The 114410-nt window shown below is 72.0% G+C and carries 109 protein-coding genes (1 of these 109 running past the window's edge); 25 read left to right on the forward strand and 84 right to left on the reverse strand.

Annotated elements, in window-relative coordinates; genetic code table 11:
* Positions 1 to 95 precede the first annotated feature (95 nt).
* The 17 genes from ACFQO7_RS16025 to rimP form a co-directional block, all read right to left on the reverse strand.
* The gene (locus tag ACFQO7_RS16025) at positions 96 to 2417 is read right to left on the reverse strand and encodes a polyribonucleotide nucleotidyltransferase (protein WP_360530156.1); all 2322 of its coding nucleotides are present in this window, start codon (positions 2415 to 2417) and stop codon (positions 96 to 98) included.
* Between the two features lie 230 nt (positions 2418 to 2647).
* Entirely contained in the window at positions 2648 to 2917 is a 270-nt protein-coding gene (gene rpsO / locus ACFQO7_RS16030) for a 30S ribosomal protein S15 (RefSeq protein WP_203693934.1), read from the reverse strand.
* 141 nt (positions 2918 to 3058) lie between these two features.
* Entirely contained in the window at positions 3059 to 4444 is a 1386-nt protein-coding gene (locus ACFQO7_RS16035) for a Fic family protein (RefSeq protein WP_376807072.1), read from the reverse strand.
* Between the two features lie 11 nt (positions 4445 to 4455).
* A complete protein-coding gene (locus ACFQO7_RS16040) occupies positions 4456 to 5391 on the reverse strand; it encodes a bifunctional riboflavin kinase/FAD synthetase (protein ID WP_376807073.1) in 936 nt (311 codons plus the stop codon).
* Positions 5391 to 6233, reverse strand: coding sequence for a tRNA pseudouridine(55) synthase TruB (gene truB, locus ACFQO7_RS16045; RefSeq protein WP_376807162.1), 843 nt, complete (start codon positions 6231 to 6233; stop codon positions 5391 to 5393). The genes ACFQO7_RS16040 and truB overlap by 1 nt, the downstream gene beginning before the upstream one ends.
* An 80-nt stretch (positions 6234 to 6313) precedes the next feature.
* Positions 6314 to 7651 (reverse strand): MATE family efflux transporter, encoded by a 1338-nt coding sequence (locus ACFQO7_RS16050; protein WP_376807074.1) that lies wholly within the window; start codon positions 7649 to 7651, stop codon positions 6314 to 6316.
* Positions 7648 to 8424 carry a hypothetical protein gene (locus ACFQO7_RS16055; RefSeq protein WP_376807075.1) on the reverse strand — a complete coding sequence of 259 codons (777 nt, stop codon included), beginning with the start codon at positions 8422 to 8424 and terminating at the stop codon, positions 7648 to 7650. The genes ACFQO7_RS16050 and ACFQO7_RS16055 overlap by 4 nt, the downstream gene beginning before the upstream one ends.
* A gap of 600 nt (positions 8425 to 9024) precedes the next feature.
* The gene (locus tag ACFQO7_RS16060; protein ID WP_376807076.1) at positions 9025 to 9243 is read right to left on the reverse strand and encodes a DUF6186 family protein; all 219 of its coding nucleotides are present in this window, start codon (positions 9241 to 9243) and stop codon (positions 9025 to 9027) included.
* Positions 9240 to 9647, reverse strand: coding sequence for a hypothetical protein (locus ACFQO7_RS16065; RefSeq protein WP_376807077.1), 408 nt, complete (start codon positions 9645 to 9647; stop codon positions 9240 to 9242). Before ACFQO7_RS16065 ends, ACFQO7_RS16060 begins: the two co-directional genes overlap by 4 nt.
* A 66-nt stretch (positions 9648 to 9713) precedes the next feature.
* The gene (locus ACFQO7_RS16070; protein ID WP_376807078.1) at positions 9714 to 10748 is read right to left on the reverse strand and encodes a DHH family phosphoesterase; all 1035 of its coding nucleotides are present in this window, start codon (positions 10746 to 10748) and stop codon (positions 9714 to 9716) included.
* Complete coding sequence (gene rbfA / locus ACFQO7_RS16075; RefSeq protein WP_203693942.1) at positions 10745 to 11233, reverse strand: 30S ribosome-binding factor RbfA; 489 nt, start codon at positions 11231 to 11233, stop codon at positions 10745 to 10747. The genes ACFQO7_RS16070 and rbfA overlap by 4 nt, the downstream gene beginning before the upstream one ends.
* Positions 11234 to 11525: 292 nt before the next feature.
* Positions 11526 to 11819, reverse strand: a complete 294-nt coding sequence (locus ACFQO7_RS16080) for a DUF503 domain-containing protein (protein ID WP_360530182.1) — start codon at positions 11817 to 11819, stop codon at positions 11526 to 11528.
* A gap of 21 nt (positions 11820 to 11840) precedes the next feature.
* Entirely contained in the window at positions 11841 to 12857 is a 1017-nt protein-coding gene (locus tag ACFQO7_RS16085) for a TRM11 family SAM-dependent methyltransferase (protein WP_376807079.1), read from the reverse strand.
* A gap of 129 nt (positions 12858 to 12986) precedes the next feature.
* Positions 12987 to 16070, reverse strand: a complete 3084-nt coding sequence (infB, locus tag ACFQO7_RS16090) for a translation initiation factor IF-2 (protein ID WP_376807080.1) — start codon at positions 16068 to 16070, stop codon at positions 12987 to 12989.
* A gap of 221 nt (positions 16071 to 16291) precedes the next feature.
* Positions 16292 to 16612 (reverse strand): YlxR family protein, encoded by a 321-nt coding sequence (locus ACFQO7_RS16095; protein WP_376807081.1) that lies wholly within the window; start codon positions 16610 to 16612, stop codon positions 16292 to 16294.
* A gap of 15 nt (positions 16613 to 16627) precedes the next feature.
* A complete protein-coding gene (gene nusA / locus ACFQO7_RS16100; RefSeq protein WP_360540997.1) occupies positions 16628 to 17683 on the reverse strand; it encodes a transcription termination factor NusA in 1056 nt (351 codons plus the stop codon).
* Positions 17680 to 18336, reverse strand: coding sequence for a ribosome maturation factor RimP (gene rimP / locus ACFQO7_RS16105; protein WP_376807082.1), 657 nt, complete (start codon positions 18334 to 18336; stop codon positions 17680 to 17682). The genes nusA and rimP overlap by 4 nt, the downstream gene beginning before the upstream one ends.
* Positions 18337 to 18488: 152 nt before the next feature.
* Between rimP and ACFQO7_RS16110 the strand changes: the two genes are divergently transcribed.
* From ACFQO7_RS16110 to ACFQO7_RS16135, 6 genes are all read left to right on the forward strand, one after another.
* A complete protein-coding gene (locus tag ACFQO7_RS16110) occupies positions 18489 to 19007 on the forward strand; it encodes a hypothetical protein (protein ID WP_376807083.1) in 519 nt (172 codons plus the stop codon).
* The gene (locus ACFQO7_RS16115; protein WP_376807084.1) at positions 19004 to 19435 is read left to right on the forward strand and encodes a ferritin-like domain-containing protein; all 432 of its coding nucleotides are present in this window, start codon (positions 19004 to 19006) and stop codon (positions 19433 to 19435) included. The genes ACFQO7_RS16110 and ACFQO7_RS16115 overlap by 4 nt, the downstream gene beginning before the upstream one ends.
* A gap of 67 nt (positions 19436 to 19502) precedes the next feature.
* Entirely contained in the window at positions 19503 to 20066 is a 564-nt protein-coding gene (locus tag ACFQO7_RS16120) for a PadR family transcriptional regulator (protein ID WP_376807085.1), read from the forward strand.
* Positions 20063 to 20782: an ABC transporter ATP-binding protein gene (locus ACFQO7_RS16125; protein ID WP_376807086.1), complete on the forward strand. Its 720-nt coding sequence runs from the start codon at positions 20063 to 20065 to the stop codon at positions 20780 to 20782. Before ACFQO7_RS16120 ends, ACFQO7_RS16125 begins: the two co-directional genes overlap by 4 nt.
* Positions 20779 to 23445 carry an ABC transporter permease family protein gene (locus tag ACFQO7_RS16130; protein ID WP_376807087.1) on the forward strand — a complete coding sequence of 889 codons (2667 nt, stop codon included), beginning with the start codon at positions 20779 to 20781 and terminating at the stop codon, positions 23443 to 23445. The genes ACFQO7_RS16125 and ACFQO7_RS16130 overlap by 4 nt, the downstream gene beginning before the upstream one ends.
* 131 nt (positions 23446 to 23576) lie before the next feature.
* Entirely contained in the window at positions 23577 to 24041 is a 465-nt protein-coding gene (locus tag ACFQO7_RS16135; RefSeq protein WP_376807163.1) for a nitroreductase/quinone reductase family protein, read from the forward strand.
* Positions 24042 to 24101: 60 nt separating this feature from the next.
* Here ACFQO7_RS16135 and ACFQO7_RS16140 read toward each other — a convergent pair whose 3' ends face one another.
* The 7 genes from ACFQO7_RS16140 to ACFQO7_RS16170 form a co-directional block, all read right to left on the reverse strand.
* Positions 24102 to 24788, reverse strand: a complete 687-nt coding sequence (locus tag ACFQO7_RS16140; protein WP_376807164.1) for a VIT1/CCC1 transporter family protein — start codon at positions 24786 to 24788, stop codon at positions 24102 to 24104.
* A 101-nt stretch (positions 24789 to 24889) separates the two neighbouring features.
* Positions 24890 to 25747, reverse strand: a complete 858-nt coding sequence (gene map / locus ACFQO7_RS16145) for a type I methionyl aminopeptidase (protein WP_360540978.1) — start codon at positions 25745 to 25747, stop codon at positions 24890 to 24892.
* 10 nt (positions 25748 to 25757) lie between these two features.
* Positions 25758 to 26315, reverse strand: coding sequence for a pyridoxamine 5'-phosphate oxidase family protein (locus ACFQO7_RS16150; RefSeq protein ID WP_360540976.1), 558 nt, complete (start codon positions 26313 to 26315; stop codon positions 25758 to 25760).
* Between the two features lie 96 nt (positions 26316 to 26411).
* Positions 26412 to 27164 (reverse strand): gamma-glutamyl-gamma-aminobutyrate hydrolase family protein, encoded by a 753-nt coding sequence (locus ACFQO7_RS16155; protein WP_376807088.1) that lies wholly within the window; start codon positions 27162 to 27164, stop codon positions 26412 to 26414.
* Complete coding sequence (locus ACFQO7_RS16160) at positions 27161 to 27925, reverse strand: 3-oxoacyl-ACP reductase (RefSeq protein ID WP_376807089.1); 765 nt, start codon at positions 27923 to 27925, stop codon at positions 27161 to 27163. The genes ACFQO7_RS16155 and ACFQO7_RS16160 overlap by 4 nt, the downstream gene beginning before the upstream one ends.
* Before the next feature lie 96 nt (positions 27926 to 28021).
* Positions 28022 to 29365, reverse strand: coding sequence for an aldehyde dehydrogenase family protein (locus tag ACFQO7_RS16165; RefSeq protein ID WP_376807165.1), 1344 nt, complete (start codon positions 29363 to 29365; stop codon positions 28022 to 28024).
* A 2-nt stretch (positions 29366 to 29367) separates the two neighbouring features.
* A complete protein-coding gene (locus ACFQO7_RS16170; protein WP_376807090.1) occupies positions 29368 to 30711 on the reverse strand; it encodes a glutamine synthetase family protein in 1344 nt (447 codons plus the stop codon).
* 128 nt (positions 30712 to 30839) lie between these two features.
* Here ACFQO7_RS16170 and ACFQO7_RS16175 point away from each other — a divergent pair, with 128 nt between their 5' ends.
* Complete coding sequence (locus ACFQO7_RS16175) at positions 30840 to 32060, forward strand: NAD(P)/FAD-dependent oxidoreductase (RefSeq protein ID WP_376807091.1); 1221 nt, start codon at positions 30840 to 30842, stop codon at positions 32058 to 32060.
* A gap of 74 nt (positions 32061 to 32134) precedes the next feature.
* On the opposite strand, the gene ACFQO7_RS16180 is transcribed toward ACFQO7_RS16175, so the two are convergent.
* Together ACFQO7_RS16180 and ACFQO7_RS16185 are read right to left on the reverse strand one after the other, a co-directional pair.
* The gene (locus ACFQO7_RS16180) at positions 32135 to 32650 is read right to left on the reverse strand and encodes a hypothetical protein (RefSeq protein WP_360540966.1); all 516 of its coding nucleotides are present in this window, start codon (positions 32648 to 32650) and stop codon (positions 32135 to 32137) included.
* Between the two features lie 125 nt (positions 32651 to 32775).
* Positions 32776 to 33612, reverse strand: coding sequence for a GNAT family N-acetyltransferase (locus ACFQO7_RS16185; RefSeq protein ID WP_376807092.1), 837 nt, complete (start codon positions 33610 to 33612; stop codon positions 32776 to 32778).
* A gap of 159 nt (positions 33613 to 33771) precedes the next feature.
* Between ACFQO7_RS16185 and ACFQO7_RS16190 the strand changes: the two genes are divergently transcribed.
* Positions 33772 to 34356: a PadR family transcriptional regulator gene (locus ACFQO7_RS16190; protein WP_376807093.1), complete on the forward strand. Its 585-nt coding sequence runs from the start codon at positions 33772 to 33774 to the stop codon at positions 34354 to 34356.
* A 69-nt stretch (positions 34357 to 34425) separates the two neighbouring features.
* On the opposite strand, the gene ispG is transcribed toward ACFQO7_RS16190, so the two are convergent.
* From ispG to ACFQO7_RS16240, 10 genes are all read right to left on the reverse strand, one after another.
* Positions 34426 to 35592, reverse strand: a complete 1167-nt coding sequence (ispG, locus tag ACFQO7_RS16195) for a flavodoxin-dependent (E)-4-hydroxy-3-methylbut-2-enyl-diphosphate synthase (protein WP_361044900.1) — start codon at positions 35590 to 35592, stop codon at positions 34426 to 34428.
* A 7-nt stretch (positions 35593 to 35599) separates the two neighbouring features.
* Positions 35600 to 36826 carry a M50 family metallopeptidase gene (locus ACFQO7_RS16200; RefSeq protein WP_376807166.1) on the reverse strand — a complete coding sequence of 409 codons (1227 nt, stop codon included), beginning with the start codon at positions 36824 to 36826 and terminating at the stop codon, positions 35600 to 35602.
* A complete protein-coding gene (gene dxr / locus ACFQO7_RS16205; protein ID WP_376807167.1) occupies positions 36823 to 38004 on the reverse strand; it encodes a 1-deoxy-D-xylulose-5-phosphate reductoisomerase in 1182 nt (393 codons plus the stop codon). Before dxr ends, ACFQO7_RS16200 begins: the two co-directional genes overlap by 4 nt.
* A gap of 60 nt (positions 38005 to 38064) precedes the next feature.
* Positions 38065 to 38655: a Uma2 family endonuclease gene (locus ACFQO7_RS16210; RefSeq protein ID WP_376807094.1), complete on the reverse strand. Its 591-nt coding sequence runs from the start codon at positions 38653 to 38655 to the stop codon at positions 38065 to 38067.
* Between the two features lie 117 nt (positions 38656 to 38772).
* The gene (locus tag ACFQO7_RS16215; RefSeq protein ID WP_376807095.1) at positions 38773 to 38937 is read right to left on the reverse strand and encodes a hypothetical protein; all 165 of its coding nucleotides are present in this window, start codon (positions 38935 to 38937) and stop codon (positions 38773 to 38775) included.
* Complete coding sequence (locus ACFQO7_RS16220; protein ID WP_376807096.1) at positions 38934 to 39473, reverse strand: GNAT family N-acetyltransferase; 540 nt, start codon at positions 39471 to 39473, stop codon at positions 38934 to 38936. Before ACFQO7_RS16220 ends, ACFQO7_RS16215 begins: the two co-directional genes overlap by 4 nt.
* A gap of 1 nt (position 39474) precedes the next feature.
* Positions 39475 to 40017, reverse strand: coding sequence for a hypothetical protein (locus tag ACFQO7_RS16225; protein ID WP_376807097.1), 543 nt, complete (start codon positions 40015 to 40017; stop codon positions 39475 to 39477).
* 108 nt (positions 40018 to 40125) lie between these two features.
* A complete protein-coding gene (locus tag ACFQO7_RS16230) occupies positions 40126 to 41295 on the reverse strand; it encodes an alkaline phosphatase PhoX (RefSeq protein ID WP_376807098.1) in 1170 nt (389 codons plus the stop codon).
* A 20-nt stretch (positions 41296 to 41315) separates the two neighbouring features.
* Complete coding sequence (locus ACFQO7_RS16235; RefSeq protein ID WP_376807099.1) at positions 41316 to 42470, reverse strand: alkaline phosphatase PhoX; 1155 nt, start codon at positions 42468 to 42470, stop codon at positions 41316 to 41318.
* A gap of 586 nt (positions 42471 to 43056) precedes the next feature.
* Positions 43057 to 45165: an MMPL family transporter gene (locus ACFQO7_RS16240; RefSeq protein WP_376807100.1), complete on the reverse strand. Its 2109-nt coding sequence runs from the start codon at positions 45163 to 45165 to the stop codon at positions 43057 to 43059.
* A gap of 99 nt (positions 45166 to 45264) precedes the next feature.
* Between ACFQO7_RS16240 and ACFQO7_RS16245 the strand changes: the two genes are divergently transcribed.
* Together ACFQO7_RS16245 and ACFQO7_RS16250 are read left to right on the forward strand one after the other, a co-directional pair.
* A complete protein-coding gene (locus tag ACFQO7_RS16245) occupies positions 45265 to 46017 on the forward strand; it encodes a TetR/AcrR family transcriptional regulator (RefSeq protein ID WP_376807101.1) in 753 nt (250 codons plus the stop codon).
* A gap of 74 nt (positions 46018 to 46091) precedes the next feature.
* Positions 46092 to 48569 carry a GcvT family protein gene (locus ACFQO7_RS16250; protein WP_376807102.1) on the forward strand — a complete coding sequence of 826 codons (2478 nt, stop codon included), beginning with the start codon at positions 46092 to 46094 and terminating at the stop codon, positions 48567 to 48569.
* Between the two features lie 172 nt (positions 48570 to 48741).
* Here the strand turns inward: ACFQO7_RS16250 and ACFQO7_RS16255 are convergent, their stop codons facing one another.
* Complete coding sequence (locus ACFQO7_RS16255; RefSeq protein ID WP_376807103.1) at positions 48742 to 49932, reverse strand: S8 family peptidase; 1191 nt, start codon at positions 49930 to 49932, stop codon at positions 48742 to 48744.
* A gap of 308 nt (positions 49933 to 50240) precedes the next feature.
* Between ACFQO7_RS16255 and ACFQO7_RS16260 the strand changes: the two genes are divergently transcribed.
* Positions 50241 to 50594: a hypothetical protein gene (locus tag ACFQO7_RS16260; protein ID WP_376807104.1), complete on the forward strand. Its 354-nt coding sequence runs from the start codon at positions 50241 to 50243 to the stop codon at positions 50592 to 50594.
* 23 nt (positions 50595 to 50617) lie between these two features.
* Here ACFQO7_RS16260 and ACFQO7_RS16265 read toward each other — a convergent pair whose 3' ends face one another.
* Positions 50618 to 52177 (reverse strand): Rieske 2Fe-2S domain-containing protein, encoded by a 1560-nt coding sequence (locus ACFQO7_RS16265; RefSeq protein ID WP_376807168.1) that lies wholly within the window; start codon positions 52175 to 52177, stop codon positions 50618 to 50620.
* 129 nt (positions 52178 to 52306) lie between these two features.
* Here ACFQO7_RS16265 and ACFQO7_RS16270 point away from each other — a divergent pair, with 129 nt between their 5' ends.
* On the forward strand, positions 52307 to 52603 hold the full coding sequence (locus ACFQO7_RS16270) for a DUF2631 domain-containing protein (protein WP_376807105.1): 297 nt from the start codon (positions 52307 to 52309) through the stop codon (positions 52601 to 52603).
* 100 nt (positions 52604 to 52703) lie between these two features.
* Here the strand turns inward: ACFQO7_RS16270 and ACFQO7_RS16275 are convergent, their stop codons facing one another.
* The 8 genes from ACFQO7_RS16275 to ACFQO7_RS16310 all read right to left on the reverse strand — a co-directional run bounded on the left by ACFQO7_RS16275 (position 52704) and on the right by ACFQO7_RS16310 (position 60713).
* Positions 52704 to 53786 carry a DivIVA domain-containing protein gene (locus ACFQO7_RS16275; protein ID WP_376807106.1) on the reverse strand — a complete coding sequence of 361 codons (1083 nt, stop codon included), beginning with the start codon at positions 53784 to 53786 and terminating at the stop codon, positions 52704 to 52706.
* A gap of 100 nt (positions 53787 to 53886) precedes the next feature.
* A complete protein-coding gene (rlmN, locus tag ACFQO7_RS16280) occupies positions 53887 to 55014 on the reverse strand; it encodes a dual-specificity RNA methyltransferase RlmN (protein ID WP_376807107.1) in 1128 nt (375 codons plus the stop codon).
* A 108-nt stretch (positions 55015 to 55122) separates the two neighbouring features.
* Positions 55123 to 56070: a phosphatidate cytidylyltransferase gene (locus ACFQO7_RS16285; RefSeq protein ID WP_376807108.1), complete on the reverse strand. Its 948-nt coding sequence runs from the start codon at positions 56068 to 56070 to the stop codon at positions 55123 to 55125.
* Positions 56070 to 56627, reverse strand: coding sequence for a ribosome recycling factor (gene frr / locus ACFQO7_RS16290; protein ID WP_360520349.1), 558 nt, complete (start codon positions 56625 to 56627; stop codon positions 56070 to 56072). The genes ACFQO7_RS16285 and frr overlap by 1 nt, the downstream gene beginning before the upstream one ends.
* A 420-nt stretch (positions 56628 to 57047) precedes the next feature.
* Positions 57048 to 57767 carry a UMP kinase gene (gene pyrH / locus ACFQO7_RS16295; RefSeq protein WP_120318522.1) on the reverse strand — a complete coding sequence of 240 codons (720 nt, stop codon included), beginning with the start codon at positions 57765 to 57767 and terminating at the stop codon, positions 57048 to 57050.
* Positions 57768 to 57876: 109 nt separating this feature from the next.
* The gene (gene tsf / locus ACFQO7_RS16300; protein ID WP_376807109.1) at positions 57877 to 58704 is read right to left on the reverse strand and encodes a translation elongation factor Ts; all 828 of its coding nucleotides are present in this window, start codon (positions 58702 to 58704) and stop codon (positions 57877 to 57879) included.
* A gap of 78 nt (positions 58705 to 58782) precedes the next feature.
* Complete coding sequence (gene rpsB / locus ACFQO7_RS16305; RefSeq protein WP_376807110.1) at positions 58783 to 59610, reverse strand: 30S ribosomal protein S2; 828 nt, start codon at positions 59608 to 59610, stop codon at positions 58783 to 58785.
* A 257-nt stretch (positions 59611 to 59867) separates the two neighbouring features.
* Positions 59868 to 60713 carry a hypothetical protein gene (locus ACFQO7_RS16310; protein ID WP_376807111.1) on the reverse strand — a complete coding sequence of 282 codons (846 nt, stop codon included), beginning with the start codon at positions 60711 to 60713 and terminating at the stop codon, positions 59868 to 59870.
* 161 nt (positions 60714 to 60874) lie between these two features.
* Here ACFQO7_RS16310 and ACFQO7_RS16315 point away from each other — a divergent pair, with 161 nt between their 5' ends.
* From ACFQO7_RS16315 to ACFQO7_RS16330, 4 genes are all read left to right on the forward strand, one after another.
* A complete protein-coding gene (locus ACFQO7_RS16315) occupies positions 60875 to 61234 on the forward strand; it encodes a YraN family protein (protein ID WP_376807112.1) in 360 nt (119 codons plus the stop codon).
* 78 nt (positions 61235 to 61312) lie between these two features.
* A complete protein-coding gene (locus ACFQO7_RS16320; RefSeq protein WP_376807113.1) occupies positions 61313 to 62833 on the forward strand; it encodes a YifB family Mg chelatase-like AAA ATPase in 1521 nt (506 codons plus the stop codon).
* Positions 62830 to 64035 (forward strand): DNA-processing protein DprA, encoded by a 1206-nt coding sequence (gene dprA / locus ACFQO7_RS16325; protein WP_376807114.1) that lies wholly within the window; start codon positions 62830 to 62832, stop codon positions 64033 to 64035. Before ACFQO7_RS16320 ends, dprA begins: the two co-directional genes overlap by 4 nt.
* An 11-nt stretch (positions 64036 to 64046) precedes the next feature.
* Positions 64047 to 65216 (forward strand): aminotransferase class V-fold PLP-dependent enzyme, encoded by a 1170-nt coding sequence (locus ACFQO7_RS16330; RefSeq protein WP_376807115.1) that lies wholly within the window; start codon positions 64047 to 64049, stop codon positions 65214 to 65216.
* Here ACFQO7_RS16330 and ACFQO7_RS16335 read toward each other — a convergent pair.
* From ACFQO7_RS16335 to ACFQO7_RS16400, 14 genes are all read right to left on the reverse strand, one after another.
* Entirely contained in the window at positions 65140 to 65820 is a 681-nt protein-coding gene (locus ACFQO7_RS16335; protein WP_376807116.1) for a murein hydrolase activator EnvC family protein, read from the reverse strand. The two genes, ACFQO7_RS16330 and ACFQO7_RS16335, sit on opposite strands and share 77 nt — an antisense overlap.
* A gap of 119 nt (positions 65821 to 65939) precedes the next feature.
* The gene (locus ACFQO7_RS16340) at positions 65940 to 66257 is read right to left on the reverse strand and encodes a DUF2469 domain-containing protein (protein ID WP_020523399.1); all 318 of its coding nucleotides are present in this window, start codon (positions 66255 to 66257) and stop codon (positions 65940 to 65942) included.
* A 66-nt stretch (positions 66258 to 66323) separates the two neighbouring features.
* Positions 66324 to 67028 carry a ribonuclease HII gene (locus tag ACFQO7_RS16345; protein WP_376807117.1) on the reverse strand — a complete coding sequence of 235 codons (705 nt, stop codon included), beginning with the start codon at positions 67026 to 67028 and terminating at the stop codon, positions 66324 to 66326.
* Entirely contained in the window at positions 67022 to 67486 is a 465-nt protein-coding gene (locus ACFQO7_RS16350; RefSeq protein ID WP_376807118.1) for an NUDIX hydrolase, read from the reverse strand. The genes ACFQO7_RS16345 and ACFQO7_RS16350 overlap by 7 nt, the downstream gene beginning before the upstream one ends.
* A gap of 55 nt (positions 67487 to 67541) precedes the next feature.
* Complete coding sequence (lepB, locus tag ACFQO7_RS16355) at positions 67542 to 68186, reverse strand: signal peptidase I (RefSeq protein WP_376807119.1); 645 nt, start codon at positions 68184 to 68186, stop codon at positions 67542 to 67544.
* Positions 68187 to 68240: 54 nt separating this feature from the next.
* Complete coding sequence (gene lepB, locus ACFQO7_RS16360; RefSeq protein ID WP_376807120.1) at positions 68241 to 68876, reverse strand: signal peptidase I; 636 nt, start codon at positions 68874 to 68876, stop codon at positions 68241 to 68243.
* A gap of 35 nt (positions 68877 to 68911) precedes the next feature.
* Positions 68912 to 69787, reverse strand: a complete 876-nt coding sequence (gene lepB, locus ACFQO7_RS16365) for a signal peptidase I (protein WP_376807121.1) — start codon at positions 69785 to 69787, stop codon at positions 68912 to 68914.
* Positions 69788 to 69961: 174 nt separating this feature from the next.
* Entirely contained in the window at positions 69962 to 70318 is a 357-nt protein-coding gene (rplS, locus tag ACFQO7_RS16370) for a 50S ribosomal protein L19 (protein ID WP_360520391.1), read from the reverse strand.
* Positions 70319 to 70478: 160 nt separating this feature from the next.
* Entirely contained in the window at positions 70479 to 71258 is a 780-nt protein-coding gene (trmD, locus tag ACFQO7_RS16375; protein WP_376807122.1) for a tRNA (guanosine(37)-N1)-methyltransferase TrmD, read from the reverse strand.
* Positions 71255 to 71773 (reverse strand): ribosome maturation factor RimM, encoded by a 519-nt coding sequence (gene rimM, locus ACFQO7_RS16380; protein ID WP_376807123.1) that lies wholly within the window; start codon positions 71771 to 71773, stop codon positions 71255 to 71257. Before rimM ends, trmD begins: the two co-directional genes overlap by 4 nt.
* Positions 71774 to 71790: 17 nt before the next feature.
* The gene (locus ACFQO7_RS16385) at positions 71791 to 72054 is read right to left on the reverse strand and encodes an RNA-binding protein (protein WP_120318507.1); all 264 of its coding nucleotides are present in this window, start codon (positions 72052 to 72054) and stop codon (positions 71791 to 71793) included.
* Positions 72026 to 72499 (reverse strand): 30S ribosomal protein S16, encoded by a 474-nt coding sequence (gene rpsP, locus ACFQO7_RS16390; RefSeq protein WP_376807124.1) that lies wholly within the window; start codon positions 72497 to 72499, stop codon positions 72026 to 72028. The genes ACFQO7_RS16385 and rpsP overlap by 29 nt, the downstream gene beginning before the upstream one ends.
* A 121-nt stretch (positions 72500 to 72620) precedes the next feature.
* Positions 72621 to 73289 carry a DUF402 domain-containing protein gene (locus ACFQO7_RS16395; protein WP_376807125.1) on the reverse strand — a complete coding sequence of 223 codons (669 nt, stop codon included), beginning with the start codon at positions 73287 to 73289 and terminating at the stop codon, positions 72621 to 72623.
* 50 nt (positions 73290 to 73339) lie between these two features.
* Complete coding sequence (locus ACFQO7_RS16400) at positions 73340 to 73990, reverse strand: ribonuclease FAU-1 family protein (protein WP_360520407.1); 651 nt, start codon at positions 73988 to 73990, stop codon at positions 73340 to 73342.
* Between the two features lie 196 nt (positions 73991 to 74186).
* On the opposite strand from ACFQO7_RS16400, the gene ACFQO7_RS16405 reads away from it, so the two are divergent.
* A complete protein-coding gene (locus tag ACFQO7_RS16405; RefSeq protein WP_376807126.1) occupies positions 74187 to 74519 on the forward strand; it encodes a hypothetical protein in 333 nt (110 codons plus the stop codon).
* Between the two features lie 55 nt (positions 74520 to 74574).
* Here the strand turns inward: ACFQO7_RS16405 and proS are convergent, their stop codons facing one another.
* Positions 74575 to 75984 (reverse strand): proline--tRNA ligase, encoded by a 1410-nt coding sequence (gene proS, locus ACFQO7_RS16410; RefSeq protein WP_361042918.1) that lies wholly within the window; start codon positions 75982 to 75984, stop codon positions 74575 to 74577.
* A gap of 180 nt (positions 75985 to 76164) precedes the next feature.
* Positions 76165 to 77247 carry an amidohydrolase family protein gene (locus ACFQO7_RS16415; protein WP_376807127.1) on the reverse strand — a complete coding sequence of 361 codons (1083 nt, stop codon included), beginning with the start codon at positions 77245 to 77247 and terminating at the stop codon, positions 76165 to 76167.
* Positions 77248 to 77294: 47 nt separating this feature from the next.
* Here ACFQO7_RS16415 and ACFQO7_RS16420 point away from each other — a divergent pair, with 47 nt between their 5' ends.
* Positions 77295 to 78089 carry a hypothetical protein gene (locus tag ACFQO7_RS16420; RefSeq protein ID WP_376807128.1) on the forward strand — a complete coding sequence of 265 codons (795 nt, stop codon included), beginning with the start codon at positions 77295 to 77297 and terminating at the stop codon, positions 78087 to 78089.
* Between the two features lie 273 nt (positions 78090 to 78362).
* On the opposite strand, the gene ffh is transcribed toward ACFQO7_RS16420, so the two are convergent.
* The 6 genes from ffh to ftsY all read right to left on the reverse strand — a co-directional run bounded on the left by ffh (position 78363) and on the right by ftsY (position 86606).
* Positions 78363 to 79919: a signal recognition particle protein gene (gene ffh, locus ACFQO7_RS16425; RefSeq protein WP_376807129.1), complete on the reverse strand. Its 1557-nt coding sequence runs from the start codon at positions 79917 to 79919 to the stop codon at positions 78363 to 78365.
* Between the two features lie 283 nt (positions 79920 to 80202).
* Entirely contained in the window at positions 80203 to 82470 is a 2268-nt protein-coding gene (locus ACFQO7_RS16430; protein ID WP_376807130.1) for a [protein-PII] uridylyltransferase, read from the reverse strand.
* Between the two features lie 33 nt (positions 82471 to 82503).
* Entirely contained in the window at positions 82504 to 82842 is a 339-nt protein-coding gene (locus ACFQO7_RS16435) for a P-II family nitrogen regulator (protein ID WP_166386781.1), read from the reverse strand.
* Between the two features lie 24 nt (positions 82843 to 82866).
* Positions 82867 to 84192 carry an ammonium transporter gene (locus ACFQO7_RS16440; protein WP_376807169.1) on the reverse strand — a complete coding sequence of 442 codons (1326 nt, stop codon included), beginning with the start codon at positions 84190 to 84192 and terminating at the stop codon, positions 82867 to 82869.
* A gap of 329 nt (positions 84193 to 84521) precedes the next feature.
* The gene (locus ACFQO7_RS16445) at positions 84522 to 85325 is read right to left on the reverse strand and encodes an aminoglycoside phosphotransferase family protein (RefSeq protein ID WP_239165823.1); all 804 of its coding nucleotides are present in this window, start codon (positions 85323 to 85325) and stop codon (positions 84522 to 84524) included.
* A 36-nt stretch (positions 85326 to 85361) separates the two neighbouring features.
* On the reverse strand, positions 85362 to 86606 hold the full coding sequence (gene ftsY / locus ACFQO7_RS16450; protein WP_376807131.1) for a signal recognition particle-docking protein FtsY: 1245 nt from the start codon (positions 86604 to 86606) through the stop codon (positions 85362 to 85364).
* Positions 86607 to 86717: 111 nt separating this feature from the next.
* Between ftsY and ACFQO7_RS16455 the strand changes: the two genes are divergently transcribed.
* Positions 86718 to 88304 (forward strand): alkaline phosphatase D family protein, encoded by a 1587-nt coding sequence (locus ACFQO7_RS16455; protein ID WP_376807132.1) that lies wholly within the window; start codon positions 86718 to 86720, stop codon positions 88302 to 88304.
* Between the two features lie 131 nt (positions 88305 to 88435).
* On the opposite strand, the gene ACFQO7_RS16460 is transcribed toward ACFQO7_RS16455, so the two are convergent.
* From ACFQO7_RS16460 to ACFQO7_RS16490, 7 genes are all read right to left on the reverse strand, one after another.
* Positions 88436 to 89299 (reverse strand): ABC transporter ATP-binding protein, encoded by an 864-nt coding sequence (locus ACFQO7_RS16460; protein ID WP_376807170.1) that lies wholly within the window; start codon positions 89297 to 89299, stop codon positions 88436 to 88438.
* Between the two features lie 11 nt (positions 89300 to 89310).
* Positions 89311 to 92277 carry an FtsX-like permease family protein gene (locus ACFQO7_RS16465; RefSeq protein ID WP_376807133.1) on the reverse strand — a complete coding sequence of 989 codons (2967 nt, stop codon included), beginning with the start codon at positions 92275 to 92277 and terminating at the stop codon, positions 89311 to 89313.
* Positions 92274 to 95279, reverse strand: coding sequence for a hypothetical protein (locus ACFQO7_RS16470; protein WP_376807134.1), 3006 nt, complete (start codon positions 95277 to 95279; stop codon positions 92274 to 92276). The genes ACFQO7_RS16465 and ACFQO7_RS16470 overlap by 4 nt, the downstream gene beginning before the upstream one ends.
* A gap of 134 nt (positions 95280 to 95413) precedes the next feature.
* The gene (locus tag ACFQO7_RS16475; protein ID WP_360520448.1) at positions 95414 to 96070 is read right to left on the reverse strand and encodes an ABC transporter ATP-binding protein; all 657 of its coding nucleotides are present in this window, start codon (positions 96068 to 96070) and stop codon (positions 95414 to 95416) included.
* A 365-nt stretch (positions 96071 to 96435) separates the two neighbouring features.
* Complete coding sequence (locus ACFQO7_RS16480) at positions 96436 to 97035, reverse strand: HAD-IA family hydrolase (RefSeq protein ID WP_376807135.1); 600 nt, start codon at positions 97033 to 97035, stop codon at positions 96436 to 96438.
* A complete protein-coding gene (gene smc, locus ACFQO7_RS16485; protein ID WP_376807136.1) occupies positions 97032 to 100571 on the reverse strand; it encodes a chromosome segregation protein SMC in 3540 nt (1179 codons plus the stop codon). The genes ACFQO7_RS16480 and smc overlap by 4 nt, the downstream gene beginning before the upstream one ends.
* A 290-nt stretch (positions 100572 to 100861) precedes the next feature.
* A complete protein-coding gene (locus ACFQO7_RS16490; RefSeq protein ID WP_203694320.1) occupies positions 100862 to 101056 on the reverse strand; it encodes a hypothetical protein in 195 nt (64 codons plus the stop codon).
* Positions 101057 to 101293: 237 nt separating this feature from the next.
* Between ACFQO7_RS16490 and ACFQO7_RS16495 the strand changes: the two genes are divergently transcribed.
* From ACFQO7_RS16495 to ACFQO7_RS16505, 3 genes are all read left to right on the forward strand, one after another.
* The gene (locus ACFQO7_RS16495) at positions 101294 to 102043 is read left to right on the forward strand and encodes a CAP domain-containing protein (protein WP_376807137.1); all 750 of its coding nucleotides are present in this window, start codon (positions 101294 to 101296) and stop codon (positions 102041 to 102043) included.
* Positions 102044 to 102121: 78 nt separating this feature from the next.
* On the forward strand, positions 102122 to 102748 hold the full coding sequence (locus ACFQO7_RS16500; protein ID WP_203694319.1) for a spherulation-specific family 4 protein: 627 nt from the start codon (positions 102122 to 102124) through the stop codon (positions 102746 to 102748).
* Between the two features lie 2 nt (positions 102749 to 102750).
* Positions 102751 to 103338 carry an endo alpha-1,4 polygalactosaminidase gene (locus tag ACFQO7_RS16505; protein WP_376807138.1) on the forward strand — a complete coding sequence of 196 codons (588 nt, stop codon included), beginning with the start codon at positions 102751 to 102753 and terminating at the stop codon, positions 103336 to 103338.
* Between the two features lie 18 nt (positions 103339 to 103356).
* On the opposite strand, the gene mutM is transcribed toward ACFQO7_RS16505, so the two are convergent.
* The 7 genes from mutM to rsmD form a co-directional block, all read right to left on the reverse strand.
* Positions 103357 to 104199 (reverse strand): bifunctional DNA-formamidopyrimidine glycosylase/DNA-(apurinic or apyrimidinic site) lyase, encoded by an 843-nt coding sequence (gene mutM / locus ACFQO7_RS16510; RefSeq protein WP_376807139.1) that lies wholly within the window; start codon positions 104197 to 104199, stop codon positions 103357 to 103359.
* A 130-nt stretch (positions 104200 to 104329) separates the two neighbouring features.
* On the reverse strand, positions 104330 to 105103 hold the full coding sequence (rnc, locus tag ACFQO7_RS16515; RefSeq protein ID WP_361042957.1) for a ribonuclease III: 774 nt from the start codon (positions 105101 to 105103) through the stop codon (positions 104330 to 104332).
* Between the two features lie 121 nt (positions 105104 to 105224).
* A complete protein-coding gene (gene rpmF / locus ACFQO7_RS16520) occupies positions 105225 to 105398 on the reverse strand; it encodes a 50S ribosomal protein L32 (RefSeq protein ID WP_120318486.1) in 174 nt (57 codons plus the stop codon).
* A 116-nt stretch (positions 105399 to 105514) separates the two neighbouring features.
* Entirely contained in the window at positions 105515 to 106105 is a 591-nt protein-coding gene (locus ACFQO7_RS16525) for a YceD family protein (protein ID WP_361042959.1), read from the reverse strand.
* A gap of 130 nt (positions 106106 to 106235) precedes the next feature.
* Entirely contained in the window at positions 106236 to 106730 is a 495-nt protein-coding gene (locus ACFQO7_RS16530) for an ATP synthase subunit B family protein (protein WP_360520473.1), read from the reverse strand.
* A 110-nt stretch (positions 106731 to 106840) separates the two neighbouring features.
* Positions 106841 to 107329, reverse strand: coding sequence for a pantetheine-phosphate adenylyltransferase (gene coaD / locus ACFQO7_RS16535; protein ID WP_376807140.1), 489 nt, complete (start codon positions 107327 to 107329; stop codon positions 106841 to 106843).
* A gap of 7 nt (positions 107330 to 107336) precedes the next feature.
* Positions 107337 to 107969, reverse strand: coding sequence for a 16S rRNA (guanine(966)-N(2))-methyltransferase RsmD (rsmD, locus tag ACFQO7_RS16540; protein WP_376807171.1), 633 nt, complete (start codon positions 107967 to 107969; stop codon positions 107337 to 107339).
* 216 nt (positions 107970 to 108185) lie between these two features.
* On the opposite strand from rsmD, the gene ACFQO7_RS16545 reads away from it, so the two are divergent.
* A complete protein-coding gene (locus ACFQO7_RS16545; RefSeq protein ID WP_376807141.1) occupies positions 108186 to 109397 on the forward strand; it encodes an LPXTG cell wall anchor domain-containing protein in 1212 nt (403 codons plus the stop codon).
* A 224-nt stretch (positions 109398 to 109621) separates the two neighbouring features.
* Here the strand turns inward: ACFQO7_RS16545 and recG are convergent, their stop codons facing one another.
* Positions 109622 to 111817 carry an ATP-dependent DNA helicase RecG gene (gene recG / locus ACFQO7_RS16550; protein WP_376807142.1) on the reverse strand — a complete coding sequence of 732 codons (2196 nt, stop codon included), beginning with the start codon at positions 111815 to 111817 and terminating at the stop codon, positions 109622 to 109624.
* Positions 111818 to 111853: 36 nt separating this feature from the next.
* Positions 111854 to 113452, reverse strand: a complete 1599-nt coding sequence (locus tag ACFQO7_RS16555) for a DAK2 domain-containing protein (protein WP_376807143.1) — start codon at positions 113450 to 113452, stop codon at positions 111854 to 111856.
* A 205-nt stretch (positions 113453 to 113657) separates the two neighbouring features.
* Between ACFQO7_RS16555 and rpmB the strand changes: the two genes are divergently transcribed.
* Both rpmB and ACFQO7_RS16565 read left to right on the forward strand, forming a co-directional pair.
* Positions 113658 to 113849: a 50S ribosomal protein L28 gene (gene rpmB, locus ACFQO7_RS16560; RefSeq protein WP_203694308.1), complete on the forward strand. Its 192-nt coding sequence runs from the start codon at positions 113658 to 113660 to the stop codon at positions 113847 to 113849.
* A gap of 342 nt (positions 113850 to 114191) precedes the next feature.
* On the forward strand, positions 114192 to 114410 hold the beginning of the coding sequence (locus tag ACFQO7_RS16565) for an LGFP repeat-containing protein (RefSeq protein WP_376807144.1). It continues 1575 nt past the right edge of the window; 219 of the gene's 1794 nt are visible here — the first part of the coding sequence; the start codon lies at positions 114192 to 114194; its stop codon lies beyond the right edge, outside the window.

The following is a 114410-nucleotide window of genomic DNA, read 5'->3' on the forward strand; positions in this document are numbered from 1 at the left end:
GGCACGGGTTCCTCAACGGCGGGTAACGGGCACAGCCCGCGGGGAAGGAGTCCTTCCCCGCGGGCTGTGTTCTAGCTGTTCTTGCTGGTCACCGACTAGTCGCGGCGCTGGGTGCGCCGACGCTCGCCGCCCTCGCGGGCCGGGCGGTCGCCACCCTCGCGGCGCGGGCCGCGGTCGCCACCCCGGTCGCCACCGCGCTCGCCGCCCTCACGGGGCGCCTTGTCGCTGACGATCGGGTTGCCGTCGGGGCCGATCTTGTCCAGGTAGACCTTGCCACGCGCGTCGATGTCGGCGATGACGACCTCGACCTTGTCGCCGACGTTGAGGAAGTCCTCGACGCGGTCGACCCGCTTGCCGTCGCCCACCTTGGAGATGTGCAGCAGACCGTCGCGGCCGGGCAGCAGCGAGACGAAGGCGCCGAACGCCGCCGTCTTCACCACGGTGCCCAGGAAGCGGTCGCCCACCTTCGGCAGGGTCGGGTTCGCGATGGCGTTGATCCGGTCCACGGCGGCCTGGGCCGACGGGCCGTTGGTCGCGCCGACGTAGATCGTGCCGTCGTCCTCGATGGAGATCTCGGCGCCGGTCTCGTCCTGGATCGCGTTGATGGTCTGGCCCTTGGGCCCGATCACCATGCCGATCTTGTCGACGGGGATCTTGACCGAGGTCACCCGCGGGGCGTACTCGCTCATCTCACCCGGGGCGGCGATGGCCGCGGCCATCACACCCAGGATGGTCTGGCGCGCCTCGTGGGCCTGCTGCAGCGCGGCGGCCAGCACGTCCGACGGGATGCCGTCGAGCTTGGTGTCCAGCTGCAGGGCGGTCACGAAGTCCGGCGTGCCGGCGACCTTGAAGTCCATGTCGCCGAACGCGTCCTCGGCACCGAGGATGTCGGTCAGCGTCACGTACTGGGTCTTGCCGTCCACCTCGTCGGAGATGAGGCCCATGGCGATGCCGGCGACCGGGGCCTTCAGCGGCACACCGGCGCTCAGCAGCGACATCGTCGACGCGCAGACCGAGCCCATCGAGGTCGAGCCGTTGGAGCCCAGGGCCTCCGACACCTGCCGGATGGCGTACGGGAACTCCTCGCGCGCCGGCAGCACCGGGATCAGGGCCCGCTCCGCCAGCGCGCCGTGGCCGATCTCGCGGCGCTTCGGCGAGCCGACCCGGCCGGTCTCACCGGTCGAGTACGGCGGGAAGTTGTAGTTGTGCATGTAGCGCTTGGTCTTCGCCGGCGACAGCGTGTCCAGCGCCTGCTCCATGCGCAGCATGTTCAGCGTGGTGACACCCAGGATCTGGGTCTCGCCCCGCTCGAACAGCGCCGAGCCGTGCACTCGCGGCAGCACCTGCACCTCGGCGGTGAGCTGGCGGATGTCGCGCAGCCCACGGCCGTCCATGCGGACGCCGTCCCGCAGCACGCGGTTGCGCACCTCGGACTTGGTCACCGACCGGAACGCGGCCGAGACCTCCTTCTCGCGCCCCTCGAACTGCGGCGCGACCTGGCCGACGACCTTCTCCTTGACCAGGTCGAGGGCCTCTTCGCGATCGGCCTTGCCGGCGATCTTGAGGGCCTCGGCGATCTCGGAGCCCGCCGCCGCCTTCACGGCCGCGTACACGTCGTCCTGGTAGTCCAGGAACACCGGGAACTCGGTCACCGGCTTCGCGGCGACCGCGGCCAGCTCGCTCTGCGCCCGGCACAGCTCACGGATGGCGATCTTGGCGGCCTCCAGGCCACCGGCCACGATCTCCTCGGTCGGCGCCTGCGCGCCGCCCGCGACCAGCTTGACGGTGTTCTCCGTCGCCTCGGCCTCGACCATCATGACGGCGACGTCGCCGTCCTCCAGCGCACGGCCGGCGACCACCATGTCGAAGGTGGCGCGCTCCAGCTCGGCGTGGGTCGGGAAGGCCACCCACTGGCCGTCGATGTGCGCCACGCGGGTGGCGCCGATCGGGCCGCTGAACGGCAGGCCGGACAGCTTGGTGGACATGCTGGCCGCGTTGATCGCGACCACGTCGTACGGGTGCTCCGGGTCGAGCGAGAGCACCGTCTCGACGACCTGGACCTCGTTGCGCAGGCCCTTCACGAACGACGGGCGCAGCGGCCGGTCGATCAGGCGGCAGGTGAGGATGGCGTCCTCGCTGGGACGGCCCTCCCGGCGGAAGAACGAGCCCGGGATGCGACCCGCGGCGTACATCCGCTCCTCGACGTCCACCGTCAGCGGGAAGAAGTCGAAGCTGTCGCGGGGCTGCTTGCTGGCGGTGGTCGCGGAGAGGACCACCGTGTCGCCCAGCTGGGCGATGACGGAGCCGGCGGCCTGTCGGGCCAGCCGTCCGGTGGAGAAAGTGACCTCACGGGTGCCGAACGACCCGTTGTCGATCACTGCTTTGCTGGTCTGTTCGCCGAGGTTGTGCTCGGTCATGAAGCTGTGTGCTCCTTCTGTCGCGGCACGTGCCGCCCGTTGCCGGTAGGACAGTCGGTCTTCGATCGAAGCGCCCGGAGCTCGCTCCGGACACCACTACCGAGGACCGACCCAAACCGGCCGGCCTGGGTGTGTTGCTTGCGCCAGGCCCGGTGTTCCTCCCGACGGCGGGTCCGTGCCAGGTGTATTCAAACGTCGGGGGAGCGACTGGCGCCGCTCCCCCGTCAGAACTATCGGCGCAGGCCGAGGCGCTCGATGAGCGCACGGTAGCGGGCGATGTCCGACTTCTGCAGGTAGGCCAGCAGCCGCTTGCGGCGGCCGACCAGCAGCAGCAGACCACGACGGCTGTGGTGGTCGTGCTTGTGCTGCTTGAGGTGCTCCGTAAGATCCTGGATCCGCTTGGTGAGGACCGCCACCTGGACCTCCGGCGAACCGGTGTCGCCTTCGACGGTGGCGTAGTCCGCCATGATCTGGGTCTTGACTTCAGCGTCGAGCGCCATGGTCTCCCTAACTGTGGGTTCTGTGCCACCCGATATCCCGCGGCGTCGTGCAGGCATACCGGGCCGACACCGGTGACCCGGTGTCCCCTCCAGGCTACCAGTCGGTGAGATACCACCCCGGCGGGATACGCAAACCGCGTGTTACTCCGCGTACAGCCCGCGGGTGAACCGGTCGACCGCCAGAGTGAACGTCCGGTCCAACAACTCCTCGACGTCCGGCCAGATCGCCTGCAACGTGTCGGGCGCCACGGCAACCGCCCGATCGTTCGGCGGTAGGTCACTCAGCAAGACCGCCCCCCGGTAGGTGGAGGGGTGGGCGTCGCCACGGGCTTGCTGTGCAAGAGCCAGCACTCTCACATCGCAGGCACCGGTGTCTGCAACAGTGCGGATGACGACCGTGTACTCCAGGCGGTGACCCCGAACGGTCACCAATGCCCTGACGCGACGAAGATCGACATCGACGGTGGCCTTCGGATCGATAGGGACGTACGCCTGTTGTACTTCAGCAGCAATGCGCTGCAGCCAACGCACGACACGCGACCGCAACTCGCGCCTGAGTGCCAACGCGCCGGCGCCTTCCGCGACGTCCAGGGTTCGCTCACGCTCGAGCACCCGCTGGGCGTGTGCGGCGATGACAGCCGCAGCACTACTCACCGCCGGTGAGGTCAACGCCGGTCGTTCAAGCTCGGCCCGCAACGAAACGATCTCCAGCTCGGCGAACAACCGCACGAGATGGCGAAGATCTCCATCGTTGGCGGCGTCCAACGCCCTGATGTATTCGGCACGATTGCGCCTGTCGACGACCAGGGGTGCGTAATGCCCTTGCAGGAGCACCAGCAAGGTAAGCGCGCGGGCGACCCGGCCGTTCCCGTCGGCGAAGGGGTGGATGCAGATGAACCTGTGATGCAGCCAGGCGGCCCTCGCCACCGGGTGCTTCCCAGCGGTATCCCGGTAGAGCTCCACCAGTCGTTCGATCTGCGAGGCAACCTGCTCAGGAGGCGTGTATTCGAGCACCGTCCCGTCTGGGCGGCGCACATGATTCGGCTGGGACTTCCACTCACCGCGGGGCAGCGGGACTTGGACGGCGCGACCCAGCGCATCCCTGGCATCGTATGTGGGCTGGTGCTGCGTAATCAGTTGATGAAGTTCCCGGATGAAGAACGAGGAGAGTTCACGCTGCTCCTGCACGGCCTCGACGAGGTACTCCAGCGCACCCAGCTGATCGCGCATCAAGTTGAAGGCGTCTTCCGAGACCCCACCTTCACGAGCTGCTACTTCTGCCGTGATGCCTTCGGCGACCAGCGCCTCGGTCACGCCCCAGTCAAGATCGTATAGCCGTTCGATGATGCCGGTTTCGATGGCGTGCCGGCGCAGACTTCGCTGGCGGGCTTCGGCGAACTCCGCCGGCGGCGCTTGCTCGATTGACCTTTTCCATGCCGCGTGCAGCGAGTCGACGGTCAGCAGAATAGGTTCAACCGCGCCGTTCAGCTTCGGCAGCGGCTCGACCTCACGCCACGGGATGTTCACAGCCGCCGATCCTACGGCTTCGGCACGCCCAGGACCGCTCGCGTGCGGGCGACGTCATCGTGGATGGCCTCCACCAAACCCTCGACGCCGTCGAACTTGAGGGTCGGGCGCAGATGGCTGACGAAGTCGAGGGCCAGGCGCTCGCCGTAGAGGTCGCCGGAGAAGTCGAGCACGTACGCCTCGACGCGCCGGTCCTGTCCGGCGAACGTGGGGTTCGTCCCGATCGACACCGCCGCGGGCAGGCGCTCGTTGCCGCGCACCAGCCAGGCCGCGTACACACCGTCCGCGGGCACCGCCGCGTACTTGGCCACCATCAGGTTGGCGGTCGGGAAGCCGATCTCCCGGCCGCGCTGGTCGCCACGGACCACGACGCCCTCCAGCCGGTGCGGGCGGCCCAGCACCGCCGCGGCCGCCTCCACGTCACCGGCGTCCACGCAGGCCCGCACGTACGTCGAGGAGTAGACGGTGCCGTCGCCGGTGACCAGCGGGGCCGACTCGACCGCGAAGCCGAACGTGCGGCCGAGCTTGGCCAGCAGCTCCACGTCTCCGGCGGCCTTGTGGCCGAAGCGGAAGTTCTCCCCCACCACGACCAGCGCCGCGTGCAGGTGCTCGACCAGCACGTCGTGCACGAACCGGTCGGCGTCGAGTTTCGAGAATTCGAGCGTGAACGGCTGCACGCAGAGCACGTCGACGCCCAGGGCGGCCAGCAGCTCGGCCTTGCGCTGCGGGGAGGTCAGCATCGCCGGGTGCGAGCCGGGCCGCACCACCTCGGACGGGTGCGGGTCGAAGGTCAGCACCACGGCGGGCAGGCCCATCTCGCGGGCACGTTTCACGGCGTGGCCGATGGTCTGCTGGTGCCCGGTGTGCACGCCGTCGAAGACGCCGATGGTGACGACCGCGCGGCCCCAGCCGCCCGGCGCCGCGTCGTACCCCCGCCAACGCTGCATCACTGCTCGCCTCCCACCAGGACGATCTCCGCCTTGGCCCGGCCGCCGCGCTCCGACATGACGGCGAGCGCGGCCCCGTCCGGGCCCACCACACCGTACGGCCCGGCCTGGCCGACCGCGGGCAGCGGCCCGCCGTGCGACACGATCTTCGCGGCATCGGCGTCGACCGTGCGCACCGGCATGGCGCGGCCCAGGGCCTGCGCCAACGGCAGCGCCACCGGGTCGGCGAGCTCCGCGAGCTGCTCCAGGGTGTACGCCTCGGCGAGGGTGAACCCGCCCACGGCCGTGCGCCGCAGCGCGATGAGGTGACCACCGACACCCAGCGCGGCGCCCAGGTCACGGGCGATGGCCCGGATGTAGGTGCCCGACGAGCAGGCCACCTCGACGGCGACATCGACGATGTCGCCGGTCCGGGTGATCTCGGACACGTCGATCCGGGAGATGGTCACCCGGCGCGCGGGCAGCTCGACCTGCTCGCCCTGGCGCACCCGGTGGTACGAGCGCACCCCGTTCACCTTGATCGCGCTGACCGCGGACGGCACCTGGTCGACCTCGCCGGTCAGCGCGGCCAGCCCGGCCCGGATCTGCTCGTCGGTGACGTGCCCCGCGGGGGTGGTGCTGGTGACGTCGCCCTCGGCGTCGTCGGTCACCGTGTCCTGCCCCAGCCGGATCACGCCCCGGTAGACCTTGGCCGTGCCCACCACGTACGTGAGCAGCCGGGTGGCCTTGCCGACGCCGAGCACCAGCACCCCGGTGGCCATCGGGTCCAGGGTGCCGCCGTGGCCGACTTTGCGGGTGCCCGCTATGCGCCGCACCCGGGCCACCACGTCGTGCGACGTCATGCCGCCCGCTTTGTCGACCACGATGAGCCCGTCGGTCACCGGGCGCTGCTCCCTCTTCCCATTGCTCACAACGGACCAGCCTAAGGCGAGGTAGGGACCGGGCTGGGCACGGCCCAGCCACCGGTGCGCATCCGCAGCAGCAGCGCGACGAAGCGCACCACCATGAACATCGTCAGCCCGGCCCACACCCCGCTCAGGCCGAGCTGGAGGTAGTAGGCGAGCCAGGTCAGCGGCAGGAAGCCCGCCACCGCGGCGATGACGGTCAGGTTGCGCAGGTAGGCGACGTCGCCCGCGCCGATGAGGACCCCGTCGAGGGCGAACACCAGCCCGCCCAGTGGGAGCAGCACCAGGAACCACGGCCAGATCAGCGCGGTCTGCTCCCATACCGCGGGATCGTCGACGAACAGCGCGGGCAGCACCGCCACACCCGCGCCGAGCACGACGGCGAACGCGACCCCGCACCAAGTGCCGAGCCACGCGATCCGGCGCGCGGTGCGCTTGGCCGCGGGCGCGTCCCCCGCGCCCAGCTCCGCGCCGACCAGCGATTGTGCGGCGATCGCCACCGAGTCCAGCACCAGCGCGCTGAAGAACCACAGCTGGAGGGCGATCTGATGGGCGGCCAGCGCGGCCGCGCCGAACCGGGCCGCCACCGCCGCCGCCGACAGGAAGCAGGCCTGGAACGCCGCGCCCCGCACGATCAGGTTGCCGTTGACCGACAACTGGCGGCGCAGCACGTGCCAGTGCGGCGCGAGCGGCACCCGCTCCACGACCAGCGCCCTCAGGAACAACCCGCCGGAGGCGGCCTGCGCGACCACGTTCGCCCAGGCCGAGCCGACCATGCCCCAGCCCAGCCCGTACACCAGCAGCGGGCACAGCACGGCCGAGGCGAGGTTCGCGCCGAGCACGTAACGCAGCGGGCGGCGGGTGTCCTGCACCCCGCGCATCCAGCCGTTGCCGGCCATCGCCAGCAGGATGAACGGCGCGCCCAGGCAGGCGACCCGCAGCCACAGCTCGGCCTGCGCGGCGACCTCGGCGGACTCGGGGCCGTTGCCGGACAGCGCCCGGGTCAGCGGCCCGGCGAACAACTGCGCCGCGACGACCAGGAACAGTCCGGCGAGCACGGCCAGCCAGGACGCCTGCACGCCCTCCTGCACGGCCCCGGCCCGGTCACCCGCTCCGAAGCGGCGCGCGGCCCGGCCCGTGGTCCCGTACGCCAGCACGTTGCCGAGCCAGACGGCCAGCCCGAGCACGGTGCCCGCCATGCCGAGCGCGGCCAGCGGCACCCGGCCCAGGTGGCCCACCACGGCGGTGTCGACGAGCACGTAGAGGGGTTCGGCGGCCAGCACCACCAGCGCGGGCAGCGCGAGCGCCGCGATCCGGCGGTAGTCGGTCGCGGATTGCTGTCGCACAGCGGTCACGGTACTGCCGCTGCGGGCTCCAGGCCCGGATCGGTGACCGGATCGACAGCCGGCCCGGGGGCGGCCAGGTAGTCCCTGCGTCGGCGGGCGAGTTCGGCGGGCGCGCCGATCGCGGTCCGGTCCTCGGGCACGGCGGCGTAGTGCCGCAGCAGGTGGACGAGGAACGCCGGGTCGACGTCGAGCGGGTGGAGCGGGGCGCGTACGGTCCCCAGCCCTCGCCCGGGCACGTCGACGGCGAGCGACAGCTCGTCAGCCAGCCCTGAACTGGTCACCCGCACCCCGGAGAGCTGGGCCCACGGTACGCGCCGCGTGCGGAAGCGACGGACGAGCACGGCACCGGGGGTGAGCACGACCCGTGCCGGGCGCAGTCCCATCAGCACAGCGAGCAGTAGCGCCCCGAATTCCGCGCCGTGTGCGCCCACGCCCCACGCGTAACCGGCGATCGCCAGCAGGTAGGCCGGGGCCGCGAGGCTCCGTGGCGAAGCGGCGGTCACGAAGCCCGCCGGGGACAGCGGGGCCAGCACCGGTGCGCGGCGCAGCCGCCACAGCGGCCGCACGGCGAGGTGATGGCCGAGAGCGGTGGCCAGGATCACCGCGCCGGACAGCAGTTGTCCGATCCAGACGTTGTCCGGCAGGCCCGCCACGACGGCAGCGGCCGGTAGGCCCACACCTCCGGCGACCCAGGCCGCGATACGCAGCCGGCGGGTCTGCAGTGCCAGGTCGGCGAGAAGTTCGTCGATGGCGGGGGCCGCCGGCACGGCTGTCGAGGACATCACGACAGCGTAGACGCAGCGATCACCCCACCGGGTCCCCGTTTCCTGCGGGGTGGACTACTGCCGGGTGTCCATGGAGGTCTGCAGGGCGCGGCGAGCCTGCTCGCGCTCGCGCTCTTCCTCGGTGGGCTGCGGCTGGGGCTTCTTCGACGTGGGCATGGCACGGTCCTTCCAGAACAACAACGGGTCAACTTCGTCGCGCGGTCGCGTCGGGGACGCGCCGTGCTCGTCTAGTCCGCCGCCGCTCTCGGGATCGCCGAGCTGTATCGCCGGTGTGACTGCCGCGGAGCCGCAGGTCGTTGTGGACCACAGGCGGCGCCGCTAGAGGCAAAACTATCGTTCAGGTCCACATCCTGCACAGCTGTTCCCACATCACGGAACGTCAAGCACCTGACACCCCTGCTGAACGTCGCCTTAACGCACGACCAGTCGGATATGTCCGTTTGCCGATCCATCACACCCCACTCGCCCGCACTCCCCGCGCCGCAACTCTTAAAGAGTCGCGGCTTCCAGGGGACCGAAAGCGGGCAACTCTTTAAGAGTTGCGGCGCGGGGCGGCGGCGGGGCGCGCGGGGAGGCGGGGGCGGGCGGAGGGGCGGGTCAGCGGGCGAGGAAGTGCCAGCCGAGCCAGAACCAGAAGCTGAGCAGGGCGAGGCGGCCGACCGGGATGCCGCCGACGTCGTAGCGCATGACCAGGGCGGATACGTCACCGATGGTCGGGATGCGGGAGTCGGGGCGGCGGGCGGCCCACTCGACGGCAAGCACCGCCAGCGCGGCGAGCACGAACCCGGCGATGGCGAGGAAACGGGTCAGGCTCATCGGCGCACCAGCCCCCAGAAACCGGCGAGCCAGGCGAAGTACGCCATGGACCGCAGCAGGTAGCCGTCGAGCAGCGGGTCGGCCAGCAGGGACAGTGTGGGGTAGTCGTGCGTGGAGCCCATGGCGAAGGTGACGATCTCGACGATCGCGAACACGCCCACCGGCACCAGCCACCAGGCCACCCCGGGCAGCAGCGCCACCGGCGCGGCCCGGCGCGGTAGGCGCGAGGACAGGCCCGCCAGCATCAGCCCGCCACCCAGCGCCAGCACGTACAGGTTCGCGGCCAGCGAGAACGAGGGAAGCAACCCGCCGATCAGCGCGAACGGGACGAACACCGGCAGCATGACCTGTGCCCGCGCCCAGGGCGACACCGGCTCGACGGTGAGCTCAGGACGCTGTTCCATGACCTGATTGTGCTCCGTTGACCGGTCTTCCGGGAGATCTTTCCGCCCGGAAGCCGGTCTCGGTGATCAGCTCTGCGCCGCCAGGCGCTCGCGTACCGCGTCGATGATCTCTTCGGCGGTGCCGTGGCCGGTGAAGCCGGCGGCCAGCCGATGCCCGCCGCCGCCCATGGCGACCGCGATCCGGCTCACGTCCGCGCCGCCCTTGCTGCGCATGGAGACCGCCCACTCGGTGGGCGCGACCTGCTTGAGCAGCAGCGCGACGTCGGCCTCGGCCACACAGCGCACCGAGTCGATGAGCGCCTCCAGCACGTACGGCGGCTGGTCGTGCTTGGCCAGGTCGGCCAGCGTCGCCACGGCGTACACCAGCCCGCGCCCGCCCGCCGACGCCGGCTCCAGCTGCGCCCGGCCCATCACCTCGCCGAACAGGCGCACCGCGCCGAACGGGCGGCTGTCGAAGATGCGACGCGAGATGGCCCCGACGTCGATGCCCGTCGCCACCAGCCGTGCCGCGAGTTCGTGCACCTCCGGGGTGGTCAGGTCGAACTTGAACGAGCCGGTGTCGGTGACCAGGGCGATGTACAGGCACTCGGCCATGTCCCGGTCCAGCGGCACGTCCAGGCGGCGCAGCAGCTCCGCGGCGACCACCGAGGTCGCGGCGGCGAACGGGTCGACCAGCGACACCTTGCCGAAGCCGGTGTTGGAGGCGTGGTGGTCCAGCACCAGGCTGACCGTCGCGGTCTCCAGCCGGTCCACCAGCGCGCCCAGCCGCGACTCGCTGGCCGCGTCGAAGGTCACCAGCAGGTCCGGGGCCGGGTCGGCCGCGGACTCGGGGATCAGCAGGTCCATCGCCGGCATGTGCAGCGGCTCCGGCACCGTGAGCGGGCCGGGGAAGGTGCACTGCAGCGAGGTCACGCCGAGCCGGCGCAGCCCCTGGGCGAAGCCCAGCATGCTGCCCAGCGCGTCACCGTCGGGGTTGACGTGGCACACCAGCAGGACCCGGGCCCCCGGCCGCAGGCCGGAACGCACCGCGTCGACCGCGGCGGCCCAGTCCTGCTCGGTCGGGCGGCCCGTGGTCCCGGCGGCCGGCGTGGTCGCCTTCACCGCTGAGCTGCCGCGCGCAGCGCCGGCTCGTCCTCGTCATCGTCGTCCGACGAGCCCTCGTCGTCGTCTTCCTCGACCTTGTACGGCTGCGCCTCACCGGCGTACGCCGCGCCCGCCGCCAGCTGCTGCACCTGCTCGTCGCGCTGCTTCGCCTCGGCGAGCAGGTCGTCGATGTGCTTCACGTGCTCCTGCACGTCGTCGGAGACGAACGCCAGCGACGGCGAGTGGCGCAGGCCCAGCGCCCGGCCCACCACGCCGCGCAGCATGCCCTTCGCGCTCTCCAGCGCGGCGGCGGTGCCGGCCTGCTCCTCGGCGTCGCCGAGCACGGTGTAGAAGACGGTCGCCTCGCGCAGGTCGGCGGTGATCCGCGCGTCGGTGATCGTGATCATCCCCAGCCTGGGGTCCTTGATCTGGGTACGAACCGCCGATGCGACGAGCTCTCGCACTCGCTCCGCATGCTTGCGAACCTTGGCCGGATCAGCCATCACGTCACCTCCGCGACCGACGACCACGGCGCGCCCGCGCCGACTCACGCCGGCCGCGGTGACGAGCCAGGGTCGAAACCAACACCATGACACTACCCGCCGGGCCCGACCCTCATTCGTGGGAGCGGAGCCCGTACGCCTACCCAGCCCCAGGGGCTGTGATCACGAATACACTCTGTGTTCGGCCGCCGACCGCACCCGCCAGGAGCGGAAGTCCGCGCAGCGGACGAGCGACCGGCGGGTAAGGGAGGCTTCCGAGGCCGAACGCCGCGCCCGCGAAGGCGGGCGCCATTTAATCGTCGTCGCCGTACCAGCGGCGTTTGACCGAGAGGACCTCGACCTCCGGGCGGCCCACCACCAGGCGCTCGCAGTTGTCGAGGACCTCGTTGACGTGGGCCGGGTCGGCGGCGACCACGGCCACGCCGATCTCGGCGCGGCCGTGCAGCTCCATGGCCCCGACCTCGGCGACGGCCACCTCGTACTTCTTCAGCGCCGCGATGATCGGACGGATGTACGACCGCTTCTCCTTCAGCGACCGGGAGTCCCCGGGCAGGAGCAGGTCGAAAACGGATGTTCCGGTATGCACGAGCGATGACAGTACGCCAGGTCACACCTTGCGGGCCACCAGAATGTCCCGGGTGATGGCCTGGTCGACGCGGTGTTCGAAGCCCTCGTAGTCGACGGCCTCCAGGCCGTGCTCCTCCAGCAGGTCCAGCGCGTCCTCGCGCGGGGCCACGTGGGTGTTCCAGGAGATGCCCAGCGCGCCGCCGGGGCGCAGCAGGGACGACCAGCCCGGCAGCGCCTCCTCCAGCAACTCCTGCGGGCCGCGGGACAGGCCCTTGGCGCTGCGGCTGCCGTGGACCACGCCGTACGGCAAGTCGGCCGCGATCACGTCGACCGAGTTGCCCTTCAGCAGCGCCCGCGACTGGATCGTGTCCGCCTCGAACAGCGACAGGTGCTGCGGGTGCTCCCGCACGTCGCCGATGCGGGCGTCGAACCGGCGGCCGAGCCGCTTGCCCTCGCGGCGCAGCGGCGTCATGTCGGTGGTGTGCTTGATCCGCTTGTTCTTGAGCCAGGTCTTCAGGAACGCGCTGTACGCCTCGACGTCCTTGCCGTCGAGCTCGATGCCGACCGCGTCCCAGCCGTACATCAGCGCCTGGTTGAGCGTGGTGCCCCGCCCGGCGACCGGGTCGAGCACGGTGAACCGCTTGGTGAGCAGCTGGTCGGCCCAGGACGTGGCCAGCACGGTGACGTTGAGCAACAGCTTGGTGAAGTGCTCGTTGGTCTTGCCGGCGTACTTCTGGATGGTGATCAGGTCGTCGTCGAAGCGGTCCAGCGACGGCTCGCCCAGCGGCCGCAGCAGCCCGCCCTCGACCATCTCGAACAGGGCGTACGCCGACGACAGGTTCGCCAGCACCCGCAGCTCGTCCGCCCCGAGCGCACCGTCCTCGACCTCGAACGTCAGGTACGGACGCCCCGCGAACTCGACGACCTCGGCCGGCTCGATCCGCCCGCCCAGCGCCCGCTCGGAGAACACCGCCAGCTCGGCCGCCATCAACTCCGGCGCCGACTGCGTGTAGACCCGGTTCGCCGACGGCGCCACCAGAAGCCCGTACCTAGCCACCTGTGCCAACTCCCTCCGCCGCCTTCTCAACGACGATCAAGCCTGAACTGTTGTCCGTTCACCGCCGGACACGGAGCGGGGCGGGACTCCGGTGCTGTTTCGCACCGGGCCCCGCCCCGCGTCACGGGATCACACCCGCGGCTTCTCGCGCATCTCGTAGGTCTCGATGATGTCGCCCACCTGCAGGTTGTTGTAGCCACCCAGGGTCAGACCACACTCGAAGCCCTCGCGGACCTCGGTCGCGTCGTCCTTGAACCGCTTGAGCGAGCTGATCGAGGCGGTCTCCGCCACGACCGCGCCGTCGCGGACGACCCGCGCCTTGGCGTTGCGGCGGATGAGACCCGACCGGACGATGCAACCGGCGATGAGACCCACCTTGGACGAACGGAAGACCTCGCGGACCTCCGCCGAGCCCAAGGCGTGCTCCTCGTACTCCGGCTTGAGCATGCCCTTGAGGGCCGCCTCGATCTCCTCGATGGCCTGGTAGATGACCGTGTAGTAACGGATCTCCACGCCGTTGCGCTCGGCCAGGTCGCGTGCCTGGTCCATCGGCCGCACGTTGAAGCCGATGATGATCGCGGTCGAGTTCGCCGAGGCCGACGCCAGGTTGACATCGTTCTCCGTGATCGCACCGACGCCGCGGTGGATGATCCGAAGCTGGATCTCCTCCGGGATCGGCAGCGCGACCAGCGCGTCCTCCAGTGCCTCCACGGAACCGGAGACGTCGCCCTTGATGATGAGGTCGAGCGAGGTGCGCTCGCCCTCCTTGATCTTCTCGAGCAGGTTCTCCAGGGAGACCCGGCCGCGCAGGCTCGCCTGCTCGGCCGCCCGCTTGCGGGCCTGGCGCTGCTCGGCGATCTGGCGAACGGTCCGGTCGTCGTCGGCGGCCAGGAAGGTGTCACCCGCACCCGGCACCGCGGTCAGACCGAGCACCATGACCGGACGGGCGGGGCCCGCCTCGGCCAGCGGGTGGCCGTTCTCGTCGAGCATCGCCCGGACGCGACCGTAGGCGTTGCCCGCCACGATCGAGTCGCCGACGTTCAGGGTGCCCTTCTGCACCAGGACCGTCGCGACCGGGCCGCGGCCCTTGTCGAGCCGGGCCTCGATGGCCAGACCCTGGGCGTGCCCGTCGATCGGAGCCAGCAGCTCCAGCGACGCGTCCGCGGTCAGCAGCACCGCCTCCAGGAGGCCGTCGATGTTGAGACGGCTCTTGGCGGAGATGTCGACGAACATGGTCTCGCCGCCGTACTCCTCGGCGACCAGGCCGTACTCGGTCAGCTGCTGACGCACCTTGCCCGGGTTGGCCTCCGGCTTGTCGACCTTGTTCACCGCGACCACGATCGGCACGTCAGCCGCCTTGGCGTGGTTGAGCGCCTCGATCGTCTGCGGCATGACGCCGTCGTCGGCCGCCACGACCAGCACGACGATGTCGGTGGCCTGGGCGCCACGGGCACGCATGGCGGTGAACGCCTCGTGACCCGGGGTGTCGATGAACGTGATCGCCCGGTCTTCACCCTCGTGCTGAACGTGCACCTGGTACGCGCCGATGTGCTGGGTGATGCCGCCGGCCTCGCCCTCGACCACGTTCGCCGACCGGATCGCGTCCAGCAGCTTGGTCTTACCGTGGTCGACGTGACCCATGACGGTCACCACCGGCGGCCGGCTGACCAGGCGCTCCTCGTCGATGTCGGCGTCGAGGTCGATGTTGAAGCGCGCGAGCAGCTCGCGGTCCTCGTCCTCGGGGCTGACGATCTGCACCTCGAAGCCGAGGTGCTCGCCGAGCAGCATCAGCGTCTCGTCCGTGCACGACTGCGTCGCCGTGACCATCTCGCCCAGGTTGAACATCTCCTGGACGAGCGAGCCCGGGTTGGCGTTGATGCGCTCGGCGAAGTCCGACAGCGACGCGCCGCGCGGCAGCCGGAGCTGCTGCCCCTGGCCACGCGGTGCGCCCGAGCTCATCGTGGGCGCGGACAGGTTGTCGAACTCTTGACGCCGCTGCTTCTTGGACTTGCGGCCGCGCGACTTGCCGCCGCCACGACCGAACGCACCGGCAGCGCCGCCACCACGGCCGCGACCGCCGGCACCGCCACCCGGACGGCCTGCGCCACCCGCCGGCGGGCCACCGGTGCCACCACCGGGACCGCCGCGGTAACCGCCGCCGCCACCGGGCGCACCGCCACCGGGACGGAAGCCCGTGCCGGCGCCACCGCCGCCACCGGGACCGCCACGGAAGCCGCCACCGCCGCCGCCACCGGGGCCGCCGCGGAAGCCGCCGCCACCGGGACCGCCGGGACGGCCTGCGCCGCCACCGGGACCGCCGGGACGACCCGCGCCGCCGCCCGGACGAGCCGGACGCTGGCTGGGCATCGACGCCGGGTTCGGCCGCGGCGGCATGGAGGCCGGGCTGGGCCGCGGCGGCATCGAGGCCGGGTTGGGACGCGGCATACCGGCCGGGGACGGACGCGACGGAGCGCCGCCACCCTGCGAGATGCCGAACGGGTTGTTGCCACCGCTGCGCGGCGGACGACCGGCGCCGGGAGCGGCCGGACGGCCCTCACGGCTGCCGCCGTCGGGGCGCGGACCGCTCGGACGGCCGTCGCGGCCGCCCTCGGGACGCGGGCCACCGGGACGCCCGTCGCGGCGCTCGCCACCGGGCACGCCGGGACGGCCGGCCGGAGCCGCCGGACGGCCTGCGCCGGCCGCGCTGGAGCCGGGACGGGGCGGCATGAAGCTGGGCTTCGGGCCGTCGCCGCGAGGCTGGTCCTCACGCTGCTTGGCAGCCTGCTGGGCCGCCCGGACGGAGGCCTCCTGCTCGGCCTTGAGCGCCGAAGCGCGGGCCTCGGCTGCGGCGACCTCGATGTCATGGGCGCTGGCCGGCTTCGTCACCGGGGTCGGCGGGACCATGGAGGTCGGTGCCTTCGGCTTCATGGGTGCCGAGGGCTTCTTGGGGGGCGCCGGCCTAGCCGTCACCCGTGGTTCGTTCGCGGTCGCCGCCGTGGTCGCCGCTGCCGCGGGCGCCGACGGCGCGCTCGGGGCGCTGGGCGCTCCCGAGCCGGCCGCGAAGGCGTCCTTCAGCCGACGGGCGACGGGAGCCTCTACGGTGCTCGACGCGGACTTGACGAACTCGCCCATCTCCTTGAGTTTGGCGAGAACGTTCTTGCTCTCGACGCCGAGCTCCTTAGCAAGCTCGTGTACGCGGGCCTTGCCTGCCACTGCACTCCTCACTCCGAGGTCGCACGGGCAGTGACCCGCTACGACCTCACTTGTGCACTTGAAGCCTGATCATTTTTGCGACTTCATCGTGTGCCCATGCCGGTAGTCCTACCTTGCTTGATCCTCAGACGGGGCTGATGAGGCCGCCGCCTACGGTGGTCCGCCACCCCGTGATGGTCTGGCGGTGATCCTTCGGATCGGTTCGTGATCCGGCGGACCGGTCACGGTCCGTGGATCGCCTCGGCCAGCTCCCCGGTGTCGATGACCCCGGTGATCCGCAGCGCGCGCCCGAAGGCACGACGTCGCAGCGCCAGTTCGAGACAGGCCGTTGTCGGGTGCACGTGGGCACCACGGCCAGTCGATCTGCGTCGCGGGTCGGGTCGGAGACTGAACTGGTCAGCTCCCGACGCCACCGCCACGACGCGGAGCAGTTCGGTAGCGGACGCCCGCTGCCTGCATCCGACGCACGTGCGCACCGGAGGCGGCACAAGCGTGACTGATGAGGCCGCCACAAGCGGTGCGGGCCGCGAGCGTCGTACCACCTGATGAGTCTACCCCTACGCGGAGACGGGAGTGCCGCCCGGCTCCGTCTCGTGATCGGCCGCGGGACGCGGTCCGCGCGGCTGCGCCGACCCGGAGTCGGCCGCGTCGGAGCGGATGTCGATGCGCCAACCGGTCAGACGGGCAGCCAACCTGGCATTCTGCCCTTCCCGGCCGATCGCCAGTGAGAGCTGGTAGTCGGGCACCGTGACGCGCGCCGCACGCGTTGCGAGATCCACCACTTCGACCTTGAGGGCCTTGGCCGGGGAGAGCGCGTTGCCCACGAACTCCGCCGGGTCGTCCGACCAGTCGATGATGTCGATCTTCTCGCCGTGCAGTTCACTCATCACCGCGCGCACGCGCTGGCCCATCGGGCCGATGCAGGCGCCCTTCGGGTTGACCCCGGGCACGGTGGACCGTACCGCGATCTTGGTGCGGTGACCGGCCTCGCGGGCGATCGCGGCGATCTCGACGGTGCCGTCGGCGATCTCCGGAACCTCCAGCGCGAACAGCTTCTTCACCAGCGCCGGGTGCGAGCGCGACAGCGTCACCTGCGGGCCGCGGAAGCTCTTGGCCACGTGCACCACCACGCAGCGGATGCGCTGGCCGTGCGGATAGGTCTCCCCCGGCACCTGCTCCGACTGCGGCAGCACGGCCTCGACCTTGCCCAGGTCGACCGAGACGATGCCCTTCTCGGTACGCGTCTCGTGCGCCTGGATCACGCCGGTGACCAGGTCGCCGTCGCGGTTGACGTACTCGCCGAAGTGCACCTCGTCGGTGGCCTCGCGCAGGCGCTGCAGGATGACCTGCTTGGCCGTCATCGCCGCGATCCGGCCGAAGTCGTGCGGGGTGTCGTCCCACTCCCGCAGCAGCTCGCCCTCGCCGCCGTACTCCTGCGCGTACACCACGGCCGCACCGGACTGGCGGTTGATCTCCACGCGCGCATGCGACTGCGCGCCCTCGGTGTGCCGGTACGCGGTGAGCAGCGCAGACTCGATGGCCTGCAGGATGGTCTCCTCGGAGATCTCCTTGTCGCGTGCCAGCGCCCGGAGCGCCGCAAGATCGATGTTCACCGCTCTTCCCCCTCGTCGTCCCGCTCGTCGTCGTCGAGCTCCTCGTCGTCGGACGAGTCGTCGTCGAACTCCGCGAGCTCCTCATCGGAGATCTCGTTCATGCGCTTGAACTCGACCTGGACGCGCCCCGGGCCCAGCGCGTCGAAGTTCAGCGCGTGCTCCTTGCCGTCCACGTCGAGGGTGATCCCGTCGGCGTCGGCGTCGACGACCCGGCCGGTCAGCGACTTCTCCCCCGCCTTCACCTTCACCAGGCGGCCCACGTTGCGGGCCCAGTGCCGGGGCAGGGTCAGTGGCCGGTCGACTCCGGGCGAGGAGACCTCCAACTGGTACTCGCCCATGATCAGATCTGTGCCGGACTCCTCGGCCTCGTCCAGCGCCCGCGACACCGCGCGGGACACGTCGGCGATGGCGTCCAGACCCACCCCGCCGTCGCCGTCGATGACCACCTGGACCAGGTGCCGCCGGCCGATCTGCTTGACCGACAGCTCCTCCAGGTCGTAGCCGGTGCCGGACACCACGGGGTCGATCACGGCCTGCAACCGGGCGCGGCGCGCCGCCAGTTCGGCCGGAGAGGTCCTGGCAGGAGCCGGTGCCGCCGTCCGGGCAGGCGCCTTGCCCGCCGGTCGGCCTGAGGCACGGCCACGCTGAGCCATCTGGGGCACCCCTCTCGGTGATTCATCGACTGCGCAGAGCGTAACCCGCGCACATGCGGCAACGACCAGCGGCGCGCTGCGGTCGCCGCGTGCGGCGTCCGACACGTGATCACGGAGTGGCAGCGGCGGCTGGCTTAAGGAAGACTGGCGCGGTGCGTACGCGGGGAAATGATCATAGCTGGTCGGCGGGTTTCCGACCGAATCGACGGCGGCTGCTGCGGGCGAGCGCCGCGACGGCGGCGGCCGGGCTCGCCGGGGCCGCGCTGGCCGGCTGCGACCCGCTCGACCCGGGCCCGGACACCCCGCCCGCGCCGGACGCCCTGACCGGCCTGCTGGCAGGCACCTATGCCCTGGTGGCGGCCTATGACGCCGCGCTCTCTGCGGACACCACCCTCACCACGCTGCTCACGCCGCTGCGCGAGACGCACCGCGTCCACGCCGCCGCCCTGGACGCGATCATGAGCCCGCGGCCCTCGCCCAGCTCCTTCGCCGCGCCCAGCGCCGCCCCGGTCACGGGCGACCGCAAGGCGATCCTGAAGAGCCTGCGCACGGCCGAGGTCTCCGCCGCCAAGCAGGCCGCCGAGGCATGTGTAACCACCACCACATCGCGCGCCGTCCTGGTCGGCGAGATCGCCGCCGCCCGCGCCACCCACGCCGAGGTGCTGTCATGACACTGGCCGAGCGGTTGCAGGCGGCGCTGAATGCCGAGCACAGTGCGATCTTCGCGTACGCCCGGCTCGGGGTGCAGCTCGACAAGGCGCTGCAGAAGGAGGCCCGGACCGGTGAGGAGATGCACCGGACCCGGCGGGACGCGCTGCTGGTGCAGCTCGCCGAGCTGAAGGCGAGCGCGCCGGTGGCCCAGGCGGGCTACGCGCTGCCGTTCCCGGTCACCGACAACGCCACCGCGCTGAAGCTGGCCGCCTACGTCGAGGACGGGGTGGCGGCCACCTGGCGGGCCGCGCTCGCCGACGCCGAGGGCGAGGTGCGCCGCCGGATCCTGGTCGCCTACACCGACGCCGCGGTACGCGGCACCCGCTGGCGCAAGCTCGCCGAGATCGTCCCGGCCACCGTGTCATACCCGGGCCGCAAGACCCAGTAGCAGGCGTTCCGTCCCGTCGGGGCGGACGCCTTGCCTTCGGCATACCGGGTATGCATACTCAGTAGCCATGTCCATCCGGCATGGTTTGCTCGCCCTGCTCGAACGCGGCCCCCGCTACGGCTACCAGCTGCGCGCCGAATTCGAAGACTCCACCGGCTCCACCTGGCCGCTCAACATCGGCCAGGTCTACACCACCCTCAACCGCCTCGAACGCGACGGCCTCGTGCGCGCGCTGCCGGAGAACGATGGGGGGCAGCGCCCGTACGAGATCACCGGGGAGGGCCGCACCGAGCTCGCGCTCTGGTTCGCCACCCCGATCGCCCGCGCCGACCGTCCCCGCGACGAGCTGGCCATCAAGCTCGCGCTCGCCATCACCACCCCCGGCATCGACGTGCAGGCGGTGGTGCAGACCCAGCGCAGCGCGACGATGCGCGCGCTGCAGGAGTACACCCGGCTCAAGCGCACCGACGCCGAGCTGCCCTGGCGGCTCGTGCTCGAAGCGATGATCTTCCAATCCGAGGCCGAGCTGCGCTGGCTCGACCACTGCGAGACGGCCCTGGTGCGCTACGAGAAGCCCGCCGCCGCACCGCTGCCGTCACACGACGACACCCCACGGGAGGCCCGGCAATGACCGCCGTCCTGCAACTGCGCGACGTGCACCGCACCCACGGCACCGGCGAGGCGGCCGTGCACGCCCTGGCCGGAGTGACCCTCGACGTGCTGGCCGGGGAGCTGGTGGCCGTCATGGGCCCGTCCGGCTCCGGCAAGTCGACCCTGCTCAACCTGGCCGGCGGGCTCGACGCCCCGGACACGGGCGAGGTGCTGGTCGAGGGCGTGGCCCTGTCCACGCTGCGCCGCCGGGAGCTGGCCGGGCTGCGCCGCCGCAGCGTCGGGTACGTCTTCCAGGCGCTGAACCTGCTGCCCAGCCTCACCGCCGCGGAGAACGTGGCGCTGCCGCTGGAGCTGGAGGGCGTCTCGGCCCGCAAGGCCCGCCCGCCGGCCGAGGCGGCACTGTCCGAAGTGGAGCTCGACGGGTACGCCGACCGCTTCCCCGACGAGATGTCCGGTGGCCAGCAGCAGCGCGTCGCCATCGCCCGCGCCCTGGTCGGGCAGCGCCGCCTGGTGCTGGCCGACGAGCCGACCGGCGCCCTGGACTCGGTGACCGGCGAGGCGGTGCTGCGGCTGCTGCGGGCCCGCGTCGACGCGGGGGCGGCGGCGGTCCTGGTCACCCACGAGGCCCGGCACGCCGCCTGGGCCGACCGGGTAATCTTCCTGCGCGACGGCCGGATCGTCGACGCGTCCGGCCCGCTGACCCAGCCCGAGCAGCTGCTGGAGACCGCGTCATGAGGTGGCTGCGGGGCTGGGCCCCGGCGCTGCGCATGGCGCGCCGGGAGGCGCTGCGCTCCCGTGGCCGCTCCGCACTCGTCATCGCCATGATCGGGCTGCCGATCGCGATGATGTCGTTCGTCGCGGCCGCGTACGACATGCACCGGCTGACCCCGGTCGAGGAGCTGACCCGCCAGATCGGGCAGTACGACGCCCAGGTCGAATGGATCAGCGACGGTCCGATCACGCAGGCCCCGCTCGGCGACGGGTACTCCTCCACCGGCGGGCCTCGCGAGTCGGAGCCGAGCGCGGCCGACCTGCTCGCGGTGCTTCCCGCGGGCTCGACGGTCGGCCAGATCACCGAAGGTGGAGTCGACGTGCACACCCCGGGTGGCATCGGCGGCGTCAGCGCCCGGGGCGTGGACCTGGCCTCCTCGCAACTGTCCGGCTTCGTCGAGCTGCTGGACGGCTCCCCGCCGACCCGCGACGACGAGGTCGCGCTCAACGAAGGGCTGGCCGACCGGCTCGGCGTGGGCGTCGGCGGCACCATCCGCACGGCGAGGCCCGAGTACACGTACACCGTCACCGCGATCGTCGAGTTCCCGAGTTCGCTGCATGAGACCGTCGTCTTCCGGCCGGGCGTCCTGCCCGCGTCGGTGCGCTGGGTGGTCGACACCCCCGCGCCCCTGCTCTGGGCCGACGTGCAGCAGCTCAACCAGCGCGGCATCCTCGTCAAGAGCCGCGCCGTCGCCCTAGACCCGCCCACCGTGCCGAACGACTACGTCCAGCAGGGCGGCAGTGGCCCCGAAGAGATCGCCCTCGGCGCGATCGTCGTCGTGCTGATCATGCTGGAGATCGTGCTGCTGGCCGGACCGGCCTTCGCGGTCGGCGCGCGCCGGCGCAGCCGAGACCTCGCGCTGGTCGCGGCCGCCGGCGGAACCCCGGCCCACCTGCGGCGCATCGTGCTGGCCGACGGAGTGGTGCTCGGCCTCGCCGCCGCGGTCGCCGCCGTCGCCATCGGCATCGGCACCGCGGTGCTGACCCTCCCGCTGTTCGAGCAGTACCTGGTCCGGGCCCGCGCCGGGGGCTTGCGCTTCCTCCCCGCCGCGCAGGCCGGCATCGTGCTGCTCGCGGTCGGCGCGGGGCTCGCGGCCGCGATGGTGCCCGCGTTCACCGCCGCACGGCAGAGCGTGGTCACCGTGCTCGCCGGACGCCGGGGCGTGACCCGCTCCCGCAAGCGCTGGATCACCCTCGGCCTGATCCTGGTCGCCGTGGGCGCGGCGATCGCCGTCGCCGGGGCCGGGATGGCAGGCACCACCGCCATCATGGCCGGCCTGGTGCTCGGCGAACTCGGCCTGGTGCTGCTCACCCCGTCGCTGGTCGGGCTCATCGCCCGCACCGGGCGGTGGCTGCCGCTCGCGCCGCGCATCGCGCTGCGCGACACCGCCCGCAACCGCGGCTCCGCCGCACCCGCCATCTCGGCCGTGATGGCCGCGGTCGCCGGGGCGGTCGCGATCGGGGCGTTCCTCGGCAGCGAGCAGCAGCAGGCGTACGAGAGCTACGACCCGCGGCTGCCGGTCGGCAACGTGCTGGTCCAGCAGATGGCCGAGAACAGCGCTCCCGAACCGGACGTCGCCCGGATCTCCGACGCGGTCCGCCAGGCACTGCCCGGTGCGCAACCGCACGTGCTGCAGTCGGTCGTCTGCGCCGACCGGGCCAAGGAGCACTACTGCTCGCCCCAGCTCGAGGTGCCACCGGCGCAACGCTGCCCGGCCTCCGAGGACCCGAACACCACACCGGAGGAACGGGACCGGGCCGCTCGCGAAGACCCCCGTTGCGCGTACCAGATGGGCATCGGTTCGATGCAGTTCGCGGTCGTCGACGACGTGGCCGCCCTGGCCGCGCTCAGCAGCGCGCCCTCGGCAGACCTGGCACCGGCCCGGCAGGTCCTGGCGGCGGGCGGCATCGTGGTCGCCGACCCCAAATACCTGGACGACGGCATGGTGACGGTGTTCGTGACCGATTGGAAGGACCAGCAGGAGGGCGTACGCGGCACGCCGGTGACGGTGCCCGGCGCGGCGCTGCCCAGCGGCACGCAGACGGCCGCGTTCGCGGTAACCACGCCCGCGCTGGCCGAACGGCTGGGCCTCGGCCTGCGCCGCGACACGGTGCTCGCGGCTGTCGGGCACATCCCCTCCCCGGCCGAGTCCGAGCGCCTCAGGGCCGCCGTGCACGCGGTGGCCGACAACCTCAACGTGGACATCGAGCTGGGTGCGCAGTACCGCGAGGAGCCGGTGATCTGGATCCTCGGGGTGGTGGCGGCGCTGGTCGCGCTCGGCGCGGCGGGCATCGCCACCGGCCTGGCCGCCGCGGACGGCCGCGCCGACCTGGCCACCCTGGGCGCGGTCGGGGCCGGCCCGCGGGTGCGGCGGCTGCTGTCGCTGAGCCAGTCCGGGGTCATCTCCGGGCTGGGCGCACTGCTCGGGGTGCTGGCCGGCGCGGGCACCGCAGCCGTGCTGATCTTCGCCATGAACGCGGGCGACCGCATCCGCATCGGCGACGTCCCGATGCGGATGGTCATGCCCTGGGACACCATCGCCATCGTGCTCGCCGTCCCGCTCGTGGCGATGGCTGCCGCTGGCCTGCTCACCCGCTCCCGCCTCCCCATCGAACGCCGCCTGTAAGGGCAAAGGAAGGGCACCTTCACATCGCTCCGCGTTGTGGAAGGTGCCCTTCCTCACGCCTCGTGGCGGCTGAGCCGGTCGGCCGCGCCCAGACGTGAAGACTTTTCAGTGGCGGCCGCTTGCGGCACACTGTGCCGATGCTCCCCCGCCTCGCCCGCTACCTGGGCCACCGCCGCTGGTTCGCCCGCATGGGCAGGTTCCTCGTCCCGGCCGATCGCGCCGTCGCCAAGCTGACCAAGGGCCGGGTCGTGGCACTGGGCCTGCTGCCCACGCTGATCCTGACCACCACGGGCCGCAAGTCGGGCCAGCCCCGCACCCAGCCCCTGGTGTACGTCCGCGACGGCGACAACTACGTGGTCATCGGCTCGAACTGGGGCCAGCAGGGGCACCCGGCCTGGTCGACGAACCTGCTCGCCACCCCGGACGCCGTGGTGACGCTGGGCGGCCGGGAGATCCCGGTCCGCGGGTCACTGGCCGAGGGCGACGAACGCGACCGCCTGTGGCGGATGCTGCTGACCGTCTGGCCCGCCTACCAGACCTACCAGGAACGCGCCTCGAACCGGGTGATCCGGATCTTCAGCCTCGTCCCGCGCTGAGCGTCAAGAAGGGCACCTTCTATAACGCGGAGCGTTAAGAAGGTGCCCTTGCTTTGCCCGTCAGGCGGTGTTGACGCCGATGGCGGCGCCGATGAGGTAGGTGGCGCCGGCGGCGGCCGCGCCGAGCAGGAGCTGGCGCAGGCCGGCGGACCACCAGCGGCGGCGGGTGAAGCGGGCGGTCAGCGCCCCGACGACGAACAGGCCAAGGCCGCCGATGCCCAGCGCCAGCCACAGAGACTCGCTGCCGAACAGGTAGCTGAGCAGCGGGATCAGCGCGCCGACCGAGAAGCAGACGAACGACGAGATCGCCGCCGTCCACGGGCTCGGGTTGCTGTCCGGGTCGATGCCGAGTTCCTCGCGTACGTGCATGCGCAGCGCCTCGTCGGGCTGGGCGCGCAGGTCCTCGGCGAGCTGCCGGGCCAGGTCCGGCGAGATGCCCCGGTCGATCCAGCGCTGGGCCAGCTCGGCTGCCTCGGCGGCCGGGTTGTGCCGCAGCTCGCGGCGCTCCTTGGCGACCTCGGCCTCGATCTGCTCGTTGGCGGTGCGCACGCTGGCGTACTCGCCGAGCCCCATCGAGATGGCCCCGGCGACCAGTCCGGCCACGCCGGTGAGCACGACGGTGTGCGCGCTGACCCCGGCGCCGCCCACGCCCGCGATCAGGCCGATGTTGGTGACCAGCCCGTCCATCGCGCCGAACGTCGCCGCGCGCAGCCAGCCGCCGGAGACGTCGGCGTGCTCGTGGTCGATCGGCTTGACGGCCTCGGGCCGGGGACCGCCGTCGGGCGGCACGGGCCCGGCCGCGCGTGCGCCGCTCTCGGCGGTCACGGCGGGGTCGGGCTTGTCGGGGTTCACGGCAGCGTCAGGATGTCCGCGCCGGACTCGGTGACCACCAGCGTGTGCTCGAACTGGGCGGTCCAGCGGCGGTCCTTGGTGACCACGGTCCAGGTGTCGCGCCAGGTCTCGTACGCGATGGAGCCGAGCGTGATCATGGGCTCGATGGTGAACGTCATGCCCGGCACCATGATGGTGTCGGCGTTCGGGTTGTCGTAGTGCGGCACGAACAGTCCGCTGTGGAAGGACTGGCCGATGCCGTGCCCGCCGAAGTCGCGCACCACGCCGTAGCCGAAGCGCTTGGCGTACGACTCGATGACCCGGCCGATCACGTTGATCGGGCGGCCCGGCGCGACCGCCTTGATGCCCCGCATCATCGCCTCGTGGGTGCGCTCGACCAGCAGCCGGGCCTCCTCGGCCACGTCGCCGACGCAGAAGGTCGCGTCGGTGTCGCCGTGCACCCCGTCCTTGAACGCCGTCACGTCGACGTTGATGATGTCGCCGTCCTCGATCACCGTCGAGTCCGGGATGCCGTGGCAGATGACCTCGTTCAGGCTGGTGCAGCAGGACTTGGGGAAGCCCTTGTAGCCCAGCGTCGACGGATACGCGTCGTGGTCGAGCAGGAACTCGTGCACCAGCCGGTCGATCTCGTCGGTGGTGACCCCGGGCTTGGCGTGCTCCCCCGCGAGCTGCACGGCCTGCGCCGCGATCCGCCCGGCGACCCGCATCTTCTCGATGGACTCGGCGTCCTGGGTGAGCGGACCGTCCCAGCGCTTCGGCTGCTTGCGGCCGACGTACTCGGGACGGGGGATGTGGGCGGGCACCTCCCGCCACGGGGAGAGCTTGCCTGGGGTCAGCGTCGCGCGGCCGTTCATGCCCTGAACTCTAGCGCTCGGCGAAGACGGGGGCTCCGTCGATGCTGTGCGCGTTGCGGGTCGCCCGGTAGTGCTCGCGCTGTTCGGGCGTCTTGTGGTCCCAGAACTGGACGAGCAGGTCGCGGTCGCCCTCGTACGACATCAGCGGCACGCCGTAGCCGCAGGAGTCGGACACCCGGGTGACGTCGATCACGACGATGCTGCGCAGGCCCACGTGCGGCGGGGCGGGGAACCGCGCGATCAGCTCGGCGGCGCGCGGGTCCTCGGCGAGCACCGCCTCGCCCTGCCCGTGCAGGCGGTAGATCTTGGGCGGCCCGTCGAACGCGCACACCATCAGCACGATGCGGCCGTTGTCGCGCAGGTGCGCCATGGTCTCGATGCCCGAGCCGCCGTACTCGTAGTAGGCCACCTGGTGCGGGCCGAGCACCGCGAACGAGTCGGTCAGGCCCTTGGGGGAGACGTTGACGTGGCCATCCGGGTCGGACGGCGCGGTCGCCACGAAGAAGACCCGCTGCGCCAGCAGGAAGTCACGGATCCGGTCGTCGATCAGCTCGTACACCTTGCCCATGCCGCGACGCTACCCCGCTCTCTTGCACACCGCCGCCCCGTCGCCACCTGGCGGGACGGCGTCACGCCCCGAGCGGAGCGTGACGCCGGATGAGGGTCAGACGGTCGCGAAGAACTCCGCGCGGTTGGCGCGGGCGTGCCGCACCTGGACGGCCGCGTTGACCAGTGCCAGGAACAGCGCGTTGGTCGCCATGTCCTCCGGGTGCCACTGCACGCCGACCGCGAACGGGTGATCCGGGTGCTCGACCGCCTCGATCATGTCGTCGGTCGTGCACCAGCCCGTCGGCACCAGCCGCCCCGGGTCCTTGACGGCCTGGTGGTGGTACGAGTTCACGACCGCCTCCGGCCCGTACAGCTCCCGCAGCCGCGAGCCGGTGGCGAAGTTCACGGGGTGCTCGGCGTACACCTTCGTCGGCCCGGTCGTGGAGTGCTGACCCGTGCCCGGCACGTCGGGCAGGTGCTGGTGCAGCCGCCCGCCGCCGGCCACGGTCATCACCTGCATGCCCCGGCACACGCCGAGCAGCGGCAGGCCGGTCTTCAGGGCGACGCGCACCAGCGGCAACTCGCCCGCGTCGCGCAGCGGGCTGGTGTACACCTTCGGGTGCGGCGTCTCGCCGTAGCGGGCCGGCTCCACGTCGGCCCCGCCCGCCACGATCAGGCCGTCGAGCCCGTCGAGGACCTCCACGCCGCCGTCGGGCTGCGGGGGCACCAGCACGGGCCGCCCGCCGGCCTGGGTCACCTGCTCCACATAGGCCCAGGGCACCAGCGCGGTGCGGGTGTCGTGCACGAGGAATCGGGCGGTTTCCACATAGGTGGTGATACCGATCAACGGTCTGGTCACATCGCTCACAACGGCGTCACATAGGCCCCGGTAATGCCCCCGTCCACGACGAACTGGGAGGCGGTGATGAATGAGGAGTCGTCGCTGGCGAGAAACGCTACCGCCGCGGCGATTTCGGCGGGCTCGGCGAACCGGCCCATCGGCACATGGACGAGTCGGCGAGCGGCCCGTTCCGGATCCTTCGCGAACAGCTCCATCAGCAGCGGAGTGGCGACCGGGCCGGGGCACAGCGCGTTGACGCGCACCCCCTGCCGGGCGAACTGCACGCCCAGCTCACGGCTCATCGCGAGCACCCCGCCCTTGCTGGCGGTGTAAGCGATCTGACTGGTGGCCGCGCCCATCAGGGCGACGAAGCTGGCCGTGTTGATGATCGAGCCCTTGCCCTGGGCGAGCATGTGCGGCAGGGCGTACTTGCAGCACAGGTAGACGCTGGTGGTATTGACCCGCAGCACCCGCTCCCAGGCGTCGAGCCCGGTGTCGAGGATCGAGTCGTCGTCGGGCGGGGAGATGCCCGCGTTGTTGAACGCGATGTCGACCCGGCCGCGGCGGGCCGCCACACCGTCGAACAGCTCGCGCACCTGCTCGGAGTCGGCGACGTCGCACTGTACGAACTCGCCGCCGACCTCCTCGGCGATCTTCTTGCCCGCCTCCTCGGCGAGGTCGACGGCGACGACGTACGCGCCCTCGGACGCGAACCGCCGCGCCGTGGCCGCGCCGATGCCGCTGGCCGCCCCGCTGATGACCGCCACCCGGTCCTGCAACCGCCCCATGCCCTGCCTCTGCCTGCCTTTCGCTGTCCGATGACCGGTGGCGCCCGCGACCCGTGCTTACAGCGTGCGGGATGCGGGCGGGGCACCGCTGGTTTTTCACTCGGTGGAGATGAAGACGTTCTTCGTTTCGGTGAACGCCAGTGGGGCGTCCGGCCCCAGCTCGCGGCCCAGCCCGGACTGCTTGGCCCCGCCGAACGGGGTCCAGTAGCGCACCGAGGAGTGCGAGTTGACGCTGAGCACGCCCGCCTCGACGCCCCGGGCCAGCCGCAGCGCGCGGCCCACGTCCCGGGTCCAGATGGACCCGGACAGGCCGTACTCGGTGTCGTTGGCCAGCCGCAGCGCCTCGTCCTCGCCGTCGAAGGGCAGCACGGACAGCACCGGCCCGAACACCTCCTCGCGCCAATGCCGCTCAGCGGGGTCGCGCGCCGCCAGCACCGTCGCGGGGTGCCAGAAACCGGCCCCGGCGGGCGCGTCGCCGCGCATCAGCACGTCCGCGCCGGCCACGTAACCGGCGACCCGGGCGCGCTGCTCGGCGGTGATCAGCGGGCCCATGCCGGTGGCCGGGTCCATCGGGTCGCCGCAGCGCCAGGCCGCGACGTGCGGCTCCAGCCGGGCCAGGAAATCGTCGTACACCTCGCGCTGTATGAGCAGGCGGGAGCGGGCGCAGCAGTCCTGTCCGGCGTTGTCGAACACGGCCCCGGGCAGCGCCGCGGCGGCCCTGTCCAGATCGGCGTCGGCGAACAGCAGGGTGGAGCTCTTGCCGCCGAGTTCCAGGGTCACCCGGGTCAGGTCGGCGGCGCAGGCGGCCATGATCTGGCGGCCCACCTCGACGGACCCGGTGAAGCAGATCTTGCGTACGCCCGGATGGGTCACCAGCGCGTGCCCGGTCACCTCGCCGTGGCCCGGCAGGACGGTCAGCACGCCCTCCGGCAGCCCCGCCTCCAGGGCCAGCTCAGCCAGGCGCAACGCGGTCAGCGGAGTGGCCTCGGCCGGTTTCACGATCACCGTGTTGCCCGCCGCCAGCGCTGGCGCGAAGCCCCACGCCGCGATGGGCATCGGGAAGTTCCACGGCACGATCACCCCGACCACGCCCAGCGGCTCGTGGAACGTCACGTCCACCCCGCCCGCGACCGGGATCTGCCGCCCGCACAGCCGCTCCGGCGCGCCCGCGTAGTAGTCGAGCAGGTCGCGGACGTTGCCGGCCTCCCAGCGGGCGTTGCCGACGGTGTGCCCGGCGTTGCGCACCTCCAGCAGCGCCAGCTCCTCGACGTGCGCGTCGACCACGGCCGCGAAGCGGCGCAGCAGCCGGGCCCGGTCGCCCGGGGAGACCTGCCGCCAGCTCTCGAACGCCGTCGCGGCGGCCCGCACCGCCGTGTCCACTCCGGTCGCGTCGACCGGCTCCACCGAGGTGATCAGCTCCTCGGTGACCGGGTTGATGATCTTCACAGCCGCTCGAACCCCCGCACCAGTTCCCAGTCCGTCACCGCGGCGTCGTACGCGGCCAGTTCCACGTGCGCGGCGTGCCCGTAGTGCTCCACCACCTCGTCGCCGAACGCCTCCCGGGCCACCGCGCTCGACTCCCAGCGCAGCAGCGCGTCGCGCAGCGTCGCGGGCATCCGGGCGGCCGACGGGTCGGCGTACGCGTTGCCGGTGAACATCGGCTCCAGCGGCAGCTCGTGGTCCATGCCGTGCAGCGCCCCGGCCACCAGCGCGGCGATCGCCAGGTAGGGGTTCACGTCCCCGCCCGGCGAGCGGTGCTCGACCCGCAGCGAGTGGTCGTGCCCGACCAGGCGCAGCGCGCAGGTGCGGTTGTCGCGGCCCCAGCGCAGCGCCGTCGGCGCGAACGAGCCCGCCTGGTAGCGCTTGTACGAGTTGATGTTCGGGGCGTACAGCACGCTCATCTCGGCCGTCGTCGCCAGCAGCCCGGCCAGCACCTGCTCGCCGAGCGGGCTCAACCGGTCGTGGTCGGCCATCACCGGCCGGCCGTCGGCGTCGCGCAGCGAGAAGTGGATGTGGCACGAGTTGCCCTCGCGCTGGTTCGGTTTGGCCATGAACGTCAGCGACATGCCCTGCGCGGCGGCGATCTCCTTGGCCCCGTGCTTGTAGATGCTGTGCTGGTCGGCCGTCTTCAGCGCCTCGGCGTACCGGAACGCGATCTCGTGCTGGCCCAGGTTGCACTCACCCTTGGCGCTCTCCGGGGCCAGCCCCGCCCCGGCCATGCCCAGCCGGATCGCCCGCAGCAGGGGTTCCACCCGGGACGTTCCCAGCAGCGAGTAGTCCACGTTGTAGCCGTTGGCCGGGGTCAGCCCCTGGTAACGCTTGGCCGCCGCCTGCTCGTAGGTGTCGGCGTAGACCACGAACTCCAGCTCGGTCCCGATGTACGCGGTCAGCCCGCGCTCGGCCAGCCGGTCCAGCTGCCGCCGCAGGATCTGCCGAGGCGACTGCACCACCGGACTCTCGTCGTGCCACAGCACGTCGCACAGCACCAGCACCGTGCCGGGCAGCCACGGGATCGGGCGCAGCGTGTCCAGGTCGGGCCGCAGCACGAAGTCGCCGTAGCCCTGCGACCAGCCGGAGACGGCGTACCCGTCCACCGGGGTCATCTCCACATCCACCGCGAGCAGGTAGTTGCACGCCTCGCTGCCGTGCCCGACGACCTCGTCCAGGAAGTACGCCGCGTGCAGGCGCTTGCCCTGCAGGCGGCCCTGCATGTCCGTCATGGCCAGCAACACCGTGTCGATGTCGCCCGCCTCCACCATCGCGCGCAGGCGCTCCACCGACCACATGCACACAAGGTCTACCGCCCACACCCACCTACGTCAACAAACCCGAATGCATCGCTGCTCGTGGCGGGGCACGCAAAGTTGTGACGGACCCCTTCCGTTCGGGGTTCGCAGCGGGTACCACTGACCAGATGGGAGCGAGTGCACGGGCGGTGATCATCGGGGGCGGCGTGGTCGGCTGCTCCCTGGCCTACCACCTCGGCCGGGCCGGGTGGCGCGACACCGTGCTGCTGGAGCAGCACGAGCTCACCGAGGGCAGCACCTGGCACACCGCCGGGTTCGTGACCTCCATGCGCGGACCGGACGGCCCCGGCTGGCATGCGCGGCTGGCCGGATACCTGCCCGCGCTGGCGGCCATGCTGCGCGCCGAGACCGGCCACGATCCCGGCTGGCGTCCGGTCGGCGGGCTGCGGCTCGCGCTCAGCCACACCCACGTCGACGAGCTGCGCCGGCTGGCCCGCCGCGCCGACGAGCTGGGCGTGCCCCTGGAGCTGCACGGCGCGTCGGCCATCATGAACCGGGTCCCGCGGCTCGAGCTGTCCGACGTGCAGGCCGCCGCCTGGCTGCCCGGCGAGGGCTTCGTGCGCCCGAAGGACTTCGTGAACGCGCTGGTCGCGGGGGCCGTCGCGCACGGGGTGAGCATCCGCACCGGGGTGCGGGTCACCGGCGTCGACACCACCGGCGGGCAGGTGCGCGCGGTGCACACCAGCGACGGCGTCATCGAAACCCCGCTCGTGATCAACGCGGCGGGCGCAGCCGCGGGAGCCGTCGGGGCGATGGCCGGCGTCGTGGTGCCGGTCGTGCCGATCCTGCACCAGTACGGCGTCAGCGAGGTCCTGCACCCCGCGCTCGACCCGGACGCCACCCCCACCTGCCGGATCCCGGAGCAGTCGCTCTACCTGCGGGCCGCCAACGGTTGCGTCATCGTCGGCGGCAGCCGGCCCGACCCCGTGCCCGCCTGGCCGGCCGGCGACGCCGAACCCCTGGCCAAGGCCCGCGAGCTGGCGGCGCCCGACGAGGCGGCGTTCGCCCCGCTGTGGCAGCTGGCCGGCGACCGCATGCCGGAACTGCGCCGCACCAAACTCGCGAAGATCATGCACGGGGTGGAGGCGTTCACCCCTGACGGCGTCCCGCTGGCGGGGCGCTCCGCGCTGCCCGGCCTGTGGATCGCGGCCGGGTTCGGCCTGCACGGCATGGCCCTGTCCGGCGGCATCGGCCGCCACCTCGCCGAGTGGATCACCTCCGGCACCCCGAGCTGGGAACTCGACGCCCTGCTCCCCGAACGCTTCGGCGCCCCCGCCGCCAACCGCGACTGGACCACCTCCCGCGCCCTCGACACCCTCCGCCGCTGACCCGCCGCCTTGCCCGAAGGAAGGGCACCTTCCCATCGCCATACGTAGAGGAAGGTGCCCTTCTTAACGGGAGGTCACTCGGTGGAGGGTTTCGCGGCTGGCGCGGCGGCGGGGCCGGGGCTCGCGACGGTGCTGGCCAGCTGTTCCCAGATCATGCCGGTCTGGTGGGCCAGCGCGCCGACCACGGCGGGCACGACGGGCAGCAGCCAGTCGGCGACCCAGCCGTGGTGGGCCAGGTTGAGCACGACGATCGCGGCCACCGCGCCGCCCACCCCGTGCGCGCTCGCCCGCCAGGCCGCCCGCCCGGAGTGGGAGATCGCGGCACGGCGGGCCGCCTTGTCGCTGAGGTTCGGAAAGCCCGACAGCGCCTTGGCGTCGCGTCGGCCGAAGTTGAACCCCGACACGGCGAGCGTGACCGCGCAGCCGGTGACCACCGCGGCGAGGGTGTTGCGGGTCAGCAGCATCAGCAGGGCGGCGGACGCGCCACCGGTGCCGACGGCGACCACGGCGCGGATCCACTCCTGCTTCTCTCCGGGATACCAGTAGTACTTCGTGGTGGTGTCAGAGAGCTGTTTTACGATCCGCCCCATAGGGGTAGTCACCTCGCCGGCCGTCACAATCGGTCAGCCACTATCGTTACTTAACGTAGTTAGCTAGGTGCGCAAAGTCACGAAAATGGTCGTGGCTTCGGCGTGGCGCGCCGCCGGACGGACCGTCAGAACAGGACGGTCGCGAACGCACCCACCTGCCGGAAACCCAGCCGCTGGTACACCCGGCGGGCCGGGGTGTTGAAGTCGTTGACGTACAGGCTCACCGTCGGCGCGACCCGGCGCAGCGCATCGCGCACCACGGCCGCCATGCCGGCGATCGCGAAGCCGCGCCCGCGCCAGGACGGGTCCACCCAGACCCCCTGCACCTGCGCGGTATGCCGGGTCACCACCGCCAGCTCGGCCTTGAACACCACCGTGCCGTCGACGATCCGGGCGTACGACCGCCCCGCCTTCACCAGCTCCGCCACGCGCCCGCGATAACCCCGTCCGCCGTCGTCGCCCAGCGGCGACACCCCGACCTCCTCGGTGTACATCGCCACCGACGCCGGGAAGACGAGATCGACCTCGTCGGGCCGCACCTGGCGCACCAGCGGATCGGCGGCCACCGCGGGCGGAGTCTCCACGACGAGCAGCGGCTGATCGGCGCGCACCGTGCGCTCCGGACCCCACGCGGGCCGCAGCAGGTCCCACAGGCCGAGCACCGCCCCGGACTCCCCCACCAGCGACGCGCACACCCGCGGCTGGCCGGAGACCATCTCGGCGAACGCGGCCACGGCCGCGGCGTCGGCGCCCACCGGGGAGACCTGCCCACCCGACCAGAGCACCGCCTCCGGCTGCCGGCGGCTGCCGTAGCCGTAGAGCCGCCCGTCGGCACGCCAGCCCAGCCCGCGGATCGCCACCCGCTCAGCCACCTGCGCCGCCGCGATCGGATACGCCGCCAGCAGGCGTTCCACTGCGGCGCGGTCAGCTTCGGCCAGCTGCCGCACCGGAAGGGTGAGCATGACCACAGCCTAATGAGATCCGCGCGGCCCGCCAGTGGTATCCCCGGTAAAGCAGGTTGTCGCCGACACGTTGCCGATATATCGTAAACACATCGGTGATACGTCAGCGATAGTCACAGAGATCTGCACCAGCGGACGACACGATGAGGAGAACCGGACATGTTCCGACGACACCACGGACACGACATGCACGAACACGGCCACGGGCACGGCCCCGACCCGCGCCTGTTCGCCTTCGGCCCGATGCGGCCGCCGTTCGGCCCCGGCGGCTTCGGCCACGGGCGCGGACACGGCCGGGGACGCGGCCGGCGCGGCAACACCCGCGCGGCGGTGCTGGGCCTGCTCCTGGAGCGCCCGATGCACGGCTACGAAATGATCTCCGAACTGGAGACCCGCACCGGCGGCGTCTGGCGCCCGAGCCCCGGCTCGATCTACCCCACCCTCCAGCTGCTGGAGGACGAGGGCCTGATCGTCAGCGAGGAGACCGGCGGCCGCAAACGCTTCACCCTCACCGAAACCGGCCGCACCGAAGCGGAGCGCGCCGGCGAGTCCGGCCACGGCCGCCCCTGGCAGGACTTCGACGCCGAGCACATCGCCCAGTCCCAGGAGTTCCGCGAAGCCGGCTTCGCCATCATGTCCGCCCTGCGCCAGGTGGCCATGACCGGCACCCCCGCCCAACGCCAGCAAGCCCTGGAAACCCTCCAGGACACCAAGCGCAAGCTCTACTCGATCCTCGCCTCATGACCTCCGCCGCCCCCGGCACGCGAGAAGGCCCCGTTCCTGCGGAACGGGGCCTTCTGGGGGTTCAGCGGGTCAGTGGACCGTGACCACGGCGGGGGTGGGCTCGTCGTCGCCGAGCGGGTCGATGCCCATGTCGGCGGCGATCTTCATGGCCTCCTCGACCAGGGTCTCCACGATCAGCGACTCGGGGACGGTCTTGATGACCTGGCCCTTGACGAAGATCTGGCCCTTGCCGTTGCCGGAGGCGACGCCGAGGTCGGCCTCGCGGGCCTCGCCGGGGCCGTTGACGACGCAGCCCATGACGGCGACCCGCAGCGGTGCCGGGAAGCCCTCCAGGGCCGCGGTGACCTGCTCGGCGAGGGTGTACACGTCGACCTGGGCACGGCCGCAGGACGGGCAGGACACGATCTCCAGGCCGCGCTCCTTGAGGTTCAGGGCCTCCAGGATCGCGGTGCCGACCTTGATCTCCTCGACCGGCGGGGCGGACAGCGACACTCGGATCGTGTCACCGATGCCCTCGGCCAGCAGCGCGCCGAACGCGACCGCCGACTTCACGGTGCCCTGGAACGCCGGGCCCGCCTCGGTCACCCCGAGGTGCAGCGGGTAGTCGCACTGCTGTGCGAGCAGCCGGTACGCCTTGATCATCACGACCGGGTCGTTGTGCTTGACGCTGATCTTGATGTCCCGGAAGCCGTGCTCCTCGAACAGCGAGCACTCCCACAGCGCCGACTCGACCAGCGCCTCCGCGGTGGGCTTGCCGTACTTCTCCAGCAGGCGCTTGTCCAGCGAGCCCGCGTTCACGCCGATGCGGATCGGCACACCGGCCGCCGAGGCCGCCGCGGCGATCTCCTTGACCTTGTCGTCGAACTGCCGGATGTTGCCCGGGTTCACCCGGACCGCCGCGCAGCCCGCGTCGATCGCCGCGAAGACGTACTTCGGCTGGAAGTGGATGTCGGCGATCACCGGGATCGGCGACTTGCGGGCGATCGCGGGCAGCGCCTCGACGTCGTCCTGGGAGGGCACCGCCACCCGCACGATCTGGCAGCCGGACGCGGTGAGCTCCGCGATCTGCTGCAGGGTCGCGTTGACGTCGGAGGTCAGGGTGGTCGTCATCGACTGCACGCTGACCGGGGCTCCGCCGCCGACCGGCACGCTGCCGACCATGATCTGTCGGCTCTTGCGCCGCGGCGCGAGCGGCGCGGGGGGAGCAGCCGGCATACCCAGGTTGATCGCAGTCACAGCACACTCACTTGTAGATCGAGATGGGGTTGACGAGGTCCGCGGTGACGGTCAGCAGGGTGAACGCACCGAAGATCAGGATGACCGTATAGGTCAGGGGCATCAGCTTGAAGTAGTCGACCCGGCCCGGGTCGGGCTTGTGCAACCGCGCGTACACCCATGAACGAATTCTCTCGAACCACGCGATGAACAGGTGTCCCCCGTCCAGGGGAAGCAGCGGCAGCAGGTTGAAGATGCCGATGAACAGGTTGAACGCGATGAACAGGCCGACGAACATGCTCCACGCGCCCTCGTTCACCGCCTCGCCGCCCAGCAGGCTGATACCCACCACGCTGATCGGGGTGTTCGGGTCGCGCTTCTCCCCGCCGATGGCCGAGAACAGCGCCGGGATGCGCTTCGGGAACTCCTTGAGCGCCTCGAACGTCGCGCCGACCATGGTCCCGGCGTACTGGGCGCTGGCCCCGACGGCCTCGCCGGGGCCGTACTTGACCAGGTAGGGAACGGTCGCGTCGAGCCCGACGCCGATTGCCGCGACCTTCCGCACGCTGCCGTCGGTCATCTCGCGCTCGACCGTCGCGGGCGTCAGCTGCACGGTCTGCGAAGCGCCGTCGCGCACGACCGTCATCGTGGCGGTCTGGCCCGCGGCCAGCGGCCGGATCTGCTTGAGCGCCTCGCCCCAGTTGGCCACCGCGGCGCCGTTCACCGCGACCAGCTTGTCGCCGTCGCGCAGGCCGGCCTGGCTGGCCGGGCTGACCGGGTCGTTCGCCGCGCAATCGCGCAGCGGCAGGGTGGTCACCACGCACGGCTGCACCTTCAGCACGGCCGGCTGGCCGGCGCTGGGCTCCTTGCTGGGCAGGTCCGGGTTGGGCAGGCCGGAGAAGACCGCCAGACCCCAGATCGCGACGGCGGCCAGGATGAAGTGCACGATCGAACCCGCCGACATCACGATCGAGCGCTTCCACACCGGGAAGCGCCACATCGCCTTGGGGTCGTCGGCGTCCTCGTCCTGCGGCGTCATGCCGACGATCTTGACGAATCCGCCGAGCGGGATGCCCTTGAGGCCGTACTCGGTCTCGCCGCGGCGGAACGACCACAGGGTGGGACCGAAGCCCACGAAATACCGGGTCACCTTCATGCCGAAGGCCTTCGCCGTGCCCATGTGGCCGGCTTCGTGCAGGCTTACGGAGATCAGGATGACAAGCGCGAAGAGGGCGATCCCCAGGGCGTTCATCAGGCGCTCTTCTCCTTGATCAGGTCATGTGCGCGCGTGCGCGCCCAGTGCTCCGCGGCGAGCACGTCCTCGACGGTACCCGGTTCGGCATAGTCGGGCGCACCGTCGAGGATCTCCGCCACGGTGTCGACGATGGCCAGGAACGGCAGACGGCCCGCTGTGAAAGCCGCCACACACTCCTCGTTGGCGGCGTTGTAGATCGCCGGGCGGCAGCGCCCGGCCCGGCCCGCGGCCTTGGCCAGCTCGACCGCCGGGAACGCCTCGTTGTCCAGCGGGCGCAGCTCCCAGTTGTGCGCGAGCGTCCAGTCGACCGGCGCGGCCGCCGCGGGCACCCGGTCCGGCCAGCCGAGCGCCAGCGCGATCGGCAGCCGCATGTCCGGCGGGCTGGCCTGGGCCAGCGTCGAGCCGTCGGTGAACTCGACCAGGGAGTGCAGCACCGACTGCGGGTGCACCATCACCTCGATGTCGTCGTACGCGACGTCGAACAGCTCGTGCGCCTCGATCACCTCGAGGCCCTTGTTCACCAGCGTCGCCGAGTTGATCGTCACCACCGGGCCCATGTCCCAGGTCGGGTGCTTGAGCGCCTCCTCGACGGTGACCGCGCCCAGCTCCTCGCGACGGCGGCCGCGGAATGCGCCCCCGCTCGCGGTCAGGATCAGCTTGCGCACCTCGGCCCGGGCGCCGCCGCGCAGGCACTGCGCCAGCGCCGAGTGCTCGCTGTCCACCGGCACGATCTGCCCCGGCTTGGCCACGGCCCGCACCAGGGGGCCGCCGGCCACCAGCGACTCCTTGTTGGCCAGCGCGAGGATGCGCCCCGCCCGCAGGGCGGCCAGCGTCGGCGCGAGCCCCAGCGAGCCGACCACGCCGTTGAGCACGATGTCCGCGGGCCACTGGGCCAGCTCCGTCATCGCCTGCGGCCCGGCCAGGATCTTCGGCAGCTTGAAGTCGCCCGACGACCACCCGCGGCGCTGCGCCTCGGCGTAGAACGCCAGCTGCAGGTCCTGCGCGGCGGTGGACTTGGCCACCCCGACCGCCTCGACGCCCAGCTCCAGCGCCTGCTGCGCCAGCAGGGCCACGTTGCCGCCGCCCGCGCCCAGCGCCACGACCCGGAACCGGTCCGGATTGCGGCGCACGATGTCCATGGCCTGGGTGCCGATCGACCCGGTGGAGCCGAGCAGCACGATCTCGCGGGGGATCATGCTTTCATTGTCTCCGAGCCCGCTCGGTGCCCGCTGCGCGGGCTACTCGTCGAGCAGGTCGACCGGGTCGATCTCGAACGCGAACGGCTCCCGCATCACGAACCGGGTGCCCGCCGCCGCGGCCGCCACCGGCCGGTACTCCCCCTCCACGAGGGAGTGCAGCGCCACCACCGGCACCCGGTTGCGGCACTCGATCCGCATGAACCAGGGCACGCCCGCGGCCGCGTACTGCTTCGGCCGGTCGATGATGTCCTTGCGGCGGTTGCCCGGCGAGACGATCTCTCCGAGCAGCAGCGCGTCGGTGATGTTCATCGCGACCTTGCCTCCGCCGGACACCCGGAACACTCCGAAGTCAGGGATGAACAGGTCATCACCGGAGATCAGGTTGACCTCGGGATAGGCGAACAGTCCGACCACCTTCGCCGCCCGCCGGAGCGCGTGGACAAGCTCGGCGCTGATGGTTTGATGATCCACATTCGCGTGGGGGGACACGATCACACTCCCGCGGAAGACCTCGATCTTGCGGCCGTTCGTTTCCGGGAGTAGTTGCAGCGCCAGGTCGGCAGTCCACTCCTCGATCTCGCTCCATTCCTCGATCGTGTGCAACTGCCGGGCTCTCGCCGGTGCCGCCATCGCGCTCACCCCCTTCCGCGGGGAGATTCTGCCGCCATCAGCCTAACGGCGCACCCCGTGCGACGGCAGATGTCGAACATCGGATAAGGGCGTGTTACCTCACCAAAGTCGGCGGGTTCAGGCCCCGCGGGCGGCTGCGCCGGCCAGCAGCAGGAGCCCGACCGCGAACAAGAACAGCGCCAAGGTGCGGATCAGCAGCCAGCGGCGGGCACCCCAGGTCTGATACACCCAGTGCCAGTGCTCCGCCGTCGGCGTGAAGCTCAACCGGACCTCGCCCGTCATGCGGACCCTTCCTTCCTGGTTACGTACAGCTCGGCTTCCATGTCGTACCAGCGGTGGGTGCGGCCGACGCGGGTCATGCCGATGCGGCGCATCACCGCGAGCGAGGGCGTGTTGTCCGGGCGGGCGATGGCGTGGATCTCGGCAAGCCCGAGCGTCCAGCCGTACGCCAGCACGGCCTGCGCCGCCTCGGTGGCGTACCCGTGCCCCCAGCAGTCGGGGTGGAAGTGCCAGCCGATCTCGACCTCGCCCCGGCCGGGGCCGTCGGCGGGTTCGGGAAGCGGCTTGAGCAGCACCGACCCGGCAACCACCCCGGTGCCGCGCGACTCCACCGCCCACACGCCGTAGCCGGGTTCGGCGGCGTAATACTCGCGCCGCCGGTCGATGACGAGCTGCGACTGCGCCGGTCCGGACAGCGGCGCGGGCATGCCCAGCCAGCGGGTGACCTCTTCACGCCGGTAGATGTCGTAGTTGCGGGCCAGGTCGGCGGGGCTGTCGGTCCACTCCCGGATGATCAGCCGCTCGGTTTCGAGGCGCACGTCAGACCGCCGCGGGCGGGGGCATGTCGGCGGGACGGCCGACCAGGTGGGCGTACCGGTCGACGACCACCGCGATGGCCGCGTCGTCGGCGGACGAGATCAACCCGCGCGGCACGGTGACGCCGCCGACCGAGCGGACGTGGAAATGCCAGTCGTGCGCGGTCCGGACGACCGGGGACATCAGCGCCCAGCGGTAGAAGAACTCGCCGCTGGCCAGGATAAGCCGGACGCCGTCGGCGTCGATGCGCACCGTCATCGGCGCGTACCAGAAGTCCGGGGTCCTGCGCAGCCACAGCCAGGCGGTCAGGCACACCTGCCCGACCAGGGCGACGCCGAGCAGCGACAACCAGACCGCGGCGTACGGGAACGGCCCGCCGAGCTTGCCCCACAGGTCGAACGCCCACGCCGCGACGGTCAGGCTGATCAGTGCCACCAGCACCATCGTCCGGTTCTGGGAGCCCCGCTCCGTCCAGGCGACCCGGCGGAACCCGGGGCGGTCCCACATCCAGGTCACCTGGACGAGGTCCTCGCTGTGGATCTGCATCGGGGCAGTATGGCCACCGGGCCTGCCCGGGTCAACGCCGTCGATCCCGCTCCGCGCCAACGGATCGGGCGGGCCGGGCCACCGCGCGCGAGGGCGCGGTGAACCGCCTCACGGGCCCCGGAACGGGCCGGTGACCTCGTACGTGATGCCGCCGGAACCCGACTTCGCGCCGGAGACGCCGCGCTGGGACGAGAAGTAGAGCCGGTCTCCGGGCGGGTTGAAGGCCGGTCCGGTGATCTCCGAGGCGTCCTGCCCGGTCAGCCGCAGGAACGGCGCGACGACGCCGTCGGCGGTGATCATGTTGATCTCCATGTTGCCGCCGTCCTCGGCCACGTACAGGTCGGCGTTGCGGGGCGAGCCGGTGATGTTGTCCACGCCGGTCAGCGGTGGCGTGCCGGTCACCAGCGAGTCGTCGTACGCCAGGGCGAGCGTCGAGGCGGCGGCGTCGTACGCCCACACGCGGTTGTCGCCCTTGGTGGTGAAGTAGCAGGTCCCGTGGTCGTACCAGCAGCCCTCGCCGCCGTCGAGACGCAGCGCCGCGCCGACCTGCCGGCGGGTGGGGACCGGCCGGCCGTCCCGGTCCGGCACATCGCGCCAGGTGACCGGGCCGGAGGTGGCGCCCGCCGGGGCGCACAGCACCTGCAGCCGCCCGGCGCCCAGGTCGCCCCACGTGTCCGGGACGAAGCGGTAGAAGCAGCCGTCCTCCTCGTCCTCGGTGAGGTAGACGACCCGGCGGACGGGGTCGCAGGCGGCGGCCTCGTGCTTGAACCGGCCCATCCCGGCGCGTTCCCGGGCGGGCCGCACGCCCCACGGGTCGGTCTCCATGACCCGGCCCAGGGGGATCTCCTCGCACGACAGCCAGGTCTGCCACGGCGTCGCCCCGCCCGCGCAGTTCACGCTGGTGCCGGACAGGATCGGGTACGCGGCGCGGATCCCGCCGTCCGGGCCGAACCTGATCGCCGACGCTCCGCCGACGACCGGGACCTCCGCGTTCGAGACGTAGATCCAGCCCGCGCCGTCGGCGAAGCACGCCCCGCCGTCCGGGGCGGCGTGCCAGGTGTACGGCGTGCCGGGCACGGTCTGGCCGGACCGTGCGACGACCCGGCTGGTGAAACCGGCGGGCAGCGCGACGCCGTGGGCGTCGGCCGCCGACAGCTCACCGTAGGGACCGACGCCCGGCCGGGCGAGCGCGGCGAACGCCTGCTGCCACAGCGCGCCCGAGAACGCCGCCGCACCCGCGCCGACGACGCCGGCCCGCAGCACCTGACGTCGGTCCATCACGTTCCTCCCGTCCGCGGTCAGGACCGGAACGGCCCGGTGACCTCGTACGTGATCCCGCCGGACGAGGAACCCGAGGTGCCCCGCTGGGACGAGAAGTAGAAGCGGTTCCCGGCCGGGTTGAAGGCCGGTCCGGTGACCTCCGAGGAGCTCTGCCCGGTGATGCGCAGGAACGGCGCGATGACGTCGTCCGGAGTGATGACGCAGATCTCCAGGTTGCCGCCGTCTTCGGCGACGAACAGGTCCCCGCTGGTCGCGCTGCCGGTGATGTTGTCGACCCCGGTCAGCGGCGGCGTGCCGCTCACCAGCGAGTCGTCGTACGCCAGCTCGATCAGCGCGGTGGCCGTGTTGTACGCCCAGACTCGATTGTCGCCCTTGGTGGTGAAGTAGACGATGCCGTTGTCGTACCAGCAGCCCTCGCCGCCGTTGAACCGCTTCACGCCGCTGACCTGGTTGCGGGTCGCCGTGGGCGAGCCATCCGGGTCGGGCACCGTGGCCCAGGTGAGCGTGACGGACGTGCCGGAACCGCCCCTGGCCACCTGAAGCGTGCCGGAGGCGAGGTTTCCCCAGGCGTTCGGGATGAACCGGTAGAAACACCCGTCGCTCTGGTCCTCGGTCAGGTAGATGACCTGGTTCACCGGGTCGCACGCGGCGGCCTCGTGCTTGAACCGGCCCATCGCCGGGCGGGCCGCGGCCGCGTTCACGCCCCACGGGTCGGTCTCCCAGACCCGTCCGGTCGTCGTCTCCTCGCAGGACAGCCAGGTGTTCCAGGGGGTGTGCCCGCCCGCGCAGTTGGTCGAGGTCCCGGACAGGATGCGGTACGCGCCGGTGACGGTGCCGCCGGAATTGAACTTCACGGCCGACGCCCCGCCCGCGGACACCTCGGAGTTGGACACGTAGATCCAGCCGGAGCCGTCGGCGAAGCACGCCCCGCCGTCCGGGGCGGCGTGCCAGGTGTACGACGTGCCGGGCACGGTCTGGCCGGTCCGCGCGATGACCCGGCTGGTGAAGCCGGACGGCAGCATGATGCCGTTCGCATCGGCGGCCTGCAGCGCCCCGTACGGGCCCGGACCCGGCTGGGCGGGTGCGGCGAACGCCTCTTTCCACAGCGCGCCCGAGAAGGCGGCGGCCGCGCCGCCCACGACCCCGGCGCGCAGCACGTTACGACGGTCCACGGTAGACCTCCACGATCGTCGATGTCTGTCAACGGGCACGCTAGGGGCCCCAGACGTCGCCCATCCCGTGGTCAGGTGAACGCTCTATGTCACAACGGTTTCCAGCCGCCGCGGCATCCCCCTCAAGATCCGTTTTTGTGGACGCCGGCTGCCCCCATAGGGGCACCTGGCGTCCAAAAAACGGATCACAGCTTGAGCAGCGACCGCAGATAGGCAGTCTTCGCGTCGAACTAGCGGAATGGGTGGGCAAGGGCATAGCAGCCGCCGGAGACCTGGACCGGGTGGCCGCACCGCACAGCGTTCCCGCGAACTGGGGACCCTGCGGGCGAGGGGCCGGGCCACGGACGCGCAGCGCCACGAGTACGCCGCCATCTGGCCGTCTCGTGCCCGCGCGCACCTGGCCTGCGGGCTCGCCTATCACGTGGTCCGGCGGCGGCTCGCCGATCGGGGACTTCGCTGACCGTCGGGCCGCGCTTCCCGGATACGCGAAAGATCGCTGTTTCGGGTCAGAAAGTGGTGCCTGACTGCACTTTCTGACCCGAAACAGCGATCATGGCCCGTAAGCCAGCCGGCCGAGCGGCGGGAGTCAGGCCTCCTTGAGGCCGTAGCGGCGGTAGACCAGCTTCAGCGGGCCTGGAGCCCACCAGTTCCAGCGGCCCAGCAGGCGCATCGTGGCCGGCACCAGCACCGCCCGGACCAGCGCCGCGTCGATGGCCACGGCGACCACCATGCCGACACCGAGCACCTTGATCGTCGTCGTGCCGCCGGTCGCGAACCCGCCGAGTACCACCATCAGCAGCAGCGCCGCAGCCGTGATGATCCCGCCGGTGCGCTGCAGCCCGGACGCGACGGCCTGGGTGTTGTCACCGGTCGCGTCCCACTCCTCGCGCACCCGCGACAGCAGGAACACCTCGTAGTCGGTGGCCAGTCCGAACAGGACCGCCAGCATCAGCACCATGTTCCCGGGTTCGAGGAACCCGGTCACCGTGAAGCCGAGCCACTCCGACAGGTGCCCGTCCTGGAAGATCCACACGACCACCCCGAACGACGCCCCGATCGAGATCACGTTCATGAGGATGGCCTTCAGCGGCAGCACGACCGAGCCGAACGCCAGGAACAGCAGCAGGAACGTGCTCACCGCGACCATGGCCAGCATCCACGGTAGCCGCCCGCCGAGGGAGTCGAGCTGGTCCAGGTCGGCCGCGGTACGCCCGCCGACCAGCATCTGCGTGCCGTCGGGCACCGGCAGGTCCCGGATCGCCTGCACGACCTCACGGGCGCTCTCGTCGGCCGGCTCCCCCGGGTACGACGCCGTGATCAGGGTGGCGTCCCCCTGCTGCGCCGCGATCATCGCGCCGGGCACGTTCGGCACGGCCTGGACGCGGGTCAGCATGGTGTCCGCGCCGGGGCCGAGGATCAGGACGCTGATCGGGGCGGCGCTGCCGCCGGGGAACTCGGCGGCGATGCGCTCGGTGACGGTCCGCGACTCGGTGCCCGCGGGCAGCACCCGCTCGTCGAACCCGCCGAACTGCGCCCGCAGGAACGGGGTCGCGGTGAGGACGAGGACCGCGGCGACGCCGAGGGCGTACAGCACGGGCCGGCTCATCACGCTGCGGGCGATGCGGGCCCAGCCGCCCTCGCCCGCCGGACGGGCCTGGAACCACTTCGGCAGCGGCACGCGCAACGCGTTGATCTTCGGACCGAGCACGGCCAGCAGCGCGGGCAAAGCGGTGAGCGCGGCCAGCATCGCCACGAGCACGGCGGCCATGCCGCCCCAGGCCATGGACTTGAGGAAGTCCATCGGGAAGATCAGCAGGCTGGCCAGGGCGAGCGCCACGGTCAGACCCGAGACCAGCACGGTACGCCCCGCGGTGGCCAGCGTGTGCGCGACCGCGTCGGCGGGGCTGCGCCCTGCGGCGAGTTCTTCCCGGAACCGGCTGACCACGAACAGCGCGTAGTCGATCGCCATGCCCAGGCCGAGCATCGTGATGATGTTGACGGCGAACACGGACACGTCGGTGACCTGCGCGAGCAGGCGTACGGCGATGAACGCGCCGAGCACCGCGAGCACGCCGACGAACAGCGGGGTGGCCGCGGCGACCAGTCCCCGGAAGATGAACACGAGCAGCACCAGCAGGATCGGCAGGCTGATCAGCTCGGCCTTGGTGATGTCGTCGTTGATCCGGGTGTTCGCGTCGTCGAGGAACGAAATGAGCCCGCCGACCTCGGTGTGCAGGCCGTCGGCGGCCAGGTCGTCGCGCAGCGCGGCGAGGTCGTCGAGCTTGCTGTTCTCGTCCCCGTCGCGCAGCTGGATCGCCAGGTAGGTGGCGTGCCCGTCGGTGGAGGTGAAGCGGCCGGGCACGCCCGGGGTGTGCGCGCCGACGACGCTGGCGATCTCGGGCCGCCCGGACAGCTCCGTGGCGACAGCGGTCACCGCGCCGGAGAACGCGGGCTGGTCGTAGGTCAGGCCGTCGGAGGAGTACAGCGCGAGGATGTCGACGTCCTGCCGGCCCAGTCGGTCGGTGATCTCCCGGTGCGCCCGGCTGGACGCGCTGCCCGGGTCGTCGAACCCGCCGCTGATCAGGTCGCCGAACACGCCGCCGCCCCACGACGCCCCGATGACCAGCACCGCCGCGGCGATCCCGAGCACCAGCCAGCGCAAACGGACTACCGCTCGCCCCCACCACGCGAACATCGCGTTCCTTCCCGGAACAGATATGCTTGTTTACGCCACTCATTTGAGTGAACGGTGTTTACTTTCGCGGACGACGTTCACTCCGGTCAAGGGAGCTCCATGTCGGACACCTCACACCGCCGCGAGCGCCTGCGCGAGCGCACCCTGACCGAGATCAAGGACCTGGCGCGGGCGCAGCTGGTCGCGAGCGGCCCCGCCGGCATCTCGCTGCGCGCCATCGCCCGGGACATGGGCATGACCGCCGCCGCGCTCTACCGGTACGTGCCCGCGCTGGACGCCCTGGTCATCGAGCTGTGCACGGACCTGCACAAGGAGGCGCGGATCGCCTGCGAGGCCGCCCGCGACGCGGACCCCGACCCCGATCCGCTACACCGGCTGCTGGTCATGGCCCGCGAGCTGCGGCGCTGGACGCTGGCGCACCGCCCCGAGGCGACCCTGATCTTCGGGCCGCCGCTGCCCGGCGTGGAGCAGTTCCACCAGCAGTGCGACGACCTGCAGTGCGCGGGCGCGCAGCTCGGCCAGATCTTCGTGGCGCCCCTGCTGGAGCTGTGGCAGGCCGGGCGGCTGCCGAAGGTCACGCACGTCGACCTCGACCGGCTGGCCGGGGCGCTGCCCGCGCACGGCGAGCTGCCGATCGAGGTCACCGCCGTTTTCCTGACCTCCTGGATCCGCCTCTACGGCGTGCTCGCCGCCGAACTTTTCGGCCAGCTCACCTGGGCCGCCACCGACACCGAGCCCTTCTTCGAGGCCGAACTCGCCGCCTTCGCCACCCAGGTCCACCCAGCCGCCCCCTCTGCCGCAACTCTTAAAAAGTCGCGGCCTCAGGGCAGCCCGGAGCCCGCAAGTCTTTAAGAGTTGCGGCAGGTCGAGGGCGGGGTGGGCGGGGGTTCACTGATTGGTCGGTCAGGAAGGTAGGCTCGCGCGCTATGACGAGTGACACATCCGCTCCGCAGTTGCCCGCGCGCGCCCGCGTGGTGGTCGTCGGCGGCGGCATCATCGGCACCTCCATCGCGTACCACCTGGCGCATATGGGCTGCGAGGACGTGGTGCTGCTGGAGCGGGACAAGCTCACCTCCGGCACCACCTGGCACGCCGCCGGGCTCATGGTCACCTTCGGCTCGATGTCGGAGACGTCGACGGAGCTGCGCAAGTACACCCGTGACCTGTACAGCCGGCTGGAGGCCGAGACGGGCCTGGCCACCGGCCTGAAGCAGGTCGGGTTCGTGCAGGTCGCCACGGACGCGGACCGGCTGGAGGAGTACCGCCGGGTGTCGGCGTTCAACCGGCTGTGCGGCGTCGACGTGCACGAGGTCTCGCCCGGCGAGGTCAAAGGCCTGTTCCCGCTGGCGAACGTCGACGACGTGCTGGCCGGGTTCTACGTGGCCGAGGACGGCCGGGCCAACCCGGTCGACGTCACCATGTCGCTGGCCAAGGGCGCCCGGATGCAGGGTGTGCGCGTCATCGAGAACACGCCCGTGACCGGAGTTCTGAAGAAGGGCAACACGGTCACCGGCGTGCGCACGCCGTACGGCGACATCGAGGCCGAGTTCGTGGTCAACTGCGCGGGCATGTGGGCCCGCCAGCTCGGCGAGCAGGCCGGGGTGAGCATCCCGCTGCAGGCCGCCGAGCATTACTACCTGATCACCGAGCCCATCGAGGGTATGCACGGCGACCTGCCGGTGCTGGAGGATCCGTCGTCGTACGGGTACTTCCGCGAGGAGGGGTCCGGTCTGATGATCGGCCTGTTCGAGGCGCTGTGCGCGCCGTGGAAGGTCGAGGGCATCCCGGACTCGTTCTCCTTCGGCGAGCTGCCCCCGGACTGGGACCGCATGGCGCCCTACCTGGAGAAGGCGATGGCCCGCATCCCGATCTCGACCGAGGTCGGCGTGCGCAAGTTCTTCTGCGGGCCGGAGAGCTTCACCCCCGACCTCGCCCCGATCGTCGGCGAGGCCCCGGAACTGAAGAACTACTTCGTCGCTGCGGGCCTGAACTCGATCGGCATCCTGACCGGCGGCGGCATCGGCCGGGCCATGGCGCACTGGATCCTGAACGGCCGCCCCGACATCGACGTGACCGGCATGAACATCGACCGGCTGCACACGTACCAGAGCAACCCGGCCTACCGGGCGACGCGCACCGTCGAGTCGCTGGGCATGGTCTACGCGGCGCACTACCCGGGCAAGTCCATGGAGACCGCCCGCGACGCCAAGCTGTCCCCGCTCCACGAGCGGCTGCGCGCCGAGCGCGGCTACTTCAAGGACGTCAGCGGCTGGGAGAGCCCCGACTGGTACGCCCCCGAGGGTCAGGAGCCGAAGGTCGAGAAGCTGTCCTGGGGGCGGCAGAACTGGTTCGGGCACTGGGCCGAGGAACACCGGGCGGCCCGCGAGGGCGTGATCCTCATGGACATGTCGTTCATGGCGAAGTTCCTGGTGCAGGGCCGGGACGCGGGGGCGGCACTGGAGCGGCTGAGCGCCAACCGGGTCGACGGCGACGCCGGGACGATCACGTACACCCAGTGGCTGAACTCCGGCGGCACGCTGGAGGCCGACCTGACCGTCACCAAGCTGGCCGACGACCGGTTCTGGGTGGTCGCCTCCGACACCGCGCACCGGCACGTCGAGACGCGGATGCGCCGGCACTTCGAGGCGACCGGGGCGCACGCGTTCGCCACCGACGTGACCGGGGCGTACGCCCAGATCAACATCCAGGGGCCCCGCTCGCGCGAGCTGCTCGCGGCCGTGACCACGGCGGACATGTCGAACGAGGCGTTCGCGTTCCGGTCCGCCCGGGAGATCGACCTCGGGTTCGCGCGGGCGCTGTGCATCCGGATCACCTACCTGGGCGAGCTGGGCTACGAGCTGTACATCCCGGCCGAGCAGGCGGTGCACGCGTACGACCGGCTGGTCGAGGCCGGGCGGCCGCTGGGGCTGCGCCACGCGGGCCTCAAGGCGCTGTCCAGCCTGCGGATGGAGAAGGGCTACCGCGACTACGGGCACGACATCGACAACACCGACTCGGTGCTGGAGGCGGGGCTCGGCTTCGCGGTCGCGCTGGACAAGCCGGGCGGGTTCATCGGGCGCGAGGCGGTGCTGGCGAGGAAGGCCGAGGGGCCGCTGCGCCGCCGCCTGCTCCAGGTGCTGGTGACCGACCCCGACGCGATGATGTTCCACGCCGAGGTGGTGCGGCGCGACGGGGTGCCGGTGGGCTACATCAGGGCCGCGTCGTACGGGCACACGCTCGGCGGGGCGGTCGGCCTCGCGATGATCGACGCCGGGGACGTGCCGCTGGACCAGGCCTGGATCGACGCGGGCACGTGGACCGTGGAGATCGCCGAGCGGGTCTACCCCGCCACGGCCTCCCTGCGCCCGCTCTACGACCCGAAGAACGAGCGCATCAAGCTGTGACGCGCCCCGCCGGGCACGCCGATTTTCATGAACGTTGGCCTATCTCATCGACTTTGATCTCGATCCATCGACGAGATAGGCCAACGTCGTCGCAAGGCGGCCCCCTCGGCACGCCCTGCCGGGGCCCGGCGGGATTCGGGGGTCGCGAGCCCCGCCGGGGGCTGGGGTGCGGTCAGAAGTTGCCGGTGTAGAGCAGGCGGTTCGGGGAGCCGCTGCCCGGCGAGCCGACGACGCCCGTGGTGGCGTTGGCGATCAGCGCGGACTGCACCTGCGCGGGCGTCGCGCCCGGGTTGTTCTGCAGGTACAGCGCGACCGCGCCGGCCACGTGCGGGGTGGCCATCGAGGTGCCGCTGATGGTGTTCGTCGCGGTGTTGTTGGTGAACCACGACGAGGTGATGTTCACGCCGGGGGCGAAGATGTCGACGCAGGTGCCCCGGTTGGCCCAGGAGACCTTGCTGTCGTTGCTCTGCGTCGCCGACACCGTGATCGCCTCGGGGACCCGGGCGGGCGAGTAGTTGCAGGCGTTGGCGGCGAAGATGCCCAGGATGCCGTTGCCGGCCGCGATGGCGTACGTGACGCCGTCGGCGATCGACGCCTTCACCGCGTTGTCCAGCACCGTGTCCGCGCCACCGCCGAGGCTCATGTTGGCGACCGCGGGCTCGCCCGGGTCGTGGTCGGCGGTCACCCAGTCGATGCCCGCGACGACCTGCTCGGTGGTGCCGCTGCCCTCGGCGTCCAGCACCCGCACCGCGACCAGGGTCACGCCCTTGGCCACGCCGTACGTGGTCCCGCCGACGGTGCCGGCGACGTGGGTGCCGTGCCCGTTGGCGTCGTCGGCCGTGCCGCCGTCGATGGCGTCGAACCCGGACACCGCCCGCCCGCCGAACTCGCTGTGCGCGAACCGGATGCCCGTGTCGATGATGTATGCCCGCACCGACGACGCGGTGTTGGAGTAGGTGTAGGAGTTGCTCAGGGGCAGATTGCGCTGGTCGATGCGGTCGATGCCCCAGGTGGCGGGCGACTGCGTGGCGCTCGCTCGGTGGATCATGTTGGGCTGCACGAGGGCCACGGCCGGGTCGGCCGCGATGCGGCGGGCGGCCAGGGCGCTGCCACTGAACGAGAAGCCCTTCAGACCCGCCCGGAACGTCTTGCGCAGGCTCGCCCCGTGCCGTCCGGCGAGCGCGGGGGCCGCGGAGACGTCGGCGCCGGGCTTGAGGACCACGACGTAGCTGTCGGCCACGACGTCACCGGTGACGGCGAGCACGGCGGCCTCCGGGGGCGCCGCGGCGGCGGCCGCGGGCAGGGCGGTGGCACCGGCCAGTACCAGCGCGACACCCAGCACGAACGTGCGGGCACGGTTCATGGTTGGTTCCTCCCCTGTCGGACCGGCGGCCCGCGGCACTGGCTCGTAGCTGATGGCAGGACCCGCCGGAACTGTTTTGGAGGAACGTATACAGCGATTATGAATATTTGAAGACTTATGTTTATCGCTGTCTTGCGATTCACTGGAAAGGTTGCAGACCCGTCCCCGGGCCCGGGGATGCGCCCCCGCCACTCACCAACATCCACTTGACCTGCATAAACGCCAACGGACCGGGCTGTGGCACGGTGACGGGCGGGGTCGCCTTGACCGCATCGGCTTTCATGTCGGTGACACGGGGAGGTATGCCGATGATGACGACGGCGCAGCGCTGGTCCACCGCGTTCGCCTGGCTGGGCACCGGGACGCTGGCCGGTGTGTACGCCGACGGGGCCGCGCTGTGGATCGGCGTCGGGCTGCTGGGCGCGGGCCTGCTGCTGACGCTGGTAAGGCCCGGGGGCGACGCGACCCTGCTCCCCACCCCCGTGCGGACCGGCTCCGACGGGCAGCCGGGGCTGGACGGCCTCGGCACCCGGGTGCAGGAGATCCTGCGGCTGGCCGAGGAGCAGGCCGACGACCACCTCGCGGAGGCCCGGCGAAAGGCGGAGCAGATCGTGGCGGCCGCCCACGCGGAGGCCGCCCGGATCAGCGGCGGTCACCCCTGACCCGGGGCAGTTCCCAGGAACGCCTAGGCCGCCGGGGCCTGCTCCGGCTGCCCGGCCTTCTCGGAACGGATCTCGTGGCCGACGCTGGTCAGGCAGCGGCCGGTGGCCAGGTTCCACTTCCAGCCGTGCAGCTGGCAGGTGAGCTGGTCGCCCTCGACGATGCCGAAGCGGGTCAGGTCGGCCTTCAGGTGCGGGCAGCGCCGCTGGAACGACCAGCCGCCCACGGTGATGTCCTCGGCGTCCGGGCGCTGCGACTCGTACCAGCCCTCGGCGTACTGCAGGCGCTCCTCGGACAGGCACTTGAAGAACGAGTACACGAACTCGTTGTACTGCCCGATCCGGGCCGCCGAGAAGCGGCAGGACAGGAACAGCGAGTTCACCCAGTCGCCCTCGTCGATGTGGAGCAGGTGCTCGATCAGCCGCCGCTCGGTCCGGAACCGGTAGCGCACCTTCTCGTCCGCGGCGATCCGGACCTCCTTGTTCGGGAAGTCCACCAGGATCGACTCGACCAGCTCACCGGCCGGGTCGGTCAGGTCGAACCGCACCGGGCCGCCGACGCCCTGCGCCATCCGGACCGACTCCTCCAGCAGCGGCTCGATGCGCGCCTTCATCCCGGCCAGCACGTCGATCTCCGGGTGCGACCAGGACGCCTTCTCCCGCTCGATGACCACCCGCTGCCGCTCCTGGTACGCCTTGAGGTGCTCCTCCTTGCGCGCGAAGAACTCGTCGACGTCGGCCACCGGGTGGGTGGTCTCGCACGAGTCGGCGGTCAGCGTCGACACCGAGCCCGGCAGCAGCACCACGCCGTTGGTCCCGCCGACCTTCGCGTACTCGCGAATAAAGTCCGACTGGTCCGGGAAGATGTTGCCCTCGTCGCCGTGGATGTCGTTGAACTGCCACAGCTCGTCGTCGAGGAAGCACGGCGGGCCGGCGATCGGGAAGACGTGCGACGCCTTCAGGTCGTCGATGTAGCGCCAGGTGCGGTCGTACTGCCGCTCGCGCTTCTGCTTGCCGAACGCGGTCTTGGCGGCCTGGGGCAGCTCGTAGACCATCGGGTACCAGATCGCGCCGGAGAACTGCAGCATGTGCGCGTGCACGTGGCCCAGCTCGGTGAAACGGATCAGGTCGGTGGGGCGGGCGTCGTTCTGGTTGAGCACGCGTACCCCGTCGTGCTCGACCCACAGCGACGAGTCGCCGATCGGGCCGTCGGTCGGCGAGATCAGCGCCTGGATCATGACCTTCAGACCGCCGTCGAGCTCGTGCACCTCGTCCGACACCGTCTTGAAGAACTTCGTGAAGCCCAGCGCCCGCAGCTCGTCCTCCAGCTGCGAGGTCGGGTACTCCGGCAGCAGCACGGTCGCCTTCTTCGACACGAAGCGCTTCAGGTGCGCCGCGTCGAAGTGGTCCCGGTGCAGGTGCGAGACGTACAGGTAGTCGACGTCGCCGAGGTGCTCCCAGTCGAGCTGCGAGTTGTCCGGGAACGGGAACCACGAGGCGAAGTACGCCGGGTTCACCCACGGATCGCACAGGATCGAACCCGCCGCCGTGTCGATCCGCATGCTGGCGTGCCCCGTACCGGTGATCCGCACTTCCCGTTTCCCTTCTCGCCGAGTGAGCCGACCTGATAGACGCTACCTGAGCGCTCCGGCGGGCCTGCCCACCGCCACCTCGACCGTGGGATGCCGGACTCCCCCCGAGCACTGGATCACGACATGCCAGACTGTATTGCCGCCACCGCGACGCACTCCGTCGGCGGAGGCCTGGAGTCGAGAGAGAAGGACCTGATCGTGGCCGCAGAAGAGCCGGTAACCTCGCCCGACCAGCACGCCCCCACCCCGGTGAAGGCCGCCCGGATCGCCGGGACCGTGGTCATCGTCGCGCTGCTGCTGATGCTGTTCGGCAACCACGAGGGCAACGTCGAGTCGATCTGGCTGATCAGCATCGCCGGCATCCTCGCCGCAATCATGATCATCGACATCGTGCTGCGCCGCAACGGCCTGCGCGACTGAGGTGTCATGCGGAGCCCGCTCCGACGGGCTCTCCTGAACACATACGACGGCCCCGGTCGCAGCCCGTGCGGGCTGGCCGGGGCCGTCATGCTTTCGCCGGTCAGCGGCGGGCGACGATGTCGCGCACCTCGCGCAGCGCCTGCTCGACCTCGGCCTCGTAGTAGCCGCCGGGGACCAGACCGAGCCGGCCCGGGTCGAGCTCACCCTCGTTGACCGTGCCGCCGGTGCGGCCGGACAGCGAGCCCAGGACGGTCTCGAAGAGCCGGTCGACCTGCTGCGGGTCGTAGCCGCTGCCGAACCGGCGCAGCTGGAACGTGCGCCGCAGCTGGTCCACCCGGGCCAGCTCGCCCGTGTAGGCCGGGCCCGCGGGCGCCGCCGGGGGCGGGGGCGGCGGGGGCGCGAAACCGCCGCCGCCACCGTACGTGGACGGGTTCGCCGAGGCGGGCGGCACCGCGCCGAACGTGTTCGTGGCGTCGTTGTCGTAGCCGCGCTGGGGAGCACCGCCGCCGTACACCGGCTGCTGTGCGGTCACCGAACCGAAACCGCTGCTGGGCCCGTACGGGTCGACGCGGGGCGGCTCGTTGCGCGGCGGCTCCGGCATCCGCGGCGGCTGCGGCCGCTCCATCCGGATCTCGCTGGTCATGTCGGCCCGGCCGTGTCCGCCGCCGAAGCCGTCGAAGCTGCCCTGCGGGCCGGGCGGAACCACCGGGACCTGGCCACCGGTGTTCGGGCCCATCCCGGGCTGGCCCGCGTACGAGGGCTGCTCGTCGAAGCGCGGCTGCTCGTAGCGCGGCAGGGCGCCGGTCGGCGCGTTGGCCGCCGGGGTGCGCGTCGGCAGCGGCGGGGGCGGCGGACCCATCCGGTCCGGCACAGGCGCGGGGGCGGGAGTCGGAGCGCCCAGGCCGGCGCGCAGCTCAGCGCCGCGACCCGGCGCGGCCGGCCGCTCCTCCAGCTCGGCGAGCTGGCGCTCGACCCGGTCGAGGTGCAGGTCGACCTGCCACTCGTCGTAGCCGCCGAAGCGCACCCGGAACACGACGTCGCGGACCTCCTGCGACCTCACCTCGGGGCCGACGGGGGCGCCGTTGAGCGTCGCCTCCACCCGGTCGAGGAACGTGTCCACCTCGTCGACCTTGTAACCGCGACGGACCGCCCGGCGGCGGAACCGCTGACCATGCGAGCTCACGCCGGAACCTCAATCCTGTTTATGCCGCTCATGTCTTCTCCTCGCTGCGCTCGCACGCAGCCATGAGTCGAAGGTTTCATGATTCGCTCGCAGCGCTCGCTCATCCCTCAACCTCGCTCGCAGCCAACTGTCCACATGCGCCGTCAATCTCGCGTCCCCGGGTGTCACGCACCGTAGTGGCCACTCCGGCCGCGCGCAACCTCCGGACGAACTCCCGCTCGACCGGCTTGGGACTCGCGTCCCACTTGCTGCCGGGCGTGGGGTTGAGCGGGATGAGATTGACGTGCGCCAGCCGCCCCGCAAGCAGGCGACCCAGCAGGTCGGCCCGCCACGGCTGGTCGTTCACGTCCCTGATCATGGCGTACTCGATGCTGACCCGGCGGCCCGTGCGAGCGGCGTACGCCCACGCGGCGTCGAGCACTTCGGCGACCTTCCACCGCTGGTTCACCGGCACGAGTTCGTCGCGAAGGTCATCATCGGGCGCGTGCAGCGAGAGCGCAAGAGTCACGGAGAGGTCTTCCTCCGCGAGCTTGCGCATGGCCGGGACCAGACCCACCGTGGAGACCGTCACGTGCCGTTGGGACAGGCCCAGGCCCTCGGGAGCCGGGCTGGTCAGACGGCGCACCGCGGCGATGACCCGGCTGTAGTTGGCCAGCGGCTCGCCCATGCCCATGAAGACCACGTTGCTCAGCCGGCGCGGCTCGCCGCCCATCACGCCCGACTGCGCGACCCCGGCCAGGTAGACCACCTGGTCGACGATCTCGGCGGTGGACAGGTTGCGGGTCAGCCCCGCCTGGCCGGTGGCGCAGAACGGGCACGCCATGCCGCAGCCGGCCTGGCTGGAGATGCAGACCGTGACCCGGTCGCCGTAGCCCATCAGCACGCTCTCGACCATGGAGCCGTCGTGCAGCCGCCACAGCGCCTTGCGGGTGGCGCCGTCGTCACAGGCCAGCTCGCGGACCGGGGTCAGCAGCTTGGGCAGCAGCTGCTCGGACAGGCGCTCGCGGGCCGCCGCCGGGATGTCGGTCATCCCGGCCGGGTCGCGCTCCAGCCGCCCGAAGTAGTGCGTCGACAGTTGCGTGGCGCGGAAGGCCTGCTCACCGAGGTCGGACACGGCGCTGCGCCGACCGGCGAGATCCAGGTCGGCCAGGTGGCGCGGGGGCATGGAGGCGCGGCGCGCAGTGGCACCGTCACCATCGGTAACGGAAATCAGCGGAAGGCTCGTCATGACTGGTCCAGTGTCCCACGTTCACACGAGGGCGACAGCCCTCGATGGTGCCAACAGTGCTGCTCGGGGTGGCCCGACGCCTGCCTGCGCCACCCGCTGTGTCTCACCTCACGCCACGGGGGCGAGCACGGACAGCAACAGGTACGCGGTCGGCACGGCGAAGACGATCGAGTCCAGCCGGTCCATGATGCCGCCGTGACCGGGCAGGATGTTGCTCATGTCCTTGATGCCGAGGTCGCGCTTGAGCAGCGACTCGGCCAGGTCGCCGAGCACCGCCGCGACGGACACCACCATGCCGAACAGCACGCCCTTCCAGGGCGCGACGTCCAGCAGGGCCCACAGGATCGCCGCGCTGCCCGCACCGGTGGCGACGATCGAGCCGGCGAAGCCCTCCCAGGACTTCTTCGGGCTGATCGTCGGGGCCATGGGATGCTTGCCGAACAGCACACCCGCCACGAAACCGCCGGTGTCGGAGAGCACGACCGCGGCCAGCGTCGCCACGATCCGCCACTTGCCGTCCTCGGGGGTGGTGAGCGGGGCGGCGAAGCTGAGCAGGAACGGGACGTACACCATGATCAGCGCGGCGGCGCCGATGTCGCGCTGGTAGCCCGCCGGGCCGTCGCCCATCCGCCACACCATGGTGGCCAGCACGGTGATCAGCAGGCCGATGCTGAGCGCGTCGACGCCGGAGAACCAGGCCAGGCACATCATCGCCACCCCGCCGCCGAGCAGCGGGATCAGCGGCGGCCGGGCTCCGGAGGTGCGCAGCGCCCGGGTCATCTCCCAGACGCCCAGGCCGGCCGCGGCCACCAGAATCACCAGGAACAGCGGCTTGAAGAAGAACAGCGGCGTGAGGATGACCAACAGCAGACCGACGGCGACCAGGATGGAGACGGGCACGTTGCGCCCGGCCCGCCCGTAGTCCTTGGCGGCCGGGGCCGGCTCGTCGGCGGGGCCGTCGGAGGGGTCGTCATACGCGTCGGGCGCGGCATCGTAGGGCTGCCGCGCCCGGGAAGCGCCGGACCGGCGAGGGTCCGTCTCGTGTGGTTCGCTCATCAGACTTCGAGCAGCTCGACTTCCTTGTGCTTGATGAGCTCGTCGATGTGCGCCACGTACTTGGCGGTCAGGTCGTCGAGCTCCTTCTCCGCCCGGCGCCCGTCGTCCTCGCCCGCCTCGCCGTCCTTGACGATGCGGTCGAGCTCCTCCTTGGCCTTGCGGCGCACGTTGCGGATGGCGACCTTGGCGTCCTCGCCCTTGCCGCGGGCAACCTTGGTCATGTCGCGGCGGCGCTCCTCGGTCATCGGCGGCACGACGATGCGCAGCTGGGTGCCCTCATTGCCCGGGTTGACGCCCAGGTCCGAGTCGCGGATCGCGCGCTCCATCGCGCCCAGCTGGGACGCGTCGTACGGCTTGATGATCACCATGCGCGGCTCGGGCACGCCGATCGAAGCCATCTGCGGCAGCGGGGTGGGCGTGCCGTAGTAGTCGATCAAGATCTTGGAGAACATCGCCGCGTTGGCACGGCCCGTGCGGATCGCCGCGAACTCCTCCTTCGCGTGGTCGACCGCCCGGTCCATCTTCTCCTCGGCCTCGAGGAGGGTGTCGTCGATCACGGGCTTCTCCGTCTCTGATCGTGTGCCGCGTCCGACCGTTGGCGGCGCGGCGGCCTGTGGGCCGTCCCGCGGCGCACCTGGTCGCCGGGCACTGACTCCGTGCTGTGCTCTGTCTTCGATCATCCGCCTGACGGCGGCGTCATGCTCGCATCACGTCCGACCCCGCGTGGACGTGTCCGCTGCGCGTACCGTCTCCACGCCCGGAACCGGTCCGCCACGCGGCCATAGGGTACCGCCCGTCACGTCCGTCCCTGCGCGAGGCGTCCCACCCCACCTGTCCGACCCCCGCCCCCGCCGCCCCACCCGCCGCACCTCTTAAGGAGTCGCGGCCTCCGGGTGGCCTCCAAGCCGCAAGTCCTTAAGAGTTGCGGCAGGAGGTCGGCCGCGGGACGGCAGGCCGGGGCGGGTGGGGTGGGTGGGTCAGGAGGCGGTGATCAGGGTGCCGATCTTGTCGCCGCTGACGGCGCGGACGATGGTGTCGTCGCCCTCGGCGCCGAAGACCAGCATCGGCAGGCCGTTGTCGGCGCAGAGGCTGAACGCGGCGGCGTCGGCCACCCGGATGTTCTGCCGCAGCACCTCGCTGAACGTGATCTGGTCGATCCGCACCGCGTCGGGGTTGGTGCGCGGGTCGGCGGTGTACACCGCGTCCACGCCGTTCTTGCTCATCAGCACCACGTCGGCATGGATCTCCAGCGCCCGCTGGGCCGAGACGGTGTCGGTGGTGAAGTACGGCATGCCCGCGCCGCCACCGAAGATCACCACGCGGCCCTTCTCCAGGTGCCGGATGGCGCGCAGCGGGATGTACTGCTCCGCGACCTGGGCCATCGTGATCGCGGTCTGCACTCGCGTCTCGATGCCTTCCTTCTCCAGGAAGTCCTGCAGCGCCAGGCAGTTCATCACCGTGCCGAGCATGCCCATGTAGTCGGCGCGGGCGCGGTCCATGCCGCGCTTCTGCAGTTCCGCGCCGCGGAAGAAGTTTCCTCCGCCGACGACCACGGCGACCTGCACGCCGCGGCGCACCACGGTGGCGATCTGGCGGGCGACCCCGGCCACGACGTCCGGATCGACGCCTACCTCACCACCGCCGAAGACCTCGCCGGAGAGCTTCAGCACGACCCGATTGAACTGGTGTCCGGACATCAGCGACCTTTCGTCTCACCGTCGGCGACCCCGCAGACGGTATGGAAAAGGGAGGCCGTTGGCTGCCACCAGCGACCTCCCTCCTTCAGTACGTTCCGCTCGGGGCGGCTCAGGCCTGGCCGACCTCGAACCGCGCGAAGCGGGTGACCTCGATGCCGGCCTCGGCCAGCACCTGCTTCACCGTCTTCTTCTGGTCGGTGACCGACGGCTGCTCGATCAGGACGAAGTCCTTGAAGAACGAGTTCACCCGGCCCTCGATGATCTTCGGCAGGGCGGCCTCGGGCTTGCCCTCCTCGCGAGCGGTCTGCTCGGCGATGCGGCGCTCGGACTCGACGACGTCGGCCGGCACCTCCTCGCGGGTGACGAACTTCGGCCGCATGGCCGCGATCTGCATCGCGACCGAGCGGGCGTCGTCCGCGCCGGCCTCGTCGGACTTGCCGCTGTACTGGACCGCGACGCCCACCTGCGGCGGCAGGTCGGCGCTCTTGCGGTGCATGTACACCGCGACCGCGCCCTCGAGCACCGCGAAGCGGCCGATGACCAGCTTCTCGCCGATCTTCGCCGACTGGTCCTGCATCAGGTCGGCGACGGTGCCGTCACCGATCTTCGACGCCAGCAGCGCGTCCACGTCGGCCGGCTTGGTCTCGGCGACGTGCGCGACCAGCTGGTCGGCGAGCGCGATGAACGCGTCGTTCTTGGCGACGAAGTCCGTCTCGCAGTTCAGCTCGAGGATCGCGTTGCCCTTGTGGGCGACCAGACCGTTGGCGGTGGAGCGGCCGGCGCGCTTGCCGACATCCTTGGCGCCCTTGACGCGCAGGATCTCCACGGCCTTGTCGAAGTCGCCCTCGGCCTCCTCGAGCGCCTTCTTGCAGTCCATCATGCCGGAGCCGGTCAGCTCACGGAGCCGCTTGACGTCTGCAGCGGAAATAGTGGACATCAGTTCCCTCTTTGGTAGAAGACTTCGCAAGTCGTACCACACGGTGCGGGTCCGGGACCCGCACCGTGTGACAGCGGGTCACTCAGCGGCGGGCGCGGCAGCAGCCTCGGTGGCCGGCTTGTCGCCGGTCAGCAGCTCCTGCTCCCACTCGGCCAGCGGCTCGTCGGCCGCGACGGTGCCGGGCTCCGGCTTCACGTCGCCGCCACGCGCGGCCTTGCCCGAGCGGGCGATCAGACCGTCGGCGACCGCGGTCGCGATGACCTTGGTCAGCAGCTCGGCCGAGCGGATCGCGTCGTCGTTGCCCGGGATCGGGAAGTCGACCTCGTCCGGGTCGCAGTTCGTGTCCAGGATCGCGATCACCGGGATGCCCAGCTTGCGGGCCTCGTCGACGGCGATGTGCTCCTTCTTGGTGTCCACGATCCAGACCGCGGCCGGGAGCTTCTGCATGTCCCGCAGACCACCGAGGGTCTTGGTGAGCTTGGTCTTCTCACGCGACAGCTGCAGGGTCTCCTTCTTGGTGTACCCCGCGGCGGTGCCGGTCAGGTCGATCGACTCCAGCTCCTTCATCCGCTGCAGCCGCTTGTACACCGTCTGGAAGTTGGTGAGCATGCCGCCCAGCCAGCGGTGGTTGACGTAGGGCATGCCCACGCGCGCGGCCTGCTCGGCCACGGCCTCCTGGGCCTGCTTCTTCGTGCCGACGAACAGCACGGTGCCGCCCTCGGCCACGGTGTTGCGGACGAAGCTGTACGCCTTCTCGATGTAGTCGAGGGTCTGGCGCAGGTCGATGATGTAGATGCCGTTGCGCTCGGTGAAGATGAAGCGCTTCATCTTCGGGTTCCAGCGGCGGGTCTGGTGCCCGAAGTGAACGCCGCTCTCCAGCAGCTGGCGCATGCTGACAACAGCCATGTGCAGGCCAATCTTCTCGGCACGGGCCAGGGCCCGTGCGCTCCCTGGTTGAACCGGCGGCCGGTGGCCGCCGCCTGGCGCCCGATCGTCGGCCATGGTGGAACCCCGCGAAACGGGGACCAGGGAGGCCGCCGCCCAGCCTGTCCTACAGGCGGGAGGGCGCGCGAAGTCGACCACGTGAAGTGGTCGCGATAACCCAGTGTACGCGGTGCCCCGGGTCACTCTCGCCCGGGACACCGTGAACGCCGGACGAACCCCTAGGAGGCGGTCGCCGCGGCCAGCATCAGCGCCGCGCCCACGAGCAGGTAGGCCAGCGGCGTGCGCAGCCAGACCCGCGGGCCCTGGAACTGCACCGCGGTGGCCGCGCCCGTGGTCAGCGCATACAGGCCGAGCGCCAGGAACGGGAACGCGGTCATCGCCAGCAGCGGTGCCAGCGCGAGCCCGGCCTCGGTCTTGAACATGCCCGCCAGCAGCGGGCGCACCATCAGCAGCTCGCCGAGCCCGGCCAGCGCCCAGAAGGCCACCAGCAGGGCCGGCCGCTTGCTGCGGTAGATCCCGTCGGAATCGGCCACCGAGCGGCGCACCGCCGCCGCGTCGACGGTCGAGGTCGGCTGCTGGATCGGGTCCGGGTTGCCCATCGGCTGGCCGCCGAGCGGGGGCGGCGGCGGGACCGGGCCGCGCTCGCGGGGGCTGCGCGGGGCGAAGTCGATGTCCGGCATCGGCTCGGCCGGGCGCTGGCCGCGCGGCGCGAAGTCCGGGTCCGGCGGGGGCAGCGGCGCGCCCGAGCGGGACCCGCGCGGGGCGAAGTCGGGGTCGGCGGGCGGCATCGCCTGGCCGGACCGCTGGCCACGCGGCGCGAAGTCCGCGTCGCCCTGGTAGCGGTCGCCGCCACGGTCCCAGTCGCGGTCGTCCCGACCGCCGCCCGGGCCGCTGCTCAGCTCGGCGAGCGAGGCGTAGCGGCTGTCGCCGGAGCGGGGGGCCGGCACCCGGGACTCGCCGTCGAAGTCGTATGCGTACTGGTCCGGTGCGCGCCGGTCGTCCCGGCCGCCCCGCTGCTCCCGGAAGGGGCTGGGCCACTCGGCGAAATCGTCATGTCCGTCCACGGCCGCCCACCGTAGAGCAGATTTCAGCTTCACGCCAACGAGCGGCCGCCTTAACAGATCAACAACATGATCAGGCGGATGTCCACAAGCGACTCCCCGTCCACAGCCGGCCCCGTTGCGGCCGTGGCGATCCGGCGGATCCACGTGTTCGCTCGGCGCTCATGACGAAGGTGACACAGGCCCTCGGCGCCTGGGGCGAGCGCCTGGCCACGGCCCATCTGCTGGCGGCGGGCATGGTGCTGCTCGACCGCAACTGGCGCGGCGCGGCCGGCGAGATCGACATCGTGGCGCGCGACGGCGACGCGGTGGTGTTCTGCGAGGTGAAGACCCGCCGCGGTGCGACGTACGGCACACCCGCCGAGGCGGTCGCCCGCGCCAAGGTCCGCCGGCTGCGGCAACTGGCCGCGCAGTGGCTGGCCGTCAGCGGCGTACGCCCCAGCGAGGTGCGCTTCGACGTGGTCAGCGTGTACGCCCCGCGCGACGCCGACCCCGTCGTCGACCACATCCGCGGCGCGTTCTGACATGGGCGAGCTGATCGGAGGTTCTCGGACCGGCGGGCTCAGGACACATCGAGAACCGCAGCGAAGCGGAGGTGCTCGATGAGCTACGCGATGGTGCTGTGTGCCGCGCTGGAGGGGGTCACCGGGCACATCGTCCGGGTCGAGGCCGATCTGGCCGCGGGACTGCCGGTGGTGGTGCTGAGCGGGCTGCCCGATTCCGCGCTCAACGAGGCCCGCGAGCGGGTGCGCGCGGCGATCGTGAACTCCGGGGAGCCCTGGCCCCAGCGGCGCATCGCCGTCAACCTCGACCCGGCCGACCTGCGCAAACGGGGCTCGGCTTTCGACCTGCCGATCGCCCTGTCGATCCTCGGGGGCACCGGCACGCTGCCGCTGGCCGGGCTCGACGGCGTGCTGGTGCTCGGCGAGCTGGGCCTGGACGGCTCGGTGCGCCCGGTGCGCGGGGTGCTGCCGATGGCGGCCGCCGCCGCACGCCAGGGCATCGCGAAGGCGATCGTGCCGGTCGGCAACGCGGCCGAAGCGGCGCTCGTGCCCGGAATGCGGGTGCTGGCCGCGGACAACCTGGGCCGGGTGATCGGCTTCCTGCGCGGCCGGTGCGCCCTGATCGACCCGCCGGCCGCGCTGCCCCAGCCGGGCGGGCCGCAGCCCGACCTGGCCGACGTCGCCGGGCAGGAGATGGGCCGGCTCGGCCTGGAGGTGGCCGCCGCGGGCGGCCACCACCTGGCGCTGTTCGGGCCGCCGGGCGCGGGCAAGACCATGCTGGCGCAGCGACTGCCCTCGCTGCTGCCGCGGCTGGACGACGCGGCCTCCCTGGAGGTCACCGCGCTGCACTCGATCGCCGGGGTGCTCTCGCCCGGCGAGCCGCTGCTGCGCCGCCCGCCCTACCAGGCACCCCACCACACCGCGTCGGTTCCGGCGCTGGTCGGCGGCGGCAGCGGGCTGGCCCGGCCCGGCGCGCTGTCGCTGGCGCACCGGGGCGTGCTGTTCCTCGACGAGGCTCCCGAGTTCACCCGGCAGGCGCTGGACACGCTGCGCCAGCCGCTGGAGGACGGAACGGTCACGCTGGGCCGCTCGCGCGGGGTGGTGGTGTACCCGGCGCAGGTGCAGGTGGTGCTGGCGGCCAACCCGTGCCCGTGCGCGCGGCCCACCGGCGATGCCGCGTGCGCCTGCACGCCCCAGGTGCGGCGGCGTTACCTGGGGCGCATCTCCGGGCCGCTGCTGGACCGCATCGACATCCAGCTGGAACTGCCGCCGCTGAAGGCGGCCCACCTGTTCACCGACGCGACGGCCAGGGAGTCCTCGCCGGTGGTGGCGCAGCGCGTGGCCGCGGCTCGGGAGACGGCCGCCGCGCGCTGGGCCGGGCTGGACGCGCGGTGCAACGGCGAGGTGCCGGGCACCGTGCTGCGGCAGCGCCGCTGGCGGCTGCCCGACGACGTGACCCAGGAGCTGCGCCGGCGGCTGGACACCGGCGCGATGTCCGCCCGGGGCCACGACAAGGTGCTCCGCCTGGCCTGGACGCTCAGCGACCTGACCGGGCTGGACCGGCCCGGCAAAGCCGAGATCAACACCGCTCTGACCCTGCGTGACGGAGGCAAACCGTGAACATCGTCGACATCCCCGCCGACTCCGCCGACGAGCAGGCGGTCCGCGACGCCCGGCTGGTGCTCGGCAGCCTGGTTGAGCCGGGCAGCCGCCGCCTGTACGAGCTGGTCACCGCGTACGGCCCGGTGGAGGCGCTGGACCGGCTCGCCGCGGGACACGAGAGCGGCCCGCTGGCCGAGGCGGCGGAGCTGCGCCTGAACGGCCGACCGCACGCGGAGCTCGCCGCACGGCTGCGGGAACGCGCCGAGCGGCTGGGCGTGCGGGTGCTCACGCCGGAGTCCGGCGAGTGGCCCGCCCGGCTGGCCGATCTGCGGCACATCAGCGTCGACGGCCCCAACACCATCGACCGGGACACCTACCCGCCGCACTGCCTGTGGCTGCGCGGGCCGCACCGGCTCGACGACGCGGTCGAGCGGTCCGTGGCCATGGTCGGTGCGCGGGCCAACACGGTGTACGGCACGCACGCGGCGACGGAACTGGGCTACGGGCTGGCCGACCGGGGCTGGACGGTCGTGTCCGGCGGCGCGTACGGCATCGACGCGGTGGCGCACCGGGCCGCGCTGGCCGCGGGCGGGCTCACCGTGGCGGTGCTGGCCTGCGGCGTGGACCGGCCGTACCCGCAGAGCAACAGCAACCTGTTCGACCAGATCGCCGAGGAGGGCCTGCTGATCAGCGAGTGGCCGCCCGGGACGGCCCCGTTCAAGGTGCGCTTCCTGGTGCGCAACCGGGTCATCGCCGCGCTGTCGCGGGGCACCGTGCTGGTCGAGGCGGCCGCCCGCAGCGGCGCCCGGCAGACCCTGCGCCGGGCCCGGCAGCTGCGCCGCGCCGCGATGGCGGTGCCGGGGCCGGTCACCTCGGAGCTGTCGGTCGGCTGCCACGAGGAGCTGCGCCGCGAACCGCACGAGCCGGTGCGGCTGGTCTCCACGGTGGAGCAGGTGCTGGAGGAGGTGGGCGGCATCGGCGAGCTGGCCCCGGTGCCCCGGGGCGCGGCGCGGCCGCAGGACCTGCTCGATCCGATGGAGAAGCAGCTGGTGGACGCGGTGCCCCGGCGCGGCGGGGCGTACGCCGAGCAGATCGCCGCCGACGCCGGGGTGTCCCTGCGCGGCGCGCTGGCGATCCTGCCGTCCCTGGTGCTGCGAGGCCATCTGCGCGAGCACGGCGGCGGTTACGCCCGACCCCTGCCGGACCGGCGGAAGGCCTAGACTCCGGGTACATGATCGGTGATCCCCCCGCCCCGCTGGACGGAGCTCGCGAGCTGTTCGCGCTCGACCCGGCGGTCGCCCATGTCAACCACGGCTCGTTCGGCGCGGTGCCGCTGCCGGTCCGCGAGGCCCGGCAGCGGCTGATCGACGAGCACGACGCGAATCCGACCAGGTTCGTCACGTCGGGTCTGTGGCAGCGGGTCGCCGCGGCCCGCGAGGTCACGGCGGTGTTCTGCGGGGCGGACCCCGCGGGCGCCGCGTTCGTCGCGAACGCCACCACGGGCACCGCGATGGTGCTGGCGGCGGTCGCGCCCGGCGCGGGCGACGAGATCGTGGTCACCGACCACGGCTACCACGCCGTCGAGCTGGCCGTGGACGAGCAGCGGCGGCGGCACGGCGTACGCGTGGTTACCGCCCCGGTCGAGCTGGGCGCGTCCGAGGCCGACACGGTCGCCGCGGTGCTCGACCGGGTCGGCCCGCGCACCCGGCTCGTCATCGTCGACCAGGTGTCCTCGGCCACCGCGCAGCGGCACCCGGTGCACAAGATCGCCGCCGCGCTGCGCGAACGCGGCGTGCCGCTGCTGGTGGACGGCGCGCACGCGCCCGGCATGCTGGACCGCCCGCTGGCGGGCCTCGACGCCGACTTCTGGGTGGGCAACCTGCACAAGTGGGCGTACGCGCCGCCGGGGAGCGCGCTGCTCCAGGTCGCCCCGGCCTGGCGGGAGCGGATGGTGCCGCTGGTCGTGTCGCACTCCCAGCCGGACGGCTTCCCGCTGTTCCTGGAGCAGCAGGGCACCCTCGATCACAGCCCCTGGCTGGCCGCGCCGGTCGGGCTGGACGTGTTCGGCCGCTACGGCTTCGACACGATCCAGCGGCACAACGTCGCGCTCGCCGCGTACGGCCAGCGGGTGATCGGAGAGGCGCTCGGCCTGGACCCGGACGCGCTGCCCGACCCGGGCCCGGAGGTGCCCATGCGGCTGCTTCCGCTGCCCCCGGGCGCGGTCCGCGACATCACCGAGACGGCCGCGCTGCGCACCCGGATCAGCGTCGAACTCGGGGCCGAGCCGAACGTCATGTGGTGGCGCGACCGCGCCTTCCTGCGGATCAGCGCCCAGATCTACAACACCGCCGCCGACTACGAGCGGCTCGCCGCGGGCCTGCCGGGCCTGCTACGCGGCTGACGGGTGACGCGAAGATCGTCAGCCGGAGCGCACCGCCGCCGGGCAGCAGGCGCACGCGGGCCAGGCCCAGCACGGCCAGCGGATCGAGGTAGAGGGACCCGCGCCGCAGTCCCCAGTGCAGGCAGGCGGACGCGGAGCAACCGGGGTGGCCTGCGGCCAGCAGCCCGATCGTGCTCCCGGCGGCGACGACGTCACCGGCTTCGACCAGCGCGTCCACGGGCTCGTACGTCGTGCGCAGCCCGCCGGGATGGTCGACGCTGACGACGCCGCGCCCGGCCAGCACCCCCGCGTAGACGACGGTCCCACCGCCGGCGGCCAGGACCGGCCAGCCCGGTGACGCCGCCAGGTCGACGCCGCGATGGCCCGGCAGCCACGGCCGCGGCGGCGGATCGAATCCGCGCACCAGGCGCGGCGTGCCGGCCAACGGCCACCGCCATCCGCCCGATACCCGCGGCTCCGGTGCTTGCGGCTCGGTGGCCGGGCGAGACGTTTGGTCCGCTTCCACCGCGGCAGGCCTACCCCAGGTGGTCTGGGCCGCGGATACGGGCGGCAGGAAACCGATGGCCAGCAGGAGCGCCGCGGTGGGCGCGATGGTCGTTCTCACGGCGGCAGCGTGCCCGACGACCGGGCCGCCTCGCGACAGGTGACAGGGCGCGCCTGTGGACAACCGGACGGTTGGGGACAACCGCCCGATCAGGCGCCCGGTGTGCTAGAGCCGGGTGCTCAGAAACCGCCCTCGGTGGGCAGCGAGATGTCGGGCTTCTCCAACTCCTCGACGTTGACGTCCTTGAAGGTCATAACACGGACATTCTTCACGAAGCGGGCGGGACGGTACATGTCCCAGACCCAGGCGTCGTGCATCTCGACCTCGAAGTAGACCTCGCCGTCGGAGTTGCGCACGTGCAGGTCCACCTGGTTGGCCAGGTAGAACCGGCGCTCGGTCTCCACCACGTAGGAGAATTGGCGCACGATGTCGCGATACTCCCGGTAGAGCTGCAGCTCCATGTCGGTCTCGTACTTCTCGAGATCCTCTGCGCTCATCGTTCGCCCTCCTGCGGCCCACATCCTGCCGATGAACCGTACCGCGCCGCGCCCAGCGGCGCGCGTTTAGCCACGGAGGCCGGTCGACGCCGTCAGCTCGGCCACCCCGCGCTGCCCGTTTCGTCCCCGCTCCGCCCGTGCCACGTTCTGGTACGAACGGCGGTGCACCGGGCTCGGCCCGTGCTCCTCCAGCGCAGCCTGGTGCTCGGCGGTGCTGTACCCCTTGTGCAGCGCGAAGCCGTACTGCGGATACACCATATCGAGCTGTGTCATGACCCGGTCACGCGACACCTTCGCCAGCACGCTGGCGGCCGCGACGCAGGCCGCGACCTGGTCGCCCTTCCACACCGCGAGGTTGGGCACCCCCAGCCCGTCCACCGGGAAGCCGTCGGTCAGCACGTACGCCGGACGGGTGGTCAGCGCCGCGAGCGCGCGCCGCATCGCCGCCACGTTGCACACGTGCAGCCCGCGCCGGTCGATCTCCTCGGGCTCGATGACCACCACGGCGTACGCCAGGGCGGTCGCCCGCACCACGTCGAAGATCCGGTCCCGGGTGGCCGGGGTGAGCAGCTTCGAGTCGGTCAGTCCCTCGATCTCGGCGCGCTTGCTGTCCGGCAGCACCACCGCCGCGGCCACCAGCGGCCCCGCACAGGCCCCGCGGCCCGCCTCGTCGGCGCCTGCCACCACCGCGAAGCCGCGGCGCTGCAGCGCGCGCTCCAGGGCGTAGACGCCGCCGTCCACGCGCAGCACCGGACGCGACGGGCTCAGCACGGGCCGACCCCCGCACCGTCCAGCACCGCGACCAGGTCGGCCGGGTAGAGGACCTCGGCCGTCTCGCGCAACTCCGGCAGGCTCCACCAGTGATGGGCGTGCACCCACTGCTGCTCGACCTCGTCGAAGCCGCTGGTGTCGACGCGCCACTGCGGCACCCGTACCAGATAGAAGTCCTGCTCCTGGCGGTAGGCGACGCCGTCGAAGGAGAACTCCGCGATCTCCGAGTGCACGACGGGGCCCAGCTCGGCCGAGGGCACGGCGAGACCGGTCTCCTCGTACAGCTCCCGGGCCGCCGCCTGGGCGGTCGTCTCCCCGTCGTCGAGGCCGCCACCGGGGGTGAACCAGTAGTGCACGTCCGGGTGACGGGGGTCGCTGCCGCGGAACAGCAGCAGCCGTCCGGCGGCATCCACCAACAGCACCCGTCCGGCCCGCCGCGACCGGCGCTCCACCTGCATGACATGCAGCCTAATTCGTGCGACCCGCCCGGCACACTCCGGGCGCGGCGGCTTCTCAGGCGGCGGGCGAGGGCCCCGGCACGGCCGCGAAGGTCTCCGGCACGGTCAGCCAGGTGGCCCGATCGAACGGCCAGAACAGCACGAAGGCCCGCCCGACCAGCGCCTCCAGCGGGATGGTCGCCTGCATGATGTCCTGGTTGTGGCCGTTGTAGTTGGCCAGCGAGTCCGCCGAGGCCTCCCGGTGGTCGCCCATCACCCAGACCCGGCCCGCGGGCACCGTGATGTCGAACTTCTGCGGGGCCATCTTGTTGCCCGGATAGACGTACGGCTCGTCCAGCGGCTGCCCGTTGACGGTGATCCGGCCCTGGGCGTCGCAGCAGACCACGCGGTCGCCGGGAACGCCGATGATCCGCTTGATGAAGTCCTCCTGCTCCACCGAGCTGCGCCAGGTCAGCGGGGCCTCGAAGACGACGATCTCGCCGCGGGCCGGCTCGCCGAACTCGTAGGCGAGCTTGTTGACCAGCACGCGGTTGTCGACGAGCAGCGTCTGCTCCATCGAACCGGTGGGGATGTAGAACGTCTGCACCACGAACTGCCGCACCAGCAGGGCGACGACGAGGGCCACCACCAGCAGGACCGGCAGTTCTCTCCAGAACGATCCCCGGCCGCCGCGCGGCTTCTTCTGCTCGTCGTCGATCATGTGCCGGAGCCTACGCGGCGAGCCGGGAACCGGTGGCCCCCGGCTCGCCCGGTGTCAGCCTCCGGACGACGGCTCGGGCACTCCCGCGAACGTGTCCGGCACGGTCAGCCAGGTGGTCCGGCTGAACGGCCAGAACAGCACGAACGCGCGCCCGATCACGGAATCGATCGGGATCGTGGCCTCCTCGATGTTCTGGCCGTGGTTGTTGTAGTTGGCCAGCGAGTCGCCCGAGGCCTCGCGATGGTCGCCCATCACCCACAGCCGGCCCTCGGGGATGGTGACGTCGAACTCCTCGGGCGCCATCTTGTTGCCCGGGTAGACGTACGGCTCGTCGAGCGGGTGGCCGTTGACCTGGATGCGGCCCTGCGGGTCGCAGCAGACCACGCGATCGCCGGGCACGCCGATCACCCGCTTGATGTAGTCCTCGTGCTCCGGGGTGTTGCGCCAGCTCTGGGGCGACACGAAAACGATGATCTCGCCGCGCTCCGGCGCCCGGAAGTCGTAGACGAGCTTGTTGACCAGGACCCGGTCGTCGAGGTCCAGGGTGTGCTCCATCGACCCGGAGGGGATGAAGAACGTCTGCACCACGAACTGCCGCACCAGGAACGCCACGATGATGGCCACACCCAGCAGGATCGGCAGCTCGCGCCAGAACGACCCTTTGCTGCTTTTGGTCTGCTCGTCAATCACGCACGGAGCCTACGCGGCGAAACTGAAAACGACGATCACCCGAGCTGTGTTGCCCTGTCGCGTGTAAGCCTGCGGCGTACCACCACCGCGCCCAGCAGCAGCGGCAGCGCCACCGACACCGACGCGCCGGGGGCCGGCCCGGCCGCGCCCGCCGGATCGGCGTCGGGCACCTTGTCGAACACCTCCTGCTGGGCCACCGAGCCCCAGCGGCTGAACGGCAGCGCGACCACCATCGCCTTGCCGATGACGTCGTCGATCGGCACCTGGCCCTGGCAGCGCGAATCCTGTGACACCAGGCGGTGGTCACCCATCACGAACAGCATGCCGGGCTCGACGATGACCTCGTCGAAGTCGCGGGTGTTGCAGGTCTTGTCGCCCTTGTCACCGCGCGGGGAGTTGCGGATCACGTACGGCTCGTCGATCGGCACGCCGTTGACGTAGATCCGACCGTCGACGTCGCAGCAGGACACCCGGTCACCGGGCAGCCCGATGACCCGCTTGATGAAGTCCTTCTCCCCCGGCTGGCTGATGCCGACGAGGTCGCCGACGGTGCGGCCGAGCTTGGAGAAGAAGCCCGCGTCCGGGTCCGCGCCGTTCTCCGGAGCCCAGTTGTCGGGGCCCTTGAAGACGATGACCTCACCGCGCTCGGGGTCGCGGAACTCGTACACCACCTTGTTGACCAGGACGCGGTCGCCGACGAGGAGGGTGTCCTCCATCGAGCCGGACGGGATGTAGAACGCCTGCATCAGGAACGTGCGGATGAGCACGGCCAGGCAGAACGCCACCACCAGCAGCAGCGGAAGCTCCTGCCACAGCGGCATGCCCTTGCGGCCCCGGCCCCGGCGGCGTCGGCGCTTCTTCCACTGCTCGCCCGTGATCTCGTCGTGCCTGCTGCTGGGGAGGAGTGCCACAACTGCCGCCGCTCGTGAAGTTCGCCACTGGATGTCGGCCGCAAGCCTAGAAGAACAGAGAACTTTTCGGGAGTCCCCTTCAGGCTGTGATACGAGCTTTAACAAAGCGCCGGAAACACGAACGGGCGGCGACACCCGAAGGTGTCACCGCCCGTGATCGTCGAGGACGAGGTCTCAGGCGACCTTGGCCTCGCGCAGTTCCTTGATCTTCGCCTTCTTGCCGCGAAGGTCGCGCAGGTAGTAGAGCTTGGCGCGGCGCACGTCACCACGGGTCACGACCTCGACGCGGTCGATGGCGGGACCGTGGAGCGGGTAGCTGCGCTCGACACCCACACCGAAGCTCAGCTTGCGGACCGTGAAGGTCTCACGCAGGCCGGAGCCCTGGCGGCGGATCACGACGCCCTGGAAGACCTGCACACGGGACCGGTTGCCCTCGACGACCCGGGCGTGCACCTTGACGGTGTCACCGGCCCGGAACGAGGGGATGTCGGTCCGCAGGGAGGCGGCGTCGAGTACGTCCAGCGTTTGCATCGCTGCATCCTTGAATCTCAGCGCACCGGCTGCCGGTGCGCGTGTGGGCGATACTGACCCAGGCTCGGGCCGCGCGAGGCGGTGGTCGGCTTGAGTCCTCGTCGTCGCGCACGGCGTGCCCGACCGACGGCAGTGTCACCGTCCGCGGACGGCAACCCCTCTACTCTGCCACATCGACCCGGCGGGCCGGAAATCCGGCCTCGTCGAGTAGAGCGAGGTCACGCTTGTCGAGCGTGGCCGGGTCCAGCGCGGCCAGCAGGTCCGGCCGGCGTGCGGCGGTACGCAGCAGCGCCTGGTCGCGCCGCCAGCGGGCGATCCTCCCGTGGTCGCCGGAGCGCAGGATGTCGGGCACGTCGTGCCCGCGCCACGACGGCGGCTTGGTGTAGGCCGGCGTCTCCAGCAGCCCGTGCGCGTGCGACTCGTCGGCCAGCGAGTCGGCGTTGCCGAGCACGCCCGGGATCAGCCGGGTGATCGCCTCCAGCATCACCAGCACCGCGACCTCGCCGCCGAAGAGCACGTAGTCGCCCAGCGACACCTCGCTGACCGGCATGCGCTCCGCGGCGTGGTCCAGCACCCGCTGGTCGATGCCCTCGTACCGGCCGCACGCGAAGACCAGGTGCGACTCGGCTGCCAGCTCGTACGCGGTGGCCTGGGTGAACGGGGCGCCGGCCGGGGTCGGCACCACCAGCCGCGCGGTCGTGCCCTGCGGCACCAGCTCGTCCAGGGCCTGGCCCCACGGCTCGGGCTTCATCACCATGCCCGGCCCGCCGCCGTACGGGGTGTCGTCGACGGTGCGGTGCACGTCATGCGTCCAGGTGCGCAGATCGTGCAGGTGCAGGTCGAGGATCCCCGTGGTGCGCGCCTTGCCGATGAGCGACAGCTCCAGCGGAGCGAAGTACTCCGGAAAGATGCTGACGACGTCGACGCGTTTGCCCGTCACAGGTCGAACAGCCCGCCGGGCGGGTCGACGGTGATCCGGCCGCCGGCCACGTCCACCTCGGGCACGATGGCACTGACGAACGGGATGAAGCCGGTCCGGCCGTCAGCCAGGCGCACGACCAGCAGATCCGACGAGGGCGCGTGCTCGATGCGGGTGACCTTGCCCAGCGGCTCGCCGCCGACGGTGACCACGTCGAGCCCGACCAGCTGGTGGTCGAGGAACTCGTCCGGGTCCTCGGGCGGCGCGACGTCGGCCGAGTCGATGTTGAGGACCGCGCTCTTGGCCAGTTCGGCCGTGTTGCGGTCAGGGATCTCCGCGAAGGTGACGATGAGCTCGCCCGAGTGCGGGCGCGCCGACTCCACGGTGAGCGTGCCCGGCAGTCCCGCCACGGCGGGCTCGACGATCAACGTCGAGCCCGCCGCGAAACGCGACGCGGGTTCGTCCGTACGCGGATGCACCAGGACCTCGCCCCGGATGCCGTGCGCGCGCATGACGTGTCCGACGATCAGAAGCATGTGCCGCTGAGCCGCCGTCAGAACGCGTCGACGATGTCGACGCGGATGCCCTTGCCGCCGACCGAGCCGACCACCTGGCGCAGGGCACGTGCGGTGCGACCACCCCGGCCGATGACCGTGCCGAGGTCCTCGGGGTGAACCCGGACCTCCAGCCGCGGCCCGCGGCGGTTGTCGACCAGACGCACCCGGACGTCGTCCGGGTGGTCCACGATGCCCTTGACGAGGTGCTCCAGCGCGGGCCGGAGGGCTGCGTCAGCTCTGCTGCTCGTCGCCGGCCGCAACAGCCTGCTCCTCAACCTTGGCCTCGGCCGCCGGCTCGGCGACCTTCTCCGCCTTCTCCGCCTTCGCGGCCTTCTTGGCCGGGGCGGCCTTGGCGGGCTCGAGGCCCGCGGCAGCCTGGGCGGCGGCCTCGTAGGTCGACTTGCGGTCGGCCTTCGGCGCGGCCACCAGCAGCGGCGGCGGGGCCGGCAGGCCCTTGAACTTCTGCCAGTCGCCGGTCTTGGAGAGGATGGCGATCACGGACTCGCTCGGCTGCGCGCCGACCGACAGCCAGTGCTGCACCCGGTCCGACTTGACCTCGATCACCGAAGGGTCTTCCTTCGGCTGGTAGATGCCGATGAACTCGATCGCCTTGCCGTCGCGCTTGGTGCGCGAGTCGGCGACGACGATGCGGTACTGCGGGTTGCGGATCTTGCCCATCCGCAGAAGCCGGATACGAACGGCCACGGTTTTACGCTCCTGTGGGATTGAGGTGAGCGCCATCGCCCTGCGTGGGGTTGCCGGGCTCCGTTGCTCGAGACATCGCCGCGCCCCGGAAGTTAGAGGGCAGCCGGAAACGCACCGAATATCAGCTAGCCATTGTGCCAGACGGAACCGGACGGATCGCGCGCGGGCGGTCCCAACCCGCTGTGCGTCGCGGCACCGGCCAGGCGGGGTCGGGACGGAAATCACACCAGGTCCCGTCGAACGGGAACGCCCCCGCCTCGGCGATCTCGATCAGGCGCGCCCCGTCGGCCCGGATCCGCGCCGCACCCGCCTCGTCCCAGTAATCCGCGTGGCCGGTCTTGGCGGCCAGCTCGGCCTCGTCCTTCCAGCGCCAGCTCAGGTCCGGTTCCACCAGCACGTCGAGCGCGTTGTCGGCGAAGTCCACGCCGCAGACGTCGCCGTCGCGCCAGCGGACGAAGGGCTCCTCCAGGTTGCCGTACCAGCTGCCGAACTCGCCGCCCCGGAAGAACCACCACACCGACCACGGCTCCCCCGGCCGCTGCCACATCAGCAGGTCGTTGCCCGCCCACGTCAGCGGTCGCAGGGCGGCGTCCGGGCCCAGTTCGTCGAGGGTGCCGTCGTGGTGGCTGCGGCCGTCCTCGGTCATGATCCGCCAGTACGTCGTGCCGGCCGGCAGCCACAGCAACAGGCCCCGCGCACCGTCCTCGACCACCGTGGTGGCCTGGAGGAACGTGATCCGCCCGCCGCGCCAGCACCGCCGCAGCACGGTCTGCCCCGTCTCGAAGTACATGGGCCGGGACATTACCGGCGATTGTCGCCGCCCAGGGGGCACGCCGGGGGTCAGGCTCGTTCGCGCGGACGGTCCCAGCCGGCCGGAACCTCGGCGGGCACCGTCCAGGCCGGGTCGGGCTGGAAGTCGCACCACGTCCCGTCGAACGGGAACGCCCCCGCCTCGATCAGCTTGACCACCCGCTCGCCCTCGGCCCGCACCGCCTCACCGTCGGCCACCCAGTAGTGCTGCGGGTACGCCAGGCGCTCGGTGAACTCCTCCTCGTCCTTCCACCGCCACGACCGGTCGGGCGTCACGACGATGTCGAGGTCCTGGTCCACGATGTCTACCCCGGCGACGTGGCCGTCGTCCCAGCGCTGCCCGGACTCCTCCAGGTTCACGTACCACCGGGTGAACCGGCCGGCGTCGTCGCGGAAGAACCAGACCGAGTGGTCCTCGCCGCGCGGGAGCCACTTGAGCAGGCTCGGCCCCGACCAGGTGACCTCCCAGAGCTTCGTCTCCGTCTCGATCCACTCCGAGAAGGGCATGGCCCGCAGGCCGCGCCGGTCGACGGCCAGCCGGTCCAGCATCGGGGCGCCGCGGGGCACCCACAGCAGCAGGCCCTGCTCGTCGTCGGCGACGACCACAGCGGTCTTGAGCAGGCCGATCCGGTGGCCGTGGAAGTGGCGGTGCAGGATCACCCGTCCGGGTTCGAAACGCATGTGCCAACCCTAGCGAAGAACTTGATTGACCAAGTCGTACGACACTAGAGTCGAGCCGTCGCGACAGCACCACCGCACGACCCCCGGCCGCTTCGAAAGAGCGGAATGGGCGGCTCACCACCGGCTACCGGACCGGATGGGAGTGGGGGCCGCTCCTGAGTAGTTCCTTTGCAGCCACACTCAGGAGGACGTGGGAATGTCGATTCCCGTCGAACAGCACCAGCACGCCGAACACAAGCGCATCCAGAAGATCGACGAGGATGCGACCACGGTCATCGTGCAGGTCGGCCAGATCGCCGAGACACAACGCAAGCACACCGCGATGCTGGAGCGGCACACCGTGTACCACCAGCAGCACCGGTCCGACCTGACCGCGCTACGGCGCGATCTTGAGGACACCCGCACCGAGATGAACATGCGTTTCTCGGCACTGGACGATGACGTCGCCGGGTTGAAGACCGACGTGTCGCAGATCAAGGACACGCTCGGTGTGATCCTGTCGCGCCTGCCGGAGCAGCCGGCCGTGTGAGACGGCGAAAGCGGCCCCCGGAGCCTGACCGGGGACCGCTTTCGTGTCGTTCGGGTCAGTACGAGCGAGCCAGGATCGCGGTCAGGTCGGGCTCGTCCTGCGAGGCCGGGATCGAGCCGTCGGCCCGGAACAGGCAGCGCACCGTGATGGCGCGCTCGTTGGCCAGCGCCTCGCCGTCGACGCCGACCGCGGACCACGGCACCCGCGCCCAGCCGGTGCCGGCCGCCTCCATGGCCTCGTCCAGGGTGGACACCTCGACGGTGTTCGCCTCCCGGCGGGCCAGGGCCTCGTCGTACAGCGCCTTCTGGTCGGCCTCCAGCGCCGCGGTGACCGCGCCGACGGCCTCGCCGAGCTGCAGCGGGGTCTTCGAGCCGTCGAACCGGCGGACCAGCACGACGCGGCCCTCGGCCAGGTCGCGCGGGCCGACCTCGACCCGGATCGGGTAGCCCTTCAGCTCGGCGTCCACGGCACGGCGGCCGAACGGGGTGTCGACCCGGTCGTCCAGCTTCACCCGGACCCCGGCCGCGGCCAGGTCCTCGACCAGCGTGCGGGCGGCGGAGGTGATCGAGCCGTCGGTCTCCTTGACCACCGTCACCAGGGCCTGGACCGGCGCGAGCGCGGGCGGGATGCGCATGCCGTTGTCGTCGCCGTGGCACATGATCAGGCCGCCGAGCATGCGGGTGGACGTGCCCCACGAGGTCGTCCAGGCGAACTCGCGGGTGCCGGCCTGCGAGGAGTAGCCGATGTCGAACGCCTTGGCGAAGTTCTGGCCGAGCTCGTGCGAGGTGCCCATCTGCAGCGCCTTGCCGTCGCCCATCATCGCCTCCAGCGTGTACGTGCTGGTGGCGCCCGCGAAGCGCTCGCGATTGGTCTTGCGGCCCAGCACCACCGGGATGGCGAGCAGGTCACGCATGTGGCGCTCGTACACCTCGTGGTGGATCTTCAGGGTGTAGTCCTTGGCGTCGGCCTCGGTGGCGTGGGCGGTGTGCCCCTCCTGCCACAGGAACTCCGACGTGCGCAGGAAGACCCGCGGGCGCATCTCCCAGCGGACCACGTTGGCCCACTGGTTGAGCAGCAGCGGCAGGTCACGGTAGGAGTCGACCCACTTGGCCATGAACTCGCCGATGACGGTCTCGCTGGTGGGGCGCACCACGACCGGCTCGGCCAGCTGCTTGCCGCCGCCGTGGGTGACCACCGCGAGCTCGGGCGAGAAGCCCTCGACGTGCTCGGCCTCGCGCTTGAGGTAGCTCTCCGGGATGAACAGCGGGAAGTACGCGTTCTCCGCGCCCGCCGCTTTGATCCGGGTGTCCATGTCGGCCTGCATCCGCTCCCAGATGGCGTACGCCGTCGGTCGGATGACCATGGTGCCCCGGACCGGGCCGTTGTCGGCCAGCTCAGCCTTGGAGATCAGGTCCTGGTACCAGCGGGGAAAGTCTTCCGCCCGGGGAGTGAGCACACGCGCCATAGCGGGTCATCCTACTGACCCGCCCGGCCCCCACTCCCCCCAGCCCGCCCGTGTCCCACCTCGCCGCCGCCCGCCCGATGTGTTCAAGATCGCCCGACTTGCCGGGCAACTGTGCGAAAACGCCCTCAAAATACGCACACCTGCCCGGCAACTCGAACGATCAAGGGCGGGCGGGACCGGTCACCGGATGACGTGGCCGCGCAGGACGATGCGTTGGGGGGTCAACAGGGTGTGCAGATCGCGGCGCGGGTCTTCGGCGTAGACGGTCAGGTCGGCCAGGCCGCCCTCGATGAGGCCGGGGAAGCCGAGCCAGTCGCGGGCGCGCCAGGAGCCGGCCGCGAGCACATCGAGCGCGGACATGCCGGCCGCGCGCAGGCGCAGCATCTCCTGGGCCGCGAGCCCGTGCGCGATGCCGCCGCCCGCGTCGGAGCCGACGTAGATCGGCACCCCGGCCTCGTGCGCCGCGGCCACCACTGCCGGGAAGCGGTCGCGCAGCGCCAGCATGTGCTTGGCGTACCCGGGGAACTTCGCCTCGGCCCGCTCGGCGATGTGCCCGAACGTCTCAATGTTGATCATCGTGGGGACCAGGGCGGTGCCCCGGCGCGCCATCTCGTCGAGCAGGTCGGTCGACAGGCCGGTCCCGTGCTCGACGCAGTCGATGCCCGCGCGTACCAGCGTCGCGACGCTCGACTCCTCGAAGCAGTGCGCGGTGATCCGCGCCCCGGCGGCATGCGCCGCGGCCACGGCAGCGGTGAGCGTAGACTCGTCCCAGGCCGGAGCCAGGTCGCCGCGGTCGCGATCGATCCAGTCACCGACCAGCTTCACCCAGCCCGTGCCCGCGGCCGCCTGCCGAGTCACCTCCGCGACCACCTGGTCGGCGGGCACCTCGACCCCGATCTCGGGCAGGTACCGCCGCGGCGGCGCCACGTGCCGCCCCGCGCGGGCCAGCCGCGGCACGTCGTGGTCGTCGTCCAGCTCGGCGTACGGGAACGGCGAGCCCGCGTCCCGAATCGCCAGCACCCCGGCGTCCCGGTCGGTGATCGCCAGCTGCCGTGCCTGGTCCAGGCTGGTCACCGGGGCCCCGCCGGGCGCGATGCCGATGTGGCAGTGCGCGTCCACGAGGCCGGGCAGCACCCAGCCGCCGTCGCTGATCGTCTGCGCCCCCGGCACCGGGGTCAGCGACACCCGGTCGCCCACCAGCCACAGATCGCGGACCTCGTCGTCGGGGAGCACCACGCCCCGCACATGCAGCGCCGTCGCCATGCTGGCACTGTGCCACACGGTTGATCACGGTGGTTAGGGTGTGCGCCATGTCGCCCCTGCCCCCGTTCCGCCAGGTAGCGCTGTGCCTGCTCGCCGTAGGGGTGCTGCTGAGGCAGGCGCAGCCGTTCCTCTGGGAGGCGTACGGGCCCGATCGGCTGGGCTACCCGCTCGCCCTGCTCGTCGGCTTCCTGCTGCCGCTGCTGGCCGCGCTGGTGCTGCCGTACGCCGCGTACGAGTGGTTCGCCCGCCGCCACCGGTCCCGGCCCGCCTCGTTCATGGTGCGCGACGGCGGCTTCGACGCGCCCGTGTCCGCGCTCGCGGGCCGCCGGATCATCATGTTCGGCCTGCTGGCCTTCGCGGTGCCGGTCACCGAGTCGGGCGACCACGGGCGGCAGCCACTCACCGACCACCTCATGCTGCCGCTCGGCGTCATGCTGCTGCTGGTCGGCGGCACCATGGTCGCCGACGCGCTGCGCCCCGGGCCGGTCGTCCGGCTGACCCCGGATCACCTGATCCTGGGCGGCTGGCGACGCACGCTGGTGCGATGGGACGCCGTCGCCCGGGGCGACGCGCTGCCGCCCGCGCCCGGCGACACGACCTTCTACGTACGCGAGATCCAGCCGGGCCGGGTGCGCTGGCACAACCTGCCGGTGGACCTGTCCCACGTCAACACGGTGTTCCTGATCGCGGCGGTACACCACTACACGTTCCATCCGGAGCACCGGGCCGCCATCGGCACCGAGGCCGAGCTGGCCCGGCTACGCGCAGCGCTGTCCGTGGGCGGTCCAGCGGATCCGTCGGGCTCCGCGCGGTCGCGCGAGTCCGCAGCCAGTCCGCGGTGACGGCCGGACAGGTCGCGGGTCACCCGGGAGGCTGACGCAGCAGTGGATCGAGGAGGATCCCTTGCTTTCGTTCGAACATGTGTTCGATAATAGATGCAGGCGCGGGGCGTCGGCACAGCTGAGTTGATGGCAGTCAGCATCTGTGTCGGCGCCTCCCCGACTGCATGCATCGATCCCATGCAGACGAAGATCGCCACCTCAGGCCCGGCGTCGGGGGGTGACCGGTAGCGGACCCTGGGGTGGCGATCTTCGAAAACTCCGTGCGGCGAGGACCTACTTGTCCTTGTCGTCGCCCTTCATCAGCTTGCCGAAGTCGAGCTTCGGGGCCTTGAACGGGCTGCTGCCGCCCATACCCATCTGCTGCTCCAGCGCAGCCGGGTCCATACCCGGCGGAAGCTGCGGCATGCCGCCGATGCCGGGCAGGCCGGCCGGGAAACGACCGCCGCCACCGCCGCCGCCCTTGGTGCCCTTGCGCTTGTTCTTCGGCGACTTGGTCGCCTTGCGGCGGCCGCCGCCGGGCAGGCCCATCATGCCGCCCATCTGCTTCATCATCTTCTGCGCCTGCTCGAAGCGGTTGAGCAGCTGGTTCACGTCGGTGACGGTGACGCCCGAACCGCGGGCGATGCGGGCCCGGCGCGAGCCGTTGAGGATCTTCGGTGTGCTGCGCTCGCTCGGCGTCATCGAGCGGATGATCGCGGTGACCTTGTCGAAGTGGCTGTCGTCCAGCTCGGCCAGCTGGTCCTTCATCTGGCCCATGCCCGGCATCATGCCCAGCAGGTTCGCGATCGGCCCCATCCGGCGTACGGCGATGAGCTGGTCGAGGAAGTCCTCCAGCGTGAACTGCTCACCCCCGAGCAGCTTCGCCGCCATCTTCTCCTTCTGCTCCTCGTCGAAGGCCTGCTCGGCCTGCTCGATGAGGGTCAGCACGTCGCCCATGCCGAGGATGCGGCTGGCCATCCGGTCGGGGTGGAAGACGTCGAAGTCCTCCAGCTTCTCGCCGGTGGACGCGAACAGGATCGGCTGGCCGGTGACCTCGCGCACGGACAGCGCGGCGCCGCCGCGGGCGTCGCCGTCGAGCTTGGAGAGCACGACACCGGTGATGCCGACGCCGTCGCGGAACGCCGTCGCGGTGGCCACCGCGTCCTGGCCGACCATCGCGTCGATGACGAAGATGACCTCGTCGGGGTTGACCGCGTCGCGGATCGCGGCGGCCTGGGCCATCATCTCGGTGTCGATGCCGAGGCGGCCGGCGGTGTCGACGATCACGATGTCGCGCATGTGGCGGCGGGCATGCTCGATCGAGTCCTTGGCGACCTGCACGGGGTCGCCGGTGCCGTTGCCGGGCTCCGGCGCGTACACCTCGACGCCCGCGCGCTGGCCGAGCACCTGCAGCTGGTTGACGGCGTTGGGGCGCTGAAGGTCGCAGGCGACCAGCAACGGCTGGTTGCCCTGGGCCTTGAGCCACCGGGCGAGCTTGCCCGCGAGCGTGGTCTTACCGGAACCCTGCAGACCGGCCAGCATGATCACCGTGGGCGGCTGCTTGGCGAACTGGAGCCGCCGCGCCTGCCCGCCGAGGACCGCGACCAGCTCCTCGTGCACGATCTTGATGATCTGCTGGGCCGGGTTGAGCGCCTGCGAGACCTGCGCGCCGCGCGCCCGCTCCTTGAGCCGGAAGATGAAGGCCTTCACCACCGGCAGGGCGACATCCGCCTCCAGCAGCGCCAGCCGGATCTCCCGGGCGGTGGCGTCCACGTCGGCGTCGGTGAGCCGGCCCTTGCTCCGCAGCTTGGAGAAGATGCCGGAGAGCCGGTCGCTCAGGGTGTCAAACACAGCGCAACATCCCCAATTGTTCGAGTTCGTCTGAATGAGCGGCTACAGGCAGCCTTGGTAAGGGTAGCCGCTGCCTCCACGGGCCGGTCCCACTGCCGCCCGGTCCGGGCATACCCACCTCCCCGACCCCGCGAACCGCCCTCCGGGCCGCGCCGGCCGCCACCCCGGCCGCAGCGTCCCCGATCGCCCAAGATCGCTCGACTTGCCCGGCACATGTGGGAAAGCGCGCTCAAGATACGCACAGGTGCCCGGCAGGTCGAACGATCAAGAATCGCGCCGCCGGTCACACCGCGGCGAGGACGGCGGCTTCGACCGCGTCGCGGTCGAAGTCGCCGACCAGGTAGAAGGCGTCGACGACGTCGGCGCCGAGGGTGGAGACGCGGGCGGTGCGTACGTCGACGCCGAGTTCGGCCAGGGCCGAGGTGACCCGGAAGAGCAGGCCCGGCGAGTCCGTGGCCCGCAGCTCCAGCAGCGCCGCACCGGTCGCCTCGCCCCAGATGACCCGCGGCTCGGCCCCGGCCACCGGCTTGCGCCCGCTGCCGAGCCGGCGCGGCAGCGCGAGCTGGTCCAGCCCCACCCGGCGCAGATCGGCGGCGAGCAGCTCCCGGTCGGGTGGCGCGCCGTACCTGTTGTTGACCGCGCATTCGATGATGGCCCGCTCGCCGATCGTGGACGTGCCCGCGGCGACGATCTCCAGTTTGTGCGTGGCCAGGCAGCCGGCGACGGCGGCGAGCAGGCCGACGCGGTCGTGCGCGGCCAGCGCCACCCAGTCGTCGGCGACCTGCACCACGGGCAGCGGCCCGGCCAGCAGCGCCGGGTCGGGCAGGGTGGGTTCGGGCAGCTGGCCGCCGCCGAGCACCTTGCGCACCCGCGCGCACAGGTCGTCGATGAGCTTGGACTTCCAGCCCGACCAGGCGGCCGGGCCGGTGGCCTGGGCGTCGGCGCGGGCGAGCATCTGCAGCAGCTCCAGGGTGCCGGTGTCCCCGACGAGCTTGGCGACGTGGTTGATCGTCGCCGGGTCGTCCAGGTCGCGCCGGGTCGCGGTGTCGGGCAGCACCAGGTGGTATCGCACCAGCGTGGCGATCGTGTCGACGTCCGCGGGCGGCAGGCCCATCGCGGTGGCGATCTCGCGGGCCAGCTCCGCGCCGACCTCGCTGTGGTCGCCGGGCAGGCCCTTGCCGACGTCGTGCAGCAGCGCGCCGAGCACCAGCAGGTCCGGCCGGGCCACCTCGCGCGACCAGGTGGACGCGTTCGCGGCGGCCTGCACCAGGTGCCGGTCGAGGGTGAAGCGGTGCACGGGGTGGTGCTGCGGGGTGCCGCGCAGCCGGGTCCACTGCGGCAGCCAGGCCGAGGTCAGGCCGAACCGGTCGCAGGCCTCCCAGGCCGCCACCAGGCCGGTGCCCGCGCCGAGCAGGGTCAGCAGGGCGGTGCGGGCCGAGGCGGGCCACGGCGTCGGCAGCGGCGGGCAGAACCGGGCGAGCCACTCCAGGGTGGCCCGCGCGATGGGCATCTGGTGCTGCGCGGCGGCGGCCGCCACGCGCAGCGACAGCGACGGGTCGGGGTGGGGGCCGACGGCGGCTCGGGCCAGCACGATCTCGCCGTCCGCGGCGACCACGTCGCGGGCGATCGGGCGGCGCACGGCCACCGCCTCGCGGGCGCGCGGGTCGCCACCGCGGGTGGCGGCGGTGTTCCAGCGCTGCACCGAGCGCCAGGCGTCGGTCAGCGACCACGAGATGGTACGCGCGTCCAGCCCGATCCGGCGCAGGAGCGCGTCCCCGTCGGCGAGCCCGAGCAGCTCCGCCACCTGCAGCCGCTCCTGGGCCCGCAGCCGGTCGTTGCGCCGGCCGATGCTGACGTGCAGCGCGTCGCGTACGTCGAGCAGCCGGGTCGCGGCGGCGCGCACCTGGGGCGGCAGCGCGTCGGCGACCCCGGCGACACCGATGCCGCGCAGCACGCCGACGTCGCGCAGCCCTCCGGCGGCCTCCTTGACGTCGCCTTCGAGCAGGTAAGCCAACTCGCCGTGGGCGGCGTGGCGCTCCTCGACGAGTTCGCGCAGCCGCAGCAGCTGGCGGCGGGCGGTGCGCCGCCACTGGTCCACGGCGGCACGGCTGAGCTGGGCGGACAGGGCCGGATCGCCGGCGATGTGGCGGGCGTCGAGCAGCCCGAGGGCGACTTTGACGTCGTCGTGCGCCGCGTCGAGCGACTCGGCGACGGTGCGGGTGGAGTGGTCCAGTCCCATCCGGGCGTCCCAGATCGGATACCAGAGCGAGGCCGCCAGCTCGTCGATCCCCGGCACCCCGGTGTGCACCAGGATCAGGTCCAGGTCGCCGTGCGGGGTGCACTCCCGGCGGCCCAGGCCGCCGACGGCCACCAGGGCGACGCCGGGGGTGTCCGGCAGCAGGCGGCGCAGCCAGGCGTCGAGCGCCCCGGCCCGCGCGAGCCGGGCGACCGCGCCGATGGAGCCCGGCTCGCGCAGCGCTAGGCGCGCATAGTCGGGCCCGGGGCCCGCCGCGCTGTCCGATGCGGAAGCTACGACGTTCCCCGGGCCCATGTGGTCCTCTTTCAGGTTGTTGCGACTGTCATCTCAGAGCGCGTCGAGACCGCGCTCGCCGGTGCGGACCCGGACCACCTCGGAGACCTCGGTGACCCAGACCTTTCCGTCCCCGATCTTGCCGGTCCGGGCGGCGGTGACGATGGAGTCGACGACCTTCTCCACGTCCAGCTCGTCCGTGACGACCTCGATCCGGATCTTCGGCAGGAACTCCACCGTGTACTCGGCACCCCGGTACACCTCGGTGTGGCCCTTCTGCCGGCCGTAACCCTGGACCTCGCTGACCGTCAGCCCGGCGACGCCCATGGCGTGCAGAGCCTCCTTCACAGCGTCCAACTGGTACGGCTTGATGACGGCGGTGACCAGCTTCATGCTCAACCCCTCCATCTGGGAACCTTAGCCGGACACCTTTTCGGTGGCCGGTGCCGTCTCTTCCACATCGGCCTTGGGAGCCTTGGGCGTACCGATACCGGCCAGAGCGAAGGCGCCGGCGCTGCCGCCGCCCGCCGAGGACGACAGCTCGTACGCGCTCTCCGCGTGCTCGGCCACGTCGATGCCCTCGACCTCGGCCTCGGGCTTGACCCGGAAGCCGATGGTCTTGTCGATCACGAACGCGAGCAGCGCCGCGACCACGAACGAGAAGACCGTCACGATGCCGCTGGCCAGCGCCTGCCGGCCGAGCTGCGTCACGCCACCGCCGTAGAACAGGCCGTCCTGGCCGCCCAGCGTGGTGATGAAGGAGTTCAGCTCGGTGCTGGCGAACAGACCGATGAACAGCGAGCCGATCCAGCCGCCGACGAAGTGCACACCGACCACGTCGAGCGAGTCGTCGTAGCCGAGCTTGTACTTCAGGCCCACCGCCAGCGCGCAGACCGCGCCGGCCACCAGGCCGAGCAGCACCGCGGGCAGCGTCGGGATGAAGCCACAGGCCGGGGTGATCGCGACCAGGCCGGCGACCGCGCCGGAGGACGCGCCGACCAGGGTCGGCTTGCCGTCACGGAACCACTCGACGATGATCCAGCCGAGCAGACCGGCGGCCGTGGCCACCTGGGTGTTCAGGAACGCGACACCCGTGATGGCGTCGACCGTCAGCTCCGAGCCCGCGTTGAACCCGAACCAGCCGAACCACAGCAGACCGGCGCCGAGAGCGACGAACGGCACGTTGTGCGGCTTGAACTTGTCCTTCGGCCAGCCGATGCGCTTGCCGAGAACCAGGGCCACGCCCAGTGCCGCGGCACCGGCGTTGATGTGGACCGCGGTGCCACCGGCGAAGTCGAGCGCGAAGATCTTGGCGCCGATGAAGCCGCCGCCCCAGACCCAGTGCGCGACCGGGATGTAGACCAGGGTCACCCAGCCGAAGGCGAAGACCAGCCAGCCGGCGAACTTCGCCCGGTCGGAGATCGCGCCGCTGATCAGGGCGACCGTGATGACCGCGAACATCATCTGGAAGATGGCGAACACGTACGTCGGGATGCCCGTCGATGCGCCGGCCAGGAACCAGATCTCGCCGGTCTTGTCGATCGGCATACCCAGGTAGGTGGAGAAGTTACCGATGAAGCCGTTCAGGTCCGCGTTGGCGTTGGTGCCGAACGCGGCGGTGAAGCCGTAGACGACCCAGATGATGGAGACGAGCCCGATCGAGGCGAAGCTCATGATCATCATGTTGAGGACGCCCTTGGCACGGTTCAGGCCGCCGTAGAACAGCGCCAGACCCGGAGTCATGAGCAGCACCAGAGCGGACGAGACCAGCAGCCACGCTGTGTTGCCGGTGTCGATCGTCGGTGGATCTTCGACGAGCAGCACGCTGCCCTCCTAAGTGAGTGGGTTCCTCCCAGCCAGCCCCGAGGTCGACCGTCGTGGCGCCGCCGTGTCGACAGGCCGCTCGTCGTGTCATCCCCGACCGATCGCCGCAGTGCCATCGGTGCTGGTTGGGGGGCAGCATCGCCAACCCCTGTTTCGCGCAGTGACGCTGCTCGGTTTCCGGCACGTCACGATCTGTTTCGTACGTGTGAAGAAATGTTCACACGTGAGGAGACCATTCATGGCGCGTTTCAGCGCAGCGCGTGCTCCAGCGTGTACCGCTCGTAGTCAATCAGCCGAAGGTCGCGAAGCGGCCGCCGAAGGTGGCCCTTCTGCACGATCCGTACGAACGCCGGCTCCCCCGCGGTGGCGAGGCGGCGGATGCCCTCGACGTGGTCCACGATGCGCTTGCGGATGGTCCGCACGAGGCGGTGCCGGTCGCGCGGGATCAGCCCGTACGCGTCGGCGAACAGGCGCAGCCGGCGCGGCCGGTCCGGCCGGTGCCAGCCGAGCGTGATCGAGTCCCGGTCACTGAAGATCGGCACCCAGGTCCAGGCGGCGTACGCCACGTCGTAGATGCGCGACCCGGGCGAGGCCAGGTCGAAGTCGATCATCGCGAGGGTGCCGTCCGGCCGCCAGATGACGTTGTGCGGAGCGGCGTCGTGGTGGCAGATGATCTCCGCGTCCGGCGGGGGCGGCCCGAACGAGCGCCACACCCCGCCCGGCGGGGTCCGGAAGCCGGCCTGCGCGTCGTGGAACATGCGCAGCATGGTGGCGACGGTGACCAGCGCCTCGTCGGTGACCCAGTGCGGGGCCAGCGGGTACTCCCCGCACTCACCCGGCAGGTACGACAGCACCTCGCGGCCGTGCTCGTCCATGCCCAGGGCACGGGGGGAACCGGTGAAACCGGCGTACTCGAGATGGCGCAGCAGGGCGTGCACGGTCGGCGTCCACGGACCGGCGTTGCGCCGGACCGTCTCGCCGACCCGCACCACCGTGCTGACGTTTCCGCCACGCAGAGGGATCTCGGTGGGATCCTGGAAAGGGGCTGTCACCATGGACTCGTCAGCTGCTCGTCGCTCGTCGGCTCGTCACTCGTCGCCCAGCAGGGCCGAGACGAACTGCGAGGGGTCGAAGGGTGCGAGATCGTCGGGACCCTCGCCGAGGCCGACCAGCTTCACCGGAATGCCGAGAGCACGCTGCACCGCGATCACGATACCGCCCTTCGCCGTGCCGTCCAATTTAGTGAGCACCACGCCGGTGACATCGGCGACCTCGGTGAAGACCCGAGCCTGGCTCAGCCCATTCTGTCCCGCGGTCGCGTCGAGCACCAGCAGGGTCTCCGAGACCGGGCCGTGCTTCTCCACCACGCGCTTGATCTTGCCCAGCTCGTCCATCAGGCCGACCTTGTTCTGCAGGCGGCCGGCGGTGTCGATGAGCACGGTGTCGACGCCCGCGTCGATGCCCTTCTTGACCGCGTCGAACGCCACGGCGGCCGGGTCGCCGCCCTCGGGACCGCGCACGACCTGCGCGCCGACCCGGCTGGCCCAGGTGGCGAGCTGCTCGGCCGCGGCCGCGCGGAAGGTGTCGGCCGCGCCCAGCACCACGGTGTGGCCGTCGGCCACCAGCACTCGGGCGATCTTGCCGCAGCTGGTGGTCTTGCCCGCGCCGTTCACGCCGACGACCAGGATCACCGACGGCTTGCCGTCCATGACGCCGGTGTGCAGCGAGCGGTCCAGCTTCGGGTCCAGCGCCTCGGTGAGCTCCTCGGCCAGCAGCGAGCGCAGGTCGGCGGTGCTGCGGGTGCCCAGCACCCGGGTGCGCTCGCGCAGCTTCGCCACGATCTCGGTGGTCGCCTGCACGCCCACGTCGGCACTGATCAGGCTCTCCTCGACCTCGTCCCACGCGTCGTCGTCGAGGTGGTCGCGCGACAGCAGCCCGAGCAGGCCCTTGCCGAAGACGTTCTGCGAGCGCGACAGCCGGGCGCGCAGCCGCACCAGGCGGCCCGCGGTCGGCTCCGGCTTCTCGATCTCCGGCTCGGCCTTCGGCGGCGCGACCGGCGGGGCCGTCTCTACCGGCGCGGGCGGGGCCGGGGCGGGCACGACGGCCGGCTTGCTCGGCACGGCCTGCTCCGGAGCCTTCTCCGCGGCGGGCTTCTCCGCAGGCGGGGCGATCACGCTCGGCGGGATCTTCTCCCCGCGCTCGATCCCCGGGCGCTCGCCCTCCGGCGCCTGCGGCAGCGTGCCGCGGCCCGGCCGGCGGACCAGGAACAGCGTCAGTCCGGCCAGCAGCAGCAGGCCGATGACGATGAGTACGGGGACGAGCGCGTCTTTCATGCTGGGCATCCTCTCAAACCTCGGCGCATCCGGCGCACACCGGAGGCCGCGCGCGCCGATACGACAGCCCCGGCCCTGGCCACCACCGTCCCGATCACGGAGGATGTCCGCGTGGCGAACCTCCTCCTCGGCCCCCTCCTGCGGCGCGTCGACGGTGACCAGGCGGTCATCTGGGTACAGACCGACCAGCCCGCGCGGGTGCGGGTGCGCGCCGGTGAGGCGAGCGTGACGTCGGACACGTTCGAGGCGTTCGGGGTGCACGTGGGACTGGTGGTGCTGGCCGGGCTGCCGACCGGCGCGAACTCGTACACCGTCGAACTCGACGGCGCGGCCGTGTGGCCGCTGCCGGGATACCCCGATTCCGTGATCACCATCCGCGATCCGGGACAGGCCGACGCGGTGATCGCGTTCGGCTCCTGCCGCGAGGCCAGCGCGCAGACCCACGCCGAGGCCGGGCACGACCCGGACGCGCTGGAGGCGCTCGGGCACCGGCTGCTCACGCAGGCCCGGCACGGGCACGCCGACCTGCCCGACCTGCTGGCGCTGATCGGCGACCAGATCTACGCCGACGGCCTGTCCGCCCCGACCCGCGGCTGGCTGGCCGAGCAGACCAGGCCGGGCTCCGCGCCCGAGGGACACGTCGTCACGTTCGCCGAGTACGTGCACCTCTACCACGAGTCGTGGACCGAGATGCCGGTCCGCTGGCTGCTGTCCACCGTGCCCAGCGTGATGATCTTCGACGATCACGAGATCATGGACGACTGGAACTCCTCGGCCGCCTGGCTCGACGAGGTGCGCCGCGAGCCCTGGTGGGACGAGCGCAGCACCACCGGCATCGCCTCGTACTGGCTGTTCCAGCACCTCGGCAACCTGACCCCGGCCCAGCTCGACGGCGACCCGGTGTGGACGCGCATCCGGGCCGGCGAGCACGCCACCACGGTGCTGACCGAGTTCGCGGCCCGGGTCGCCACCCCGGCCGGGCCGGACCCCTACCCGTGGGGATACACCGTCGACGTCGGCCGGACGCGGCTGGTCATGCTCGACTGCCGGGGCAACCGGGTGATCGACGGGCCCGAGCGCCGGATGTGGCCCCAGGAGCACTGGGACGACCTGGCCGAACAGGCCCGCGCCGACTGCGACCACCTCGTGCTGGCCTGCTCGCTGCCGTGGCTGCTCGCGCCGACGATCCACCACGGTGAGGCCGTCATCGAGGTGCTGGCGGCGAAGCGGCCCGGCATGGAGCGGCTGCGCCAGAAGTACGACCTGGAGCACTGGGCGGCCGTCGGGCACTCCTTCGACGAGCTGACCGCGCTGATCGCGGGCGTACGCGGGCCGGCCACGGTGAGCGTGCTCGGCGGCGACGTGCACCACTCGTACGTCGCCCGCGCCGCGATCCCCGGCGCGACCGCGACCGTGCACCAGATCACCTGCTCGCCCCTGCACCAGAGCATCCAGGGCGTCATGCGCACGCTGCTGCGGGTGGGCTGGTGGCGGGCACTGTCCAGCCCGGCCGCGCTGGTCGCCCGCCTGTTCGGCGTGCCCCGCCCGCAGGTGCGCTGGACGGCCTACGACCCGCCGTACTTCGGCAGCGCCGTGGCCACGCTCACCCACCGCGGCCGCGCCGCCTCGGTCGTCATCGAGGGCACCGCCGACGGCACCGGCCTGTCCCCCGTCCTCCGCCACAACCTCACCCGCTGACCCACCCCACTGTCATCATCCCGACACCCCCTCCCGCCCCCGCGGCCCCGCCGCCGCAACTTTTAAAGAGTTGTGGCCTCGACCGGCCTTGATGGGCGCAAGTCTGTAAGAGTTGCGGCCAGGAGGGGGCGTCAGGCGGGCTCGGAGGCGACCGGCACCGACACCGAGTGGTCGTCCGTGACCAACGTGACCTTGCCGCCCGCGTGCTCGACCGTGAGCAGCGTGCCCGGCGGCAGCACGTCCAGCACATCCGGTGGCAGTTGCACGGTGCCGTCACCGGCGATGACCGCGAACTCGCGCCCGTCGCGGCCCTCCGACCCGACCCGGCCGTCCCGGATGGTCACCGCCCGGCCCAGCCGCGCGCCCACGTCGGGGTCGTGCGTCACGGCGACGATGGTGGTGCCGCGCTCGGTGTTGACCGCCTCCAGCGCCGCCAGCACCTCGTCCCGGGCGGTCCGGTCGAGCTGGCTGGTCGGCTCGTCGACGAGCAGCAGGCCGGGCGAGGCCGCCATGCCGACCGCGATCGCGGCCCGCTGCGCCGCACCGGGCGGCAGGTCCTGCACCTTGCGGTGGCCCAGGCCGGTCAGCCCGAGCAGCGCCAGGATGCGCTCCGGCGGCTCCAGATCGGCGGGGCGCACGTGCGCCGCCCGCCGCTGGGCCAGCCACACGTTGCTGAGCACGGTGGCGTACGGCAGCAGGTTGCGCCGTGCCCCCTGCAGCACCACGCCCAGGTCGGTGCCGCGCAACCGGGCCAGCTCGGCCTCGCTGATCCGGCCGATGTCGACCAGGCCGATCTGCACCCGCCCCGCGCTGGGCCGCATCAGCCCGGCCAGCAGCGCGATCAGCGTCGACTTGCCGGAGCCGGACGGCCCGACCAGGGCCACCCGCTCCCCCGGCGCGATGTCCAGGTCGACGCCGGCCAGCGCGACCACGTCGCCGCCCTCGGCGCGGTAGATGTGCACCACCCGGCGGCAGACCACGGCCAGGCCGGTCAGGCTGGAGTTCTTCACGACGTCGCTCCTTCGCTCCCGCGCGCCACCCTCGTGGCGAGCAGGCACGTTGTCAACAGCACCAGCAGGGCCACCGCGATCGGGGCGGTGACCAGCGGACCGGGCAGGTCGGGCGGTGGCACGGCGGTGCCGCCGTCGCCGAACACCGGCAGTACGCCGCGGGCCAGCGCCCACGACAGCGCCGCGGCCAGCAGGCCGATCAGGGTGCCCGTGAGCACCAGGGCGAACCGCCCACCCAGGTCCGCGCCGCGCAGCACCGCCGCGCGCACCCCCTGCCCGCGCAGGGCGGCCAGCCCTTCGTCGGTGCGGCCGCGTTCGAGCACCGCGGTGATCAGCAGGCCGCCCGCGGCGAACAGCACGCCGACCAGCGCGGCCGCGGCCAGGAACAGCATCGCCAGCGCGGGGGCCTGCTCCTCGTAGAGGTGCAACTGCCCGGCGGCGTCCCGCTCCCCGAGCACCTTCAGCCCGTTGGCCTCCAGGCGCTGGACGAGGTCCGCGGGCGCGTCGGCGGCCAGCCACACCTCGGGTTCCTGGGCGTCCGATTCGCCGCCCACCCGCAGGTCGGCGTACTCCAGATCGACCAGTGCGCCGTGCGCCCCGTGGCGGGGCACCAGGGGCAGGGTGCCCGCGCGGACGATCGGGACCCGCACCGTGCCGCCCGCGCCGAGCAGCTCGGGGGGCAGGTCGCCGGCGGCGACCAGGGGCAGCGGGTCGGGCGCGGGGTCGGCGGAGGCGCGCATGTCGGGGGTGAGCACGCTGTCCACCGACACCCGCAGGCCACCGGCCGCGGGGCCGATGTCGGGCACGGGCCGGGCGGCGCTGGTCTGCGGCAGCCGCCAGTGGTGGCCGGCCAGGTCCGCGCCGCTGAGCACCGTCTTGCCGGTGCGGTCGCGCAAATCGCCGACGGTCAGGTCGACCAGGTACCGCTTGGGCGTGTACAGGTCCACCGACAGCTGCCGGAGCTGGCAGGGGCCGGCCGCGCAGGCGGGTGTGGCGATCCGGTACGCGTGCGTGCCCGGCTTCAGCTTCTCCACCCGGACGCTGGACTGCGCGCCGCCGACGCCGACCAGGCGCAGGGTGAGGCCCGCCGTGGCGCCCGGCTCGATCCGGTCCAGCGTGACGGTGGCCTCGACCTCGGCAGCGGTCAGCGAGAGCGGCGTGACCTCGGCTGGCCGCAACTGCCGCGCCACCTCGGCCGGGGCCGTGGCACCGTACGCGTCCGGCCACAGCGCCACCGCCGGGAGCCGGGAGCTGTCCACCGCCAGCATCTTCGTCTCGGTGTTGACGTTGACCCGCATGGCCGCCATCGCGTACCGGCCGTCCGGGTCCGCGGTCCGCACCGCGTGCAGCAGGCTGGCCGCGGGCAGCGTCTCGACCCGCAGCACGCGGGCCGCGCCGACCTGCACCTCGGCCCGCTCGTGCCAGGCCTGCGCGGCCACGTCCCGGGCCGACAGCGCGAAGCCGAGCAGCCCGAACACGACGGTCAGCAGCACCACGACCCAGTGCGTGCCGCCGCCCCGGGCCAGCGTCAGCGCGGCCAGGCCGGTGCGCAACCGCCCGCGGCGCAATGCCCGCCGGCCCAGCCGTTCGGCGGGCACCCCGACCGCGCGGGCCGCGACCAAGCCCAGGCCCAGCGCGATGCACAACGGCGCGAGCAGCCCGATGCCGCCCGAACCGGTGTCCCCGCCCGCCGCGACCTGGTATCCGGCGACCAGCGCGAGCGCGCCGACCATCGCCTCGACGCCGCCGACCAGGCCGCCGCGGCGGCGCACCCGGGCCCGGCGCAGCAGACCGAGCACCGGTGTGGTCAGCGCCCGCACCTGCGCGAGGAGCCCGGCCAGCAGTGCCCCGAGCACGGCCACGGCGGTGTACAGCGCCGACGCCGGGTTCAGGTACACCGGCGGCGAGCCCGGCAGCGCGACGGCCGCGAGCAGCGCGGTCGCGGCGTACCCGAGCAGGTAGCCGGGGATCACGGCGACCAGCACCGGCACGGACGTCTCGGCGGTGGCCAGCCACCACCGGGTCCGGGCGGGCACGCCGCGCAGCGCGGTCAGGCCCAGCTCGCCGCGCCGCTGCTCGACGCCGCCGGCCACCGCGATGAACAGGACCAGCCAGCACAGCATCACCAGCGGCACGGCCGCCAGCAGCAGGCTCGACGCCAGCTGCTCCTCGCCGGCGCTGATCCGGGCGATGAGGTTGTCCACCTCGGTGTCCGTGCCGAAACCGCCCGCGTCCAGTTCCGACTCGGCGTCGCCGAGGTCGTCGCGCAGCCGGTCGGTGTCCTCGAACGCCGCCGGGGTGATCAGGAGGTCCACCATGCGCATCCGGCTGCCGTCGAGGGCCGCCACGGTGCGTTCGGTGGCGAACGCGGCGGGCTGATCCAGACCGGTGAGGACCTGCCGATCGCCCCAGTACGGGTCGTCGAGCCGGACCGGCTGGTAGAGGCCGACGACGGTGAGGCGCACCGGCGGGGGCGGGTCCTCGTCCTGCGGCCCGGCCGGCGGCGAGCGGAACTCCAGGTCCTGGCCGGGTAGCGCGGCGAGCTCGGAGGCGGCGTCCACGCGCAGCACGACCTCGCGCTCGCCGGTGGCGCACCGGCCCCGGACGATGACCAGGTGCTCGCAGATCCCGGTCCGGGTGGCCAGGAACATGCCCTGCTCGTTCTCCTCGCCCTGCTCGCCGGTGACGACGACCTGGGCCGAGGTGCCGCTGAGCGTGACCATGCCGGGCACGTACGGCCGCAGCGGCTGGTCGCCACCGCGCGGGTCGTCCGAGGTCTGCGCGGTGACGACCCGTTCGCCGACGGTGGCCGCGGCGACCTCGACGCCGCGCAGCGACACGGCGGCCGCGTCCTGGTAGAGCGGTCCCGCCGCGGCGGCGGCCGCGGCCAGTGCCGTCAGCAGCAGCGTGATCACGGCCAGGCCGCGCCGGGCCCGCACCATCGCCCACAGCAGCGCCGTCATCGCTGTCCCTCCGCGTTGCCGGGGCGGCCGGTGGTGGCCCTGACCAGAGAACGTCCCGCCGTCAGCGCGGCCACCAGCAGCACCAGCGTCGCCGCGGCGACCGCTGCCGCGACCAGCGCCAGACCGGGTCCCGGTGGTGCCAGCCCGCCGCTGGCGGTCAGCATCTGCCGGGCCGGGCCGCTGACGGCCCACGCCACGGCAGCCGTCAACGCACCCACCGGCGCGGCGATCCCGATCATCGCGAGGTTGCCGAGGCGGCCCGCGCGGGCGGCCGCACCGGCGGGCAGTCCCTGCGTACGCAGGGCCGCCAGCTCGGCCGACCGGTTACGGCGGTCCGTCGCCGCGAGCACGAGCACGGCCAGCGCCACCAGCAGCACGCTGAGCACCGCCGCGGCCAGGTGCAGCCGCAGCGCCAGTCCCGCGCCCTGCTCGCGGTAGCGGTCGACGCGCTCGCCGACCGCCTCGTCGCGCACCGGCACGAGGCCCACCGCGCGCAACCGGTCCACCGCGTCGGCCGGGGCGGCGTCGTTCAGCCACACCTGGAGCTGGATCGCGTTGTCCCGGCTGCCGCTGAGCCGGTCGGCGTTCTGCAGGTCGAACAAGGCCCCGTCGGCGCCCGCGCCCGGCAGCACCGGCGACACCCAGCGCAGGTCCACCGGCCGGGGCAGCGCCTGGAGCGGCTCGATCTCGGCCAGCTCGCCGGTGTGCGCCAGCCACGGCGGCCCGGCCGCGACCACCGGCAGCGGCACGGGCGCGTCGGACACGTACAGCCTGATGTCGGTGCTGATCTGGCGCGGGTCGCTGGGCACGTAGCGCAGGCTCACCCCGTCGTCGGAGTTGAGCACCGTGACCTCGCGCTCGGCGCCCATGTCGGCCCGCCACCGCGACGCCGCGCCGATCGCCCGGCCCTCCAGCAGGACCCGGTTCGGGCCGAGCTGGCGCAGGCCGCGCAGCGTGAAGCCGTCGGGTGAGACGGGGAAACTCAGCCAGTACAGCCGGCAACCGGGCGCGACCGCGCACGCCGGCAGGTCCAGCCGGTAGCTCGTACGCCCGGCCCCGTCTGCGATCTCGACCGCGCCGGTGACCGGCGCGCCGTCCGGCCCGACCAGAGCGGCGGTCAGCCGCATGGGGCCGTCGAACTCCGCCGTGGTCTCCACCTCGAACTCCAGCCCGCCACCGGCCACGATCACCGGGTCGCCCGCCGGGGCACGCAGCATCCGTGCCGCGTCGGCCGCGGACACGGTCGCACCGGCCGGCCAGAGCGCGACGGCGGCGAGCCGGGAGCTGTCCACCCCCAGCAAGGTCAGGTCCGGATCGTCCTGGCGGGTCACCGCCATGGCCCAGGTTCCCGCCGGGTCCGCCTTGGCGACCGCGGTCAGCAGCGCGGTACGCGACGGGGCGTACACGGTCAGCGCTCGTGGCGCGCCCAGCGCCAGTTCGGCGCGCTCCCGGGCCGCGTTCGCGGCCACGTCCCACGCGCTCACGGTGTATCCGACCAGGGCCACCGCGACGACGGTCAGCGCGACCAGGCGGTCCGCGCCGGGGCGGCGGGCCACCTGGAGTGCGGCGAGCCCGTGCGCCAGCTTGCCCCGGTGCAGGCGGGACGCGCCGAACCGGGTCGCCGCGGAGCGCACCACCCGGGCGGTGAGCAGGCCGACCACGATCGCCAGCAGCAGCGGCGCGAGCAGCGGCAGCCCGCCTTCCTGGCTGTCCGAGGCGTACGACTGCCCGATCGCGGCCAGGGCGACCACCGCCACGCCCAGCTCGACCAGCCCGACGCGGCGTCGCCGCCGGGTCGGCACCTGCCGCAGCCCCTCCATGAGCGAGCCGGAGAACACCCGGCGCTCGGCGACCGCGGCACTGATCATGACGACGAGCAGCGTGCCGCCGGCCGCCAGCAGCGCTCCCCGATCGAGCGCCACGTCCTGCGCCCGCGCGAACGTCGCCCAGGTCAGCAGCCGCACCAGCAGCCAGCCCAGCAGCACCCCGAACGGAGCCGCGATCAGCAGCACGAACGCCGTCGGGCCGAGCGCGAGCAGCGCCCGGTGCCGGGGCGGCACTCCGCGCAGCAGGCCCAGCGCCAGCTCGCTGCGGCGCTCCGAGGCGGTGTAGCCGATCGCCATCAGCAGCACGAACCAGCACACGACCAGCAGCTGCACCGCGCCCAGCGGGGCGGCCAGGCTCAGCACCTGTCGGGTCTCCTCGATGCGCTGCAGCAGCCGCGGCAGGCCGTTGTCGATCCGTACGCCGACCAGCCCCATCCCCGGCTTGACCACCTCGGTCAGCCCGTCGAGGTTGCCGGCCGTGAACGCCTCGTCCCCGGCGACCATGTCGACGGTCGCGACCAGCGTGGTCGCCTGGAGTTCGGCCACCGTCGGCGCGGCGACGAACATCGGGTTGCCGACGCGCTGCGGCCGCGGCGTGTAGTCAACCCGGCCCGCCCAGTACGGGTCGCCGCCGGCCAGCGGGCCCGCGGGGTCGTACACCCCGACCACGCGCAGCGTCACCGGCTCCGGAGCCTTGTGCGCCTGGTAGGTGAACTCGCCGCCGGTGCTCAGCCCGAGCCGCTGCGCGGTGGGTTCGCTGATCGCCACCTCGCCTGCGGCGGCCGGGCAGGTCCCGGCGGTGAACACCAGGTGCTCGCACACGTCCGCGCGCATGGACAGCGGCGCGTCGACCGGGGACACGCCCGGCACCCGCCCGTCGGCGTGCACCGCGACGATCTCGGTCAGCCCGCTGCCGTCGGTGCGCTCGGCGACCTGGCCGCGCAGGCTGTCGAGCTGGGAGGTGTACCCGTTCGCCGCGGCGATCTCGGCGGTGAAGGTGATGGCCCGTTCGGCCGCGGTGGCCGCGCGCAGCTCGGCGGCGACCACGGCGCGGTCGGCGGCGGAGGCGTAGAGCGGCGCGGCGGTCCCGGCGGCGACCGCCAGCACGGCGAGCACGGCCAGGGTGACGGCCTGGCTGCGGCGGCTCGCCAGCACGCCGAGCACCAAGCGAAGCATGCGCTACCTCTTCGGGGATTCCCGTCATGGCGCGGGGAGCGCTTCCACGGGCAGCGGATCAGGGGTGGGGCCCGGCGTGATCAAGCCTGACCGGGGGTGGCGCCGGGCGCGATCAGGTCCGCACCGGGGTGGGGTCAGGCGCGGACCAGCTCGGCAGCGCCGTCGAGCAGGTGGAGTTCGGCGTCGCAGGCCGCGGCGGCCTCCAGGTCGTGGGTGGCCAGCACGACGCAGGCGCCCCGGTCGGCCTCGGCGCGCAGCAGGTCGAGCACGCGGGCGCGGTTGGCGGCGTCCAGCTCGCTGGTGACCTCGTCGGCCAGCAGCACCGCGCCGGACAGGGCCAGGCCGCGGGCGATCGCCGTACGCTGCTGCTGGCCGCCGGACAGCTCCTCGACGAGTTGCCCCGCCTGCGCGGACAGGCCGACGTGCTCCAGCGACTCGGCCGTGGCCCGGCGGGCGTCCTCCGGGGAGAACCCATTGGCCACGAGCACGACCTGCACGTTCTCGCCCGCGGTGAGGATGGTGGCGAGGCCGTTGTCCTGGGGGATGAGCACCACCCGGCGCGACACCGCGTCGTCGCGGTCGCGCAGCGGCTTGCCGTCCACCGCCACCGCGCCGCTGACCGGGCGCAGCACCCCGGCCATGGCCCGCAGCAGCGTCGTCTTGCCCGCGCCGGACGGGCCGGTCACCGCGAGCATGCGGCCCGCCTGGGCCGCCACGGACACGTCACGCAGCACCGGCGCTCCGGCGGTGTACTCCACCGTCACGCGGTCCACTTCCAGCGACGACGTCATCGCCGCGCTCCCCTCGCCGAATCGGGTCGTGCGCACCCTCGCGGCTACCGGAGATCGCTCTCAGCGAGAGGCGGCCCTGGAGATCGGCAAGAGTCCGGTAGTAGTCACGCGCAGCACCGAGATCCGGTTGTCACCGCCCCTTACCGTTTCCACATCCCGAGAGAAACTTTCACACCCACCCCACCACCCGACCCGCCCCGCGCCTGGCGCGGCCCCTCCTTCCGCAACTCTTAAAGAGTCGCGGCCCGGACGGCTCCCTGAAGCCGCAACTCGTTAAGAGTTGCGGCGCGAGCGGCGCGGCGCGAGCGGCGCGGGGCGGGGCGGTGAGGGCGGGGCGGTGAGGGCGGGGCGGGAGGCCGGGTGGGTCACAGGGCGAGGGCGGCGCGGGCGTAGGCCAGCACGTCGGGGCCGTCCCAGCGGAGGGCGGACAGACCGGCGACGCGGGCGCCGCGGATGTTGCGGTCGGTGTCGTCGAGGAACAGGCACTGGTCCGGCGGGGTCTCCAGGGCCAGGCAGGCGGCCTTGAAGAACTCCTTGGTCGGCTTGTGCACGCCCAGCTCCGCCGAGGAGACGATCGCGTCGAAGTCGTCCTTGAGGCCCAGCGCCGCCAGGTCGTCGTGCAGGTCGTCGGTGGCGTTGGTGGCGAGGCCGACCTTGCGCCCGGCGGCACGCACCTCGCGGACGAAGGACAGCACGGTCTGGTCGACATACCCGGGGTAGGCGTCCCATTCGGTCAGCGCCGCGGCGGGTGCTCCGGTGTGCGCCGCGATCGCGTCCAGCCACTGCTGCCGGGTCCAGTGACCGGTGATCGCCGGCAACTGGCGGGCCCATTCCAGGCCGGACTCCAGCAGCCGGGCGGGGGCGATGCCGTGCCGGTCCTCGAAGTCGCCGTAGGCGGAGGGATCGAAGTGCCGCAGCACGCCGTCGAAGTCGATCAGCAGGGCCTCGGCCGGCCGACGCCTCATGCGGACTCGCCTTTCAGACGCTGGCTGATCACCTCGGTCACACCGTTGCGCATGGTCACGCCGTACAGGGCGTCGGCGACCTCCATGGTGCGCTTCTGGTGCGTGATGATGATCAGCTGGCTGCGCGAGCGCAGCTCCTGGAACAGGGTGATCAGTCGGCCGAGGTTGACGTCGTCGAGCGCCGCCTCCACCTCGTCCATGATGTAGAAGGGACTGGGGCGGGCGCGGAAGATCGCGCACAGCATCGCCACCGCGGTCAGCGAGCGCTCGCCGCCCGACAGCAGCGACAGCCGCTTGATCTTCTTGCCCGGCGGGCGCGCCTCGACCTCGACGCCGGTGGTGAGCATGTTGTCCGGGTCGGTCAGCACGAGCCGGCCCTCGCCGCCCGGGAACAGGATCGGGAAGACCACCTGGAACTCGCGCGCGGTGTCCTCGAACGCGGTGGTGAACACCTCCAGGATGCGGTCGTCCACGTCCTTGACCACGGTGAGCAGGTCCTTGCGCGTCGCCTTGAGGTCTTCGAGCTGGTCGGAGAGGAACTTGTAGCGCTCCTCCAGCGCCGCGAACTCCTCCAGCGCCAGCGGGTTGACCTTGCCGAGCAGCCCCAGGTCGCGCTCGGCCTTGGCGGCGCGCTTCTCCTGGATGGCCCGGTCGTACGGCTCCGGCTCGGCGAGGTCCGCGGAACCGAGCATGATCACCGGCACCGGGACCTGGGGACCGTACTCGCCGAGCAGGGTCTCCACGTCCAGCGAGAACTCCTCGGCGGCGCGGGTCTCCAGCTGCTCGATGCGCATGCGCTGCTCGGCGCGGGCCACCTCGTCGCGGTGCACCTCGGAGGTGAGCCGGTTCAGGTCGTCGCCGAGCCGTTTCGCGCCGTTGCGCACCTGCGCCAGCTCGGCCTCCCGGGCCGTACGCGCCTCGGCGATGGTGTCCCGCCGCTCGGCGGCCTCCTCCAGCGCCACGTTCAGCCTGGTCAGCACCTCACGGGTGCCGGACTCGACGGCCTTGGCCACGGCGGCCCCGCGCTCGCGGGCCGCCCGGCGGGCGGCGGCCCGCGCCCGGGCGGCGCGCTCGCCGGCGGCCTGGCGCAGCAGCGAGTCGGCCCGGCCGGCGATCTGCGAGACGCGCTCCTCGGCGGTGCGCACCGCGAGGCGCACCTCGACCTCGTTCTGCCGGGCCTGCGGCACCAGCGCGGCGAGCTGGTCGCGCTCGGCGGTGGACGGGTCCTCGTCGACCGGCACCGCCTCGGCGGCCATCAGCCGCTCCTCCAGCTCGGCCAGGTGGACCAGGTCCTGCTCGCGGGCGGCGACGGCCTTGTCCCGGGAGGCGGCCAGGCGCTGCGCCTCGGCCTGCGCGGACCGGGCGGCGGCGCTGACCTCGGCCAGGCGGCGGGCGGCGGCGTTGCGCTCGCCCTCGGCGGCGCGCTTGGCGGCGGCGGCCTCGTCCACGGCACGTTTGCGCCCGGTGGCGAGCTCGCGGGCCTCGGCGATCTCCTCGCGCAGGACGGCGATCGCCTCCTCGGCCGCGGCACGCTTGGCGCGGGCCTCGTCGACGGCCGCCTGCACCTCGATGTAGCTGGGGGCCTTGGCCGAGCCGCCGGCCCCGGCGAACGCGCCGACCAGGTCGCCCTCGGCGGTCACCGCGCGCAGCGACGGGTGCGCGGCGACCAGCGCGGACGCGGCACGCAGGTCGGCGACCAGCACCACGTCGCGCAGCGCGCTGGTGATCGCGGGGCGGATGGTGTCGGCACAGCGCACCACGTCCAGCACCCAGCGGGCGCCGGGCGGCAGCGCCACGTCAGGGCGCGACTGCGGGGTCGGCGTGCCGATCAGCAGCGACGCCCGGCCCGCATCCTGGATCTTGAGCAGCCGCATCGCCTCGGTCGCCTCGTCGACGCCGGACACCGCGACCGCGTCGGCCAGCGCGCCCAGCGCCGCGGCCAGCGCCGCCTCGCAGCCGGGCTCGACGGCCAGCAACGACGCGACGCTGCCCAGCAGGCCGGGCACCTCGCCGCCGCGAGCCAGCAGCGCACCGGCACCGTCCTTGCGGTTGAGGCCGAGCGCGAGCGCCTCCTCGCGGGCCTTCCAGCCGGTGGCCTCCTTCTCGGCGGCGCGCTCGGCGTCGGAGGCGCGCTTGACCGCCGCGTTGGCCTCCTCGTACGCGGCGACCGCGACGGCGTGGGCGGTGTCCAGGTCGGCGTTGTCGCGGTCGGCGTCGGAGGTCTGCTCGGCGACGGCTTCCACCTGCTCCTGTGCGGCCTCGGCCCGCATCGCGGCGTCGCCGTACGCCGTGGACAGGCGCTCGATCTCCTCCGACGCGGTCGCGGTACGCGTACGCGCGGAGTTGACCTGGCCGGACAGCTTGGCCATGCCCTCGCGCCGGTCCGCGATCGCCTTCACGGCGGCGACCAGTGCGCGTTCGGCTCCGGCGAGCTGGCGCTCCAGCTCCTGGCGGCGCTCGACGGCCTCGGCCAGGCGCACCTGGTCCTCGGTGAGCGCCTCGCGGAGCGCCTCCTCCTGCTCGCGCACCGCCTCGGCCTCGGCCTCCAGCCGCTCCGGGTCGCGGCCGGGCCGCTCGTCCTCGGTCGGCGCGGCCAGGTGGCGGTGGCGTTCGGCGGCCAGCTGGGCGGTGGAGCGGAAGCGCTCCTGCAGCGCGGAGAGCTGGTACCAGACGTCCTGGGCCTGGGTCAGCGCGGGCGCGTCGGCGGCGTGCGCCTGCTCCAGCACCGACAGCCGCAGCTGGACCTGCTCGTACTCCTCCTCGACCAGCTCCCGCCGGGTGCGCAGGGCCGCCTCGTCGGCGACCTCCTTGTCCAGGGTCGTGCGCAGCGTGAACAGGTCGTCGGCGAGCAGCCGCAGCCGGGCGTCGCGCAGGTCGGCCTGGATGGTCGCGGCGCGGCGGGCCACCTCGGCCTGCCGGCCCAGCGGCTTGAGCTGGCGGCGCAGCTCGTCGGTGAGGTCGGTGACGCGGTTCAGGTTGGCCTGCATCGCGTCGAGCTTGCGCAGCGCCTTCTCTTTGCGCTTGCGGTGCTTGAGGACGCCCGCGGCCTCCTCGATGAACGAGCGGCGGTCCTCGGGCCGGGCATGCAGCACGCTGTCGAGCCGGCCCTGGCCGACGATGACGTGCATCTCGCGGCCGATACCGGAGTCGGACAGCAGCTCCTGGATGTCCATCAGGCGGCAGGCGTCGCCGTTGATCTCGTACTCGCTCTCGCCGGAGCGGAACATCCGGCGGGTGATCGAGACCTCGGTGTAGTCGATCGGCAGCGCGCCGTCGGCGTTGTCGATGGTGAGGGTGACCTCGGCGCGCCCCAGCGGCTGCCGGCCGGACGTGCCGGCGAAGATCACGTCTTCCATCTTGCCGCCGCGCAGCGCCTTGGCGCCCTGCTCGCCGAGCACCCACGAGATCGCGTCCACCACGTTGGACTTGCCGGAGCCGTTCGGGCCCACCACACAGGTGATGCCCGGCTCCAGCCGCAGCGTGGTCGCGGAGGCGAAGGACTTGAAGCCCTTCACCGTCAGGCTCTTGAGGTGCACGGCGCTCCGAAAATGATCATCAGCGATCCCGCCGGTCGGCGGGTGGCACATGCTATCCGGTCAAAGCTGCAGGGTACCCAACAGGAGATCGGCCACCGGACGCGCCGCCGTTGCCGCCGCTGTCGTATGCCCAACCCTGCCGGACGGTTAAACCGCCGCGGGCACCCGTTCGGCCCGGCACATGAAAAAGCGCGCCGCCACAGGAGTGGAGGCGCGCATAAGGACTGGTGCACTGTGGCGACGCCGGCAGAAGCGGCGGTCGGCCACGGTCCCGCTCACGCGGGATTTGTTCAGGTCAGAGCCGGCTCGGCAATGCGGAAGAAGTCGTCAGCCTCGGCAGCAGCCGCCGCCAGCCGATCGTTCTCCGCACGCAACCGGGTTACCTCGAACTCCAGTGCCCGCACCGTGGCACGCAACCGGGTGACCTCGTCGAGCATACGCCGATCTGGCGCAGCGGCGACGTGGCCATAGAGGGCCTTCGCCATATCGTCTCCTTGTGAAGCGCTGCCGGTTCGCCGGCCAAACGCGCGCCCAGTTATTCGCGACTCCCGGCCCGTGCCATCCGGAATGTTTCTCCGGATATGGCTGGCGAGCGCGGTCGGGCGCGACTGGCGACGTATCCATACTCCGCCGATACGCCCGTAACGTCAAGTTGCCCTGCGCCACACATCACGGAAGGTGTCGACAGGCGACAAACCGCCCCGGCTTGCTAGCGTCAGACGGTGGCACCTCGTGGCCGTTACGCCGGCCGGCATCGTGCGCGTCTGCGGTTGCTGCCCGCGCTGGTCGGCTCGGGCGCGCTGCTCGTCGCCCTGGTCGGCGGCGCGCTGGTGTTGAGCGGACCGTCCGCCGTCCCCGCCCCGGCCGGGGGATCGCCCACCGTGGGCGCGGCCGATGTCACCGGTTCGGATGACACCGCGGCCGCCCTTTACGGTGACACTCCGTCATCACGGATCACCCCGGCGGGGTCGCCGCCCGTGTCCCCGAGATCGGCAGCCGCCGTTCCGGACACGTCCGCCGCGAATCGGCCCGCCGCCGCCCGGGCCGCCGTCCCCGCCCCGCGGACCAGTCCCGAGAGTGACCGGATCACCGCCTTGGAAAGCCTCGTCGCCGTCCTGATCAACCGCGAACGCGACCGGGCCGGCTGCGGACGGCTGCACACCGACACGCAGATGGCCGAGGCGGCCCGCCGGCACAGCACCGACATGGCGCGGTACGACTACTTCAGCCACACCGGGCGCAACGGCAGCAGCTTCGTCGACCGCCTGGAGGACGCCGGCTACCCCCGCCGGCACGCGGCAGGCGAGAACATCGCCTACGGCTACTCGACCGCCCAGGCCGTCGTGGACGCGTGGATGGCCAGCACCGGGCACCGCAACAACATCCTGAACTGCGACGCGCGGGCGACCGGCGTGGGCCTGGCCTACCAGGAGCGACGGGCGTACTGGACGCAGGAGTTCGGCCGCGAGTAGTGGCGGCGGGAGTCGGTCGGCTAGCCGACAGTCACTTCCGGGCAGTCGCGGCACACCGATATCGGTCGTTGTACGAGCGTGACCCCCCTGCTCCCACTTCCCGCACATCCCCAGCTGAACCCGGAGCTGTGGGCGACGATCGAGGCCGCCGGCGTCGGCGCGACCGTCCTGCTGAACATCGACGCCGGACCCGGCAGCGGGCTCGACCCGACCTGGACGGCGGCGACCACCCGGCTGGTCCGCGCCGGCGCCGGGCTGCTCGGCTACGTCGACCTGGCCTTCGGCGCGCGCCCGGCCGAGCAGGTGCGGGCCGAGCTCGGCCGCTGGGCCGGCTACCCGGTCCGGGGTGTCTTCTTCGACCAGGCTCCGACCAGCCCGTACTCGATCGGCCCGGTCGCCGTCGCGGTGCGCGCGGCCCGCCGGATCGGCTTCGACACGCTGCTGGTGAACCCGGGCCGCCCCACCGACTCCATCTACCGGGGCCTGGGCGCGGTGCTGTGCACCTTCGAGGGCCCCTGGGACCGTTACCGGCACGGCACCGAGGAGGGCGTACGGCCCGGTGACGCGCACCTGGTGCACTCGGTGCCGCTGGACCAGATCGCGGCCTGCCACGAGCTGATGCGCGGCCGGGGCGCGCGGTTCGGCCTGGCCACCCACGAGGCGTCCATCCACGGGGCGTCCGCGGTCGTGCCGGTGCCGGTGTAGCCGTGCGGATCGCGGGGGCCCGCGTCCCGGTCAGCGCGATGGTCGCGCTCGGCTGCGTCGCCTGTGCCACACCGGCCCGGCCGACCCACTGGTACGACGCCCCGCCGCCGGCCGCCGTACCCGATCGGCTGCGCTGGCAGTGGTCGCTGGCCGCGCCGCCGCAGCCCGCCGCCGCCGACGTGTTCGTGCTGGACGGGTTCACCACCGCCGCGGCCACGGTCGAGGACCTGCACCACGCCCGCCGCCGGGCGGTCTGCTACCTGCCGCTGGCCGAGGTCGAGCGCGACCGGCCCGACGCGGCGCGCTTCCCCGCCGAGATGACCAGCGCGGCCGGCCGGGTGCGCTGGGACGCCCCGGAGGGCGAGCTGCGCACCCGGATCACGCCCATCCTCACCGACCGGCTGCGGCTGTGCCGGGACAAGGGCTTCGACGCCGCGGTACTGGACCAGCTGGCCGGCGCGCCGCACAGCGTCGTCGACGAGCTGATCACGCAGGCGCACCGGCTGTCGCTGCCGGTCGGCCTGCTCGACGCCGAGCACGCCGACGCCGACCTGACCGTCCCGGACTCGCCGGACCGGCCGCCGGGCTGAGCCTCAGGCCCGGCCCACCTACCGCGGCCTGGGCTGGCAGCGCGGGCACGAGAACGACGAGCGGTTCATGAACTGCTCGCGCCGGATCGGCGACCCGCACCGCGAGCACGGCTCGCCCTCGCGCCCGTACGCGTTGAGCGAGCGGTCGAAGTAGCCCGACTCGCCGTTGACGTTCACGTACAGCGCGTCGAAGGTCGTGCCGCCCACCGCGATGGCCTCGCCGAGCACGTCGCGCACGTGCCCGAGCAGCCGCGAGGCGGCCGGCTTGGTCAGCTCGTCACTGGGCCGCTCGCCGTGCAGTTTCGCCCGCCACAGCGCCTCGTCGGCGTAGATGTTGCCGACCCCCGAGATCAGCGTCTGGTCGAGCAGCGCCCGCTTGACGGCAGTGCGTCTGCGCCGCAGCGCGGCCAGGAAGTCGGCCTCGACGAACGCGGCGTCCATCGGGTCCAGCGCGATGTGCGCGATCTCCGCCGGCAGCGTCGCGCCGCCCGGCGAGACCGCCAGCCCGCCGAAGGTGCGCTGGTCGACGAAGCGCAGCTGCGGGCCGTCGTCGCTGAAGTCGAACCGGATGTGCAGGTGCTTCTCCTCCGGCGCGTCGGCGGGCTGCACCAGCAGCTGGCCGGACATGCCGAGGTGGCCGACGACCGCGTCCCCGCTGTCCAGCGGCAGCCACAGGTACTTTCCCCGGCGGCGGGCTTCGGTGATCGTGCGCCCGGCCAGCACGTCGGCGAAGTCCTGCGCCCCGGCCGGGTGGCGGCGCACGGCACGCGGGTGCCGCACCTCCACCGTGGCGATGGTGCGGCCGACGACCCAGCGGGCCAGCCCGCTGCGGACCGTCTCGACCTCGGGCAACTCGGGCATGACTCCAGCCTCCCTCGCCGGCCGCCGCGCGTGGCGGCAGCGGAGCAGTGACGACGCGTTTCGCCCGGCCGTGACCCGGGCGTCGCTCACATCATGAACAACCTCACCGACGTTCCCGCCGGTGGCGGCCTCAGGCCTCCCGGGCCTCGGGGTGGGAGATGTCCACGGCGCGGTGCGACAGCAGCTTCCAGGCGTCCTCGGCGGCACGCTGCTCGGCGTCCTTCTTGGTGCGGCCGGTGACCCCGCCGAAGCGCTCGCCGCCGACGACCGCCCAGGCGGTGAACATCTTGGCGTGGTCGGGGCCCTGCTCCTCGATGGCGTACTCGGGCACGCCCCAGCCGTGCGCGGAGGTCAGCTCCTGCAGGCTCGTCTTCCAGTCCAGGGACGCGCCCCGGCGCGCGGACTCCGCCATCAGCGGGTCGAACAGCGCGCGGACCACCTCGGCGGCCTTCTCCATGCCGTGTTCGAGGTAGATCGCGCCCAGCAGCGCCTCGAGCGTGTCGGCGAGGATCGACTCCTTGTCGCGCCCGCCGGTGGTCTCCTCGCCCTTGCCGAGCAGCAGGTGCCGGCCGATGCCGTCACCGCCGAGGGAACGGGCCACCCCGGCCAGGGCGCGCGAGTTCACCACGCTGGCCCGCAGCTTCGCCAGGCGGCCTTCGGGCAGGTCGGGGTGAGCTTCGTACAGCGAGGCGGTGATGACGACGCCCAGCACGGCGTCGCCGAGGAACTCCAGCCGCTCGTTGGTGGGCAGCCCGCCGTGCTCGTACGCGTACGAGCGGTGGGTCAGCGCCCGCTCCAGCAGCTCGGGCTCCAGCGTCACGCCGAACGCCGCGGCGAGATCGGCCGCAGCGGCCTCCGCGGACCGCTCGGCGGCACGCGGATCCTGGGACGGCTTCGAGGCCATCAGTCACTCCCCTCCCGGCGGCTGAGGGGCAGCACAGGTACGGCGACGTCGCCGGCTGGTGAGAACCAGCCGGCGACGTGACGTTTCACAGCTTCCCGGATACACCGGGATCGCCTGAGACTCAGACCTCGAGAACCTGGCGGCCGTTGTAGGTGCCGCACACGCTGCACGCGGCGTGCGGCAGCTTGGCCGACTTGCACTGCGGGCAGGCGACGGTCGCGACCGCGCTCACCTTCCACTGCGCCCGGCGGTGACGGGTGTTGCTGCGCGACATCTTGCGCTTCGGGACTGCCACTGTCTTACTCCTCAGTAGTAGTCGGCTGGTCGCCGACCATTATCTCGGTACGGCCGCAGCCGTCGTACCCGGGTCTCGGCCCCCACCGCGGCGAACGCGGCGGGCACATCACCGATCTAGGGCGCCGGCTCGGCCGGCTCGTCCGGCCCTGAAGAGCCGGTCAGCTTGCCCAACTTCGCCCAGCGCGGGTCGATCTGCTCGTGGGAGTGATCCTCGGGCAGGTCGTCCCAGCGCGCCCCGCATTCGGAGCACAGCCCTGGGCAGTCCTCTCGGCACAGCGGGTTGACCGGCAACGCCAGCACCACCGCGTCCCGCAGCGTCGGCTCAAGGTCGATCATGTCGTCCTGGAGCCGGCCCACCTCGTCCTCGTCCGTGGTCTCGTCCGTGGCGCTGTCCGCATACGCGAAAAGCTCCTGGATGTTCACGGTCAGCGGCTCGCCGATGTCGGCGAGGCAGCGGGCGCACTCGCCCGTCACCTCACCGGAGACGGTCCCGGAGACGAGCACGCCCTCCGACACCGACTCCAGCCGCAGATCCAGCGTCAGGTCCGCGCCCTCGGGCACACCGATCAGCTGAAGACCCAGCTCAGCCGGTGCCGGCACCACCCGATGGACGGCACGCATCGACCCCGCGCCTCGCGGCAGGTCCCGAGTGTCGAGGACGAGCGGAGCGCGCGGGTCGAGGTGCTTCGTCGAGTGTGCAGACATGAGCTTTCACTGGGCAGGTGGATGGAGGCCGTCATCGCAGGCCGACGTAGAAGATTACCTGAAGCGGCAGGCCCCCGTCGAACCGGACTCCAGCATGCGGAGCCCGCTGAGCAGCCAGCGGGCTCCCCTGTCAGAACGGGAGGGGCCGGTCGTCGTCTCCGGGGACGAACGAGCCGATCTCGCGCAGCGCGTGCATCTTGTCGCGGCCGCGCTCGATGGAGGCCAGCGCACGCGTCAGGAACTGCTCGAAGTTGCCCAGCGCGGTGTCGACGTACTCGTCGACCTCCTCGCGCAGGCGCTGCGCCTCGGCACGGGCCTCGCCGACGATGCGCGAGCCCTCGTGCTCGGACGAGACGGTGATCTCGTTCACCGAGACGAGCCGGGCGTGTTCCTGCTCACCCTCGTGGATGATGCGGTCCGCCTCGCGCCGCCCGGCGTCGAGGATCTTGTCCCGCTCCTCCAGCAGGGCGGCGGCCCGCCGCAGCTCACCGGGCAACTCTGCCCGGAGCTGGTCCAGCGCGCCGATCAGCTCACCGCGGTCGACCATGCAGTTACGCGACATCGGCACCGATCGCGCGGCTTCCACCAGCGCGATGATGTCGTCAATCCGGTCGAGTGGGTCCACCGACGGTCACTCCTTGTCCAGCGTTGTTGTCCACACCATGATGCGTCCCCCGTCCACCCGTGTGGCAGACCGGGGACCCCTGCGGCGCGTCGCCGCGACGGACCTGCGGTTCAGCCGGTCCCGGTGTCCCGGTACTTCTCCAGCAGACGCCGTTCCACCAGCTCCGGCACGAAGGAGGAGACCTCGCCGCCCCACTTGGCGATCTCCTTGACGAGGCTGGACGCCACGAACGAGTACAGCGGGTTGGTCGGCATGAACAGGGTCTCCACCCCGGACAGGCCGATGTTCATCTGCGCCATCTGCAGCTCGTAGTCGAAGTCGCTGACCGCGCGGATGCCCTTGACCACGACCTGGGCGTCGTTGTCGCGGCAGTAGTCGACCAGCAGCCCCCGGAACGACTCGATCCGCACGTTGGGCAGGTTCTTGGTGACCTCGCGCAGAATCTCGATGCGCTCCTCGATGGAGAACAGCCCCTGCTTCGTCTGGTTCACCAGCACCGCGACGATCACCTCGTCGAACAGGCGCGACGACCGATCGATGATGTCCAGATGCCCCCGGGTGACCGGATCGAAGGATCCGGGACAGACCGCACGCCTCACTAGCTGCTCACCCTTCCGGTAAGACCGCTCCGCCACTCTGCGCAACGGCGCGACCGTACCAAAGGGCGGTCTCCCCGTAGCGGCGGCCGCGTTCGCCAGTGATGCCCTGCACCCAGGTGGGTTCCGGGGAGCGGCTGGAGCGCTCCACGACCAGCACGGCGTCCTCGGCGAGCCAGCCGTGGCCGGCCAGCCCCGACAGCACCGCGGCGAGGTCCTCCTCGCTCAGCGCGTACGGCGGATCGGCGAACACGACGTCGTAGGCCCCGTCGGCCGGGCCGCCGGCCAGCACCGTCGTCGCCTTGCCGGCCGCCACCCGGGCCGCGGCTCCCGCGCCCAGCGTGGCGATGTTCTCCCGGATCACCCGGATGGCCTTGGCGTCGGACTCCACCAGCAGCACGTGCGACGCGCCGCGGGACAGGGCCTCCAGGCCGACCGCGCCGGAGCCCGCGAACAGGTCCAGCACCCGCGCGCCGCTCAGGTCCGTCATGGCCTCCAGGGCCGAGAACAGCGCCTCGCGTACGCGGTCGGAGGTGGGCCGGGTGTCGCGGCCGGTCGGGGCATGAAGCCGTCGCCCGCCGTACCGGCCGGCCACAATCCTGGTCACGATCACGACGCTACGGCATGGGCGCGGGCGGCTGATCGTCGTCTGCTCGTCGGTCGCTCGGTGACGCTGGTTCACCTGTTCATGCGCGCAGCGCCACCGAGATATGGATCGTCACGCGAATGCGATAACGATTCGGCAACGGTTCCTTTAACTGCTCTCTGAGCACTTCGTACCCCCGATGGAGCTTCACTAGGGTCAGGCGGTCGCTTCACAGCTTCACCCTCGTCCCACACACCCCGAACTGGAGCACGTGTGAAGAGCCCCATCCTGCGCCGCCTCGCGGCATACTCCGGCAGTGTGCTGCTCGGCCTCGCGGGCGTCGCCGTTCTGGCCAGCCCCGCCCAGGCGCACCACACCACGATCACCGCGAAGGCGAAGTGCACGCCGAACGAGTGGATCATCACTTGGACGGTCGAGAACTGGGACACCAAGCTGACCGCCGTGATCGACGTCGTGGACGACAAGTCGTCGCCCGACAGCGCCATCACCAACATCGTCGACGGCGCCACCCTGCCGGGCAAGGCCAACGGCAAGCTCGGCAAGATCGTCGGCGAGCAGCGCACCGGCCTCGACACCACCACCGCCGACCTGACCGTCTTCGGCAAGTGGTCCAACGGCGTCACCCAGACCAACGCGGGCCACATCGCGCTCGACAAGTCCGAGTGCGGCAACTACAAGGCCGACCTCACCGGTCAGGCCGCGTGTGACACCGAGACCGGCAACTGGAAGGTCTCCTGGTCGGCGATCAACAAGCACTACACCGACCCGGCCAAGGTCACGATCATCAACAAGGCCGAGAACCCGAACGACCCCAAGTTCTCCGCCATCGAGTACGGCACCGAGAACTGGGAGCCGCTGACCGACCTGGCCGGCGTCGTCGGCCTGCACGGCGGCGTCAGCATCCCGGGCGGCGGCACGGTCCAGGCCACCCAGGCGGTCCCGGGCAACGCCACCGCGGTGCGTCTGAAGATCCGCCTGAACTGGGAGGGCCAGCCGGGCGACACCCAGTCGCGCGTGGTCGCCTTCGAGGGCAGCTGCGTGAAGAACGCGCCGAAGCCGTCGGCCGTGTTCGCCTCGGACTGCACCGGCGTCGCCACCGTCACCCTGATGAACGCCAAGGACGCCACCAAGGCGGCGGTGTTCGAGGTCAAGGGCGCGGGCGGCTTCACCACCGAGAAGATCACCATCCAGCCCGGTGAGGACCCGGTCAAGGTGACCGTGCCGAAGGCCGCCGCCACGGCGATCGAGGTCTTCGAGAACGGCGTCAAGATCGACGAGTACCAGGCCGAGGCCAAGGAGTGCCCGACGCCGACCCCGTCGGCTTCGCCCTCGGCCCCGCCGACCCTGCCCAAGACCGGCGCCAACGTCACCATCTTCGTGGTGTCCGGCCTGCTGCTGGTCGCGCTCGGCTTCGCGGTGTTCATGATGGCGCGCCGTCGCCGCCTGAACATGACCGAGGTCTGATCGTCCTGATCACCTGAAAGAAGGGGCGGGTCCGAACCGGACCCGCCCCTTCTTCGTCTCCCCTCCCACCCACCCACCCGCCTGCCCGCCCCACCCCTGCCGCAACTCTTAAAGAGTCGCGGCTTTGAGGGGGTCCGAATGCCGCGACTCTTTAAAAGTTGCGGCAGGTGGGTGGGTCGCCGCGGGACGCGGCGGGCCGCGGCGGCTGGGGAGGGCGGAGGGCGTCAGCCCTTCTGGAGGTATTCGGCGCGGTCGTCGTCGACGAGGCGGGCGATCTGGGCGGCCAGGAGCGGGTGGGCCGACAGGTCCGGGTCCTCGGCGAGGAGGGACTCGGCCTCGGCGCGGGCCTCGCCGATCAGGTCGCGGTCGCGCAGCAGGGAGAGCAGGCGCAGATGGGAGCGCCGGCCGGACTGGGCCGCGCCCAGCACGTCGCCCTCGCGGCGCTGCTCCAGGTCGAGTTCGGCCAGGCGGAAGCCGTCCAGGGTGGAGGCGACGGAGTCGAGCCGCTCGCGGGCCGGGGTGCCGGCCACGGCCTCGGTGACCAGCAGGCACAGGCCCGCGGCGCTGCCCCGGCCGACCCGGCCGCGCAACTGGTGCAACTGGGAGACGCCGAATCGGTCGGCGTCGAGGATGACCATCGCGGTCGCGTTGGGCACGTCCACCCCGACCTCGATCACGGTCGTGGCGACCAGCACGTCGAGCTGCCCGGCCGAGAACGAACGCATGACCGCGTCCTTCTCGTCGGCGGGCAGCTTGCCGTGCAGCACCCCGATCCGCAGCCCGCGCAGCGGGCCCTCGGCCAGCAGCGGGGCGACGTCCAGCACGGCGACCGGCGGACGGCGCTCGTCCTCGACGGCGTCGTCGGGCGGCGGGGTGTCGTCGTCGGTGCCGCTGTCACCGATACGCGGGCACACGACGTAAGCCTGATGGCCCTGCTGGACCTCCTCGACCACGCGCCGCCAGGCCCGATCGAGGAACGCGGGCTTCTCAGCGACGGGGACCACGTGCGAGGCGATCGGCGAGCGCCCGCCGGGCAGCTGCGAGAGCGTGGACACCTCCAGGTCGCCGTACACCGTCATGGCGACCGTGCGCGGGATCGGGGTCGCGGTCATGACCAGCACGTGCGGCGGCTGCTCGGCCTTGGCGCGCAGCGCGTCGCGCTGCTCGACGCCGAAGCGGTGCTGCTCGTCGACGACGACCAGGCCGAGGTCGGCGAAGTCGACGCCTTCGTACAGCAGCGCGTGGGTGCCGATGACCAGCCCGGCGCTGCCGTCGGCGACCTTGGCGAGCACCTTGCGCCGCGCCGCCGCCCCCTGCGAGCCGGTGACCAGGGCGACCTGGGTGCCGTTCGGGTCGCCGTCGAGTTCGTCGGCGCGTCCGGCGGGGCCGAGCATCCGGGTGATGCCCCGGTGGTGCTGGGTGGCCAGCACCTCGGTCGGCGCGAGCAGCGCGGCCTGCCCGCCCGCGTCGACCACCTGCAGCATGGCCCGCAGCGCGACCAGCGTCTTGCCCGCGCCGACCTCGCCCTGCAGCAGCCGGTGCATCGGGTGCGCGACGGCCAGGTCGGCGGCGATCTCCTCGCCGACGGCGAGCTGCCCGTCGGTGAGCGTGAACGGCAGCGCGGCGTCGAACCCGGCCAGCAGGCCGCCGTCACGCCGAGGCCGGGGTTTGGCGGGCCACGCCGCCGCGTCCCGTTTGCGCCGCACCAGCGTGAGCTGCACGGCGAAGGCCTCGTCCCAGGCCAGCCGGCGCTTGGCGATGTACAGCATCTCCTTGGACGACGGGCGGTGGATCTCGTGCAGCGCCGTGGCCAGGTCGATCAGTTTGCGCTCGGCGCGGATGCGGGACGGTGTCGCGTCCGGCGGCATGGTCACCGTGTCCAGCACGACCCGCACGCAGCGGGCGATCACCCAGGTCGGCACGGCCGCGGCGGCCGGGTACACCGGGATCAGCGCCCCGGCGAACTCCTCCACCTCGGCGGCCACCTCGCCGTCGGCGGCGCCTTGGTCGAGCAGCACGTACTCGGGGCTGTTGAGCTGGCGGCGGCCGCGGAAGTCGCTGACCTTGCCGGCGAACAGGCCCCACCGCCCGGGGCGCAGGTCGCGCTCGCGCCAGGCTTGCTGGAAGTACGTCAGCACGAGCTGCCCGCCGGCCCCGTCGCCGACGACGACCTCCAGCATGCTGCCGCGCCGCTGCCGCATCGGCCGGGTCGTGGTGCGTAGCACCTGGGCCAGCACGGTGACCTCTTCGCCGATCTCCAGCGTGCGCATGTCGGTGTGCTCGCCGCGCTGGTCGTAGCGCCGGGGCACGTGGTAGAGCAGATCCCCGGCCGTGTACAGGTCGAGGTGGGTCTTCAGCGCCTTGGCGGTCTTCTCCCCGACCAGTTTCGACAGGTCGGTGTCCACGTCAGCGGAGGTCATACCCGATCCTCTCCCGGCCCTGTGACAGGCCGGCCCTCACTCGACGCCCACCAGCAGCGGGTAGTGCGGCTGGCCGCCCGGGTACGCGTGCACCTCGACGAACGGCCAGCGGGTGGCCACGTGCGCGGTCACCGCCTCGACCAGGCCGTCCGGGGCCTGCGCGCCGGTGAGCAGGGTCACCAGCTCGCCGCCGCTGGCCAGCATCCGGTCGAGCAGCCCGCAGCACACCGTGGTCAGATCGTCGCCGATCAGGTTGACCTCGCCCTCGACCAGGGCGATGACGTCGCCGGGGCGGCAGCGCCCGGCCACCGTCAGCGCGTCCCGGCTGGCCGTGGTGACCTCCGCCGAGCGGCACGCGCCGGCCGCCTCGGCCATCGCGATCACGTCGTCCTCGAACCGGCGGGAGTGGTCACGCACGGCCAGCGCCGCCATGGCCTGCACCGGCGAGCGGGTGGGCACCACGCGCACCTTGACGCCCTCGCCGAACGCCTCCTCGGCCGCGGCCTGGCACACCGCGCGCAGGTTGGAGTCGGTGGGCAGCACCGCGACGCGGCCCGCGCCGGTGGCGAGGATCGCGTCGAGCACCTCCGCGGTGGACGGGTTGCCGCCGATCGCCACCGCACCCTCGGCGATGAGCAGCTCCTCGATGCCGTCCCCGGCCGCGGTGACGACCACCGCACGCGCCGTGGGGTCGGGCCGCCGCGGCGCGCCCTCCGCGGTCGCGCTGGTCAGGTGCGTGATCTGGATCTGGTACGGCCGCCCGGCCGCGAGCCCCGCCTCCAGCGCCGCGCCCGCGTCGTCCACGTGCACGTGCACCCGCCAGGTCGGCGCGCCGCCGACGATGACCAGCGAGTCCCCCAGCCGGTCCAGCGCGCCCCGCAGCTCGGCGATCTCCGCCGCCCCGGTGTCGATCAGGAACTGCACCTCGTACGCGGGCCCGCGGTAGGTCAGCGCCGCCGAGCCGTGGCCGTGCCCGGCGTGACCGTGGTCATGCCCGTGCTCGCCGACGTATGCCGCCGCACCGTCGACCTCGCTCTCGTCGTGCTCGCCGGTCAGCGCCTCCAGCAGCGCCTCCAGCAGCAGCACCAGTCCCTGCCCGCCCGCGTCGACCACCCCGGCGGCGGCCAGCACCGGCAACTGCTCCGGCGTACGGGCCAGCGCGTCCCGCGCGCCCAGCACCGCCGCGCGTACGGCCGCGGGCTCGTCGGAGCCCTGATGCGCGGCCTCGGCGGCGGCCCGCGCCACGGTGAGGATGGTGCCCTCGACCGGCCTGGCCACCGCGGCGTACGCCGACTTGGCCGCCGCGTCGAGCGCAGCGGCCAGCCCGTCGCCGTCCACGGCGTCGGCCAGGCCCGCGAGCCACTGCGCGCTGATGACGCCCGAGTTGCCGCGCGCGCCCAGCAGCGCGCCGCGGGCCATGGTGCGCAGCACCGCTCCCGTCGACAGCGCGTCCGTCAGCGCACCGCCCACCGCCTGCTCCGCCGCGGACAGCGTCAGCAGCAGGTTGGTGCCGGTGTCGCCGTCGGGCACCGGATACACGTTCAGCTGGTTCAGCGCCTGCTCATGCCTGCTCAAACCGGCCACGGCCAGCGAACTCCAGCGTCTGACCGCCGCGATGTCCAGGACCTCCAGCACGGGCGCAAGCCTATCGGTGCCGCACCCGGTTCTCGCGTCGGGCGTGGTGGACGGTAAAGTCATGTCAGCCGTCGCACGGGTCGGATACGACCGGGCGGCTCCGCCCCGATTGGGCACGTGCCCTGCGCGTCAGGTACCCTGGCAAAGTTCCCGGCACAGTGACGCTTGGTCGGGTAGTTGATCAAGACGAACTCAGGAGTATTCCGTGGCTAGCGTGTGCGACGTCTGTGGCAAGGGACCGGGCTTCGGTCACAACGTGCCGTGGTCGAAGAAGAAGACCAACCGCCGCTGGAACCCGAACATCCAGACGGTGCGTACCCCCGCCGGTGGCGGCACCTCCCGCAAGGTCCAGGCCTGCACCTCCTGCCTGAAGGCCGGCAAGGTCGCCCGCGCCTGACGCGAACTTTCACGAAAGCCGCCGAGCACCGCTCGGCGGCTTTTGTCATGCCCGAAACACCCACACCCGCCGCACAGACCTACCGTCCGCCCCACTCCACCCTGCCGCGCGCGCCGCCTCCCCACTGACCGGGCCTTCCTGGGCGGCACCCTGCCTGTGCCCAGATGCGGCGCTGGGCACCGTCGACCGTTGCGAATGACGTCTCGCGCAGTAGCGATCGCCCTGTCTCGGGGCTGAGCAGCAGACGCGTTCCCACTTTCATGTCCGCAAACCAGGACATACGGTCGATCGGTAACCGATAATGGAGCGGTCCAGTGTTCCTGTCGGAGTATTGGAGCAGCCATGGCCGGGCCGATCGTCGATCCTGTGCGGATCACTCGGACCGCGAAGCCGGGCGAGACGGTGAGTCAGGACTTTCTCGTCAGGGTCGTTCCCAGCGGCACGGTGACAGGCTCGATCTCCGGTGGCGGTGGGGTCATCCGGCTCCGCGAGATCCGGGCGGTCGCCGAGCGGCTCGTGCCGTTGACCGACGAGGAGATCGACCAGCTTCCAGCCCACCTG

The organism is Catellatospora aurea (assembly GCF_042663325.1).
Taxonomy (GTDB): domain Bacteria; phylum Actinomycetota; class Actinomycetes; order Mycobacteriales; family Micromonosporaceae; genus Catellatospora; species Catellatospora aurea.

Bases quoted from the DNA above. Each gene is read 5' to 3' on its own strand.
- ACFQO7_RS16025 (WP_360530156.1), bottom strand. From the start codon at position 2,417: ATGACCGAGCACAACCTCGGCGAACAGACCAGCAAAGCAGTGATCGAC.
- rpsO (WP_203693934.1), bottom strand. From the start codon at position 2,917: ATGGCGCTCGACGCTGAAGTCAAGACCCAGATCATGGCGGACTACGCC.
- ACFQO7_RS16040 (WP_376807073.1), bottom strand. From the start codon at position 5,391: ATGCAGCGTTGGCGGGGGTACGACGCGGCGCCGGGCGGCTGGGGCCGC.
- truB (WP_376807162.1), bottom strand. From the start codon at position 6,233: ATGACGTCGCACGACGTGGTGGCCCGGGTGCGGCGCATAGCGGGCACC.
- ACFQO7_RS16055 (WP_376807075.1), bottom strand. From the start codon at position 8,424: ATGTCCTCGACAGCCGTGCCGGCGGCCCCCGCCATCGACGAACTTCTC.
- ACFQO7_RS16060 (WP_376807076.1), bottom strand. From the start codon at position 9,243: ATGAGCCTGACCCGTTTCCTCGCCATCGCCGGGTTCGTGCTCGCCGCG.
- ACFQO7_RS16065 (WP_376807077.1), bottom strand. From the start codon at position 9,647: ATGGAACAGCGTCCTGAGCTCACCGTCGAGCCGGTGTCGCCCTGGGCG.
- rbfA (WP_203693942.1), bottom strand. From the start codon at position 11,233: ATGGCTGATCCGGCCAAGGTTCGCAAGCATGCGGAGCGAGTGCGAGAG.
- rimP (WP_376807082.1), bottom strand. From the start codon at position 18,336: ATGGCTCAGCGTGGCCGTGCCTCAGGCCGACCGGCGGGCAAGGCGCCT.
- ACFQO7_RS16115 (WP_376807084.1), top strand. From the start codon at position 19,004: ATGACACTGGCCGAGCGGTTGCAGGCGGCGCTGAATGCCGAGCACAGT.
- ACFQO7_RS16120 (WP_376807085.1), top strand. From the start codon at position 19,503: ATGTCCATCCGGCATGGTTTGCTCGCCCTGCTCGAACGCGGCCCCCGC.
- ACFQO7_RS16125 (WP_376807086.1), top strand. From the start codon at position 20,063: ATGACCGCCGTCCTGCAACTGCGCGACGTGCACCGCACCCACGGCACC.
- ACFQO7_RS16130 (WP_376807087.1), top strand. From the start codon at position 20,779: ATGAGGTGGCTGCGGGGCTGGGCCCCGGCGCTGCGCATGGCGCGCCGG.
- map (WP_360540978.1), bottom strand. From the start codon at position 25,747: ATGAACGGCCGCGCGACGCTGACCCCAGGCAAGCTCTCCCCGTGGCGG.
- ACFQO7_RS16150 (WP_360540976.1), bottom strand. From the start codon at position 26,315: ATGGGCAAGGTGTACGAGCTGATCGACGACCGGATCCGTGACTTCCTG.
- ACFQO7_RS16160 (WP_376807089.1), bottom strand. From the start codon at position 27,925: ATGGGGCGGTTGCAGGACCGGGTGGCGGTCATCAGCGGGGCGGCCAGC.
- ACFQO7_RS16170 (WP_376807090.1), bottom strand. From the start codon at position 30,711: ATGTGGTCGGTGGAGCGCCTGCGCGCGATGGTGGAGGCGGGCGACATC.
- ACFQO7_RS16175 (WP_376807091.1), top strand. From the start codon at position 30,840: ATGGGAGCGAGTGCACGGGCGGTGATCATCGGGGGCGGCGTGGTCGGC.
- ACFQO7_RS16180 (WP_360540966.1), bottom strand. From the start codon at position 32,650: ATGGGGCGGATCGTAAAACAGCTCTCTGACACCACCACGAAGTACTAC.
- ACFQO7_RS16185 (WP_376807092.1), bottom strand. From the start codon at position 33,612: ATGCTCACCCTTCCGGTGCGGCAGCTGGCCGAAGCTGACCGCGCCGCA.
- ACFQO7_RS16190 (WP_376807093.1), top strand. From the start codon at position 33,772: ATGTTCCGACGACACCACGGACACGACATGCACGAACACGGCCACGGG.
- ACFQO7_RS16210 (WP_376807094.1), bottom strand. From the start codon at position 38,655: ATGGCGGCACCGGCGAGAGCCCGGCAGTTGCACACGATCGAGGAATGG.
- ACFQO7_RS16215 (WP_376807095.1), bottom strand. From the start codon at position 38,937: ATGACGGGCGAGGTCCGGTTGAGCTTCACGCCGACGGCGGAGCACTGG.
- ACFQO7_RS16225 (WP_376807097.1), bottom strand. From the start codon at position 40,017: ATGCAGATCCACAGCGAGGACCTCGTCCAGGTGACCTGGATGTGGGAC.
- ACFQO7_RS16230 (WP_376807098.1), bottom strand. From the start codon at position 41,295: ATGGACCGACGTCAGGTGCTGCGGGCCGGCGTCGTCGGCGCGGGTGCG.
- ACFQO7_RS16240 (WP_376807100.1), bottom strand. From the start codon at position 45,165: ATGTTCGCGTGGTGGGGGCGAGCGGTAGTCCGTTTGCGCTGGCTGGTG.
- ACFQO7_RS16245 (WP_376807101.1), top strand. From the start codon at position 45,265: ATGTCGGACACCTCACACCGCCGCGAGCGCCTGCGCGAGCGCACCCTG.
- ACFQO7_RS16250 (WP_376807102.1), top strand. From the start codon at position 46,092: ATGACGAGTGACACATCCGCTCCGCAGTTGCCCGCGCGCGCCCGCGTG.
- ACFQO7_RS16255 (WP_376807103.1), bottom strand. From the start codon at position 49,932: ATGAACCGTGCCCGCACGTTCGTGCTGGGTGTCGCGCTGGTACTGGCC.
- ACFQO7_RS16260 (WP_376807104.1), top strand. From the start codon at position 50,241: ATGATGACGACGGCGCAGCGCTGGTCCACCGCGTTCGCCTGGCTGGGC.
- ACFQO7_RS16270 (WP_376807105.1), top strand. From the start codon at position 52,307: ATGCCAGACTGTATTGCCGCCACCGCGACGCACTCCGTCGGCGGAGGC.
- rlmN (WP_376807107.1), bottom strand. From the start codon at position 55,014: ATGACGAGCCTTCCGCTGATTTCCGTTACCGATGGTGACGGTGCCACT.
- ACFQO7_RS16285 (WP_376807108.1), bottom strand. From the start codon at position 56,070: ATGAGCGAACCACACGAGACGGACCCTCGCCGGTCCGGCGCTTCCCGG.
- pyrH (WP_120318522.1), bottom strand. From the start codon at position 57,767: ATGTCCGGACACCAGTTCAATCGGGTCGTGCTGAAGCTCTCCGGCGAG.
- tsf (WP_376807109.1), bottom strand. From the start codon at position 58,704: ATGTCCACTATTTCCGCTGCAGACGTCAAGCGGCTCCGTGAGCTGACC.
- rpsB (WP_376807110.1), bottom strand. From the start codon at position 59,610: ATGGCTGTTGTCAGCATGCGCCAGCTGCTGGAGAGCGGCGTTCACTTC.
- ACFQO7_RS16315 (WP_376807112.1), top strand. From the start codon at position 60,875: ATGACGAAGGTGACACAGGCCCTCGGCGCCTGGGGCGAGCGCCTGGCC.
- ACFQO7_RS16320 (WP_376807113.1), top strand. From the start codon at position 61,313: ATGAGCTACGCGATGGTGCTGTGTGCCGCGCTGGAGGGGGTCACCGGG.
- ACFQO7_RS16330 (WP_376807115.1), top strand. From the start codon at position 64,047: ATGATCGGTGATCCCCCCGCCCCGCTGGACGGAGCTCGCGAGCTGTTC.
- ACFQO7_RS16340 (WP_020523399.1), bottom strand. From the start codon at position 66,257: ATGAGCGCAGAGGATCTCGAGAAGTACGAGACCGACATGGAGCTGCAG.
- ACFQO7_RS16350 (WP_376807118.1), bottom strand. From the start codon at position 67,486: ATGCAGGTGGAGCGCCGGTCGCGGCGGGCCGGACGGGTGCTGTTGGTG.
- lepB (WP_376807119.1), bottom strand. From the start codon at position 68,186: ATGATCGACGACGAGCAGAAGAAGCCGCGCGGCGGCCGGGGATCGTTC.
- rplS (WP_360520391.1), bottom strand. From the start codon at position 70,318: ATGCAAACGCTGGACGTACTCGACGCCGCCTCCCTGCGGACCGACATC.
- rimM (WP_376807123.1), bottom strand. From the start codon at position 71,773: ATGCTTCTGATCGTCGGACACGTCATGCGCGCGCACGGCATCCGGGGC.
- ACFQO7_RS16395 (WP_376807125.1), bottom strand. From the start codon at position 73,289: ATGTACTTCGAGACGGGGCAGACCGTGCTGCGGCGGTGCTGGCGCGGC.
- ACFQO7_RS16400 (WP_360520407.1), bottom strand. From the start codon at position 73,990: ATGCGTTTCGAACCCGGACGGGTGATCCTGCACCGCCACTTCCACGGC.
- ACFQO7_RS16405 (WP_376807126.1), top strand. From the start codon at position 74,187: ATGTCGATTCCCGTCGAACAGCACCAGCACGCCGAACACAAGCGCATC.
- proS (WP_361042918.1), bottom strand. From the start codon at position 75,984: ATGGCGCGTGTGCTCACTCCCCGGGCGGAAGACTTTCCCCGCTGGTAC.
- ACFQO7_RS16415 (WP_376807127.1), bottom strand. From the start codon at position 77,247: ATGGCGACGGCGCTGCATGTGCGGGGCGTGGTGCTCCCCGACGACGAG.
- ACFQO7_RS16420 (WP_376807128.1), top strand. From the start codon at position 77,295: ATGTCGCCCCTGCCCCCGTTCCGCCAGGTAGCGCTGTGCCTGCTCGCC.
- ACFQO7_RS16430 (WP_376807130.1), bottom strand. From the start codon at position 82,470: ATGGGCCCGGGGAACGTCGTAGCTTCCGCATCGGACAGCGCGGCGGGC.
- ACFQO7_RS16435 (WP_166386781.1), bottom strand. From the start codon at position 82,842: ATGAAGCTGGTCACCGCCGTCATCAAGCCGTACCAGTTGGACGCTGTG.
- ACFQO7_RS16440 (WP_376807169.1), bottom strand. From the start codon at position 84,192: ATGACTCCGGGTCTGGCGCTGTTCTACGGCGGCCTGAACCGTGCCAAG.
- ftsY (WP_376807131.1), bottom strand. From the start codon at position 86,606: ATGAAAGACGCGCTCGTCCCCGTACTCATCGTCATCGGCCTGCTGCTG.
- ACFQO7_RS16465 (WP_376807133.1), bottom strand. From the start codon at position 92,277: ATGACGGCGCTGCTGTGGGCGATGGTGCGGGCCCGGCGCGGCCTGGCC.
- ACFQO7_RS16470 (WP_376807134.1), bottom strand. From the start codon at position 95,279: ATGCTTCGCTTGGTGCTCGGCGTGCTGGCGAGCCGCCGCAGCCAGGCC.
- ACFQO7_RS16475 (WP_360520448.1), bottom strand. From the start codon at position 96,070: ATGACGTCGTCGCTGGAAGTGGACCGCGTGACGGTGGAGTACACCGCC.
- ACFQO7_RS16480 (WP_376807135.1), bottom strand. From the start codon at position 97,035: ATGAGGCGTCGGCCGGCCGAGGCCCTGCTGATCGACTTCGACGGCGTG.
- ACFQO7_RS16490 (WP_203694320.1), bottom strand. From the start codon at position 101,056: ATGGCGAAGGCCCTCTATGGCCACGTCGCCGCTGCGCCAGATCGGCGT.
- mutM (WP_376807139.1), bottom strand. From the start codon at position 104,199: ATGCCCGAGTTGCCCGAGGTCGAGACGGTCCGCAGCGGGCTGGCCCGC.
- rnc (WP_361042957.1), bottom strand. From the start codon at position 105,103: ATGGCCTCGAAGCCGTCCCAGGATCCGCGTGCCGCCGAGCGGTCCGCG.
- ACFQO7_RS16525 (WP_361042959.1), bottom strand. From the start codon at position 106,105: ATGTCTGCACACTCGACGAAGCACCTCGACCCGCGCGCTCCGCTCGTC.
- recG (WP_376807142.1), bottom strand. From the start codon at position 111,817: ATGACCTCCGCTGACGTGGACACCGACCTGTCGAAACTGGTCGGGGAG.